The sequence below is a fragment of the Streptomyces angustmyceticus genome (assembly GCF_040701845.1).
GTDB classification, from domain to species: domain Bacteria; phylum Actinomycetota; class Actinomycetes; order Streptomycetales; family Streptomycetaceae; genus Streptomyces; species Streptomyces angustmyceticus_A.
Window position 1 is genome coordinate 1 of the sequence record NZ_JBFBHQ010000022.1, and the last position, 112,631, is coordinate 112,631.

General features: G+C 72.2%; 83 protein-coding genes and 3 pseudogenes. 35 read left to right on the forward strand and 51 right to left on the reverse strand.

Going from position 1 to position 112,631, the window contains the following annotated elements; all coding sequences use genetic code 11:
- The 8 genes and pseudogenes from AB0411_RS29695 to AB0411_RS29730 form a co-directional block, all read right to left on the reverse strand.
- Window positions 1–303, reverse strand: a pseudogene (locus tag AB0411_RS29695) (2-oxoacid:acceptor oxidoreductase subunit alpha); the annotation flags it as partial.
- Window positions 300–1,958: a rhodanese-like domain-containing protein gene (locus tag AB0411_RS29700; protein WP_366420365.1), complete on the reverse strand. Its 1,659-nt coding sequence runs from the start codon at window positions 1,956–1,958 to the stop codon at window positions 300–302. The pseudogene AB0411_RS29695 and the gene AB0411_RS29700, both read right to left, overlap by 4 nt.
- Window positions 1,955–3,286: a diaminobutyrate--2-oxoglutarate transaminase gene (gene ectB / locus AB0411_RS29705; RefSeq protein ID WP_366420366.1), complete on the reverse strand. Its 1,332-nt coding sequence runs from the start codon at window positions 3,284–3,286 to the stop codon at window positions 1,955–1,957. The genes AB0411_RS29700 and ectB overlap by 4 nt, the downstream gene beginning before the upstream one ends.
- A 5-nt stretch (window positions 3,287–3,291) precedes the next feature.
- Entirely contained in the window at window positions 3,292–4,665 is a 1,374-nt protein-coding gene (purD, locus tag AB0411_RS29710; protein ID WP_366420367.1) for a phosphoribosylamine--glycine ligase, read from the reverse strand.
- Entirely contained in the window at window positions 4,662–5,933 is a 1,272-nt protein-coding gene (locus tag AB0411_RS29715) for a fatty acid desaturase family protein (RefSeq protein WP_366420368.1), read from the reverse strand. The genes purD and AB0411_RS29715 overlap by 4 nt, the downstream gene beginning before the upstream one ends.
- Window positions 5,926–6,699 carry a HalD/BesD family halogenase gene (locus AB0411_RS29720; protein WP_366420369.1) on the reverse strand — a complete coding sequence of 258 codons (774 nt, stop codon included), beginning with the start codon at window positions 6,697–6,699 and terminating at the stop codon, window positions 5,926–5,928. Before AB0411_RS29720 ends, AB0411_RS29715 begins: the two co-directional genes overlap by 8 nt.
- 31 nt (window positions 6,700–6,730) lie before the next feature.
- Window positions 6,731–8,062, reverse strand: a complete 1,332-nt coding sequence (locus tag AB0411_RS29725) for an ATP-grasp domain-containing protein (protein ID WP_366420370.1) — start codon at window positions 8,060–8,062, stop codon at window positions 6,731–6,733.
- A gap of 13 nt (window positions 8,063–8,075) precedes the next feature.
- Window positions 8,076–9,467, reverse strand: a complete 1,392-nt coding sequence (locus tag AB0411_RS29730) for an MFS transporter (RefSeq protein ID WP_366420371.1) — start codon at window positions 9,465–9,467, stop codon at window positions 8,076–8,078.
- A 177-nt stretch (window positions 9,468–9,644) separates the two neighbouring features.
- Here AB0411_RS29730 and AB0411_RS29735 point away from each other — a divergent pair, with 177 nt between their 5' ends.
- Window positions 9,645–12,656 (forward strand): AfsR/SARP family transcriptional regulator, encoded by a 3,012-nt coding sequence (locus AB0411_RS29735; RefSeq protein ID WP_366420372.1) that lies wholly within the window; start codon window positions 9,645–9,647, stop codon window positions 12,654–12,656.
- A 51-nt stretch (window positions 12,657–12,707) separates the two neighbouring features.
- Here AB0411_RS29735 and AB0411_RS29740 read toward each other — a convergent pair whose 3' ends face one another.
- The gene (locus AB0411_RS29740; protein WP_366420373.1) at window positions 12,708–12,854 is read right to left on the reverse strand and encodes a hypothetical protein; all 147 of its coding nucleotides are present in this window, start codon (window positions 12,852–12,854) and stop codon (window positions 12,708–12,710) included.
- 391 nt (window positions 12,855–13,245) lie between these two features.
- Here AB0411_RS29740 and recQ point away from each other — a divergent pair, with 391 nt between their 5' ends.
- Window positions 13,246–15,303: a DNA helicase RecQ gene (recQ, locus tag AB0411_RS29745; RefSeq protein ID WP_366420374.1), complete on the forward strand. Its 2,058-nt coding sequence runs from the start codon at window positions 13,246–13,248 to the stop codon at window positions 15,301–15,303.
- A 51-nt stretch (window positions 15,304–15,354) separates the two neighbouring features.
- Here recQ and AB0411_RS29750 read toward each other — a convergent pair whose 3' ends face one another.
- Together AB0411_RS29750 and AB0411_RS29755 are read right to left on the reverse strand one after the other, a co-directional pair.
- Complete coding sequence (locus tag AB0411_RS29750) at window positions 15,355–16,632, reverse strand: sensor histidine kinase (RefSeq protein WP_366420375.1); 1,278 nt, start codon at window positions 16,630–16,632, stop codon at window positions 15,355–15,357.
- Complete coding sequence (locus tag AB0411_RS29755) at window positions 16,629–17,372, reverse strand: hypothetical protein (RefSeq protein ID WP_366420376.1); 744 nt, start codon at window positions 17,370–17,372, stop codon at window positions 16,629–16,631. The genes AB0411_RS29750 and AB0411_RS29755 overlap by 4 nt, the downstream gene beginning before the upstream one ends.
- Before the next feature lie 327 nt (window positions 17,373–17,699).
- Between AB0411_RS29755 and AB0411_RS29760 the strand changes: the two genes are divergently transcribed.
- Window positions 17,700–18,044 carry a hypothetical protein gene (locus tag AB0411_RS29760; protein ID WP_366420377.1) on the forward strand — a complete coding sequence of 115 codons (345 nt, stop codon included), beginning with the start codon at window positions 17,700–17,702 and terminating at the stop codon, window positions 18,042–18,044.
- A gap of 168 nt (window positions 18,045–18,212) precedes the next feature.
- On the opposite strand, the gene AB0411_RS29765 is transcribed toward AB0411_RS29760, so the two are convergent.
- A complete protein-coding gene (locus AB0411_RS29765) occupies window positions 18,213–19,046 on the reverse strand; it encodes an isocitrate lyase/PEP mutase family protein (protein WP_366420378.1) in 834 nt (277 codons plus the stop codon).
- A 63-nt stretch (window positions 19,047–19,109) separates the two neighbouring features.
- Here AB0411_RS29765 and AB0411_RS29770 point away from each other — a divergent pair, with 63 nt between their 5' ends.
- A complete protein-coding gene (locus AB0411_RS29770) occupies window positions 19,110–19,829 on the forward strand; it encodes an ArsR/SmtB family transcription factor (protein WP_366420379.1) in 720 nt (239 codons plus the stop codon).
- 140 nt (window positions 19,830–19,969) lie between these two features.
- On the opposite strand, the gene AB0411_RS29775 is transcribed toward AB0411_RS29770, so the two are convergent.
- Both AB0411_RS29775 and AB0411_RS29780 read right to left on the reverse strand, forming a co-directional pair.
- Window positions 19,970–21,457, reverse strand: coding sequence for a glycosyltransferase family 39 protein (locus tag AB0411_RS29775; RefSeq protein WP_366420380.1), 1,488 nt, complete (start codon window positions 21,455–21,457; stop codon window positions 19,970–19,972).
- A 421-nt stretch (window positions 21,458–21,878) separates the two neighbouring features.
- A complete protein-coding gene (locus AB0411_RS29780; RefSeq protein ID WP_366420381.1) occupies window positions 21,879–24,647 on the reverse strand; it encodes a serine hydrolase in 2,769 nt (922 codons plus the stop codon).
- A 571-nt stretch (window positions 24,648–25,218) separates the two neighbouring features.
- Here AB0411_RS29780 and AB0411_RS29785 point away from each other — a divergent pair.
- The 3 genes from AB0411_RS29785 to AB0411_RS29795 all read left to right on the forward strand — a co-directional run bounded on the left by AB0411_RS29785 (window position 25,219) and on the right by AB0411_RS29795 (window position 27,512).
- Window positions 25,219–25,980: a GOLPH3/VPS74 family protein gene (locus tag AB0411_RS29785; RefSeq protein WP_366420382.1), complete on the forward strand. Its 762-nt coding sequence runs from the start codon at window positions 25,219–25,221 to the stop codon at window positions 25,978–25,980.
- A gap of 289 nt (window positions 25,981–26,269) precedes the next feature.
- Window positions 26,270–27,133: a helix-turn-helix domain-containing protein gene (locus AB0411_RS29790; protein ID WP_366420383.1), complete on the forward strand. Its 864-nt coding sequence runs from the start codon at window positions 26,270–26,272 to the stop codon at window positions 27,131–27,133.
- A 169-nt stretch (window positions 27,134–27,302) separates the two neighbouring features.
- Window positions 27,303–27,512 (forward strand): DUF397 domain-containing protein, encoded by a 210-nt coding sequence (locus AB0411_RS29795; RefSeq protein WP_366420384.1) that lies wholly within the window; start codon window positions 27,303–27,305, stop codon window positions 27,510–27,512.
- Window positions 27,513–27,649: 137 nt separating this feature from the next.
- Here AB0411_RS29795 and AB0411_RS29800 read toward each other — a convergent pair whose 3' ends face one another.
- From AB0411_RS29800 to AB0411_RS29810, 3 genes are all read right to left on the reverse strand, one after another.
- On the reverse strand, window positions 27,650–28,489 hold the full coding sequence (locus AB0411_RS29800; protein ID WP_366420385.1) for a hypothetical protein: 840 nt from the start codon (window positions 28,487–28,489) through the stop codon (window positions 27,650–27,652).
- Window positions 28,490–28,566: 77 nt separating this feature from the next.
- Window positions 28,567–30,921, reverse strand: coding sequence for a tetratricopeptide repeat protein (locus AB0411_RS29805; protein ID WP_366420386.1), 2,355 nt, complete (start codon window positions 30,919–30,921; stop codon window positions 28,567–28,569).
- Window positions 30,922–31,014: 93 nt separating this feature from the next.
- On the reverse strand, window positions 31,015–31,383 hold the full coding sequence (locus tag AB0411_RS29810) for a hypothetical protein (RefSeq protein WP_366420387.1): 369 nt from the start codon (window positions 31,381–31,383) through the stop codon (window positions 31,015–31,017).
- Between the two features lie 235 nt (window positions 31,384–31,618).
- Here AB0411_RS29810 and AB0411_RS29815 point away from each other — a divergent pair, with 235 nt between their 5' ends.
- From AB0411_RS29815 to AB0411_RS29825, 3 genes are all read left to right on the forward strand, one after another.
- Window positions 31,619–32,842, forward strand: a complete 1,224-nt coding sequence (locus AB0411_RS29815) for a PLP-dependent aminotransferase family protein (RefSeq protein ID WP_366420388.1) — start codon at window positions 31,619–31,621, stop codon at window positions 32,840–32,842.
- Between the two features lie 297 nt (window positions 32,843–33,139).
- Complete coding sequence (locus tag AB0411_RS29820; protein ID WP_366420389.1) at window positions 33,140–33,925, forward strand: SDR family oxidoreductase; 786 nt, start codon at window positions 33,140–33,142, stop codon at window positions 33,923–33,925.
- A gap of 523 nt (window positions 33,926–34,448) precedes the next feature.
- Window positions 34,449–36,089 (forward strand): sodium:solute symporter family protein, encoded by a 1,641-nt coding sequence (locus AB0411_RS29825; RefSeq protein ID WP_366420390.1) that lies wholly within the window; start codon window positions 34,449–34,451, stop codon window positions 36,087–36,089.
- A 105-nt stretch (window positions 36,090–36,194) separates the two neighbouring features.
- On the opposite strand, the gene AB0411_RS29830 is transcribed toward AB0411_RS29825, so the two are convergent.
- Window positions 36,195–37,316, reverse strand: coding sequence for an ADP-ribosylglycohydrolase family protein (locus AB0411_RS29830; protein ID WP_366420391.1), 1,122 nt, complete (start codon window positions 37,314–37,316; stop codon window positions 36,195–36,197).
- A gap of 392 nt (window positions 37,317–37,708) precedes the next feature.
- On the opposite strand from AB0411_RS29830, the gene AB0411_RS29835 reads away from it, so the two are divergent.
- Together AB0411_RS29835 and AB0411_RS29840 are read left to right on the forward strand one after the other, a co-directional pair.
- Window positions 37,709–38,665, forward strand: coding sequence for a D-2-hydroxyacid dehydrogenase family protein (locus AB0411_RS29835; protein ID WP_366420392.1), 957 nt, complete (start codon window positions 37,709–37,711; stop codon window positions 38,663–38,665).
- A gap of 114 nt (window positions 38,666–38,779) precedes the next feature.
- Window positions 38,780–39,034: a hypothetical protein gene (locus AB0411_RS29840; RefSeq protein WP_086720495.1), complete on the forward strand. Its 255-nt coding sequence runs from the start codon at window positions 38,780–38,782 to the stop codon at window positions 39,032–39,034.
- A gap of 127 nt (window positions 39,035–39,161) precedes the next feature.
- On the opposite strand, the gene AB0411_RS29845 is transcribed toward AB0411_RS29840, so the two are convergent.
- The 3 genes from AB0411_RS29845 to AB0411_RS29855 all read right to left on the reverse strand — a co-directional run bounded on the left by AB0411_RS29845 (window position 39,162) and on the right by AB0411_RS29855 (window position 43,543).
- Entirely contained in the window at window positions 39,162–41,810 is a 2,649-nt protein-coding gene (locus AB0411_RS29845; protein WP_366420393.1) for a bifunctional FO biosynthesis protein CofGH, read from the reverse strand.
- A 133-nt stretch (window positions 41,811–41,943) separates the two neighbouring features.
- Entirely contained in the window at window positions 41,944–42,342 is a 399-nt protein-coding gene (locus AB0411_RS29850; RefSeq protein WP_366420394.1) for a VOC family protein, read from the reverse strand.
- Window positions 42,343–42,718: 376 nt separating this feature from the next.
- On the reverse strand, window positions 42,719–43,543 hold the full coding sequence (locus AB0411_RS29855; RefSeq protein WP_366420395.1) for a TIGR03619 family F420-dependent LLM class oxidoreductase: 825 nt from the start codon (window positions 43,541–43,543) through the stop codon (window positions 42,719–42,721).
- 257 nt (window positions 43,544–43,800) lie between these two features.
- Here AB0411_RS29855 and AB0411_RS29860 point away from each other — a divergent pair, with 257 nt between their 5' ends.
- Window positions 43,801–45,321, forward strand: a complete 1,521-nt coding sequence (locus tag AB0411_RS29860) for a CehA/McbA family metallohydrolase (RefSeq protein WP_366420396.1) — start codon at window positions 43,801–43,803, stop codon at window positions 45,319–45,321.
- A gap of 236 nt (window positions 45,322–45,557) precedes the next feature.
- Entirely contained in the window at window positions 45,558–46,520 is a 963-nt protein-coding gene (locus tag AB0411_RS29865; RefSeq protein WP_366420397.1) for a quinone oxidoreductase family protein, read from the forward strand.
- Window positions 46,521–46,733: 213 nt separating this feature from the next.
- On the opposite strand, the gene AB0411_RS29870 is transcribed toward AB0411_RS29865, so the two are convergent.
- The 7 genes from AB0411_RS29870 to AB0411_RS29900 form a co-directional block, all read right to left on the reverse strand.
- The gene (locus tag AB0411_RS29870) at window positions 46,734–48,311 is read right to left on the reverse strand and encodes an APC family permease (protein WP_366420398.1); all 1,578 of its coding nucleotides are present in this window, start codon (window positions 48,309–48,311) and stop codon (window positions 46,734–46,736) included.
- Between the two features lie 339 nt (window positions 48,312–48,650).
- Entirely contained in the window at window positions 48,651–50,111 is a 1,461-nt protein-coding gene (locus tag AB0411_RS29875) for an aldehyde dehydrogenase family protein (RefSeq protein ID WP_366420399.1), read from the reverse strand.
- 160 nt (window positions 50,112–50,271) lie between these two features.
- Window positions 50,272–52,011, reverse strand: coding sequence for an N-acyl-D-amino-acid deacylase family protein (locus AB0411_RS29880; RefSeq protein WP_366420400.1), 1,740 nt, complete (start codon window positions 52,009–52,011; stop codon window positions 50,272–50,274).
- 29 nt (window positions 52,012–52,040) lie between these two features.
- Complete coding sequence (locus tag AB0411_RS29885; protein ID WP_366420401.1) at window positions 52,041–53,165, reverse strand: LLM class flavin-dependent oxidoreductase; 1,125 nt, start codon at window positions 53,163–53,165, stop codon at window positions 52,041–52,043.
- Between the two features lie 122 nt (window positions 53,166–53,287).
- Complete coding sequence (locus AB0411_RS29890) at window positions 53,288–54,073, reverse strand: SDR family NAD(P)-dependent oxidoreductase (protein WP_366420402.1); 786 nt, start codon at window positions 54,071–54,073, stop codon at window positions 53,288–53,290.
- A gap of 189 nt (window positions 54,074–54,262) precedes the next feature.
- Window positions 54,263–55,231: a TIGR03619 family F420-dependent LLM class oxidoreductase gene (locus AB0411_RS29895; protein WP_366420403.1), complete on the reverse strand. Its 969-nt coding sequence runs from the start codon at window positions 55,229–55,231 to the stop codon at window positions 54,263–54,265.
- Between the two features lie 170 nt (window positions 55,232–55,401).
- Window positions 55,402–56,628: an amidohydrolase family protein gene (locus AB0411_RS29900; protein ID WP_366420404.1), complete on the reverse strand. Its 1,227-nt coding sequence runs from the start codon at window positions 56,626–56,628 to the stop codon at window positions 55,402–55,404.
- A gap of 257 nt (window positions 56,629–56,885) precedes the next feature.
- On the opposite strand from AB0411_RS29900, the gene AB0411_RS29905 reads away from it, so the two are divergent.
- The 5 genes from AB0411_RS29905 to AB0411_RS29925 all read left to right on the forward strand — a co-directional run bounded on the left by AB0411_RS29905 (window position 56,886) and on the right by AB0411_RS29925 (window position 63,097).
- Window positions 56,886–59,822, forward strand: coding sequence for an AfsR/SARP family transcriptional regulator (locus AB0411_RS29905; protein WP_366420405.1), 2,937 nt, complete (start codon window positions 56,886–56,888; stop codon window positions 59,820–59,822).
- 211 nt (window positions 59,823–60,033) lie between these two features.
- Window positions 60,034–60,291 (forward strand): hypothetical protein, encoded by a 258-nt coding sequence (locus AB0411_RS29910; RefSeq protein WP_366420406.1) that lies wholly within the window; start codon window positions 60,034–60,036, stop codon window positions 60,289–60,291.
- A 210-nt stretch (window positions 60,292–60,501) separates the two neighbouring features.
- Entirely contained in the window at window positions 60,502–60,696 is a 195-nt protein-coding gene (locus AB0411_RS29915; protein WP_366420407.1) for a hypothetical protein, read from the forward strand.
- A gap of 96 nt (window positions 60,697–60,792) precedes the next feature.
- On the forward strand, window positions 60,793–62,361 hold the full coding sequence (locus tag AB0411_RS29920; RefSeq protein WP_366420408.1) for a class I adenylate-forming enzyme family protein: 1,569 nt from the start codon (window positions 60,793–60,795) through the stop codon (window positions 62,359–62,361).
- Between the two features lie 145 nt (window positions 62,362–62,506).
- Window positions 62,507–63,097 (forward strand): TIGR03086 family metal-binding protein, encoded by a 591-nt coding sequence (locus AB0411_RS29925; protein WP_366420409.1) that lies wholly within the window; start codon window positions 62,507–62,509, stop codon window positions 63,095–63,097.
- A gap of 133 nt (window positions 63,098–63,230) precedes the next feature.
- On the opposite strand, the gene AB0411_RS29930 is transcribed toward AB0411_RS29925, so the two are convergent.
- Window positions 63,231–64,919, reverse strand: coding sequence for a FadD3 family acyl-CoA ligase (locus AB0411_RS29930; RefSeq protein WP_366420410.1), 1,689 nt, complete (start codon window positions 64,917–64,919; stop codon window positions 63,231–63,233).
- 106 nt (window positions 64,920–65,025) lie between these two features.
- Between AB0411_RS29930 and AB0411_RS29935 the strand changes: the two genes are divergently transcribed.
- The 3 genes from AB0411_RS29935 (at window position 65,026) to AB0411_RS29945 (ending at window position 67,664) form a co-directional block, all read left to right on the forward strand.
- The gene (locus AB0411_RS29935) at window positions 65,026–66,177 is read left to right on the forward strand and encodes a lipid-transfer protein (protein ID WP_366420411.1); all 1,152 of its coding nucleotides are present in this window, start codon (window positions 65,026–65,028) and stop codon (window positions 66,175–66,177) included.
- 126 nt (window positions 66,178–66,303) lie between these two features.
- Window positions 66,304–66,786: a Zn-ribbon domain-containing OB-fold protein gene (locus AB0411_RS29940; RefSeq protein WP_366420444.1), complete on the forward strand. Its 483-nt coding sequence runs from the start codon at window positions 66,304–66,306 to the stop codon at window positions 66,784–66,786.
- A complete protein-coding gene (locus tag AB0411_RS29945; protein WP_366420412.1) occupies window positions 66,783–67,664 on the forward strand; it encodes an enoyl-CoA hydratase/isomerase family protein in 882 nt (293 codons plus the stop codon). The genes AB0411_RS29940 and AB0411_RS29945 overlap by 4 nt, the downstream gene beginning before the upstream one ends.
- An 82-nt stretch (window positions 67,665–67,746) precedes the next feature.
- Here AB0411_RS29945 and AB0411_RS29950 read toward each other — a convergent pair whose 3' ends face one another.
- A complete protein-coding gene (locus AB0411_RS29950; protein WP_366420413.1) occupies window positions 67,747–68,247 on the reverse strand; it encodes a hypothetical protein in 501 nt (166 codons plus the stop codon).
- A gap of 260 nt (window positions 68,248–68,507) precedes the next feature.
- Here AB0411_RS29950 and AB0411_RS29955 point away from each other — a divergent pair, with 260 nt between their 5' ends.
- Complete coding sequence (locus AB0411_RS29955) at window positions 68,508–69,527, forward strand: hypothetical protein (protein WP_366420414.1); 1,020 nt, start codon at window positions 68,508–68,510, stop codon at window positions 69,525–69,527.
- Window positions 69,528–69,685: 158 nt separating this feature from the next.
- On the opposite strand, the gene AB0411_RS29960 is transcribed toward AB0411_RS29955, so the two are convergent.
- Window positions 69,686–72,382 carry an outer membrane protein assembly factor BamB family protein gene (locus AB0411_RS29960; protein WP_366420415.1) on the reverse strand — a complete coding sequence of 899 codons (2,697 nt, stop codon included), beginning with the start codon at window positions 72,380–72,382 and terminating at the stop codon, window positions 69,686–69,688.
- 887 nt (window positions 72,383–73,269) lie between these two features.
- Between AB0411_RS29960 and AB0411_RS29965 the strand changes: the two genes are divergently transcribed.
- A complete protein-coding gene (locus tag AB0411_RS29965) occupies window positions 73,270–73,917 on the forward strand; it encodes a TetR family transcriptional regulator (protein ID WP_086719994.1) in 648 nt (215 codons plus the stop codon).
- A gap of 225 nt (window positions 73,918–74,142) precedes the next feature.
- On the opposite strand, the gene AB0411_RS29970 is transcribed toward AB0411_RS29965, so the two are convergent.
- From AB0411_RS29970 to AB0411_RS29980, 3 genes and pseudogenes are all read right to left on the reverse strand, one after another.
- Window positions 74,143–74,610, reverse strand: a complete 468-nt coding sequence (locus AB0411_RS29970) for a nitroreductase family deazaflavin-dependent oxidoreductase (RefSeq protein WP_366420416.1) — start codon at window positions 74,608–74,610, stop codon at window positions 74,143–74,145.
- A 221-nt stretch (window positions 74,611–74,831) separates the two neighbouring features.
- Window positions 74,832–76,226 (reverse strand): annotated as a pseudogene (locus AB0411_RS29975) (acyl-CoA dehydrogenase family protein); the annotation flags it as partial.
- A gap of 211 nt (window positions 76,227–76,437) precedes the next feature.
- Window positions 76,438–76,941 carry an allene oxide cyclase barrel-like domain-containing protein gene (locus AB0411_RS29980; protein ID WP_366420418.1) on the reverse strand — a complete coding sequence of 168 codons (504 nt, stop codon included), beginning with the start codon at window positions 76,939–76,941 and terminating at the stop codon, window positions 76,438–76,440.
- Between the two features lie 730 nt (window positions 76,942–77,671).
- Between AB0411_RS29980 and AB0411_RS29985 the strand changes: the two genes are divergently transcribed.
- Window positions 77,672–78,856: a thiolase C-terminal domain-containing protein gene (locus AB0411_RS29985; RefSeq protein WP_366420419.1), complete on the forward strand. Its 1,185-nt coding sequence runs from the start codon at window positions 77,672–77,674 to the stop codon at window positions 78,854–78,856.
- A 163-nt stretch (window positions 78,857–79,019) separates the two neighbouring features.
- On the opposite strand, the gene AB0411_RS29990 is transcribed toward AB0411_RS29985, so the two are convergent.
- Both AB0411_RS29990 and AB0411_RS29995 read right to left on the reverse strand, forming a co-directional pair.
- Window positions 79,020–80,243: a macrolide family glycosyltransferase gene (locus AB0411_RS29990; RefSeq protein WP_366420420.1), complete on the reverse strand. Its 1,224-nt coding sequence runs from the start codon at window positions 80,241–80,243 to the stop codon at window positions 79,020–79,022.
- A 367-nt stretch (window positions 80,244–80,610) separates the two neighbouring features.
- Entirely contained in the window at window positions 80,611–81,387 is a 777-nt protein-coding gene (locus AB0411_RS29995) for a VOC family protein (protein WP_366420421.1), read from the reverse strand.
- Window positions 81,388–81,832: 445 nt separating this feature from the next.
- Between AB0411_RS29995 and AB0411_RS30000 the strand changes: the two genes are divergently transcribed.
- Together AB0411_RS30000 and AB0411_RS30005 are read left to right on the forward strand one after the other, a co-directional pair.
- Window positions 81,833–83,290 (forward strand): FAD-dependent monooxygenase, encoded by a 1,458-nt coding sequence (locus AB0411_RS30000; protein ID WP_366420422.1) that lies wholly within the window; start codon window positions 81,833–81,835, stop codon window positions 83,288–83,290.
- A gap of 1 nt (window position 83,291) precedes the next feature.
- Window positions 83,292–84,032, forward strand: coding sequence for a pyridoxine/pyridoxamine 5'-phosphate oxidase (locus AB0411_RS30005; RefSeq protein ID WP_366420423.1), 741 nt, complete (start codon window positions 83,292–83,294; stop codon window positions 84,030–84,032).
- Between the two features lie 106 nt (window positions 84,033–84,138).
- On the opposite strand, the gene AB0411_RS30010 is transcribed toward AB0411_RS30005, so the two are convergent.
- The 3 genes from AB0411_RS30010 to AB0411_RS30020 form a co-directional block, all read right to left on the reverse strand.
- Window positions 84,139–84,627, reverse strand: coding sequence for a GNAT family N-acetyltransferase (locus AB0411_RS30010; RefSeq protein ID WP_366420424.1), 489 nt, complete (start codon window positions 84,625–84,627; stop codon window positions 84,139–84,141).
- Between the two features lie 95 nt (window positions 84,628–84,722).
- Window positions 84,723–85,181, reverse strand: coding sequence for a Zn-ribbon domain-containing OB-fold protein (locus tag AB0411_RS30015; protein WP_366420445.1), 459 nt, complete (start codon window positions 85,179–85,181; stop codon window positions 84,723–84,725).
- 341 nt (window positions 85,182–85,522) lie between these two features.
- Entirely contained in the window at window positions 85,523–86,062 is a 540-nt protein-coding gene (locus AB0411_RS30020) for a GNAT family N-acetyltransferase (RefSeq protein WP_366420425.1), read from the reverse strand.
- Between the two features lie 348 nt (window positions 86,063–86,410).
- Between AB0411_RS30020 and AB0411_RS30025 the strand changes: the two genes are divergently transcribed.
- Together AB0411_RS30025 and AB0411_RS30030 are read left to right on the forward strand one after the other, a co-directional pair.
- Window positions 86,411–88,666, forward strand: a complete 2,256-nt coding sequence (locus tag AB0411_RS30025) for an acetate--CoA ligase family protein (protein WP_366420426.1) — start codon at window positions 86,411–86,413, stop codon at window positions 88,664–88,666.
- Between the two features lie 82 nt (window positions 88,667–88,748).
- Window positions 88,749–89,666 carry an enoyl-CoA hydratase/isomerase family protein gene (locus AB0411_RS30030; protein ID WP_366420427.1) on the forward strand — a complete coding sequence of 306 codons (918 nt, stop codon included), beginning with the start codon at window positions 88,749–88,751 and terminating at the stop codon, window positions 89,664–89,666.
- 82 nt (window positions 89,667–89,748) lie between these two features.
- On the opposite strand, the gene AB0411_RS30035 is transcribed toward AB0411_RS30030, so the two are convergent.
- Together AB0411_RS30035 and AB0411_RS30040 are read right to left on the reverse strand one after the other, a co-directional pair.
- On the reverse strand, window positions 89,749–90,396 hold the full coding sequence (locus AB0411_RS30035; RefSeq protein ID WP_366420428.1) for a hypothetical protein: 648 nt from the start codon (window positions 90,394–90,396) through the stop codon (window positions 89,749–89,751).
- Window positions 90,397–90,404: 8 nt separating this feature from the next.
- Window positions 90,405–90,980 carry an RNA polymerase sigma factor gene (locus tag AB0411_RS30040; protein WP_366420429.1) on the reverse strand — a complete coding sequence of 192 codons (576 nt, stop codon included), beginning with the start codon at window positions 90,978–90,980 and terminating at the stop codon, window positions 90,405–90,407.
- A gap of 221 nt (window positions 90,981–91,201) precedes the next feature.
- Here AB0411_RS30040 and AB0411_RS30045 point away from each other — a divergent pair, with 221 nt between their 5' ends.
- The gene (locus AB0411_RS30045) at window positions 91,202–91,804 is read left to right on the forward strand and encodes a flavin reductase family protein (protein WP_366420446.1); all 603 of its coding nucleotides are present in this window, start codon (window positions 91,202–91,204) and stop codon (window positions 91,802–91,804) included.
- 270 nt (window positions 91,805–92,074) lie between these two features.
- On the opposite strand, the pseudogene AB0411_RS30050 reads toward AB0411_RS30045, so the two are convergent.
- From AB0411_RS30050 to AB0411_RS30065, 4 genes and pseudogenes are all read right to left on the reverse strand, one after another.
- A pseudogene (locus tag AB0411_RS30050) lies at window positions 92,075–92,254 on the reverse strand (MFS transporter); the annotation flags it as partial.
- Window positions 92,255–92,281: 27 nt separating this feature from the next.
- On the reverse strand, window positions 92,282–93,352 hold the full coding sequence (locus tag AB0411_RS30055; RefSeq protein ID WP_366420430.1) for a Zn-dependent alcohol dehydrogenase: 1,071 nt from the start codon (window positions 93,350–93,352) through the stop codon (window positions 92,282–92,284).
- Window positions 93,349–94,542: an acyl-CoA dehydrogenase family protein gene (locus tag AB0411_RS30060; RefSeq protein WP_366420431.1), complete on the reverse strand. Its 1,194-nt coding sequence runs from the start codon at window positions 94,540–94,542 to the stop codon at window positions 93,349–93,351. Before AB0411_RS30060 ends, AB0411_RS30055 begins: the two co-directional genes overlap by 4 nt.
- A gap of 321 nt (window positions 94,543–94,863) precedes the next feature.
- The gene (locus AB0411_RS30065) at window positions 94,864–95,772 is read right to left on the reverse strand and encodes an SDR family oxidoreductase (RefSeq protein ID WP_366420432.1); all 909 of its coding nucleotides are present in this window, start codon (window positions 95,770–95,772) and stop codon (window positions 94,864–94,866) included.
- A 108-nt stretch (window positions 95,773–95,880) separates the two neighbouring features.
- On the opposite strand from AB0411_RS30065, the gene AB0411_RS30070 reads away from it, so the two are divergent.
- The gene (locus tag AB0411_RS30070; protein ID WP_366420433.1) at window positions 95,881–96,807 is read left to right on the forward strand and encodes a cyclase family protein; all 927 of its coding nucleotides are present in this window, start codon (window positions 95,881–95,883) and stop codon (window positions 96,805–96,807) included.
- 357 nt (window positions 96,808–97,164) lie between these two features.
- Here the strand turns inward: AB0411_RS30070 and AB0411_RS30075 are convergent, their stop codons facing one another.
- From AB0411_RS30075 to AB0411_RS30085, 3 genes are all read right to left on the reverse strand, one after another.
- Window positions 97,165–97,653, reverse strand: a complete 489-nt coding sequence (locus tag AB0411_RS30075; protein WP_366420434.1) for an ATP-binding protein — start codon at window positions 97,651–97,653, stop codon at window positions 97,165–97,167.
- A 473-nt stretch (window positions 97,654–98,126) separates the two neighbouring features.
- The gene (locus tag AB0411_RS30080) at window positions 98,127–99,149 is read right to left on the reverse strand and encodes an acyl-CoA dehydrogenase family protein (protein ID WP_366420435.1); all 1,023 of its coding nucleotides are present in this window, start codon (window positions 99,147–99,149) and stop codon (window positions 98,127–98,129) included.
- Window position 99,150: 1 nt separating this feature from the next.
- Window positions 99,151–100,305, reverse strand: a complete 1,155-nt coding sequence (locus AB0411_RS30085) for an acyl-CoA dehydrogenase family protein (RefSeq protein WP_366420436.1) — start codon at window positions 100,303–100,305, stop codon at window positions 99,151–99,153.
- 131 nt (window positions 100,306–100,436) lie between these two features.
- Between AB0411_RS30085 and AB0411_RS30090 the strand changes: the two genes are divergently transcribed.
- Together AB0411_RS30090 and AB0411_RS30095 are read left to right on the forward strand one after the other, a co-directional pair.
- On the forward strand, window positions 100,437–101,975 hold the full coding sequence (locus AB0411_RS30090) for a class I adenylate-forming enzyme family protein (protein WP_366420437.1): 1,539 nt from the start codon (window positions 100,437–100,439) through the stop codon (window positions 101,973–101,975).
- A 37-nt stretch (window positions 101,976–102,012) separates the two neighbouring features.
- Window positions 102,013–103,194: a DNA glycosylase AlkZ-like family protein gene (locus tag AB0411_RS30095; RefSeq protein ID WP_366420438.1), complete on the forward strand. Its 1,182-nt coding sequence runs from the start codon at window positions 102,013–102,015 to the stop codon at window positions 103,192–103,194.
- Window positions 103,195–103,216: 22 nt separating this feature from the next.
- Here AB0411_RS30095 and AB0411_RS30100 read toward each other — a convergent pair whose 3' ends face one another.
- Together AB0411_RS30100 and AB0411_RS30105 are read right to left on the reverse strand one after the other, a co-directional pair.
- Window positions 103,217–105,496, reverse strand: a complete 2,280-nt coding sequence (locus tag AB0411_RS30100) for a protein kinase (RefSeq protein ID WP_366420439.1) — start codon at window positions 105,494–105,496, stop codon at window positions 103,217–103,219.
- A 227-nt stretch (window positions 105,497–105,723) separates the two neighbouring features.
- Window positions 105,724–107,862, reverse strand: coding sequence for a serine/threonine-protein kinase (locus AB0411_RS30105; RefSeq protein ID WP_366420440.1), 2,139 nt, complete (start codon window positions 107,860–107,862; stop codon window positions 105,724–105,726).
- Between the two features lie 189 nt (window positions 107,863–108,051).
- On the opposite strand from AB0411_RS30105, the gene AB0411_RS30110 reads away from it, so the two are divergent.
- Window positions 108,052–109,287 (forward strand): serine hydrolase domain-containing protein, encoded by a 1,236-nt coding sequence (locus AB0411_RS30110; RefSeq protein ID WP_366420441.1) that lies wholly within the window; start codon window positions 108,052–108,054, stop codon window positions 109,285–109,287.
- Between the two features lie 26 nt (window positions 109,288–109,313).
- Here the strand turns inward: AB0411_RS30110 and AB0411_RS30115 are convergent, their stop codons facing one another.
- The gene (locus AB0411_RS30115; protein ID WP_366420442.1) at window positions 109,314–111,020 is read right to left on the reverse strand and encodes a glycerol-3-phosphate dehydrogenase/oxidase; all 1,707 of its coding nucleotides are present in this window, start codon (window positions 111,018–111,020) and stop codon (window positions 109,314–109,316) included.
- A 223-nt stretch (window positions 111,021–111,243) separates the two neighbouring features.
- On the opposite strand from AB0411_RS30115, the gene AB0411_RS30120 reads away from it, so the two are divergent.
- Entirely contained in the window at window positions 111,244–112,491 is a 1,248-nt protein-coding gene (locus tag AB0411_RS30120) for a nucleotide sugar dehydrogenase (RefSeq protein ID WP_366420443.1), read from the forward strand.
- Window positions 112,492–112,631 lie beyond the last annotated feature (140 nt).

A 112,631-nucleotide genomic window follows, 5' to 3' on the forward strand; every position in this document is an offset into this window, starting at 1 on the left:
CGCCGGATTCATCGCCACCAGCACGTTCGGCGCGTCACCCGGCGTGAGAATGTCATGGTCGGCGAAGTGCAGCTGGAAGCTGGAGACACCCGGCAGAGTGCCCGCGGGCGCACGGATCTCGGCAGGGAAGTTCGGCAGCGTCGACAGATCGTTCCCGAACGACGCGGTCTCGGAAGTGAACCGGTCACCGGTGAGCTGCATACCGTCACCGGAGTCACCGGCAAACCGAATGATCACCCGATCCAGACGGCGGACTTCCTTGTCCCGTGCGGTCGGCACGGTGCCTGCAGTCAGCACGGTCATGCCGGCTCACCCTGCTCCGTCGGGTACCCGGCCTTCTGCCAGTACTCGAAGCCGCCGATCATTTCCTTGACGCGGAAGCCGAGCGCCGCCAGCTTGGCGGCGGCCCGCGTTCCACCGTTGCAGGCGGGGCCCCACCCGTAGGTGACATAAACGGCCCCCGGGTCGAGGGAACGGACCGTGCCGGAGTCGATGTCCTGGTGCGGCAGGTTCCTGGAGCCGCGGACGTGCTCGGCGGCGTACGCGGTGCTGCGCCGGACGTCGAGGACGACGATGTCCTGCACGCCCTCCTTCAGGTCGTGGTGGACGTCGAAGGGGTCGGTCTCGCAGGCGAGCCTGGTGTGCTGGAAGTACTCCTGGGCCTGTTCGGGTGCGGCCGGCGGAGCCTCCAGGACGCGGCTCGCAGCCTCGTAGCGGATCGGCCGGTAGTCGGCGAGCCGGCGGAAGTCGCGGTAGGCGGCCTCGTAGTCCGCGTTGGAGACCAGGAACGTACCGCCGTTGGCGAGCAGGGAGTTGCTGCTCACGATGCGCTCGCCGACCGCGACCTTCCAGGTCATCTCGACGTCGCTCTCCAGGTCCGGCTCGACCAGCGCCCGCACGGTGCCCTGCGCCTTGGGGACGACTCCGTCGAAGCAGTAGATCTGCTCGCCGTCGTAGGGGCGGCTCTCGACACCGGACTCGATCTCGAAAGCGAGGTTGATGAAGGCGACTCCGTAGTTCCGCTGCATGGCGGCGAGTCCCGCCATGCCCTTGAAGCGGGCCCCGACCTCGAGGAAGACGAGCTCGTCGGCAGTGGTGTGGAAGAGCTCCAGGTGCGACCCCCCGTCGGGGCGGCCGAGGGCGTCCAGGGCCCGCTCGGCGAAGCCGACCATGCGGGCGACTCGCGGGTCGGAGTCCGCAAGGTTGATGTCCGCGTTGACCTTGCCGCCGGGGACGTCGAGGGAGTTGACGAGGTACTCGGTCACCCCGCCGAAGACGGACCGGCCGGCTTCGCTGACGATGTTGACGCTGTACATCGTCCCTTCGATGAACTCCTCGTATTCGTATGCACGCCCGAGGTCCCCCGGGAGCGCACCGAAGTCGCCGGCGTTCGTGATCTTGTGGACGCCCTCGGACGCGGCGGCGTCGGTCGGCTTGAGGATGAAGGGGAGTCCGACCTCGGCGGCGATCCGGTCGAAGTACTGCGCGGCGGACGCCGCGAAGCGGTCGGGCTCGAAGTGGCCGAAGCGGGGGACGCGGACGCCCGCCTCCATCAGCCGCTGCTTCATCAGGCACTTGTCGCGGAACGGCAGGATGTCGGCGACCTTGGGACCGGTGACGCCGAGCCGGGTGCGGATCTCGGCCGCGACCATCATGTCCTGCTCGTCATAGCAGTGCACGGTCAGGTCCTGCAGGCTCGCCGAGCCGGAGGAGAGGAGCTTTTCGACCACGGCCTGTGCGGCGTCCAGGTCGACGAGCGAGTACAGCATGGGGGTGGGGTCGTCGACCCCGCACGGGACGATGTGGATCTCCTCGAACCAGCCGCGCTGTTCGTCCGTGAGGGTCTGCGCGTCACGCTCGGCGAAGATGCCGATCAGGCGGACGGACTCCGGGGACACCAGCAGGTCGTACCGGAACACCCCGAATCCACGGGTGGAGATGATGACTGCGGTCTTCATGCTGCATGGACCTCGTTCCTCGGCAGGTCGCCCCGCGTGTCGCCGATGAGGGGGGCGGGGGACAGGACGTCCAGGGCCTCGATGAGTGTGTTCAGGCCCGCCGAGAGGTGGACCTGGCTGATGGTGAGCGGCGGCAGGATTTTGAGTACTTCGTCCTGGCGGCCGCAGGTCTCGATGATCAGGCCCTGCTCGAAGCAGAGCCGGGAGACGTCGCTCGCCTCGACACCCGGGACCGTGCTGAGGTCCACCGCCTGCATCAGGCCGAGCCCGCGGATCTCGGCGCCGTGGATCCGGCCGACCCGACGGTCCAGGAGGTCCGTGACGAGCTCTGCCTTGGTGCGGATCTGCTTCTGGAAGGAACTGTCGGACCAGTAGTGCCGGATGGCCGCCGCGGCCGCGACGAAGGCGAGCTGGTTCCCGCGGAAGGTGCCGTTGTGCTGGCCGGGCCGCCAGATGTCGTACTCGGGTTTGATCAGTACGACGGCCATGGGCAGGCCGTATCCGCCGATCGACTTGGACAGGGTGACCAGGTCGGGGACGATGCCGGCCCGCTCGAAGGAGAAGAAGTCACCGGTGCGCCCGCAGCCCGCCTGGATGTCGTCGACGATGAGCCGGATGTCGTACTGGTCGCACAGGGTGCGCAGCTCCCGCAGGAACGGCACCGGTGCCACCCACACCCCGCCCTCGCCCTGCACGGTCTCCAGGAGCACCGCGGCCGGCTTGTCCACGCCCGAGCTCGGGTCCTCCAGGTAGTGACGCAGCAGACCGATGCTGTCGAACTCGCCCAGTGGGGAGTGCGGGTAGGGGATGTGCGTCACCTGCGGCAGAGTCGCCTCGAGGCCCTGGCGGTAGTAGCCGGAACCGGTGGCCGCGAGCGATGCCGTGCTGACGCCGTGGAATCCCCCGCCGAAGGCGATCACATTGGTGCGGCCCGTGGAGAGCCGGGCGACCTTCAGGGCGGCCTCCACCGCGTTGGTGCCGGACGGGCTGGTGAACTGCACCTTGTAGTCGAGGTCGCGGGGTTCGAGGATGTGCGTCCGCAGTGCCTGCAGGAACGCGGCCTTGGCGGAGGTGGAGAGGTCGAGACCGTGGACCAGGCCGTCGTTCTGCAGATAGGCGACCAGTTCGTCCTTGATCGGGTCGGGGTTGTGGCCGTAGTTGAGGGTTCCGGCCCCGGACAGGAAGTCGATGTAGCGGGCGCCGTCCTGGGTGGTGAGCAGGTCGCCCTTGGCGGTGGCGAAAACGGCGGGGAATGCCCGCGAGTAGGAGCGGACGGCCGATTCGGTGGTCTCGAAGACGGTCGGTGTGTCAACGGTCAGTGTGGTCATGAGGGTTAGCTCCCAAGGGGTGCGGCAACGTCGGCCGGCTGCAGTCGGCCGGTCCAGGCGTGCGCGAGGTCGAGCTGCTGCGGGGCGGCTGCGATGTCGGTGCGGTAGCGCATGCCGGGGAACGAGATGGCGTCGATGCGCCGGTAGGCCCGTGCCCGCGCCTCGGCGAGCGTGCTGCCGGAGCCGACCACGTGCAGGACCCGGCCGCCGCAGGTCACCGGGTGCCCGTCGGCGTCGGCACGCAGGTTGGCGTAGAACAGCCGGGTCTGCTCCAGCGGGAGCTGAGCGAGGCCGAGGACCGGCTGGCCCGGCGTGAAGGCGCCGAACGGCCAGCCCGGCGCGGCCTGCGGGTCCGTGGGATCGATGCAGCCCTGGGTCAATGCCACACTGCACCGCACCAGTTCGTCGGTGATGAGCAGGCTGTTGCCGAGGTCCTGGCGCAGCACCGCGCGGCACAGCTCGGTGAAGTCGCTGTGGACGCCGGGCAGGACCGCCTCCGCCTCGGAGTCGCCGAACCGGGTGTTGATCTCGATGACGCGCAGCCCGTCCGCGGTGAGCATCGCGCCGATGTAGACGAAGCCGGTGTAGGCGAGGCTCTCGGCCTTCAGGCCCGCCACGAGGGGCTCGACCAGGTCTCGGCGTATCTGCTCCAGGAGGGCGGGCGATGCCTGCGGGTGGGGGGCGAGGGAGCCCATGCCGTCGCAGTTCTTGCCCGTGTCGCCCTCCAGGGTCCGCTTGAAGTCGAGCGCGGTCGGGAAGAGCAGGTAGTCCGCGCCGTCCAGCAGGGCGAAGACGGAGATCTCCCGGCCGTACAGACGCTCCTCGATGACGATCTGGAAGCTCTCGCCCTGCGTCGCCGCGAAGGCCTCCACCGCCGCCGTGGCCTCGGCCGCCGTGTCGCACACGACGGAGCCGTCGCCGTCCGGGGTCAGCCCGTCGGTCTTGACCACGCAGGCGTACGGCAGGTCCCGGATGTACGCCTTGGCGGCGGCCGGGTCGGTGAATGCCGCGTACTGCGCGGTGGGCAGGCCGTGGTCCCGGCAGAAGCCCTTGCCGCGCTCCTTGCTCGCCTCGAGCTGTGCCGCCGCCCTGGACGGGCCGATCACCTTGTGCCCGTGCTCGGCGAGGATGTCGGCGTACCCGAGGGACAGCGCGTCGATGTTGGAGACGAAGACGAACTCCACCGGGTGTGCGGCCAGGAAGTCCAGGGCGGTCGCCGGGTCGTCGAAGCGGATCTGCGGGGCGGGCACGATGCGGTCGTGCTCCAGAGCGTCGGTACCGGGCCCGTAGTACACGGTCACCGCGGGGTTCGTCCGGATGAACAGGTCGCAGATCGCGTGTCCGCGCCCCGTACCGTCGACCACCAGGATGTGTGTCACAGCTGCTCCTTCGAGAGACGGCCATCGAGGGAGACGACTCCCGTGGCCACGGGTATGGATTCGTTCCAGGGCGTCGGGGCCACGTCCTCGGGCAGGCCCACCCGGTTGCCCCCCACCTGGCCGGCGGCCTGCAGGTGGTCGGCCAGTGAGCCCCAGACCTCGGTGTAGCGCTCGGGCCGGTTGTCCTGGTCGTCGGCCCTGATCCAGGGCGAGTTGGCCCAGTCACAGGCGGGCATGACGTGATGCAGGTCGTGCTGGACGGTGTCGCCGACGAGCACGAACATCCGGTACGAGGAGTGCACGATCAGCATCCGGAACGTCCAGCGGCTCCAGGCCGCCGCCTTGCGCAGGCCCGTGAGCTCCGGCGCGGGGGCGGGCTCGCCGCAGAATCGGCCGAAGGTCAGCAGGTCGCGCTGGTCGCGGGGCAGCCGCTCCTGGTTGCCGAACAGCCACCAGCGGTGCTCGGTCATCGTGTAGAGGAAGGTGCACGCCTGGAAGAAGACGGACGCGGGCACCAGCCAGAGCACCAGCCACTCCACCCACCAGCCGGTGAGCCCGACAAAGGCCACGGTGGCGGCGAGATAGGCAAGCGACATGAACAAGCGGTACCGCGGGGCGACGCCCACGAAGTTCGACACGATGCGGTTGGTGAGGAACCGCGCGTGGTGGCGCGGCGAGAACAGCGCCGCCCACAGGTAGCGGCGGAACTGGCTCCTGCTCATCCCCGGACGCATGCCGGTCGACAGGAGATAGCGGGTGTCGCCGTCCTTCATCGAGCAGGGGTACGCGTGGTGGAGCAGGTGTTCCTTGCGGTTCTCGTCGTAGGGGGTGCGCCAGAACACCGTCGTGATGAGCTCGCCGACCATGCGGTTGCTCCAGGCCTTCTTGCTGAACATGCGGTGCAGCGTCTGGTGGACCACCACGACGTCCAGCCGGCGCATGCCTCCGGCGGTGAGCAGCCAGCCCAGGAGCATCAGGGGCGCCGACCATGCGGCGAGCGGGTGCAGTGCACAGGCCCCGAGGGTGATGCCGAGCGCGATCTGTGCGGTCCCGAGCAGTCCGGCCTTGGCGGGGCTCCACGGGATGAGCTGCTTGCCTCCCTTGAGGGGGACACCGGTGATCCAGGTGAGATAGGGCTGCACCAGGGCGGGGAGCCGGCGCATGGTCTCGCGGGGCTCGGCCGCGGTGAACTGGTCGGACCCTTGCGGCTTGACCCGCTCCTCAACGGGCGCGACTCCTGCGGTTTCCACGGTCTGCGGCTCAGGCACCGACGCCTCCGAACAGGGCGTCATTGGTCTCGTGAGTGATTTCGCGACGGAGGTCGTCGCCGCTCGCCCACGTCATGTTCACGATCGTGCGGCTGGTCTCGCCGCGGATCGGGTAGACCCGGTGCATCGTGGTGTCGGTCTTCACCACGTACGCGTCACCGGCCTCGAAGGCGTACGACCTGACCTGGCTCTTCAGCAGAGCCCCGTGGACGTCCGGGTTCTCCTTGTCCCAGGAGGTGTGCGGCACGGCTTGGACGAAACCGCCGTCGCGGTAGTCGGGGGCCTGCAGGACGAGGATGAAGCCGTAGGTGTAGTCGTCCCAGTGCCAGCCGTGTGTGTCGCCGCTCTTGCCGAGGCGGCTGATCACGTAGTGCTCGCCGGCGTACGGGCAGGTGAAGACCTCCTCGCCGACCACCTGGGACAGCAGGGTCTTGACGGCGGGTGAGAAGTAGGTGGCGTGCACCAGCGGCCCGTGCTCCTTGATGACGGGCTGGCCGACCGTGGTCATCTGGCGGGGGGTTCCGTCGGTGATGTCGAAGGCGAACTTGCGGTCCACCCCGTGCCCGTCCATGATCCCGAAGGCCTCCTCCTGGAGCGGCCGGAGCAGCTCGGGGGGACAGAAGTTGCGCAGCGGCACGATGTGCTCCGACTGGAACGCCGTCTGCAGGCCGGTGAGCTTCTCTGCGGTGAACTGGGAGGCGAAGTGCTGCTCGAAGAGGCGCTCGGGCGCCTGGGCGAGAGGGTGTTCCTGAGTGGTGACGGTCATGCGGGTTCTCTCCTTCGTGAAGTGGTGTGAACTACGCCGGGGCCGCTAGGACGTGGCCCGACTGGTGGTAGTGGGGCGAGATGAGGTGGTTGTTGGGGTTGTCGCCGAGGGGCCGGCCGTTGAAGAGCGTGTTCCGGCGGGCCGCCATCGCCTTGGCGTGCAGCTCCTGCGCGGAGTCCGCGGTGACGACGACCATCCCGACCACGTCGAGCTGGTCCGCGCGGCCCGACAGCGGCTCCCCGACGGGCTTGGTGCGGCGTCCGTACTCGGTGCCCTCGGGGAAGGTCAGTTCCCCCATCTCGGTGGCACCGGGCGGCGGGAGCAGCAGCATGTCGGCGCTGTGGCGCGGGGTCCGGTCCAGGAAGGACAGGTCCGTGGCCAGCCCGCAGGCGATGTCGACGAGGGGCGCCGCATACTCGATGCCGAAGGCGTTGCCGATGCAGACGGCCATCCCCACGCCCGCGGTACGGAGATTGAAGTCGATCAGCTCGATGGGGCCTTCGTCCGGAACCATCAGCTCCAGGTGAGTCGGCCCATGGGTGATGCCGAGGGCGCGGTGCAACTCCGCGGCGTGCGCCACGATCTCGTCGCGCCGTGGATGGTCGTACGGGAAGACGACGCCCTGCTCCACGACGGGATCGCGGCTCAAGAGGTAGCGGCCGGTGAGGCCGATCACCTGGGCCGCACCGTGCTCGACGAGCGACTCCACCGAGAGCAGCTCGCCCTCGGCACGCTCCTCCAGGACGAAACCGCCGTGCGCCAGGATGTACCCCTTCATCAGGGAGTTCACGACAGGCGCCGCGGAGATCCGGTCGGCGGCCGCCCGCAGTTCGTCGAGCGAGGAGACGGTGAAGCACAGCGCGCTGCCGGTGCCGTTCGCCGGCTTGAGCACGGCGGGCCCGCGAAAGCGCCAGCTGTCCCACCGCAGTGCCTCGTCGAGAGTCTCCGAGCGGAGGGCGGAGAGCCCCTCGGCGTACAGCGTGCGCCGCACCCAGTACTTGTCGAGTGCCCGCTCCACCGCCGCGGCGCCGCTGGTCGGAAGGCCGGCCTGCTCCCGGAGCGCGGCCTCGTGCCGCAGTGCTCCTTCGAACGCCGCGTAGGTGCCGGCCACGGTGTAGCGCGCGAGTACGGAGTCCAGGACGGCGCGGACCGTGTCCTCCTCGGTCCAGGAGGACACCGGAAGCACCTCGTCCACCAGATCGTCCGGCACGGCGAACGGACCGTCGCTCTGCAAGGGCCCCTGGTTCAGGGCGATCACGCGAAAGCCGCGCCGTTTGGCTTCCTTCGCCACCAGGACCATGTGGTTGAGCAACTCGAGCAGAACGAATGCCTGCTCCTTTTCCGGAACTTCTTCGTGTGTCACTTCGGCGTTCCTCTCAGTGGGTCCGGGACTCTTCGGGCAGGACGACCGAAGGTGCGGCGACGGGCGCGGGCGCACGATCACCGATGCGCTTCCGGAAGATCTCCCAGCCGATGACGAGCACGGCGATGAGGGCGATGTCGGCATAGACGGCCCGGTCGACTCCGATGCTGTCCATGCCACGTGCGAAGACGAAGGCGAATACCGCCATCAGGCTGTAGCCGATCGCCGTCTGGACCCCGACGACCGAGGACACCTGGGAATCCGGAGTACGCGCGATCATGAGCTTGAACTGGTGCACCCAGATGACTTCTCCGCAGAGCACCATCAGCGAGAACAGGACCACGCAGAGAGAGATGTTTCCCTGCGCCATCGGCATGGCCAGATAGCAGACGGTGCTGGCGAGCACCGCCGCCATGTTCACCTTCTTCTCGCGCTCCCGAGTAATCAGGCCACGGCGGTTGAAGAACTGGTAGACGAAGATCCCGGCCATGATCGCGACGGACTCGAAGGTGAAGAACAGTGCCGTCCCCGACTCGCCGTAGCGGAACCAGACCTCGGGGATCACGGTGATCAGTGATTCGTACGTCGCCTGGAACGCCGTGACCGACAGGACGATGTAGAACACCGCCGTGGCGACGGTCTCGTCGCGCCCCATCAGGGCAAGGGCTCCCCGCGCCCCGGACAGACTGCTGCGCTTCCCGGTGGCACGGGCGTCCCTCAGGGACTCCGCGAGCCGTTCCCGGTTCGGCCGTACGAACAGCATCAGCACGGCCGCCACCACGAACGCCGTCGCATCGATCCACACCACGGCCGTGAAGCCGACGAACTTCAGGATGAACACGCCCACCGCGCCCGCAAGCGCCATGGCGAGCGGCAGACTGGAGTTGAAGACCGGTGAGTACATCTCGGTCTCGCGCTCATCGAAGAACTGCACCAGGGCCTTCACCCGGGCATTGCTCACGGCGCTCTTCAGCAGCGATCTGACAAAGATGATGACCACCGCGCCGGCGAACATTCCGGGGCCCATCAATGCCAGGAAGAGCAGCGTCACCACAGCTGCGGCGACATTCAGCCGGACAAGGAGTCTCTTGGCGTTCTGCCGGTCGATGTACTGCGCGGCGAAGAGGCCGACAAAGAGGTTGGCAATCCAATCCGCCCCGAAAACAACCGCGGACAGGGTCGCACTACCACTCTCCTTGAAGACATATGCGGCGTACGAGATCATCAGCAGCTTCGAGCCGAAGAGCGAGATGAACGAGGACAGGAAACTGAGAAGGAAATTTCGCCGTAAATAGACGCTCATGTCAGGCTTGCTCTTTCTGCCGGACCTGTCCCCTTGGTCGGGCATGAGACAGGTGAGCACGGGGCCACGGCGCGCGGCCTTCGAAACGTTCTGCTTGCTCACCGAGTCTTCGGCACGGTGCTTCTGATCACGTACCGCATCGGTACCGCCACGTGCGGGAGCTGGCTAGTATCTTGCCGGAATTACGGTCTATGCCTGGGGTTTTACAGGTTTCTGGGGGGCGCAGTGGTGACGACAGAACCCGAGAGTCGGTCGATTCGGTTCAACATCCTCGGTCCGTTGGAGGGTTGGGCGAACGAACACCGTCTGAAGTTCGGCGGCCCCATCCAGGAGCGGGTCCTCACCGTGCTGCTCCTGGAGACCAATCGCGTGGTGCCGGTCTCACGGCTGATCGAAGCCGTGTGGGGGGAAGAACCACCGGCAACTGCCCTGCAGCAGATCCGCAAAGCCGTCGCCGAACTCCGCCGGCGCATTCCCCAGGGGCTGGAAGTCATCGCCACCGAAGGCTCCGGCTACCGGACGGTGCTGGAGCCCGGACAGCTCGATATGCGCTTATTCCAACGGAAGACGGCACAGGCCACGGCCGAGGCGGCCAACGGGCGGCTGTCCCAGGCGGCGGAACAGCTGACCGAGGCCATGGCGCTGTGGCGCGGCCACGTCCTGTGCGGAACAGGGGGAACGGTCATCGACTCGCTCTCCGCCACCCTGGAGGAACACCGCCTCGCCGCGACGGAGCAGCTCTTCGAACTCCGCCTCGCCCTGGGGCAGGACAGCGGACTCGTAGGCGCCATACGGGAGACCGTCGGCGCCCACCCGCTGCGGGAACGGCTGCGCGGCCAACTGATGCTCGCGCTCTACCGCACGGGGCGGCAGGCCGAGGCGCTGGCCGAGTACGCCAAGGTCAGAACGCTGCTGGTGGATGAACTCGGTATCGACCCCAGCCCGGAACTGAGCCGCCTGTACGAGAAGATACTGCGGGCCGACCCGGAACTCGCCGTGCCGGAAAGCCCGGCGGCCGGCGGCCCGGCAGCTCCGTCGGAACCCGAACAGCGCGCCGTGGAAGCGGCCCTGCCCGTTCCGGCCCTCCGCACCCCGTGCACCCTCCCGTACGACCTGGTGGACTTCACCGGTCGCGAGCGGGAGATGAACTGGCTCCTCGACCTGGCCGCCGACGGCCGGGGCGCCGGCCTCGTGGGCATTGACGGCATGGGCGGGTGCGGGAAGTCCACCCTGGCCGTGCACGCCGCCCACGCCCTTGCCGGCGCATACCCGGACGGTCAGCTCCATGTCGACCTTCGGGGCTCCACCCCGGGGGAACGGCCCTTGCGCCCGGACGCCGTGGCCGCTCTGCTCCTCAAGGCGCTGGGCAGCCCGGACGCACAGATACCCGACGACGTGGAGAGCTGCCTCCCGCTCTGGCAATCATGGGCCGCGAACCGGCGACTGCTCCTCATCCTCGACAACGCTGCCGACACCGCCCAGATCCGGCCCCTGGTCGCGGCGATGCCGTACGGCTTCGTCCTGGTGACCAGTCGTGCCCGCCTGGTCGACCTCGACGGCGCCCAGTGGATCTCGCTCAGCAGCATGGAGCCCACGGAGAGCGTGACCCTCCTGACCCGGACCCTGGGCGAGGAGCGCGTGGCCACCGAGCCCAAAGCGGCCGCGGCCCTCGCCGAGCTGTGCGGACACCTGCCGCTCGCACTGCGCATCGCCACGGCCCGGCTCCGCAACCGCCCGCTGTGGACGCTGCAGTATCTCGCGGGACGCCTGCGCGACGAGTCCCGACGGCTCAAGGAGCTGAGCTCCGGCGAGCGGAGTGTCGCCACCACCGTCCAGCTCTCCTACCAGGCACTGAGACCCGACGCCCAGGCGGCGTTCCTCCTTCTGGGCCTGCACCCGGGCGCGGGCATCGACAAGTACGCCGCTGCGGCGCTCACCGCCACCACTCCGGCGGAGGCCGAGGAGATCCTGGAGGACCTGCTCGATGTGCATCTGCTGCACCAGCCGGCGATCGGCCTCTACTCCTTTCACGACCTCGTCCGCAGTTTCGCCCGCAGCCTGTGGGAGCCCGGCCCGCAGACGCAGTCGACCGGCGCACTCGGCCGGCTCCTCGCGTTCTACGTCGCCGCGACGGAGGAAGCCTGCCGCGTCCTCTTTCCCGGGTGGCGCCGCTACGACGTCGCGTCCCACGGGCCCCCTGCCGAGCTGCCTCCCCTGGGCACCGAGCCGGAGGCCCTGAGCTGGTTCGAACGGGAGCAGCGAGCCCTCCAGGCCGCCGTCGCCCTCGGCCACGAGCACGGGTGGTACGAGCTTGCCGCCTACCTTGCCCGCAATATGGTGTTCCACCTGCATCACCGCGGCGACATCCGAGGATTCCAGGAGGTCAGCGAGATCGGGGTGGCGGCGGCTCGGCAGTCCGAGGATCCGTGGACGCTGCGCCTGAACCTGATGAACCTGGCCACGGCCCAGTCGATGCTCGGAAACTTCCGGCAGGCGGCAGCCGCCGCCGAGGAGGGGCTCCGCATCGTCACCTCGCAGGGGGACCGCTTCGGCGAGGGGGCGTACCTGGACCAACTCGGCTGGGTCCACGGCAGCCTGGGGAATCTGGCCCAGGGGCAGACGTACCTGCAGCGGGCGGTCGAGGTGCACCGGGAGACCGGCAATGCGATGCAGGAGTCCTTCGCCCTGTGCAACCTCAGCTCCATCCACACCCATCTGGGCCGTCCGGAAGAAGCCGTGGCAGCGGCCCAGAGGGCCGTCCTGCTGTGCCGGCGGATGGGTGCGCGCCAACACCAGGCCGCCGCTCTGAACGACCTGGCCATCGCCTACCTGGACGGGGGCGACCACGAGGCGGGACTCACCGTCCTCGACCAGGCGCTCAGCCTGGGTGAAGCGCACGCGATGCCCAGGAACCTGGCCCTCACGATGGCGCTCATGGCCAATGCCTGCCAGCTCAACGGTCGCGGCGATCAGGCATTGGGGTACTTGGAGCAGGCGCTCACCCTCGTCAGGCCCTTGAGCGTGAAGGGGTGGCAGAGTCAGATCGAAAACCTCGCCGGACTCGTACACCAGCGGCGCGGCGAGTACCCCGAGGCACACGCACTGCACGAGGAGGCCTTCCGCAACGCCTCCGCGATCGAGTACCGCATCGAGATGGCCTGGGCCTTGGCCGGTATGGCACAGAGTCTGGACGAGTTGGGTGACCACCCCGCCGCCTCGGAGTACCGCGGGCGCGCGGACGAGCACTTCGACGCCATGAATGTCCCGGCAGGCCGCCGACGGCGCGCCTGACACACCACGGCGCTCCCCCTCCGGCCGAGGGGGAGCGCCGCACGGCCCGGATCAGGGAAGCAGGGCGCCGGGCGCGGCCGGGCCGCCATTGTTGGCCACCACACGCCGGCCCTCGTGCTGCACCTCTCCCTGTACCGCGGCCATCCCCGTTCCCACGGCCAGCACCAGTGCGAGAACGCCGCCAAGTCTTGCCAGCATCTTCCGCATCGTCTTCTCCCCCTGTTTTCGTTGCTATTCCGGGCGTGCCCTTGTGGACAGGTCGATCTTGGCCGCACCGGCTTCCGGACGGAATCCTCTGCGATACCTGATGGATACCTGCGCCCGTCTCGGCGCGTTCGGCACAACGATGCGACGCGCACACCGGTTCCTGCCGCCGGCAGCGGTGGGGCGGAGCGGCGTCGGGGCCTCGGCCCGTCCGCCGGCGATTGTGCGGGGCGGGAGGGATCCGAGGCCGAGAGGTGGGGCCGGGTGAGGGCGCGAGGACACCGGCGGGGACAGCTCGCGGAACAGTCGTACGGTGATCCGGGGGGCTGATCAGAGTTATCCACAGGGTCGACGAGGACCCCCTGCGAACTCGTAGGCTTCTGGAATGGCTCTGGCGGACGTGGAAGTGGTCGTGGACATGGATGTGGAAGGCGCTTCGGACGCAAGCGAGGCGGTGCAGGTGCTGCGCCGGGTGTTCGGGTACGAGTCGTTCCGCGGCAGCCAGCAGGAGATCATCGAGCACGTCGTAGGGGGCGGCGACGCCGTCGTCCTGATGCCGACCGGTGGCGGAAAGTCCCTGTGCTACCAGATTCCCTCGCTGGTCAGAGGCGGTGTGGGGGTGGTCGTCTCGCCGCTGATCGCCTTGATGCAGGACCAGGTCGATGCCCTGCGGGCGCTCGGGGTGCGGGCCGGGTTCCTCAATTCGACGCAGGATCTGGAGGAGCGGCGGCTCGTCGAGGCCGAGTTCCTGTCCGGGGAGCTGGATCTGCTGTATCTGGCGCCCGAGCGGCTGCGGGTCGAGCAGACGCTGAGCCTGCTGGACCGCGGGAAGATCTCGCTCTTCGCGATCGACGAGGCGCACTGTGTCGCGCAGTGGGGCCATGACTTCCGGCCGGACTATCTGGCGCTGTCGATGCTGCACGAGCGCTGGCCCGAGGTGCCGCGGATCGCGCTGACCGCCACCGCGACCGAGGCCACCCACCAGGAGATCACCTCTCGGCTGCGGATGGCGGACGCCCGGCATTTCGTGGCGAGCTTCGACCGGCCGAACATCCAGTACCGGATCGCGGCGAAGAGCGAGCCGAAGAAGCAGCTGCTGGAGCTGCTGCGCAACGAACATGCGGGGGACGCGGGGATCGTCTACTGCCTGTCCCGGGCCTCGGTCGAGAAGACCGCGCAGTTCTTGGTGGAGAACGGCATCCCGGCGGTGCCGTACCACGCGGGACTCGACGCACGGATGCGCGCCGAGCACCAGGCCCGCTTCCTGCGCGAGGACGGGCTGGTCGTGGTCGCCACGATCGCTTTCGGGATGGGCATCGACAAGCCGGACGTGCGGTTCGTGGCGCATCTGGACCTGCCGAAGTCCGTGGAGGGCTACTACCAGGAGACCGGGCGTGCGGGGCGCGACGGGCAGCCGTCGACGGCCTGGCTGGCGTACGGGCTGCAGGACGTGGTGCAGCAGCGGAAGATGATCGACGGGTCGGAGGGCGACGAGGCGCACCGGCGGCGGCTGTCGGCCCACCTCGACGCGATGCTGGCGCTGTGCGAGACGGTGCAGTGCCGGCGGGTCCGGCTGCTGGCCTACTTCGGCCAGGAGAGCAGCGCGTGCGGCAACTGCGACACCTGCCTGGCCCCGCCGGAGACCTGGGACGGCACGGTGGCCGCCCAGAAGCTGTTGTCCACGGTCGTACGGCTGAAGCGGGAGCGCGGGCAGAAGTTCGGCGCGGGCCAGATCATCGACATCCTGACGGGCAAGAAGACCGCCAAGGTCATCCAGTTCGATCATGACGGGCTGAGCGTCTTCGGGGTGGGGAGCGACCTCCGGGAGGCCGAATGGCGCGGTGTCGTACGGCAGTTGCTGGCCCAGGGACTGCTCGCCGTCGAGGGTGATTACGGCACGCTGGTGCTGACGGACGAGAGCGGCGAGGTGCTGGGCGGCCGGCGCGAGGTGCCGATGCGGCGGGAGCCGGAGAAGGCGGCGCGGGCGGCCAAGGCGAAGACGAAGGGCAAGCGTGCGGCGCCGGCGGACCTGCCGGAAGAGGCGCTGCCGCTCTTCGAGGCACTGCGCGGCTGGCGGGGGCGCACGGCCAAGGAGCAGGGCGTACCCGCGTATGTGATCTTCCATGACGCCACGCTGCGGGAGATCGCCACCCTCCGTCCGGCGTCGACGGCCGAGCTCGGCACGATCAGCGGGGTCGGTGAGAACAAGCTCGCGAAGTACGGCTCGCAGATCCTGGACGTGCTGGCGGGGCGGGAGACGTCCGAGGGGTCCGAGGCAGAGGGGCCGAGCGGGGGCGCGCCGGCGGCGGCCGTGGGGGCGGCCGACCCGGCCGGGGCCGCGGGGACGGCCGGGCCGAACGGTGCGGCAGGGGGTGGTCCGGTGCCGCCGGAGCCCCTGGACGAGGAGGCGTTTCCGGAGCCGCCGGACGACATCGACTGGTGAAGGCGTGAGGGGCCGGTAGGCAGGGCGGGTCCGGGGGCCGGATGGACGTGGTCAGGAAGCCGTACGGGAGGCGTCGGGGGGAAGCCGGAGGACCGCGCGGGCACCGCCGTCGGGGGCGTTGGTGAAGCGGAGGTCGATGCCCAGGACGGCGGACTGGCCGACGGCGATGGTCAGGCCCAGGCCATGGCCCTTGCCCCGGCCCGGGGCGTCGGTACGGAAGCGCTGCGGGCCGTGATGCAGCAGGTCGGCGGGGTAACCGGGACCGTGGTCGCGTACCTCGATGGCCGGCGGGCCGTCGGGCGGAGCGTCCACGGTGACGAGGACGGGGGGCCGGCCGTGCCGGTGGGCGTTGATGACGAGGTTGGCGACGATGCGGTCGAGGCGGCGGCGGTCGGTCTCGACCACCGCGTCGGCGGCGATCCGCACCACGGTGTCGAAGCCGGTGGCGCGTACGGAGCCTTCGACCAGCGTCCCGAGGTCATAGGCGGCGAGGTCGGCGCGCTCGGTGCCGGAGTCCAGCCGGGAGATCTCCAGCAGGTCCTCGATGAGGCGGCGCAGCGCCCGCAGGCGGTCGTTGATCATCTCCTTGGGCCGGCCCTCCGGGAGCAGCTCGGCCGAGGCGAGGATGCCGGTGAGCGGCGTACGGAGCTCGTGCGCCACATCGGCGGTGAAGCGCTGTTCTGCCTCCAGGCGGCTCTGCAGGGAGCCCGCCACCGAGTCCAGCGCCGCCGCCACCGCCGCCACCTCGTCCTGCCCCGTCGAGCCGCTGCCCGGGCCCTGATCTGCGCCGTTGCCGACCCGGGCGTCCAGATCGCCGGCGGTGATCCGGCGTGCGACCGCCGCCGTGGTGGCCAGCCGACGGCTGATGCGATGTGCCAGGAACAGGCCGGCGAGGGCGACGACCGCGGCGGCGAGCACGGCCGAGCCGAGGATGGCGGTGTCGAGGTTGTCCAGGGAGCGGCGGGTGTTGCCGAAGGGCGACCAGACGGCCATGACGTGACCGTCGGCCGGCGCCGCCGCCCACATGACGGGGCGGCCCCGGTACGTCCCCACCATGGTGCCGCGTTGGCCGGAGCGCGCCGACCGGCGCAGATCGGCGGGCAGTTCACGCGGGTCGAGGAGGGAGTTGAGGCCTTCGCGCGAGGTGCCGTACTCGAAGAGGTCCAGGGCGGTGTCGAGGTTCGCGCGGGTCTCCTTGCGGACCTGGCCGACGGTCTGGCGGGCCACCGCGTCGTGGACGAGGGCGCCGAGGACGGCGGCGACCGCGCAGCTCACCGCCATCACGGTCAGCGCGATCTTCCAGCGGAGGGAGACCGCGGGGCGTTTCACGGGCTGCCGCCGCCGGCCTGCGGGGTCTGGGCCGTGCGGGCGTCGTCGAGCGTGAGGTTCCACAGGCTCATCGAGTCGCCGTCCCAGAGATAGTCGATGACGCTGACGTAGCGCGGGTCCTTGGTGGGCTCGCGGATGGCGAGATGCCCGGCCGCCAGCTCGACACCGGCCAGCACGCCGCGCAGGACGAGCACCCGGGTCACCACCGAGTCCCGGACGCTGTACACCCGCAGCTCGCTGTTGCGGGGGTCGAGGTTGACGGCCATCAGCAGGTCCGGTTTGCCGTCGCCCGTGACGTCGTGCAGCTCGGGGCGGCGCACCGACTTCGCCGCGGGCGGTGTCCGGCCCTGCGCGGCGATGTCCGCGTCGAGGACGGCGAGGGGATTTGCGTCGGCCATGCTGCCGCTGGGGACGCGCGGGACATGCGGCACGGGGACGAGGGCCGCAGGATTCTCGTCCCGCCGGGGCGGCGCGGGCGAGTAATCCGGCCACAGCACCAGCGGCGCATCCACGTCCCGGGCGCGCCCCTCGCTCTGCAGCCCCTCCACGTCGGCGCAACCGGTGGTGAGGAGCGCGAGGCAAGCGAGGCTGGCGAGGAAGGGGAGGAGGGAGAGGGAGGGGAGCAGGGAGTGGGTGGAGCGGGCGGAGTTCGTGGAGCAGGCGGAGCGTGTGGGGCAGGCGGAGCGTGTGGAGGCGCCCCGGGGGAGGGGCAGCGTCGTGCGGGGTCGCAGCCGTCGCATCTCGTCGCCACCGCCTTCGCGCCTTCGCGCCTCTGCGCCCTCGCGCCTTCTCACCGTCGCGCTCTCGCGCCTTGGTTCCGCCAGTCCGGTCACCCCCTCAAGCCGATCACTCCTCGTGACCACTCTGCATAGATAGCGCCTCATATGCGGACGTAATCCGAACCAAAGCTATCCAAGTCGATAGCGAACGGAATCTTTAAGTCGGCCATTCTGGCGGCGTTTGCGGCCTTCGGCCCGGTGGGGCGGGCGTTCCTTCACATGACCGCTCCCAGAGATCACAGCGACTGTTACACAACGTACGGATTACCGTTAAGGACGCTCCGTAGCGTGCTCCTTAGTAACCGCACCCCTACGGCGGCCCGAGCCGCCCACGACGAGGAGTACCCCATGCGGGCCCAGCACCGCTCCGTGATCCGTACCGCCACCGTCGCGACCGGTGCGCTGGCCGTCCTGCTGCTTCCCGCGGGCGCCGCCTTCGCCGCCGATTCCACCGCGCCCACGGAGAGCCGGACGTCGATCATGCTGCCCGACAACGGCCTGGCCGGCCTGGCCGAGAGGGCCGGTCACCTGCCCAAGGCCGGGGTGATAGGCGGTGCGGGTGCACTGGGTGTGGCAGGTGCGGTGATCGCCGTGCACCGTCGGCGCCACAGCAGCCGGGGACGCCAGGCCTGAGCCCGGCCCCCGCGCCCCCCAGAAACCGCACCCCGCGCAGCCCGACCGGCCACCACAGCCCGGCCCGGCCGCCACAACCGGCCACCGCAGCCCGGCCCGCGCGATCCAGCCCAGCCCCTCCACACGCCCCACCCCGGGCTGCGCACCCCCACCCGGCCTGCGCAGCCGCTACTGCTCCCCCACCAACCGCTGCACCTCCTCGTAACCCAGCACCTCGCCGCCCGCCCCTGTCGTGCCGGCGGGCCGCTCGCCCGTACGGATGGCATCCGCCGCCGTGAGAGTGGCCTGCAGCGCCGTGCGGAAGAGCAGCGAGCCGGTGCTGATGCGGCGTACGCCGAGGTCCGCCAGGCGGCCGACGGTGTGCCGCCCGGCGGCGAAGAGGATGTTCACCGGTGCGGGGATCTCGGCGACCAGCACCGACACGTCCTCGTCGGCGGTGACCCCCGGTACGAAGATGCCGTCCGCGCCCGCGGTCAGGTAGGTCTCGGCGCGTTCGAGGACCACCGACAGCGGCGGCGGACCGTCCGCCAGCCAGTGGGTGTCGATCCGGGCATTGAGGAACAGACCCGGCGCCCGCTCCTTCACCGCGGTGATCGCTGCGGCCTGGCGCACCGGATCCTGCAGCCCCTCGCCGCCGGGCAGCCCGTCCTCCAGGTTCAGCCCGGCGGCCCCCGCCGCCGCCAACTCGGCCGCCAGGTCCCCCACTTGCCCGGCGTCGCCGCCGAACCCGCCCTCCACGTCGATCGTGTACGGGCAGGCCAGCCGGCCGTTGAGCCGCAGCGCCAGCGCCACCGTCGCATCCCGGACCTCGGCGAGCCCGCGCCCGTCCGGGTAGCCATGGGCCGCGGCGACGCCCAGGCTCGTGGTGCCGACCGCCGCGTATCCGGCCCCGGCGAGCGCGACGGCCGAGATGACGTCCCAGGCATTGGGCAGCAGCAGCGGCTGGTCGGCGTGGTGCAGCGCATGGAAGTGGAAGGTGGCGTACTCCGGGGAGGTGCTCATACGGGCACCGTAGGCCGCGGTCCCTTCGGTGGGCGCCGAAGACTCGCGGCGGACAATGGAGTCATGACCACTCCGGCGTACAGCTCCGAGCTCGCACGGCTGGCCGCACTGCTGGCGGACCGCACCCGGGCCGCGTTCTGCCTGGCCCTGCTCGACGGCCGGGCCTGGACGGCGGGCGAGCTGGCCGCATACGCCCAGGTCGCGCCGTCGACGGCGAGCGAGCATCTGACCCGGCTCACCGACGGCGGGCTGCTGGTGGAGCGCCACCAGGGCCGCCACCGTTACGTCCAGCTCGCCGGGCCGCGGGTCGCCGAGTTGCTGGAATCCCTGACCGCGCATCTCGACCCGCCGGCCGAGCGCCCCCGCGGGCTGCGCGCCGTGAGCGCGTCCGCCGCGCTCGCCCGGGGCCGCACCTGTTACGACCACCTGGCCGGCCGGCTCGGCGTCACGATCACCGACGCCATGACCGGGCGGGGACTGCTCGACCAGGACGGCGGGTTCGCCCTCACCGACGCCGGACGGGCCTGGCTCACCGACCGTCTGGGAGTCGAACCGGCCACGCTCTCCCCGGGGCGGCGCCCACAGGCCCGCGCCTGCCTGGACTGGACCGAGCGCCGAACCCACCTCGCGGGCACGGCCGGCGCCCGCCTCTGCGACCGGCTCCTGGAACAGCACTGGATCCGCCGCATCGGCAGCAGCAGAGCCGTCCGCCTCACCCCACAGGGAGCAACGGCGCTGCACGACCTGTTGGGGATCGACGGGGCGGCGGCGGATCTGATGTGAGGGGGAGGACGGGTGCGGTGGGGCCGTGATGGAGGCCGAACCCAACCCGCGGCACTTCGCGAAGTGTCACGCAGCGGGCCCGAAGGACGTATTGGGCGTGGTGCTGCGGGCGGCGGGGCCTGATACGCGGCGGCCGGCCCCTACCCACCCCCTCCGCACGCCCCCGGCCGCCCGTACACCGTGATCCGGGCGCCGCGGACCCGCACCGTGCGGCAGACCGTGAACGCGGCGTGCAGCGTGGACCGCTTGGCGATCTCCTGGTCGTTGTCGTCCACCGGCTCGCCGTCGGGGTCGCCGGCGACGAGGATCCGGCGGGCGGCCAGCATCCGGTCGCGGATCGCATCGCCGGACCGCTCGGTGCCGTAGAGGGTGTGCGAGGCCAACGGACTCTTGGCCAGGGCGAGGTCGCGCAGCCCGCGGAACTCGTGCGGCAGGGTCGCCCGCCAGATCCGCCTCCGGGACGGCATGAACAACAGCCCGTCGCCGGGCTCGGCCACCTCCCGTATGGCGTGGGCGATCGCGGTGACATCGTCGACGCGGCTGTCCGGGCTGCGCAGATGGACGTTGACGGGCAGCAGCACCACCGGCACCAGCCCGACCGTCACCGCCCACCGCAGCCGCCTGCCACGGGTCTGGCCCGACGCGCCGACCGGCCGCAGCAGCCGCGCCAGTGCGGCGCCCGCGAGCAGCGCGAACCCGACGACGTAGTAGAGGACGTAGCGGTCCACATAGGCCGGTTCGACGTGGGAGAGGAGGAGCAGGAGGAGGGTGGGCAGGAGCAGCAGGGGGATGCCGAGCGCGCGCAGCCCGATCGGACCGCGGGAGCGCACCCGGACGCGGGCGCAGGCGACGCCGAGGACCGCGAGCACGGCGAAGGTCAGCAGTTGCAGGGGGTCCGGCCACATGAGCCAGCTGATCTGCGCGGACTGCCGGGTGCTGAACACCGCGAGCGGGGCCAGCCCGGCGAGCGTGGTGACCGCGGAGAGCAGCCAGGCGCGCAGTACCCGGCGGGGCAGGCGGGCGAGGATCACCGCGGCGCCGTGCGCGGGCAGCGCCAGCGACGCGAACTCGTGCAGCAGGCACGCGAACAGCATCAGCGCCGTATAGCCGAGCCACAGCTCCCTGCGCGGGCGGGCGGCGGCCAGCACCAGCAGATACGAAGCCCAGACGACCAGCGCACAGACCGTCGCGTACGAGCGTCCCTCCTGCGCGTACTGCTGCACGACCGGGATCAGCGCGAAGGTGCAGCCCGCGAACAGCCCCGCCCGCCGGCCGACCAGGCGCTCCCCGAGCAGGGCGACGCCCGCGGCGGCGACGGCCATCGCGGCCACGGACGGCAGCCGCAGGCCGACCACCTCACCGAAGGCGCCGCCGAGGGTGCCGTCGTAGACGCGGAACCAGAGGTGCATCAGCGCGTAGTAGAGGCCGTGGACGACATCGACGTGCAGCAGCGTGGGCCACAGGTCGGCCAGGCTGCGGTGCGCCATGTCGTAGGTGACCGCCTCGTCCCGCCAGATGGCGTCCTGCCGGCGGATCCCCCATGCCCCCAGGAACAGCATCAGCCCGGAGGGCATCAGCACCACCACGCCCTGCGCCACCCGGGCACCGCGGGCGGCTGCGGCGGACACATACGTCTTCTGCGCTTGTGCTACGTCGATGACGGGCTCCGGTCACGCACGAGACGGACGGATGAACGAACGGACGAACGAGCGGACGAACGATCACACACGGGCGGGACGGATACACGGGGACGGACACGCGGGGGACGGCTTTACGGGGGAATTTACAGGGGGCCGACCTACGGGGACGGAGGTACGGCGTGGTCGGCGAAACGCCCCCGGGGACTGGGGGCTTCGGGCACGGCGGCTTCCAGGGGCCCGGAGACTTCTGGACGGACCGGAGCTGCGGAGGCTTCGGGGGCTCAGGACGGCGAAGCCCCCACGGAGTGCGGAGGCCCGGGGCCGAGGGCCGGCCCCGGGAGGCCGAGGGGCCCCGGGCCGGCCGCCCGGAGCCCCTCGGTCCGTTCCCTTCCGCCCCGCTCCGCTCGGCTCAGGTGATCCGGATCAGCTTCGCGCCGAAGGTCGGCTCGACGAGGTCCTTCTGCAGGGCGACCGGCACCTTCTGCGTGCTCTCGCCGTTGCCGACGGTCAGCACACCCACCTTGGTGCCGGCCTTGGCGGTGTGCGGGACGGTCTTGCCCGCGTCGCTCATGGAGAAGGTCGCCTTCATCCCGGGCCAGCCGACCGCCGACAGGTCCTTGGTCGCCACGACCGGCGTCTCGCCGCCGAGCCCGTCGTCCACATAGCCGACGACCTGGCCCTTCTTCACCACGGTGTCGGAGACCAGCGCGTCACGAGCCGCCGTGATCACCTTCTCGGTGTTCTGCAGGACCAGCGCGAGCTGGGCGTTGGGGTCCGGGCTGTTGGTGTGCTGGTCCATGGTCACACCGAGCAGCAGCTGGTCCTTGCCGCCGACGGTGCGGTAGCCGGACCACATGAACGTGCCGCCGGCCGGCGTGCTCGAACCCGTCTTGATGCCGCTGACCTTGCCCGCCATCGTCGTGAGCAGGGAGTTGTTGTTGTAGATCTTCTCCGGCAGACCGTCGATCTGGGCGTTCTCGGTGCGCACGACCTCACGGAACACATCGTTCTTGACGACCTGTTGGGCGAGCTTCAGCTGGTCGACGGCGGTGCTGACGGTCGACTTCTCCAGGCCGCTGGGGTCCGTGTACGTCGTGTGCGTCATCCCCAGCTTCTTGGCGGCCGCGTTCATCTTCTTCACGAACGCCGCCTCGGAACCGGCGTCCCAACGGGCCAGCTGCCGCGCGACGTTGTTGCCCGACGGGATCATCAGCATCTGCATCATCTGGTACTGCGTGAACTGCTGACCCTTCTTGAGCGGAACGCGCGACTCGTCACCCTTGTTGGAGTCCGCCTCGCCCTGGGCGTCGACCGTGATCGTCACGCCCTTCTGGCCCTTCTTGAGCGGGTGGTCGCGCAGCAGCACGTACGCCGTCATCACCTTGGCGACGCTCGCGGTCGGTACGGGCTTCTGCGGGCCGGACGTACCCATGGTGCCGACTCCGACGACCATGGCGGCGGCCTGCCCCTGGTCGGGCCACGGCATCGCGAGCTTGCCGCCCTTGAAGGTGAACGCGGCCGACCCGCCGACCGCGAGCTTGGGCGCCGGCAGCGGGCGCACCGCCTGGGCGACCACGAAGATGATCACCAGCAGAACCGCCAGCGGGGTCCAGATCTTGAAGCGGCGGACGACCGTGCGCAGCGGGGTCTCGGGCGGCGGCGGGGTGTTGGTGAGCTGCGCCAGGAGGTCGAGCGGCGGCAGCGGCTCCTGCTTGGTCCGCTCGGATTCGGGCAGCGCGCCGGGAGCCTGAGAAGCGGCGGCCGTGGCCCCCGTCGCGGCGGACGGCATGGCGCCCGGCCGGTCGGCGGGCTTGGACGGCGCGGTCGTTTCGGCAGCCTTGGCGGGCTTCGCCGCGGGGAGCGCGCCGGAGGCCTTGCCCTCCGGCTTCCCTTCCGGCTTCCCCTCCGGCTTGTCCGCGGCCTTGTCGGCCGTCTTGCCCGCCGCCTGGCTCCCGGACTTCTCCGCGGGCTTCTCGGCGGGCTTCTCCGTGGGCTTCTCGGCGGCCTTGTCGGACGTACGGGCGGGCGTCCGGGGCGCCGTCTTGCCCAGCGACTTGCCCGCCGTACCGTCGTCCGCCGACTTCAGCGCCACGAACTGACTGGTCCGCTCGGAATCCCGCTCGGAGGTGCCGGGGGCCCTGGGGTCGGTCTTGGAGCCGGCCTTGTCGCCGCCCTTGGCATCCGCCTTGGAGTCGGCCTTGGCATCCGCCTTGGCGTCGGTCTTGCCGTCGGCGCCGCCCTTGGCGCCGGGCTTGCCCTTGCCCGCGGCCTCGCTTCCGGGCTTGGCCTCCGCCTTGCTCCCGCTCCCGCTCTCAGCCTTGTCCTTGGCCGCGCCCTTGCTCTCGGCCGCGCCCTTGCTCTCGGCCGCGCCCTTGCCCTGGGCCGCGTCCTTGCTCTTGGCGGGCGCGTTGATCTTGAACGCGGTGGTCGCCTGGTCGACGGCACCGGCCGCCGCACCCTTCCCCTTCAGCTTCGCGACAGCAAAGACACGGGTCGCCTCATCCACCGCCGACTCATCGACGCCGGCGTCACTCTCATCGCCGCCGTCACCGTTGCCGCCACTCTTGCCCGTGCCCGTGCCCGCGCCCGTGCCCTTGGCCTCGGTCTTGCCGGCAGCCGCAGCGCCGCCCTTCTCGTCGGGCTTGCCCTTCTGCGGCCCCACGGTCTTGAAAACGGCGGTCGGCTGATCGACGACCTTGGTCGCAGTCTTGGACTCGGCCTCAGCCTTGGGCTCGGCCTCGGACTCGGCCCCGGCCTTGGGCGCGGACTCGGCCGCGCCCTCCCCCTTCGCCGCAGCCTTCCCGACGGCCTTGCCGCCCAAGCCCTCGTCACCCGAGTCACCCGAGCCGCCGCCCGAGGCCTTCACGCCGGACCGCGCCGGCCGCTCGGCCGCCGGCTCCACCGCCGCTTCCGGCGCTACGGCCGGCTTTGCGACGGCACCGTCCGCGTCCCCGTCCGCACCTTCATCAAGATCGCCGGATCCCGCGGAAGCCTCACCAGCCTCGTCGCCCTCACCGGCCTCGCCGTCCCCGTCGCCCTCCCCCGCGACCCAAGCGGCCACAGCGGCCCGCAGGCGGTCGTCGCCGCCCTCCTTGCCGCCCTTGCCGCCGTCGGCGCCCTCAGCGGCCTCCTGGGGCGCTTCCGGCGCCTCAGGAGCATCGACTGCCCCCTCGGACACCGCGGACGCCTCGGAGGAGTCCGCAGACTCCGGTTCGGCGGCAGATTCCGGCTCGGCCGAGGACTTCGACTCGGCGGCAGATCCCGACTTCACTCCCGACCTCGACTTCGTCCCGGCCCCCGGCTTCGCCGTGGATCCCGACTTCGCCGCAGACTTCGGCGCCGCCGCAGCCTCCGGCTTCTTCTCAGGCTTCGAGTCCGTCCCGGCCCCCGATTCCTTCGCCGGCCCGGCCGGCTCCCCGCGGAAGGCGGACAGGCGCGGATCACGTTTGCTCCGCGCCGTCTCCCCCGACGACTGCTTCTTGTCCGACTTGTCGGGGGACTCGCCCGCCACCGATGTCTCCTTCATACGTCGCCCGCTGCCTGGCCCTGTGATTCCAAGTGTCCTGTGTCCGCGTAGCACCATCTCGCCGCCACGCGTACCGGTAGGCGTCGCACCCCACAGAAAGATGTCGCCGACGTGCAAGACGAGAACGACATACCTACCGGTTCCCTACCGAACCCCCCACGCACCCTCGACAGATGAATGTGAGAGGGGTCACCCTGTCATTCATCCACGCGGGGAGGCATGGATGGGCAGGAGCCGCAGAACAATTCCGGAGGAGCTTCTGCTGCTCGCTCTGGACCCGACGACGGGTACCACAGCGCAGCCGCAGTCGCTCGACCTCGGCCTGGCCGGGGCCCAGCTAGTAGAGCTGGCTCTGGCAGGACGGATAGCCCCAGACGGGGATCGTATCGCCGTGGTGATGGCACGGCCGACAGGAGATCCAACTCTGGACTCCGCGCTGGAACTGCTGCGCCGACGCGGCAGTCCGGTACGCGCGGTCCACTGGATCGGCGGGCCCCGGCTGGGGCTGCGCCAGACCTACCTCACGCACCTGGAACGGTGCGGCATGGTGCATGCCGTGGCGGGCCAGATGTGCGGGGTGCTGCCGACGACGCGCTACCAGGCGACGGAGACGGCCATCAGCCGGGAAATCAGGGCCCGGCTGGACAACGCGATCCGCACCGGCGTACCCCCGGACCCGCGGACCGCGGCGCTCGCCGCGCTGGCCCATGCGGTCGGCCTCGGCAAGCACCTGTATCCAGGGAACGAAGGGCGTTCATCGCGCTCCCGTCTCCGGGATCTGATCCGCCACGACCCGATGGGCGGGCTGGTCGCACACGCCGTCATGGATGTGCAGAACGGCGCCGCGGCGCAGCCACGGCGTCCGCAGGCAGCCGGCGCGGGAGCCGTACGGCAACCGGCGGCCCGGGCCACGGCGGAGCCGGCCGGTGCGCCGGGCCAGTCGCGGCACGGCCACGGCCGGATGGCCCGGGTAGGCGCCCGCTGACGCCGTAGGGCACCGGGCGGGGCCCTGCCGCGCCACCGCCGCACCACCGACCACCGTCCCCACGATCCCGTTCGGGAGCCGCAGCAAGAAGCGCGGGGTGGCGGGGCCGGCCGTTCTGGACGACGGCCGGCCCCGCCACCCCGCGCGCATGCGCGGGCGCATTTTCGCGATTCCGGTCCCAAAATTCCACCGTGACCACCTTGTCCAGCCATTTGCCAGCGCGGCGCGGACCGTTGGTGGCAGTCTGCTGACCAGAAAACAGCAGTACGGAGCCGGAGGTGCACTTAGCGTGGCGTCCAACGTCAACCCCACCGTCAGGCGACGCCGATTGGGCCAGGAGCTGCGCAGGCTTCGAGAGGCCAAAGGCATGACGGCAGAAGAGGTGGCGGACCGGCTGCTCGTCTCGCAGTCGAAGATCAGCAGACTCGAGAACGGCCGCCGCAGCATCAGCCAGCGCGACGTCCGCGATCTGTGCGGGGTCTACGAGGTTGCCGATCAGCACATGGTCGAATCCCTCATGCAAATGGCCAAGGAGTCCCGCCAGCAGGGCTGGTGGCACGCATTCGGGAGCCTCTCGCCGAGCTACAGCGTCTACATCGGCCTGGAAGCCGACGCGCTCTCCGTGCGGAATTACGAATCACTCCTGGTTCCAGGCCTGCTGCAGACGCCCGAGTATGCGGAAGCCGTGATCCGGGGGATGTGGCCCGAGGCCACTCCGGAGGACGTCGAGAGCCGGGTCGGCGTGCGCCTCAAGCGGCAGCAGCGACTCCGCGCCTCCGAGTCACCGCTCCGCTTCTGGGCCGTGATCGACGAGTCGGCCACCCGCCGGATCGTCGGGAACCGCCAGACGATGCGCGAACAGCTCGAGCACCTCGTCGACTTGAGCCAGCTCCCCCACGTCACCCTCCAGGTGGTGCCGTACGCAGTGGGCTCGCACCCCGGAATGACCGGGACTTTCTCCATCCTGGAGTTCGACGATCCCTCGGACTCGACCACGGTCTATTTGGAAGGCGTCACCAGTGACCTCTACCTGGAGAAGCACGGGGACGTCCACAAGTACGGGATCATGTACGAGCACCTGCGAGCCCAGGCGCTGAATGCGGACGAGACGCGAAAATTCATCTCGGATGTGGCCAAGGAGTACGCCACCTGATCCCGCGGTCGCGGAAAGTACACCAACACCGCACCTCGACGGAAGAGCTCTCGGGCATATGTCATCCGGTCGAGTGATCGGCTCCCCCTGTTAGCGATGTTGGAGCGTAGCGTCGTCAGCACTCCGAGAAGTCACCACTTCTCGCCCACCCGAACGCACGGGAGTGCACATGACGAGGAATCTCAACACGGCTCTGATGTGGCGGAAGTCGACTTACTCGGGCAAGGACGGAAACTGCGTCGAGGTGGCCCGACTGGAGGATTCGGCGGTAGCCGTCCGCGACAGCAAGGCGCCCCGTGGACCGGTTCTCGCCTTTTCGGAGCAGGCCTGGACGGCTTTGCTTTCGGATATCGATCGCGGCCGCCTGGGCAGCGCCTGACGCCACCACCACCCTGCTCTACGACACGAGCCCTCTCGACTGGTCCGCCGTCCTGGCCGAGGGGGCTCTGCCTCGCCCGCTGCGGCCGCCCCTGACCGTCGACGCCCCTTCACCTGCCTCCCCGCAAGGAGCGTCACTCAGCGGAGTTCGTCGACATAGCGGTCGGTTCCCGGCAAGGTGGGAATGAACGGCGCAACCAATTCGACAGAACCGAGACCGCGCTCCGCTACGGGAGAATCGACTCCGGCGAATTGCTCACGCCAGCACGCTCGTGGGTCCTGCTCCAGGAACCAGAGGAGCGTCAAGCGATTCTCCACACCCTCCACCTGCTTGACGTACGACATCCGGTCTTCCGGCAGCGGTTGGGGACAGAAGGCCATCACCATGGCCGCCGCGGAACCCGGCAGCTTTTCCTTGAGGTGCTCCGCGCACAGCCAATCGAGCAGTTCGGCACGCTGACCGGCATCGGCGGTATCGATCACCTCCACGACCAAACCGTCGTAGGGGTAATCCAGCGCATGGAAATCACGGGGACCCTCGTCGCCATCCCGGTACACCGTCGCCACATGTTCATGAAATGCCGTGAAGACGTGGGTGCGGTCGCGATAGACACGGTCGTCCCCGTTGAGCCGTTGGTTGATCCCCACACTCCACTTGATGTGCTCGGGATAGCGCCCCTGCGTCACCCAGTACGTCGAGAGGTAGCACCCGCTGGTCACTGGCTGTGCGACCGCGGATTCCTTCGGGTACCTGAGGAGCTGGAGGTCACGCGTCGCCACCCATCGCCGGCCCGCATACATCCACGGCATGGCCATGGCTCCCGCGATGAAGTGGTCGTCCTCGTACCACCTGTTGTAGGCGCGCTCATGGCCGGGATGCGGCTCCACCATGGTGATCAGTGCATGGCCCGGACTGACGCCGTACGGACCCACACCAGCCAGCCGGGCATACGTCTCCACCTGCGTCACATCGCTCATTGCGGCACTCCCACGACAGTCAGCTCTGACAGAGCATCATTCTGATGCTCTGTCAGATTCGTGACTAGGGGGTGCGACTACCGCGCGGCGGCCTCCGCCGCCCGCAGCGCGGCGCGGCAGTCGATCGTCTCCTGGTGGTCTTCTCCGTACACACGTCGGCAGGCTTCGAGCGTCTCCCTCCCCTTCTGGACCGCCTCTTCCGTGCGCCCGGCAACATGCGCGATACGAACGAGCTCGATGCGGATGAGCAGTGTGAGCCGGTGCTCGTCCCCGAGCACCGACTGCCGAACGCCGAGGACCTCCTCCGCGAGCTGCTGGGCTTCCTCCCACTGGCCAAGGCCCCGCAGGACCATGGCGAGCCGGTTCGCGCTGGCCATCGCGAGCCAGTGCTGCTCGCCGTGAACCCTCCTGTAGCCCTCGAGCGCGCGGCGGGCCGGAGCCTCCGCATCCGCCGGCCTGCCCACTTCGTCGAGCACAAATGCCCTGGTGAGTGTGCTGCTGATGGTGATGGGGTGCTCCGCGCCCAGCACCCTTTCGCTGATCTCACAGATCTCTTCGGAGATCCGGACGTTCTCCTCCTTGTCCCCCATGCGGCACAGCACCTCCGCCAGAAGGCCTCGGCTGTGCAGCGTGTCAGGGTGCTCCTCGCCCAGGACCCGCCCGCGCCCTTCCGCGGCCCGGCGGATCGTCTGCTCGGCGGCCGACCAGTCCCCCAGCAAGTAGTGGCCGAAGAACAGCTCATGGGCGCTGCGCAGTGTGTCCGGGGAATCGGCACCCAAAGTGCGCTCGCGTCGGGTCAGCACTTCACGGTGCAAGGAGATCGCAGCGCTGTGGTCGTCGGCCCAGAACAGAGTTCTGGCGAGCTGATGCTGATCCTCGAGGAACACGGGGTCGTCCCCCGGAACATTCCGCCGGGCCACGTCGACCACCAATTGCGCCAGAGGGTGCGCGGTGCTCCCCTCCCCTCGCTCCATCAGGTCGTCGCGGAGCCGACGGCCCGACGTCAAGGCGGCGGCAACCGCATCTTCGCCACCCTCCGCTTCCGCGTTCCGGAGGAGTTGGACGGCGTGCGGGACCATCATGTTTCGCATGCGATCTCCAGCAGGTGTGGGGACTTCCTCCGGAAGGGCCCGGAGGAAGAGAGAGGAAGCCGCCGCCAGCAGGGGGCCCCGCATGCGCGCCGGGATGCCCCCGAAGACCGTGTCGAGCACCAGCGCGTGAAGCTGCACGATACGAGTGGGCCGTTCATCGCGCCGGCCGAGGACATCCTCGACCAGGACCAATGCCTGGCCGACGAGCCCGCGCAGACAGGCCTCGACCCGGCTGCTGGAAAGCGGCGGTTCGAGCATTCCCAGTCCGGCCGCTTCCAGGCCTCCGGGCCGGATGAGGCTGATGGGCAGTGGTTCGGGGGCGAAGCAGCTGAACAGTCGCATCAGCGTGCCGGCATCGGGCAGCCCTCGCTCGGCCAGCGCGTCCAGGGAGAGCTGCCAGGTGCTGCCGAGGGTCCGCCGCAGATCGGAATCCCAGGGGACACTCCCGTTGTCGATCTGCAGGCTCGGTTCATGGGCCAGCCGACGCCGGAAGTCGGCCATCGTCACCGCCTCCAGCAGCTGGTCGGAGAGCTGCGAGCCGATGAGCATGAGGGCCAGCGGCAGCCGGCCCACTGCCTGCGCCAGCTGCAGTGCGTCCTCGTCACTGCCGGTGGAGGGCGCAAGATCGCTCAGCACCAGGGCCGCATCCTGCGGCGGCAGAAGACCGATGTGGTGGAGTTCGGCGTCCGCCCACACTGGCGACTGGCCCTGCCGCGTCGTCACCAGGACGGTGCCGTACCGGCTGGGCCTGATCCACCCGCCGTCCAGGAAGGCGGGGTCGTCCGCGTTGTCCATCACGAGGACCCACGGTGTGCCCGGCTGGTCCAGATAGCCCCAGACCAGGTCCGCGGCCGGCCGGTGCCCTCGATGGACCGCTTCGAGTTCCGCGGCGGTGGCACCTCGCTCGGCGGCAACCGACAGCATGCCCGCACGCAGCGCGGAACGGCTGGCCGCATTCACCCAGAAGCCCTCGACCGCACGGCTGTTGACCGTCTCGTCGAAGACGAACCGGGCCAGGGTGGTTTTGCCGCATCCCCCCATTCCATGGAGTACATGGATGCGCGCGCCGCTCAGAGCCGTCACGGCGGGGAGGAGCTTCGCCTTTGCCTCGTCCCGGTCGCGGACGACGACCGGCTTCGGCGCCGCCAAGGGGACCCGGATCGAGTCCGGCCCCATGCCTTCGGGGGGCTGCCGAGGGGAATTCGGCCCCGTCGCATCACCGCTGTAGTGGTGGTGATGCTCGGTGATGTGCTGGTCTCCGTCTGCTTGAAAGACCCTCCCGTGACCTTCGGCCACGGCTCCGGGACCCCCGGAATACCCCCGAGGCTGCTGCTCCGACATTCTCTTGCACTCCTCCGCCGGCCCCGCCGGTTGGCTGCCACGCTCCATGAGCGTGCGGTTCAGGGCGTAAGAACCACCGTGGGCGGGCCTGGCTCAGGCTTCCCGGATGGTCTGGTGACGACCCGCTTGATAGATGCGAGCGTGCCCTGAGGCCGTCGCGGTCATCTGGATCCCGATACGGGTCTGCTCGGCCGGGGCCAGCAGGGGGTTCAGCTCTTCGTCCAGTACGCGGCGCAGTTCATCCGCGAGCAAGGGATCGTCCCGGAGCAGTCGGCGGAGTCGGCGCTGCCAGTCGGCGGCGAGGTCCTCCTCCGCCTGCGGATCGCCCTCCTCGCGGGCCGCGATCACCTCCGCCCGGACGTCGGCGAGTTCGGCCTCGATGGCAGGCACTCGTTCCGGATGCACCCGGCGCCACAGCGACACCGTCGCGTCGCGGGCCTGCCGCCAGGCATCGGTGGCCATGCTGCTCACCACGGCAGTGCCCGCCGCAAGTACCAACGGATCCATTCCGTCCCCCATTTCGAAGAGTCCCTGTCCGGACGTCACCGTAGCCGGACCGCACGACATCGTTCCGAGGCTTCCCCGATGTGGCAGTCCGCCATGCGGTCCCCCTGCACACCGTCGCGGGGCCCGCTTAAGCTGCCGGTTGGCTGTGGCTGATGTCGGTCTGTCGCAGTGGTGAGCGAGGGGAGCTGTCATGTCGGACGGGATAGTTGGCTCTGTGGGCAGTGCCGTCCCGGGGCTGGCCGCGCGGGTGGCGCGGACCGGGAGTTCGCCCGTGCGCGACATTCTGGCGCTCACCGCGCGGCCCGAGGTCATCTCGTTCGCCGGCGGGCTGCCCGCGCCCGAGCTGTTCGACGCGGCGGGGATCGCGGCCGCGTTCCAGCATGTGCTGGCCGAGGAGCCGATGCGCGCGCTGCAGTACTCCACCACGGAGGGCGATCCGGCGCTGCGTGCGGCCGTCGCGGCGCGGGCCACCGCGCGCGGGCTGCCCACCGAGGCCGATGACCTGCTGGTCACCACCGGTTCGCAGCAGGGCTTGACGCTGCTGGCCACGGCTCTGCTGGAGCCCGGCGACGTGGTGCTGGTCGAGGACCCCTGCTACCTCGCGGCGCTGCAGATCTTCTCCTTCACCGGCGCCCGGGTGGTGCCCGTGCCGACCGACGACGAGGGCCTGGACCCGGCCGCGCTCGACGAGATCACCGCGCGCGAGCGGCCCAAGCTGCTCTACCTCGTGCCGACGTTCCAGAACCCGACCGGCCGCACCCTGTCCGCCGAGCGCCGGGCAGCGGTCGCCGAGGTCGCCGCCCGGCGCGGGCTGTGGATCGCCGAGGACGACCCGTACGGCGAGCTGCGGTTCGAGGGCGAGCCGGTGCCGTGGGTCGCCTCCTTCCCCGGGGCCGAGGACCGTACGGCGCTGCTCGGCTCGTTCTCCAAGGTGATGGCGCCCGGCCTGCGGCTGGGTTCGCTGCGGGCGCCGGCCGCGCTGCGCCGCGCCTGTGTGATCGCCAAGCAGGCCGCCGACCTGCACACCTCGACCGTCGACCAGGCCGCCGCGGCACGGTACTTGGCGGCCGCCGACCTGGACGCGCATCTGCGGCGGGTGCGCGACGCCTACCGTGCGCGGCGGGACGCCCTGGTCGACGGGCTGCCCGCGGCACTGCCCGAGGGCTCGCGGTGGAACCGTCCGGCGGGCGGCATGTTCGTGTGGGCGACGCTGCCCGAGGGGTACGACGCGACGGCGCTGCTGCCCGAGGTGGTGCGGCACGACGTCGCCTACGTCCCCGGGGCGCCGTTCTTCGCGGGGCCGCCGGACGCGACCGCCGTCCGTCTGTCGTTCGTGACGCACTCGCCGGAGGAGATCGGGGAGGGGCTGGGGCGGCTGAGGAAGGCGTTGGAGGGCGTGGGTCGGGGCGGGTGAGCCGGGGGGGGCGGTGCCTCGGCGGGGGTGCGGTGCCTGGGCCGGTGAGGCCCTCGCCTGATGTCCGGCTCTGATGTCCAGCTCTGATGTCCGGCTCTGATGCCCTGCTCGGATGTCCGGCTCCGATGTCCTCGCCCGACGCCCTCGTCCGACGCCCTCGTCCGGAGGTCCGCCCGGGAACGGGCGCGGGGCCCTGTCCGGGAATCCGTCCGAGGGCCGGCTCTGGTCTTCGTCGGTCGGCGGCTCTAGCCTGACGCCTCGTCAGGAGTGAGCCAAGGGCCCGGCCGGGAGGCGCACATGCTGTTGCGGAACAAGACCGTCATCGTCTCGGGTGTGGGTGCCGGGCTCGGCCACCAGGTGGCCGCGGCCTGTGTACGGGACGGCGCCTCGGTGGTGCTGGGAGCCCGTACGGAGGCGAATCTCGCCAAGTCGGCGGCACTGATCGACCCGTCGGGCGGACGGACGGCGTGGCGGGTGACCGATATCGGTGACGAGACTCAGTGCGAAGCGCTGGCCGCGCTGGCCGTGGAGCGGTTCGGCGGCATCGACGCGGTGATCCATGTCGCGGCGCTGGACTCGCTCTTCGGGGGCCTGCGCGACGCCGACTTCGCTTCCTGGCGCGACGTCGTGGACGTCAATCTCTTCGGCACGCTGCGGATGACCCGGGCCTGCCTGCCGTCTTTGGCGGCGCGCGGCGGCGGGTCGGTGGTGATCATCGGCACCCAGTCGTCGGTGGCCGCCCCCTCGCAGGTGCAGCAGGCGGCGTACGCGGCGTCCAAGGGCGGGCTGGTGTCGGCGATGTACTCGCTGGCGCGCGAGCTGGGGCCGGACCGGATACGGGTCAACACCGTGCAGCCCGGGTGGATGTGGGGCCCGCCGGTGGAGGCGTACGTGCAGTTCCAGGCGCAGACCGAAGGGGTACCGGAATCCGAGGTGCTGGGCCGGCTGACGGAGCGGATGGCGCTGCCCGAGCTGGCGACGGACGCGGATGTGGCCGAGAGCGCGGTGTTCCTGGCCTCCGACCGGGCGCGCGCCATCACCGGCCAGTCGCTGCTGGTCAATGCGGGAGAGTTGATGCGGTAGGGGCCCGGTCCCTCTTCGGCTCCCCCTTTCTGCCGGCTTTCTGCCCGGCGGTTATCGCTCCGGCTCGCTCCGGCTCGTCCCGGCTTGCTCCGGCTCGCTCGGTCCTCTTGGAGCCGTTCGGCCGCGCCGACCCCTTCGGGCTGCCTCGCTCCGGTTCGGACCGGTTCGACGCGGGCCGGCTTCGGGCCGGCCGGTTCGGGCCGGGCAGCCGTGCGGGATCCCGTTCTCCGTAAGGCTGTTGGCGTTGGAGCAGTGCGTGGTTCGGGCGAGCGGCGCGCCCGGCGAAGTGTGCGCTCATCGTGGGTGCGGCGCCGCGCCCGGGACAACATCCCCGAAGGTCAAGGGAATGCAAAATCGTTCGCTTTGCTGATCTGTGTTCATATCCATGACCTCTCGACGCTCTTGACCGGCCTGCCCGCAGGACGGTTCAATCCCCGAAGTCCCCGCTCCCGTAGGGGACACCGCCCCACAGGACGTCACGGCGAAGTGATGCACGTTCACAAGGCGGACCCCTGGAGGGGGCATGAACAGTCTCGACTGGGCCGTGCTCATCGGCTACTTCGGCGTGATGATCGCGATCGGTGTGTGGTCGCACAAACGGGTGGACGACGTCGGTGACTTCTTCACCGCGGGCGGCAAGATGCCGTGGTGGCTGTCCGGCATCTCGCACCACATGTCCGGCTACAGCGCGGTGATGTTCACCGGGTACGCCGGCATCGCCTACCAATACGGCGTCACCTCATATGTCACCTGGTCCTTCCCCATCGCGATCGGTATCGCCATCGGCGCCCAGTTGTTCGCGGGGCGGCTCAACCGGCTGCGGTCGCGGCTGGGCGTCGCCTCGCCGCTGGAGTACCTCAAGAGCCGCTACAACCTGCCGACGCAGCAGGCGCTGGCCTGGTCCGGTGTGCTGCTGAAGATCGTGGACGTGGGTGCCAAATGGGCGGCGATCGCCACCCTGCTCTCCGTCTTCACCGGCGCCTCGCTCCACCAGGGCATCCTGATCACGGGCGTGATCACCGGCATCTACTGCACGGTCGGCGGGCTGTGGGCGGACGCGCTCACCGAGCTGGGGCAGTTCGTCATCCAGCTGCTGGCCGGCGTCGCGATGCTGGTCACCGTCCTGGGCGAGCTGGGCGGCGTCAGCGCGCTGTGGACCGTATGGGACGAGCTGCCGGACGGCCACACCGAGCCGACCGTCGGCCCGTACACCCTGACCTTCCTGCTCGCCTACCTCTTCATCAAGACCTTCGAGTACAGCGGCGGCATGTGGAACCAGGCCCAGCGCTTCATGGCCACCCGCAGCGCCCGGGAGGCCAGGCGGTCGGCGCGGCTGTCGGCGGCGCTGTGGTTCCTCTGGCCCGCCGTGCTCTTCTTCCCGATGTGGGTGGCGCCGCTGCTGGTCGAGGCGCAGCAGCCGGACGCCTCCGACTCCTATGCGCTGCTCACCGAACGACTGCTCCCGCACGGGCTGTTGGGGCTGATCGTCGTCGGTTTCTTCTCCCACACCATGGCCATGTGCTCCTCCGACGCCAACGCCATCTCCGCGGTGTTCACCCGGGACATCGCGCCTGCCGTCTCGGCGAGGGCGCGCGACTGGTCGCACCGCGCCGGGCTGCTGGCCGCCCGGCTGTCGACGGTCGCCTTCCTGGGGCTGTCGATGGCGATCGCCACACAGGTCAACTCCCCCACGTTCCAGGACATCATCACCGTCGTCATCAAGTGGGTGGCCGGGCTGGTCGGGCCGATCTCCATCCCGTTCCTGCTCGGGATGCTGCGGCCCTTCCGCAGGTCCGGCCCCACGGCCGCGCTGGGCTCCTGGGCGGCCGGTCTGCTCGCTTTCTGGCTGACCAACTACGGGCTGAACGGCGTGCAGTTGCAGATCCAGATCGTGTCGCCGGTCGCCACCTCGCTCGTCCTCTTCGCCCTCCTCGGTTTCGTACGGCCGGAGGACACGCCGGAGCGGGATGCGGTGCTGGCGCGGATCAACGCGGACGACGGGGGCCGGGACGGCGCGGCGGCGGAGGCGGCAGCAGGGACGGCAGCGGGGGTGATTCCCGGGCAGGGCGAGCGGACGGGCGCCGGGGGCTGGGACGGCGCGGTGGGGGACAGAGCGGTGGGGGACGACGCGGTCCGGGGCGACGGGGCGAGGGGCGGTGCGTAGGACGACGGGGTTGGGCGACGGAGCGACGGGGTTGGGCGTAGGGCGGCAGCGGGACGAGAGGCGGGGTGGGGCGGGACGAGGGGCTGGCCCGGTCGGGCAGCCCCCTCAGGCCCGCGGGTACCGGGCGAGCCAGCCCGGTGACGAGCCGGCCGGGCCGTGCAGGGCGGGGCCCTGCGTCATCTCCATCGAGAAGTCGTCGGCCAGCTGGAGGATCGTCTCCCGGCCCTCCAGCTCGACCAGCCACACCGGCGGCAGTGCCGTCTCGCCGTGCAGGGTGCCCAGCAGGTTGCCGCAGATGGCGCCGGTGGAGTCGCTGTCACCGCCGTGGTTGACGGCGAGCAGCAGGCCATGGCGGATGTCCTCGGCGACCAGGGCGCAGTACACGCCGATCGCCAGCGCCTCCTCGGCCGTCCAGCCCTCGCCGAGCGACTCCACCCGGGCGGGCGTCGGCATGCCCTGCCGCACGGCTCCGAGCGCGCGCTTGAGGGCGTCGGTGGTCTCCTCGTGGCCGGGGCGGGTGGCCAGGTGCGCCAGCGCCTTCTGCACGGCGCCGTCGAGGTCCTCGCCGCGGGCCAGCGAGTGGCTGATGACCGCGAAGGCGCCGGCCGCCAGATAGCCGGTGGGGTGGCCGTGTGTCTGCGCCGCGCACTCGGCGGCGAGCTGGAAGACCAGTTGCGGCTCCCAGCCGACCAGCAGTCCGAACGGTGCGGAGCGCATCACCGCGCCGCAGCCCTTCGAGTCCGGGTTCTTGGGCGTCTCCAGCGTGCCCATGACCTCGTCGCCGAGACCGCTCAGGCAGGCCCGGCCCGGGGCCCGGCGGGAGTACAGCCACTCCTCGCGGGCGAGCCAGCCGTCGTCCTTCCTGCGCTCGTCCGGGCCCCAGTCGCGCTGGGTGGCGGCCCAGCGCAGGTAGGCGCGGTGGACGTCGGTGGGCGGATGCCAGGCGCCGGTGTCGCGGCGCACCTGGGCCCGGATCAGGCCGTCCACGGTGAACAGGGTCATCTGGGTGTCGTCGGTGACCGCGCCGCGCCGCCCGTAAGCGGGTACGAAATCGGACACGCCCTCTTGGCCGTGTGCCGTACGGATCGCGTCGAGCGAGTCGAATTCGATACCGGCGCCGAGGGCATCGCCGATGGCGCCGCCGAGCAGACAGCCGCGCACCCGGCTACGGAAGTCCTGCTGTTCCGTGCGGCCCCAGATGGCGGCGCCGCCTCCCGCTGCGCTCACTGCGCCCTCCAGAAACTGACAACGTCCCGGGGCCTGGCGGGGCCCCTGGCGCAGCACTGTAATCGACCAGGATTGATCAATTTTTGGCCAGGCGAGTATTGCGGCTAGTCACTCGCAAGGCGGCTTTTGACCGGGTACCGCCCCGATGGGCCGGTGCTCGGCCGATACGGCCGTGGCCGAAACGACTCCATCAGCACCGATCGGTGCGGGTTCGTCGCTCTGGGGGTTCCTCGGCTCGTGAGGGCGCCGGCGGGCGGGTCGCCGGCTCGGGGCGCCGGCGGGCGGATGTCTGCTTGCGGCCGGCGAAGGGGGTGCGCCGTACGGGCCCGCGGGGTTGGATCGATCTTGCCCCAGAGCCGCCCGGCCATCCGCCGCCCCTCGGGAGGATCCGTATGACTCCGCGCTGTGCCGTCCTCGACGACTACCAGGACGTCGCCCTCTCCCTGGCCGACTGGTCCGTCCTGGCGGATGCCGTCGATGTGCGTACGCTGCGGGAGCCCTTCCGCTCCGAGGACGAGGTGGTCGAGGCGATCGGCGACTGCGAGATCGTCGTCGCGATGCGGGAACGCACCCCGTTCCCCGCCTCGCTCCTCGCCCGGCTGCCGCGCCTCCGGCTCCTGGTCACCACCGGCATGCGCAATGCGTCCATCGATCTGGCGGCCGCCGCCCGGCACGGCGTCACCGTCTGCGGTACGGCCGGCCACACGGAGCCGCCCGTCGAGCTGACCTGGGCGCTGATCCTGGGCCTCGCCCGCCATGTCGTCACCGAGAACACCGCGCTGCGCAACGGTGGCCCCTGGCAGAGCACCCTCGGCACCGACCTGCACGGCCGTACGCTCGGGCTGCTCGGCCTGGGCAAGATCGGCACCCGCGTCGCCCGGATCGGCCAGGCCTTCGGCATGAACGTGACGGCGTGGAGCCCCCACCTCACCGCCGAGCGCGCCGCGGCGGCGGGCGTGCACGCCGCCGCCAAGGAAGAGCTCCTGGAGGCCGGCGACTTCGTCTCCGTGCACCTCGTCCTGGGCGACCGCACCCGCGGCCTGCTCGGCGCCGAGGAGCTCCGCCGGATGCGGCCCACCGGCTACCTCGTCAACACCTCCCGCGCCGCCATCGTCGACCGGTCCGCGCTGCTCCGGGCGCTGCGGGAGAACTGGATCGCCGGCGCCGGCCTGGACGTCTTCGACCACGAGCCGCTGCCCGCCGACGACCCCCTGCGCACCCTCCCGAACGTGCTCGCCCTCCCCCACCTCGGCTATGTCACCCGCCGCAACTACGAGGGCTACTTCCAAGAGGCCGTCGAGGACATCACCGCCTTCCTGGCGGGCAGCCCGATCCGCCAACTGGGCTGAGTCCCAAGGGCCGGCCGGCCACCGGATTCCGCCGCTCCCGGCCGGCCTATCGCGCCGCACCCGTGGCGCATTCGTTCGATGATGGCGGCGGCGCGCGCTGGGCATGCTCTCCCCATGTCCGAGTACGAGTGGGATCGCACCACCATGGCCGTCGTCGCCTCCGCGCTTTCCGGGGACAGCGACGGCGCGGTGGAACTCCTCCGTCCGCTCCCCCAGAGCGACGTCTGCCATATCGCGGTGCGCCTTGCCGCCATGGCTGCCGATGCGTTGATCGTCGCCGCCCAGGACAGCGGAGGCGACCGCGAAGAGGCGCTGTCGCAGTGGCAGCAGTGCATCCTGCAGCACGAGGCCGAGTACGAGGGCGAGTAGGGAACCCGGGCCGAGCGGGCGGCGGAGCAACCGGACGACCCACCGGACAGCCGACCGGCGAGCAACCGGCCGGCCGGGCAGCCGACCGGTCCACCGGCGCCGAGCGAGCCCGCTCGGCCCGTCCGGCCTAGTCGACCAGGGGCAGCAGTTCCGGAAGGTGGCCGTCCGAAGCCAGGGCGGCGGTGCGGCGCTCCTCGGTGACCGGGCCGTAGGTCGTGGTGCGGGGGCGGGCCGGGCGGCCGGCCCGGTCGGCGATGGCGATGAGGTCCTGGATGGAGCGGTAGGAGCCGTAACTCGATCCCGCCATCCGCGAGATGGTCTCCTCCATCAGGGTGCCGCCCAGGTCGTTGGCGCCGGAGCGGAGCATCTCGGCGGCGCCTTCCGTGCCGAGCTTGACCCAGCTGGTCTGGATGTTGGTGATGTGCGGGTGGAGCAGCACCCGGGCCATCGCCGTCACCGCACGGTTGTCGCGCACGGTGGGGCCGGGGCGGGCGATACCGGCGAGGTAGACGGGGGCGTTGGTGTGGATGAAGGGGAGGGTGACGAACTCCGTGAAGCCGCCGGTCTCCTGCTGGATCTGTGCCAGCAGCCGCAGATGCCCGAGCCAGTGGCGCGGCTGGTCGACATGGCCGTACATCATCGTCGAGGACGAACGGATGCCCAGCTCATGGGCGGTCTTGATGACCTCGACCCAGGTCGCGGCGGGCAGCTTGCCCTTGGTGAGGACCCAGCGGACCTCGTCGTCGAGGATCTCGGCGGCGGTGCCGGGGATGGTGTCCAGTCCGGCGGCCTTGGCCTCGCTGAGCCAGTCCCGGAGGGACAGCCCGGTGCGTGTCGCGCCGTTGACGACCTCCATGGGCGAGAAGGCGTGCACATGCATGCCGGGGACGCGTTCCTTCACGGCGCGCGCGATGTCGAAGTACGCCGTACCGGGCAGGTCGGGGTGGATGCCGCCCTGCATGCACACCTCCACCGCACCGACCTCCCACGCCTGTTGGGCACGGTCGGCGACCTGGGAGAGGGAGAGGGTGTAGGCGTCGGCGTCGGTGCGGCGCTGGGCGAACGCGCAGAAGCGGCAGCCCGTGTAACAGACGTTGGTGAAGTTGATGTTCCTGGTGACGATGTAGGTGACGTCGTCGCCCACGGTGTCGCGGCGCAGCGCGTCGGCGATGCCGCAGAGGGCGTCCAGGGCGGGCCCGTCGGCGTGCAGCAGCGCCAGGGCCTGCGCGTCGGTGAGCTTGGTGGGGTCGTCGGCGGCCTGCGCCAGGGCCTGTCGTACGTCGGCTTCGATGCGCTCCGGCGCCATCCCGGGGGCGGCGGCCTCCCGCAGCGCCTCCCAGTCGCCGTAGACGTCGTCGAAGTCGTCGCGGCGGTCGGCGGTGCGGCCGTCGGTGTCGATGGTGCGGTGCAGGTCCGTACGGCCCGAGGAACTCGTCGTGAAGCCCTCGTCGGGCTCCTGCCAGGGGCGCCCCACCACGGGGGCGTCCTCCACGGCCAGGCCCGTCTCCGGGTCGGCGAGCGCACGTACATGGGGCAGCAGGCGGGGGTCGAGCCACGGCTCGCCGCGCTGGAGGAACTCCGGGTAGATGGGGAGCCGTTCCCTCAGCTCGAACCCGGAGGCGGCGCAGCGCTCGGTCAGCTCGTCGATCTGCGGCCAGGGGCGCTCGGGGTTCACATGGTCCAGGGTCAGCGGGGAGACGCCGCCCCAGTCGTCGATCCCGGCGTCGATGAGCAGCGCATACTCGCCGTCCACGAGGTTGGGCGGCGCCTGGATGCGGGTCGAGGGACCCATGATGTGCCGGGCCACGGCGATGGTCGCGGCCAGCTCCTCCAGTTCGGCGTCCGGCATTCCGCGCATCGCCGTGTCCGGCTTGGCGCGGAAGTTCTGCATGATCAGTTCCTGGATGCCGTGGTAGGCGCGCTGGACGCGGCGCAGCGCGAAGAGGGACTCGGCGCGTTCCTCGTAGGTCTCGCCGATGCCGATGAGCAGTCCCGTGGTGAAGGGGACGTTGGAGCGGCCGGCGTCCTCCAGGACGCGCAAGCGGACGGCGGGGTCCTTGTCGGGCGATCCGTAGTGGGGGCCGCCGGGCTCGCTCCACAGCCGCTCGGCGGTCGTCTCCAGCATCATCCCCAGGGACGGGGCGACGGGCTTGAGCCGCTGGAAGTCCGTCCAGGACAGCACCCCGGGGTTGAGGTGCGGCAGCAGCCCGGTCTCCTCCAGGACGCGGATGGCCATGGCGCGGACGTAGGAGAGCGTGTCGTCGTAGCCGTGCGCCTCCAGCCACTCACGGGCCTCGGGCCAGCGGTCCTCCGGCTTGTCGCCCAGGGTGAAGAGGGCTTCCTTGCAGCCCAGTTCGGCGCCGCGGCGGGCGATGTCCAGCACTTCGTCGGGGGACAGGAACATCCCGTGGCCGTCGCGGCGCAGCTTGCCGGGGACGGTGACGAAGGTGCAGTAGTGGCACGTGTCCCGGCACAGGCGTGTCAGGGGGATGAAGACACCGCGCGAGTACGTGATGACTCCGGGGCGTCCGGCGGCCTCCAGGCCGGCGTCCCGCACCCGGGCCGCGGAGGCGCACAGGTCCGTGAGGTCGGCGCCGCGGGCCTGCAGCAGCACCGCGGCCTCACCGGCGTCCAGCGCCACACCGTCGCGGGCGCGCTTGAGGGCCCGGCGCATGGCGTTGGCCGCCGGGCGGCTCCGCGGGGCCGTCCCGGAAGCCGTTTCGCGGTCGGTACCTCGGTCGGATGCCTGGTCAGGTCCCTGCGCGCTGGAAGTCATCCTCCGAGGATACGAGCGCCCGCCGACAGCGCCGCCGCCGGAGAACGGGCGGCCTGTGTGCCACTGATCACTTGGGACGGTGGTTCCGTCCGGGCCCGGAACGGGCACTTCCCGGCGGCGGCTCCCGGCACGCTTACATACCGGCCAGCAACTCGTCGGAGTACGTCCTGGTCAGGAACTCCATGTTGTGGCCGTCGGGGTCGTCGAGGTAGAGACCACGGCCGCCGTCCAGGGTGTTGATCTCCTGGGGCCTGGTGTGCATGGGGTCGGCCCAGTAGGGCAGCCCGCGCTCCTGTATGCGGGCGAAGATCCCGTCGAACTCGTCCTCGGTCACCAGGAACGCGTAGTGCGTGGGGACGAACTCTCCCTTGGCGACATGCTCGGCGTAGTCGAGGGCCACTCCGTTGTCGAGCTTGAGGGCGGCGAAGGGGCCGAACGCCTTGGGTTCGGGCGCGCCGAGCAGGTCGGCCAGGAACCGGGCGGAGGCGAAACGGTCGGTGCTGTGCACGATCGTGTGGTCGAGGCGAGGCATGGGATCTCCCTGATCTCTCGGGTCGCGTGGGCAACGCGTCCCCTGATCTGCCGCATCGGCGCGGACCGTTGCCCGTCGTGGACCGTTGACCTTCCGGGCTTGTGGAGCCCTGATCTTCCGGCCCGTGACCGTTCTCGTCGGGCCGCCGCTCCACGGGGGATCCGCGGCCCTTCACCTTCGACGCTACGACCGCACGGGCCACGGCGGATCGTTCTCCGGTACCGGCCCGGTCGGAAGGCGCTACACCGCTGGTCCTAGGCCGGTCCGGGGCGCCCGGCAGCGGGCCGGCAATAAGGGCGCCTCCCCCGGGGCCCGTGCGCGCTCCGCTCCGCCGTCCGTCACCCTTCCCGCACGCCGCGCTCCCCTGCGTCACACCTCACAGGTACTGCGCGAAGTCGTCCAGGGTCCGCAGCACCTCGCCCTCCCCGGCCGGCGGCAGTTGCAGGACCACCTCCCGGACGCCCAGCTCGCGGTAGTGGGCCAGCTTCCCGGCCGAGGGCCGGACCGCATAGGGCACCACCACCGGCTCGCCGGTGCGCCCGGCGTCCGCCCAGGCCCGGCGCAGCACCGGAACGGTCTCCGCCAGCCCGCCGCCGCCGATCGGCAGCCATCCGTCGGCGTACTCGGCGATCTGCCCGAAGAGCTTGGGTCCGGCCGCGCCGCCGAGGAGGATGCGCGGTGCGCCGTGTACCGGCTTGGGGTGGGCGAGCGAGGCCCTGACCGACCCGAATTCTCCCTGGTACGCGGTCGGTTCCTCGGCCCACAGGGCGCGCATCAGCGCCACCCGGTCACGGGTCAGCGCGCGCCGGGTCGACCATGCGACCCCGTGGTCGGCGGCCTCCTCGACGTTCCAGCCGTAGCCGACGCCGAGGGTGAAGCGGCCTCCGGAGAGGAAGTCGAGGGTGGCGACCTGCTTGGCGAGGTCGACCGGGTCGTGCTGGGCGACGAGGGTGATGCCGGTGCCGAGCGCGAGCCGCTCGGTGACCGCGGCGGCCTGGCCGAGCGCGATGAACGGGTCGAGGGTGCGGCCGTATTCGCGGGGCAGCGGCTCGCCCATGGGGGCGGGGGTGTCCCGGCTGGCGGGGATGTGGGTGTGCTCGGGGAGATACAGGCCGTCGAATCCGCGCTGCTCCAGCTCGTGGCCCAGCCGGTCCGGCCGGATCGTCTCGTCGGTCAGGAAGATCGTGGTCGCGATCCGCATACGGGACACCTCCGCGTCAGGCGTGTGAGAGACCGAATGTTGCCGCACCGCCCGACGGTTATCCACAGCCCTTTCCCTCCCCGCCGCACGCGCGTACAACAGTTTTCACGCGGCGCAACGAGCCGGCCGCGCGACGGAAACAGACGGGCGCGCCGGGCCCGGAGCGGGCTGCACGGCGCAGGAACCGGGCTGACGCGGCACGGGCCCGGCGCGGGCAGGAGAGCACACGAGACGGCACACGACGGCAGGGGGCGGGGATGGATCGACGTGACGTGCTGAGACTTTCGGCGGTTGCGGGCGCGACGGGCGCGCTTACGCTCGGACGTGTGAGCTTCGCCGACGCCACACCCGCCGCCGGGCAGCCCGGGGGCCGTCCCGGCGAGCAGACCCGGCGGGTGCGGGGCCATCTGCCCACGGGTGCGCCGGACTTCGTCCATCTGCCGGTCGAGGTGCCGCCGGGCGTCCGCGAGATCGCCGTGGCGTACAGCTACGACAGACCCGCTGTCCCCGCGGGCACGGCCGGCAACGCCTGCGACATCGGCATCTTCGACGAACGGGGCACGGACCTCGGCGGCGCCGGCTTCCGTGGCTGGTCGGGCGGCGCGCGTACGGAGTTCTTCCTGCGCGCCGACGACGCCACCCCCGGATATCTGCCGGGCCCCGTCAACGCCGGCACCTGGCACATCGCCCTCGGGCCGTACACGGTCGCGCCGCAGGGTCTCTCCTACGACGTCACGGTCACCCTGCGGTACGGGCCCCAGGGGCGCACCCCGGCGCCCGTCCATCCGCCCGAGCGCGCCCGGGGCCGGGGCCGCGCCTGGTACCGCGGCGACGGCCATCTGCACTCCGTCCACTCCGACGGCGGACGCACCCCCGCCGAGATCGCCGCGCTGGCCCGCGCCGCCGGGCTGGACTTCCTCAACACCTCCGAGCACAACACCACCTCCGCGCACCGTGCCTGGGACGGCCTGTGGGGCGATGACCTGCTGATCCTGACCGGCGAGGAGGTCACCACCCGTAATGGGCACGTGGTCGCGATGGGCACCGACCCCGAGGTCTTCATCGACTGGCGCTACCGGGCCCGCGACAACGCCTTCGGGAAGTACGCGCGCGCCATCCGGCGGGCCGGCGGCCTGGTCATCCCGGCGCATCCGCACGCCACCTGCATCGGCTGCAACTGGAAGTTCGGGCTGAACGAAGCGGATGCGGTGGAGGTCTGGAACGGCCCGTACACCCCCGATGACGAGATCACCCTCGCCGAATGGGACAACGCCCTGGTCGCACACACCCGTGGCCGCGCGGACTGGCTGCCGGCCGTCGGCCACAGCGACGCCCACCGCGACCCCGATGTGGTGGGCCTGCCGCAGACCGTGGTCCTCGCCGACGATCTCTCGCGCCGTGCCCTGCTGGACGGCATCCGGGCGGGCCGGGTGTGGATCGCCGAGTCGTCGAAGGTCGATCTCGCCTTCGCCGTCACCGGTGAACGGGGTGAACACGCCGGGATCGCCGAACGCCTGGAGGTCCCCCGTACGGCGAAGGTCACGGCCCGCCTCAAGGTCTCCGGCGCCCCCGGTTGCACGGTCTCCTTCGTCACCGACCAGGGGCAGCTGTACTCCACCCCGCTGCCCGCCTCCGGCAACGGCACCGTCAGCTGGCAGACCACCGCGGACCACGCCGCCTACATACGCGCGGAAGTCCGCCACCCCTCGACGACCGCGGGCCTGCCGGGCCCGATGGCGGCCATGACCAACCCGGTCTTCGTGGGGCACTGGGGCTGACGGCAGCCCGCCGGGCGGGCGAGCGGCACCCGCAGCGCGCACGGCCGGGCCGGCCGGACCCGAGCGGCGAGGGCCGCGGGCCGTGCGCGCACGGGCAACGCCATGAGTGCCCGCCACGATCACTGCGGGCCACGTAACTTGGCGGAGAGGGAACGTGATCAGTCGCGGCGAACCAGGGCCCGGCCCTCCCGAAACGGCCGGGCAATGAGGAGCTGGACCCGTCCGGGAGGAGCGTCATGCGTGCCATGCAGTTCGAGCGGTTCGGTGAGCCGGAGGTCCTGAGGGAGGCCGAGGTGCCGGACCCGGTGGCGGGGCCGGGCGAGACGCTGGTCGAGGTGGCGGCCGCGGGTGTCAACTTCGGTGACATCAAGCAGATGGCGGGCGAGCAACCCGACGGCCCTCACGCGCCGAAGGGGCCGCTGCCGCGCATCCCCGGCATGGAGGTCGTCGGCCGGACCGCGGACGGGCGGCGGGTCCTCGGCTATGTCCTCCAGGGCGGCTACGCGGCGAGGACCGTCGTCCCCGACCGTGACCTGGTCGCCTTACCGGAAGAGGTGAGCGCGGGCGAGGCACTGGCTCTGCTCATACAGGGGCTGACGGCGTGGCATCTGCTGCGGTCGGTCGCGCGGGTGCGGCCCGGCGAGAGCGTCGTGGTGCACGCCGCCGCGGGCGGAACGGGCAGCCTCGCCGTCCAGTTGGCCAGGGAGTTCGGTGCGGGACGGGTCATCGCCACGGCCTCCTCCGAGGACAAGCGCGCCTTCGCCCTCGAACTCGGGGCGGACGCGGCCGTCGACGGCGACGCGGAGGGCTACCGGGAGCGGGTCCTCGACGCCAATCAGGGGCGCCCGGTGGACATCGTCCTGGACGCCATCGGCGGCCCCGTCCTCGACGCCGCCCTGGACACCCTCGGATACCTCGGCCGGCTGGTCACGTACGGCGCCTCGTCGCGGCAGTCCGCCTCGGCCCTCGACCCGAGCCGCCTCGCGGTGGAGAACATCGGCGTGGCCGGGTTCTGGCTGGTCCCGCTCCTCGCCCGGAACGGGGCCGGTGGGCCGGTCCTGGAGGAGCTGCTCGACCTCACGGCGCGGCGGCGACTGCGGCCTCTGGTCGGCGCGGAGTACGACCTCGCACGGGCCCGCGACGCCCATGAGGACCTCCTCGCCCGCCGCACGAAGGGGAAGCTGGTCCTCCGCCCATGAAGGCCGCATGCCCGCCCAGGAACCCGGACCACCGTCCCTGAATCCGCACCACCGTCCCCCGGAGCCAAGCGCCCCTCACGAAATCCAGGCCCCCTCACGAAAGCCGGACGATCGCCCATGAAAGGGCCGAACGCCCCTCCCCCGACGCCGAATCCGCCCCTGCCCGGACCGCCCCCTGGCCCTCGGCCCGCCGTGGTCCCCAGCCCACAGCCGTCAGTCCTCCACCACCAGCGCCGGCGTCGCCCGGGTCAGGACGGTGCCGCGGAAGAAGGCCGGGCTGCGCCGCTGCATCACGAGCATGATCACGAGGCCCAGGACCAGCAGGCCGACGCCGATGACGAAGACCGAGCCGACGCCGAAGACCGAACTGCCCGAGCCGTAGGCGGGGTTCCACATGTCGACCAGGGTCTTGCAGAAGACCGCCGCGAGCAGGATGCCGCCCAGGACCGGGAAGACGCCCTTGAACAGCAGGTCACGGGCCGAGTGCCGCAGCTCGCGGCGGAAGAACCAGGCGCAGGAGAAGGCCGTGATCGCGTAGTAGAAGCAGATCATGAGGCCGAGCGCATAGATCGTGTCGATGAGCACGTTCTCGCTGAGGAAGCTCATCACGGAGTAGAAGACGCCGGTGGCGACGCCGGCCGCGACGGTCGCCCGGCCCGGGGAGCGGAAGCGCGGGTGGATCCTGGCGAAGGACGCCGGCAGCGCCTCGTAGGTGCTCATCGCCAGCACCGTCCGGGCCACCGGGATGAAGGTGGTCTGCAGGCTGGCCGCGGCCGAGGCGAGGACCGCGACGAAGAGCAGCACGCCGAGCACGGTGCCCATGACGGGGTTGGCGAGCGCGGCGAAGACGTTGTCGGCGGTGTCCGGGTTGCCCAGTCCCAGGCCCCCGTGCCCGACGCCGGAGAACATCTGCGAGGCGACGGCGGTGAGCAGGTAGGAGCCGATCAGCACGACCATGGCCAGCAGGGCGGCGCGGCCGGGCGTCTTCGCGCTGCCGGCGGTCTCCTCATTGACCGTGAGGCAGGTGTCCCAGCCCCAGAACATGAAGATCGACAGCGACAGACCGGCCGTGAAGGCGGAGAACGACTGGACGGCGAACGGGTCGAGCCAGGTCCAGGAGAAGTCGAGGGAGCCGGCGAAGTCGCCGGACCGCGCCTTGATCACGGCCAGCGCGACGAACACGGCGAGCACCGCGAGCTGCAGGCCGACCAGGGTGTACTGGACGCCCTTGGTGGCGGTCATCCCGCGATAGCTGACGGCCGTGGCGGCGGCGATGAAGACCAGGCAGGTCAGGACGTGGGCGGCCTTGTTGTCGTCCAGGGCGGCGACGGCCGGACTGCCGGTGAGTTCGCCGAGCAGCAGATAGAAGAACGAGGTGGCGACGCCGGCCAGGTTGGAGAGCACGATGATCGTCGCGATCACCAGCCCCCAGCCGCACATCCAGCCGACGCGTGGGCCGAAGGCCTTGACCGTCCAGGTGAAGGAGGTGCCGCAGTCCGGGACCGCGTTGTTGAGCTCGCGGTAGGCGAAGGCGACCAGCAGCATCGGCAGGAACCCGGCGAGGAACACCGCGGGCATCTGCACCCCGACCTCGCCGACCGTGGGACCGAGCGTCGAGGTGAGGCAGTAGACGGGCGCGACGGTCGAGATGCCGATGACCGCGCTGCCGAGCAGGCCGACGGAGTTTCCGCTGAGGCCCTTGCTGCGGGTGTCACTGCTGGTGTCGCCGCCGGCAGCGCCGACGCTCGTTACCGTGTCTCCGGTCTGGGGGCGGGGGTCAACCTGAACCATGAACAGGACGTTAAGGGCTGCTGTATCCGCATCCGGAAGATCAACTTCCGCGAGCCACCCCTTCTTTACCAAGGGATTTCAGGGATCTAGTGCTGCCATAGCAAAGAGAGCTCCCTCTACAGCCTTTGATGCAAAGGTTTCGACATACATCTTTCGCATTGCGAGAACCGCAGCCCTGTCCCTTTTGCCCCGGTTCTAAATTTTCCCGTCCGATTTCCGGACGCCGGGCGAGCGGGCGCCACGCGGAGCGACCTCACGAAGCCTCACCCGGCGACGGGGGCGAGGTCGCACGACACCGCTCGCCCCGCCGTCACCCCTCACCCGGCCCGCCGCCTCGCTTCACCCCGCCCACACGATCGCCTGCAGCTCGCTGTACGCATGGAGCGCGTAGGAACCCACGTCCCGCCCGACCCCGCTCTTCTTGAAGCCGCCGAAGGGCGCTTCCATGTTCCGGCCGACGGTGTTCACACCGACCCCGCCGGCCCGTAGCTGCCGGGCCACCCGGAAGGCGCGGGCGATGTCGCCGGACCACACGTAGTCGATGAGCCCGTAGTCGCTGTCGTTGGCGAGGGCCACCCCCTCGTCCTCCTCGTCGAAGGGCAGCACCACGACGACCGGACCGAAGATCTCCTCCCGCACGACCCGCATCTCGGGGGTGCAGTCGGCCAGCAGCGTCGGCGCGACATAGAAGCCGCGCTCCGGGGCGGACGGCCGTACGCCGCCCGCCACGACCCGTGCGCCTTCCTTCCTGCCCAGTTCCACATACGACTCGACCCGGTCGCGGTGCGCGGCCGAGATCACCGGTCCGACCACCGTCCCCCGCGCGCGCGGATCGCCGATCGTGAGGTGCCCGATGTACTGCGTCAGCCGCGCCACCAGGGCCTCGTACACGCCTCGCTGCACGATCACCCGCGTGGGCGCCGTACAGATCTGCCCGCTGTAGAAGGAGTACGTCGTGCCGATGCCGGCCACCGCCGAGTCGAGGTCCGCGTCGTCGAAGACCACCGCGGCGCCCTTGCCGCCCAGCTCCATGAGCTGGCGTTTCATCCCGCGTCCGCACACCTCGGCGATGCGCTGCCCGACGGCCGTCGAGCCCGTGAAGCTCACCATGTCCACGTCCGGCGCGTCCACGGCCGCCTCGCCCACCTCCGCGGATGCGCCGCTCACCACGTTCACCACCCCCGGCGGCGCCCCCGCCTCCGCCAGCGCCGCCACCATCCGGTACACCGACAGCGGGTCCTGCGGAGCGGGCTTCACGACGACGGTGTTGCCCATCGCCAGCGCCGGGGCGATCTTGCCCGCCGGGTTCGCCCACGGGTTGTTGTACGAGGTGATGCAGGTGACGACGCCGACGGGCCGGCGCCCGGCGAGGGCGCCCAGCACGGCCGCCCTCCCCATCGCTCCGGCCTCGTTGATCTGCGGCGGCAGCCCCTCCTCGACCGGCTCCAGCGCCCCCTTCGCATACCGCCGGAAGCGCGCCACCCCCACCGCGACCTGCATCCCGCGCGCCGTCGCGGTCGTGGCGCCGCTCTCCGCCTGCGCCAGCTCGGCGTGCGCCGCGAAGTCGCGCTGCATCACCTCGGCGGCCCGGTCGAGGACCGCCGCCCGCTCCTGCGGCGGGGTACGGGACCAGGTCGCGAAGGCCTCCCGCGCCGCGGCCGCCGCCTGGTGCACCTGGGCCCGGCTCGCCTCGGGCGCGAGCCCGACGACCGCCTCCGTCGCCGGATCGATGACCTCGTAGTGCCCCTCGTCGGGCTCCACCCACTCGCCGTCGATGAACAGCCGCCCCGCCGACGTCATCGGGCACTCACCGCTCCCATGTCAGCTTCCGCCGGCGTCACGTGAGACCCGCCGCTGCCATCTCCCGTCCCACTGGCAGAACTCGACGCCCCCTGCGGCCAGGCCCCTCCCGGCGCCGCCACGTGACGCCCCGCCGCGTTCCCCGCTCCACCCCACGCCCTCACTTCGTACTCACCGTCCGCGTGTCCCGCCCCGACCGCAGGACCGTCCCCGGCACCGCGCCGGTCACCACGTCCTCGCGGATCGTCTCGACGCCGTTGACCCAGACCGCGGTGATGCCGATGGGCCGGGAATCCAGCCGCGGGCTGTTGCCGGGCAGGTCGTGGACGAGCGTGGCCTTGCCCGCGTCGATCCGCTCGGGGTCGAAGAGGACCAGGTCCGCGTGCCAGCCGTCCTCGATGCGGCCGCGCTCCCGCAGACCGAAGAGCTGGGCGGGGTCGTCGGTGAGCATCTTCACCGCCTGCTCCAGGCCCACCAGCTTCCGGCCGCGCAGGCAGTCGCCGAGGAAGCGCGTCGTGTACGGCGCACCGCACATCCGGTCCAGGTGGGCGCCCGCGTCGGACCCGCCGAGCAGCACGTCCTCGTGCTGCCAGGTCTCGGCGCGCAGGGCCCAGGAGGCCGGGTCGTTGTCGGTCGGCATCGGCCACAGCACCGTCCGCAGCCGGTCGTTGGCGCAGATCTCGACCATGCAGGCGAAGGGCTCCAGGCCGCGCTCGGCCGCGATGTCCCGGACGACACGTCCGGTCAGGCCCTCGTTCTCCGGGGAGTAGGTGTCCCCGATGACGTACCGGCCGAAGTCGGTGAGCCGCCGGAAGACGCCGGCTTCCTTGCTGCCGGCGCGCCGCAGCAGCTCGGCCCGGACGTCGGGGTCGCGGAGCTTTTCGAGGCGCTCGGGCACCGGCAGGCCCAGGATCTCGCCCCAGCCGGGGATGAGGTTCAGCGCGCAGAAGGTGCCGAGGGACATGTTCATGGGAGTGAGGATCGGCATCGTCAGGGCCACGACCCGGCCGCCGGCCTCCCGGGCCCGCTCGGCGGCGGCCAGTTGGCGCGGCACCCGCTCGGGCACGGCCGCGTCGATCGTCAGGACGTTCCAGTTCAGGGGCCGGCCGGCCGCCGCGCTCATCGCCGCGAACAGCTCGATCTCGTCGTCGTCGAACTGGTCGAGGCAGCCCGCCACGATCGCCTCGATCTGGGTGCCCTCGTGTACGGCGACGGCACGCGAGAGGGCGAGCAGCTCGTCCCGTCCGGCGTGCCGGGAGGCGACCGGCTGCCCGTCCCCGTCGGAGTGGGTGGTGGACTGCGTGGTGGAGAAGCCCCAGGCCCCGGCGTCCATCGCCTCGTGGAACAGCGCCAGCATCTCGTCCATCTGCCGGGGGGTGGGCTGCCCGCCGACGGCGTCCGCGCCCATGACGTACCGCCGCAGCGCGCAATGTCCCACCATGAAACCCGCGTTGACGGCGATCCGCCCCTCCAGCGCGTCCAGGTAGTCGCCGAAGGAGTGCCACGTCCACGGGGCGCCCTCTTCGAGCGCCACCAGGGACATGCCCTCGACCTTGGACATCATCCGCCGGGTGTAGTCGGCGTCGGCGGGCCGGTCGGGGTGCAGCGGTGCCAGGGTGAAGCCGCAGTTGCCGCCCGCCACGGTCGTCACGCCGTGGTTGAGCGAGGGGGTGGCGTAGGGGTCCCAGAACAGCTGCGCGTCGTAGTGGGTGTGCGGATCGACGAAGCCGGGGGCGAGGACCAGCCCGGTGGCGTCCTCGCTCGTCCTCGCCTCCTCGGTGACGGTGCCGGCCGGGGCGACGACGGCGATCCGGCCGTCGCGGATGCCGACATCGGCGGTGTACGAGGGCGTGCCCGTACCGTCCACTACGGTCGCGCCCTTGATCAGGTGGTCGAGCATGGGCGGAGCGCCCCTTCCCCTCGGCGGACTCAGCTGCCCGCGGCCTGACGGAACCGGGTCGTCCGGTGGACCGGATCGGTGTCGATCTTCGGGATCACGTGCTCGCCGATGAGCTTGACCGTGTTCATCGTGTCCTCGTACGAGATCCCGATCGGCAGGCCGAAGCTCAGCTGGTCGGCGCCGGCCCGCTCCCAGCGCCTGCACTGCCCGAGCACCTCGTCCGGGTCGCCGCAGATCATCAGTTCCTCGGCGATGAGCAGCTCGATGACCTCGGCGGTGTAGTCGGGCAGCAGCTCGGGCCACTCGGGGATGCCGTCGGGCCGCGGGAAGGTGTCGTGGTAGCGGAAGACCAGCGACTGCAGGTAGTTCAGCCCGCCGCCCACGGCGATCTCGACGGCCTTGTCGTGCGTCTCGGCGCAGATCGCGGTGGAGGTGACCATCACGTTGTCGTTGACGAAGCCGCCGACCGGCTCGGCGTCCCGGATCGCCGTCTTGTACTGCTCCAGCACCCACTCCATGTCGGAGACCTTCTGCACGCTGAAGCCCAGCACGCCCAGGCCCTTCTTCGCCGCCATGGCGTACGAGGACGGCGAGCCCGCCGCGTACCACATCGCCGGGTGCGCGGCCCCGTACGGCTTGGGGAAGATCTTGCGCGGCGGCAGCTGCCAGTGCTTGCCCTGGAACCCGACGTACTCCTCCTGGAGCCACATCTTCGGGAACTCGGCGATGGTCTCTTCCCAGATCTCCTTGGTGTGGTTCATGTCGGTGATGCCCGGGAGGAACCCCAGGATCTCGTGACTGCCGGCGCCCCGTCCGCTGCCGAACTCGAAGCGGCCCTCGCTGAGATGGTCGAGCATGGCGACCTTCTCGGCGACCTTCACCGGGTGGTTGACCTGGGCGAGGGGGTTGAAGATCCCGGAGCCCAGGTGGATCCGCTCGGTCGCATGGGCCAGGTAGCCGAGGAAGACGTCGTTGGCGGAGAGGTGCGAGTACTCCTCCAGGAAGTGGTGCTCGGACGCCCAGGCGTACTTGAAGCCGGACTTGTCCGCCTGGATGACGTACTCGGTCTCCTCCATCAGCGCCTTGTGCTCCGCGAGCGGATCGGTCTCGGCCCGCTTGCCCACGTATCCCTGTACAAAGAGCCCGAATTCCAAGGAGGTTCACCGTCCCCTGAGAGCCGTTCGCCATTTCTGACGTACCGTCAGATTTGCTGTGCCGACTGTTCCACCGCGCACGGGGAGCGTCAATAGCCGCCGCCCGGCTGCCTGATGAACCGTCAGATGATGCTGACCCCCGCCAGCCAGCCGCCGTCGACGACGAACGGCTGCCCGGTGATGTACGACGAGTCCTCGCACGACAGGAAGAGCGCCAGCTTGGCGACCTCCTCCGGCCGGCCGATCCGGCCCAGCGGCACCAGCTTCCGGTAGAGCTCGTCCACGGCCCGTTTCGACTCGGCCGGGTCGACACCCGGATCCAGCGCGGCGGGGTTGGTCATCGGGGTGTCCACCGCGCCCGGGCACACCGCGTTGACCCGGATCTTCCTGGCGGCCAGCTCCACCGCGGCGACCCGGGTGAGCCCGAGGACCGCGTGCTTGGTCGCGGCATAGGCACCGACGAAGGCCATGCCCGTCAGGGCCGTGTACGAGGCGGTGTTGACGATCGTGCCGCCGCCGGCCGCCTCGATCTCCGGCGCCACCGTACGGATCCCGAGGAAGCAGCCGACCTGATTGACCTGCACCACCTGCTGGAACTCCTCCAACGGCGTCGACACCAGCTCGTTGAAGCGCAGGATCCCGGCGTTGTTGACCAGCCCGTCGATCTTCCCGAAGGCGTCCTTGGCCACGACGGCCGCCGCCTCCCAGTCCGCCTCCCGCGTCACGTCCAGATGGACGAACCGGGCCCGCTCCTCCCCCAGCTCCTCGGCGAGCGCCTCGCCCTGCCCGTCCAGCACATCCCCGAGCACGACCTTCGCGCCCTCCGCCACGAACAGCCGCGCCTCCTGTTCACCCTGCCCACGCGCCGCACCCGTCACGATGACGACCCGCCCGTCGAGCTTGCCCATGCCTGCACTCCTCTGCTGGTGAGTACGTGGTCGCCTGTTCGGGGCCGGCGGCCGGCGTGGTGCGCCGGCGATGGTGCCGGCCCGTCGGTGGTGGTCGGCGGTATGCCGTCAGCGGCACTCCGGCGTCGGTGGGCCGCTGGTGGTACGCCGTCCGCGGCCGGGCCGCCCTCCGCCGTCAGCCGTCAGCCGTCAGCCGTTGAGCAGCGGCGCGACAGCCGTCCCGAACGCCGCCATCTGATCCGTCAGTTCGTCGCCACTACGGCTGCGGAACCGCACCTGGATCTGGTGCACCCCCATCGCCCCGTACTCCCGCAGCGACTCCGCGATCCGCTCCGGCGCCCCGGACAGGGTCCGCCGGCCGACCTCCCACCCCGGCTCGCCGACGTACAGCGGCTCGGCGATGGCACCGACCACGACGGGCTCCGCGACGCCGGCCGCCTCCCGCAGCGCGTGCAGCTTCCCGATCTGCGCCGGCAGCTCGGCCCGCCGGTCCCCCTGCGGCAGCCAGCCGTCGCCGCGCACCGCGGCCCGGCGGACGGCGGCGGGCGAGGAACCGCCCACCCAGATCGGCGGCCGCGGCGCCTGCACGGGCCGCGGCGCCTGCCCCAGCCCCTCGAACCCGAAGCGCTCCCCCGCGAACGCGGGGAACTCCTCCGGCCCCAGCGCCGCCTTCAGCGCGTCGACCACCTCGTCCACCACCGCGCCGCGGCGCGCGAAGTCCACCCCGAGCGCGTCGAACTCCTCCCGCACATGCCCGGCCCCGACCCCGAGGATCAGCCGCCCCCCGGAGAGCCGGTCCAGCGTCGCGTACTGCTTGGCCGTGACCAGCGGGTGCTTGAGCCCCACCACCGCCACATGGCTCAACAACCGCACCCGCTCGGTGACGGCGGCCAGATGCGCCAGGGTGGCCACCGGGTCGTACCAGACGGTGCTCATCGCCTCGGCCAGCCGCCGCGGAATCGCGATGTGCTCACAGCAGGCGATGTACGCGAACCCGTACCGGTCGGCTGCCCGCGCCACGGCCAGCAGGTCGCCGGGCCCGGCCCCCGGCTCCCAGCTCTCCGCGAACAGGGGGCTCTGCGCCTGCACCGGAAGCTGCATCCCATAGGCCAGCCGCCCCGCTTCGGGCCGCCATACCGCCTCGCACGCGCTGTCCATACACCCTCCCGGCAGGAAACTGGATCTGACGGACCGTCATATAACGTGCGCGGAACATCGTGGCGCCCGGGTCACCATCGGACAAGAGTCACGGAGGCGGCCGGCGACGGGGCCGTTGCACGCGGGGGCCCGGCGCGACTTTCCGCCCCGGCACCGTCTTCAGGCCCCCGCTACCCCGCCGACGGCCCCCACAGCCCCTCCCCCGTCAACCCCAGCAGCGCAATCGCGTTCCCCCGAACGATCTGTTCCACCACGTCCGGCGCGAGGTGCCCCATCTGGGACTCGCCGACCTCCCGCGACGTGGGCCAGGTCGAGTCCGAGTGCGGGTAGTCCGTCTCGTACAGGACGTTCCCGACGCCGATCGCTTCGAGGTTGCGCAACCCGAAGGCGTCGTCGAAGAAGCAGCCGTAGACGTGGTCGGCGAAGAGTTCGGACGGCGGGCGGAGGACCTTGTCGGCGACGCCGCCCCAGCCGCGGTTCTCCTCCCAGACCACGTCCGCGCGTTCGAGGATGTACGGGATCCAGCCGATCTGGCCCTCGGCGTACATGATCTTCAGGCCGGGAAAGCGGTCGAACTTGCCGCTCATCAGCCAGTCGACCATCGAGAAGCAGCAGTTGGCGAAGGTGATCGTGGAGCCGACGGCGGCCGGGGCGTCGGCGGAGGTCGAGGGCATCTTCGATGAGGAGCCGATGTGCATGGCGACGACCGTGCCGGTCTCGTCGCAGGCCCGCAGGAAGGGGTCCCAGTAGTCGGTGTGGATGCTGGGCAGCCCCAGATGGGGCGGGATCTCGCTGAAGCAGACGGCCCGGACGCCGCGGGCCGCGTTGCGCCGCACCTCCGCGGCCGCCAGCTCCGCGTCCCACAGGGGGACGAGGGTCAGCGGGATCAGCCGGCCCTGCGCGTGCGGGCCGCACCACTCCTCCACCATCCAGTCGTTGTACGCCCGCACCCCCAGCAGCCCCAGTTCGCGGTCCTTCGCTTCGGTGAAGGTCTGGCCGCAGAAGCGGGGGAAGGTGGGGAAGCACAGGGCGGACTGGACGTGGTTGACGTCCATGTCGGCCAGCCGTTCGGGCACGCTGAAGGAGCCGGGGCGCATCTGCTCGTAGGTGATGCCTTCGAGCTTGATGTCGTCGCGGGAGCAACCGACGGCGGTGTCGAGGCGGGTCAGCGGCCGTTGCAGATCTTCATAGACCCACCAGTCGGCTATCGGCCCGTCCTCTCCTGCGGCACCCATCTTCGGAGCGAACTTTCCACCCACGAAGGTCATCTCCCGGACGGGCGCCCGGACGATGCGCGGGCCGATGTCGCGGTACTTCGAAGGGAGCCGGTCCTGCCAGACGTGCGGGGGCTCCACCGTGTGGTCGTCCACCGAGATGATCTTCGGGAAGGTCTCCATGCCGGATACGGTAGCGCCGATCTGACGATCCGTCAGCAATGGCGGAAGGGCCGGACGGACGCGGAGGCGCGCAGGAACACGGGCTCCGCGCCCCTCGCCGTGCATCGCTCCGCCCGCCGCCCCGATCGGCCGAGGAGGCTTTGTGGACGGCCCGGACCCCTACTGACGGAAAAGGGCGCGACAAGGCAGACTGACCGTTGCGCACAGCGAGGTGGTGCGCACAGTGCGAACAACATGACTGAGAGCAGGGAGACACCATGGACGACGGTCCGGGGCGGGAGCGGCTCCGCTTCACCGTGCTCGGTCCCGTACGGGCCTGGCGTGGCGCAACGCCGCTGGCAGCGGGCTCCCCGCAGCAGCGCGCGCTGCTCGCCGCACTACTCCTGCGCGGTGGACATACCGCCACCGCGCCCGAACTCGTCGACGCGCTCTGGGGCGACGAACCTCCGCATGCCGCGCTCGCCGCGCTGCGCACCTATGCCTCCCGGCTCCGCAAGGCACTGGGCGCGGACGCCGACGCCCTGGTCAGCGAGTCCGGCGGCTATGCGATCCGGCCGGTCAACGGCCGCGCCCTGGACCTCGATCACGACCTCGCCGAGCAGTACGCGGCCGAGGCGGAGAAGGCCAAGGCCTCCGGCGACCGCCGCCGCGCCCGCGAACTCCTCGAAAGCGCCCTGGCACTGTGGGACGGCGAGCCGCTGGCCGGACTCGCCGGTCCGTACGCCGAGACCCAGCGCATCCGCCTCGACGAGTGGCGGCTCTCCCTCACCGAAACCCGGCTCGAACTCATCCTGGAAGCCGGGTGCCATGCCGACGCGGTGTCCGAACTGACCGTCCTCACCGCCGCCCACCCGCTGCGCGAGCGGCTGCGGGAACTGCTGATGCTGGCGCTGTACCGCAGCGGACGGCAGGCCGAGGCGCTCGCGGTGTACGCCGACACGCGCCGGCTGCTCGCCGATGAGCTGGGCGTCGACCCCTGCGCCTCGCTCTCCGATCTTCACCAGCGGATTCTCCGCGCCGACACCGATCTGGACGCACCGCCCGCCACCAGCGACGACCCGGGCTCCGCCGACCAGGTCGTGGTGCGCCCCCAGCAGCTGCCCGCCACCGTGGCGGACTTCACCGGCCGCACCGCCTTCGTCGCCGAACTCGGTGCGCAACTCGCCACCGCCGAGGGCAGCGTGATGGCCGTCTCCGCGCTCACCGGCATCGGCGGCGTCGGCAAGACGACCCTCGCCGTCCATGTCGCGCACACCGCCCGCGAGCACTTCCCCGACGGGCAGCTGTACGTCGATCTCCAGGGCGCGGGCCACACCCCCTGCGAACCCGAGGCCGTGCTCGGCGCCTTCCTGCGTTCCCTGGGCACCCCGGACTCCTCCATCCCCGACGGGCTGGAGGAGCGTGCCGCCCTCTACCGCTCCACCCTCGCCGGCCGCCGCGTCCTGGCACTGCTGGACAACGCGCGCGACGCCGCACAGATCCGGCCGCTGCTCCCCGGCACGGAGGGCAGCGCCGCCCTGATCACCAGCCGCGCACGCATGATCGACCTGGCCGGCGCGCACCTCATCGACCTCGACGTCATGAGTCCCGAGGAGGCCATGAGCCTCTTCACCCGGATCGTCGGCGAGGAGCGCGTCGCCTCCGAACGCAAGGCCGTCATGGCGGTCGTCGGGGCCTGCGGCTTCCTCCCCCTGGCCATCCGCATCGCCGCCTCCCGGCTGGCCGCCCGCCGTACGTGGACGGTCTCGACCCTGGCCCGCAAGCTCGCCGACGAGCGCCGCCGGCTGGACGAACTCCGCGCCGGCGACCTCGCCGTCAAGGCCACCTTCGAACTGGGCTACGGCCAGCTGGAGCCCCAGCAGGCCCGTGCCTTCCGCCTGCTGGGCCTGGCCGACGGGCCGGACATCTCCCTGGCGGCGGCCGCCGCCATGCTCGATCTGGACGCCGACGACGCCGAGGAGCTGCTGGAGTCCCTCGTGGACACCTCCCTGCTGGAGTCCGCGGCGCCGGGACGCTACCGCTACCACGACCTGGTGCGGCTCTACGCGCGCTCCTGCGCCGAACGCGACGAGCAGCCGCCCTCCGAGCGGGCCGCCGCGCTGTCGCGGCTGCTGGACTTCTACTCCGCCACGGCCGCCAACATGTACGTCCTCGAACGCCCCGGCGACCGGCTCGTCGACCACCGGGCGGCCACCGCCTACCCCGGCCTGGAGTTCGCCGACCGCACCACCGCCCTGGAATGGCTGTTCAGCGAGGCCGGCTGCCTGCTGGCCTGCGCCCGCCAGTGCAGCGGAGCGGAGACCCTGCGGCGTGCCGTCGACCTCCTGCTGCTCACCAAGGACCTGGCCGAATCCGGCGCCGACGCCCTCCAGTACGAGCAGACCAACGTCTCCTTGCTGGCCGCCGCCCAGGAGATCGGCGACCAGCATGCGCAGGCGAGGATCCACACCTCGCTCACCTATTCCCGCACACTCGCGGGGCGGCTGAACGAGGCCGACGAGAACGCCAAGGCCGCCATGCTGCTCGGCGTCGCGGCCGAGGACCCGTTCTCCTCCTCGTACGCGCCCAACGACCGGGCCATCATCGCCAACTCCCAGCACCGGCACGCCGACGCGGAGGCCTATCTGCGGCAGGCCCTGATCGCCTTCCGCGAGGACCGCAACTGGCAGTCCGAGGCCAGCGCCCTGTGCAACCTCTCCCGTGTCCACCTGGACACCGGGCGGGTCGACAGCGCCATACAGCTCGCGGAGGAGGGCATCGCCATCTACCGGCGGGTGGGCGCCAAGCGACGCCTCGCCAACGGCATGTACGCCCTCGCGCTGGCATACACCCAGGCCAACCGGCTGACGGAGGCGACCGAGCAGCTTCGCGCCGCCCTGACCATCTTCCAGGACAGCCGTCAGCGGTTCTGGGAAGGCATGACCAATTTCCGGCTCGCCGAGGTCGATCTCGCGGCACGCCGGCCGGCCGCGGCCGCCAACCACGCCGAGCAGGCGTTGGCCGCCCTGCGCGGCATCGGAGGCGAGGCCCGGCGGGCCGGCGTCCTCACCACGCTCGGCCGGGCGCTCAACGACATAGGGCACACCGACCGGGCCCGGGTGTGCTGGCAGGAGGCGCTGGCCATCTTCGAGCGCGTCGGGTCGCCGGAAAGCACGGCGGTCCAGGCGCTGCTGGCTCCCGCGGTGGTCGCATAACCGCAGGTGCGGGCGCTCATCGTGGGCGTTTATCGATCGTTCATCGCCGAGGGCCAATCTCTTTCTTACCGATCCGCCGCCTCGGGGGGCAAGCGGCTCGGTGACCAGGTCGCCCCGTTAAGGTGAGCGGCCGTGCCGCGCCCGTCCGGCGGTCCTCGGGGGAGTCTCCGGGCGGGCGCGGCAGTAAGCGCCCACACAGGAGTTGATCGCAATGAGCACCGAGAAGCAGGTACAGCATCTGAGGGACCGCGACATCGTCAAGCCGCTGGACAACCACCAGCCCATCGCGGGGGCCGGCGTCGCGCCTCAGGCGCCGCCCCAGGGGGACCGCGATGTCATCAAGCCCCTCGACAACCACCAGCCCATTGCGGGCAGCGGCGTCAACGCCACTGCGGACGACAACCACCAGCCGACGCCCGGCGAGCGGATCGCGGGGGACAACCACCAGCCCGTCGGCAAGCCCCAGTAAGACCCACTGAACCAACGGGGGTACTCGGGGGATCGCAGGGACCGGTGTCGATGGCGGGGAGGGGAAGCCACCGACACCGGTCCCTGCGGCATTTTTGCGGCAGGACAGACCGGCAGATTCACCTCCGGGGCAAGAAGTCGAACATCTGCCCCCATGAGCCACTATTTTTATGACACGGGGACACATCCCTTTTGTGATCGAGGAGTTGACATGACCAATATGAAGAAGGCTTTTGCCGTCGGCGCACTCACGCTCGTCGCCTTCGGCGCCGCCGCCGCACCGGCCCTTGCCGACAGCCATACACCCACGCCGCCCCACACCGCCTTCGTGCTGGACAACCACCTGCCGGTGTCGCCGCCGGACAGTCACACGCCGCTGATACCGCTGGACAGCCACACCCCCTGACGCCCCGGGCCCAAGTCATCGACTGTGACAGCTGTCTGACGAACCGTCAGTAGCTGGTGCTACAGTCACGCCACCCGCGACCCGCGAGGAGGCGCTGTGTTCGAACTCGCCCGTGTACGCACGCTCTGGGAACTGGTCGAGTACCGCGCGCGGGCCTCGCGCGGGGCGCCGATGTTCTACGACGGGGACGGACGGAGCATCACCTTCGACGGGGTGCGCGACCAGGCGCTGCGGGTGGCGGCCGGGTTCCGGGAGCTGGGGGTCGCGGCGGGGACCCGGGTTGCCTGGCAGTTGCCGACGCGGATCGAGACCGTGGTGGCCTCCCTGGCGCTGGCCCGGCTCGGGGCCGTACAGACGCCGGTCATCCCGCTCCACCGGGAGCGCGAGGTCGGCTTCATCCTGGCGGAGTCGGCGGCCGAGTTCGTGCTCGTACCGGGCGAGTGGCGGGGGTTCGACCACACCGCGATGGTGCACCGGCTCGCCGGGGACGGGGTGCGGGTGGTCCCGGTCGGGGACGGGCTGCCGGAGGGGGATCCGGGAGCGCTGCCGGCCGCGTCGGCTGGAGCGGGCGAGCGCGGCGGGGACGCCGGGCGCACCACCTGGATCTACTACACCTCGGGCACCACCGCCTCGCCCAAGGGCGTCGAGCACACCGACGCCACCCTCCTCGCCGGTGGCATCGGGCTGGCCACCGCGCTCGGCATGTCCGCGGACGACATCGGCTCGATGGCCTTCCCGTACGCGCATATCGCCGGCCCCGACTACGTCATCGCCATGCTGGCCGGCGGGTTTCCCGCGGTCGTCCTGGACGCCTTCGAGCCGGGCCGCGCGGCCGAGGTCTACCGGCGGCACGGCGTGACCATGGCCGGCGGCAGCACCGCCTTCTACCAGGCGTTTCTCGATGAGTCGCGACGCCGGCGGGAACGCAGTCCGCAGGCCGGGCGGCTGATTCCCTCGCTGCGTCTGCTGTCCGGCGGCGGGGCGCCGATGCCTCCGGAGCTGTACACGGCCGCGGGGCGGGAGCTGGAGTGCGCGATCGTGCACGGGTACGGCATGACCGAGTGCCCGATGATCACGATGGGCACGCCGTACGACAGCGACGAGCAGCTGTCGCGGACGGTCGGCAGGCCGGTGGTGGGGGCGGAGATCCGGATCGCCCGCCCGGACGGGAGCGAGGCCGGAACCGGGGAGTCCGGTGAGGTGACGCTCCAGGGCCCGATGCTCTTCCGGCGGTACACGGACCCGGCGCTGACCCGGGAGGCATTCACGCCCGACGGCTACTTCCGCACCGGTGACCTGGGGTATCTGCGCCCCGACGGGCACCTGGTGCTGACCGGGCGGCTCAAGGACATCATCATCCGCAAGGGCGAGAACATCTCCGCGCAGGAGATCGAGGACCTGGTGCACACCCATCCGGCGGTGGCACAGGCCGCGGTGATCGGGCTGCCGGACCGGGAGCGCGGCGAGCGGGTGTGCGTGGTGGTCACGCCCGCCGATCCGGCCGCGCCACCGCTGACCCTGGACGGGCTGACCGCGCATCTGCGGTCGGCCGGGCTGATGACGCAGAAGCTTCCTGAGCAGCTGGAGACCGTCGGCGAGCTGCCGCGCGGCGGGCCGCTGAACAAGGTGCTCAAGACGGTGCTGCGGGAGCGGTATACGGAGTAGCCGGGGGCGCCGCGGCGGTGTGGCGATGAGTTCCGGGGTCCGGCGGAGTCTTCACTGGGAGCGTCACCGGAGGGCGGCCCCCTCCGGTCGGAGACCCGGCAGACGCCCCGGCCGCATGCGCCGGCAGGACGGAAGGACCCGGACGATGACCGACACGATCGACTTCACGGCGCAGGCCCGGCTGGTGTCGCGGCTGGCGGCGCGGACCGCCGACGAGCAGCTCGACGCCCCCACCCCCTGCGCGTCCTACGCGGTGCGCCACCTGCTGGGCCACCTCGTCGGGCTGTCCGCGGCGTTCCAGCACACGGCGCGGAAGGACCTGGGGCCGATGACGAGCGTCCCGCCGAATGCTTCGGTGCCGGACGTCGAGCCCGGGTGGCGGGACGAGCTGGACCGGAACCTCGACTCGATGGCCGGGGCCTGGCACGATCCGGCGGCCTGGGAGGGCGAGACCCAGGCGGGCGGGGTGACCCTGCCCGCCGCCATCGCGGGCCGGTTCGCGCTGAACGAGCTGGTGCTGCACGGCTGGGACCTGGCGCGCGCCACCGGCCAGGAGTACGCCCCGGACGCGACCAGCCTCGGGGTCTCGTACGCCCTGCTCGCGCCGCTGGCCGAGAGCTCGGACCGCGTGCCGGTCTTCGGCCCGCCCGTGGCGGTGGCCGCCGACGCCCCGCTCCTCGACCAGGTGGTGGCCCTCAGCGGCCGCCGGCCGGACTGGGCACCGCCGGGGGCGTAGGGAGCGCAGGGGGCCGCGGGGGCAGGGGCCTCGCCCGCATGGCACGCCCCCGCGCCCCCACGGCCCGGCCGCGTCGGCGCGCGTCCCCCTCACCTCGGCACAGGCCAACCGGCCTCATCGGGGCCGGCCCCGATCACGCCGGCGCCGGCCCCGGGGTCCCGTTCCGCAGCAGGGTCTTGAGGACCTTTCCGCCGGCGTTGCGCGGGAGTTCGGTGACGAAGGCGACCTCGCGCGGGACCTTGTAGTTGGCCATCTCCCGGCGGGACCAGGCGATCAGGTCCTCGGCGGTGAGCAGGGAGCCGGCGCGGCGGACCGCGTAGGCCTTGCCGACCTCGCCGAGGCGGGGGTCGGGTATGCCGACGACGGCGACGTCGGCTATGTCCGGGTGGCGGCCGAGGAGTTGCTCTATTTCTGCGGGATAGGCGTTGAAGCCGCCGACGATGAACATGTCCTTGATGCGGTCGGTGATCCGGAGGTTTCCCGCCGCGTCGAGGACGCCCACGTCGCCGGTGCGCAGCCAGCCGTCGGGGGTGATCGCCCGGGCGGTGCCGGCCGGGTCCTCGAAGTAGCCCGACATCACGTGGTAGCCGCGGACGTGCACCTCGCCGGGGTCGCCGGGCGGCGCCGGGCGGCCCGCGGCGTCGACGACCCGGACCTCGGTCCCCGGGATGGCGCGGCCCGAGGTCGTGGCGATGACCTCGGGCGGATCGCCGCGGCGGCACATCGTGACCACGCCCGAGCTCTCCGAAAGGCCGTACGCCGTCAGCACGGTGGAGATCCTCAGCTCGCTGCGCAGCCGCTCGACCAGCTCCAGGGGGACCACGGCGGCGCCGGTGACCACCACGCGCAGCGCGGAGAGGTCGTGCTGGGCGCGGGCGGGGTGGTCGAGGAGCTGCTGGTGGAGGGTGGGCGGGCCGGGGAGCACGGAGATCCGTTCGGCGGCGATGTTGGCGAGCGCGGTCTCCACGCCGAAGACCGGCTGCGGGATCATCGTCGCGCCGCGCAGCAGACAGGCGATGATCCCGGCCTTGTAGCCGAAGGTGTGGAAGAACGGGTTGACGATCAGATAGCGGTCGCCCTCCCGGAGGCCGGCCAGTTCGCTCCACACGTCGTAGGCGCGCAGGGTCTGGGCATGGGTGATCACCGCGCCCTTGGGGCGGCCGGTGGTGCCGGAGGTGAAGATGATGTCGGAGGGGGCGTCGGGGTGCAGGGCGTCGGCCCGCTCCCGGACCGTTTCGGGCGAGACCGCGGCGCCGCCGGCGAGGAACTCCTGCCAGGTGGCGAAGTCGGCGGGGGCGTCCTCGGCGAGCACCACGACCTTCTCCAGCTGTGGCAGTCCGGGCAGCGGGCCGCGGCCGGTGCCCTCCTGGGCGGCGCGGCGGAGCGAGGCGACGTAGGACGTGCCGAGGAAGGTACCGGTGACGAAGAGCAGCTTGGCGCGGGTGCGGCGCAGGACGTAGGCGGCCTCGGTGCCCTTGAAACGGGTGTTGACGGGGACGAGGACGGCTCCGGCGGTGACGGACCCCAGGGCGGAGACGATCCAGTCGAGGGTGTTGGGCGCCCATACGGCGACGCGGTCACCGGGCTCGACCCCGGCGGCGATGCAGGCGGCCGCCGCCCGGGCCACCCGCTCGCCGAGCTCGGCGTACGACACCCGGGTGCGGCCCTCGACCACGGCCTCCCGGGAGGCGTACCGCCGGGCGGCCGTGCGCACCAGCCGGGGGATGGCGCCGTACTCCAGATCCGCCCGCGTCTCCGGGTCCTCCGCCGCCGCCGGACCCCCCGCCGCCGGATCCACCCGCGCCTCCAGGTCGTCGCGCATCGCGTCGCCTCCCGCCGAAGAGCCCCTGCGCCACTAGCTGACTGCCCGTCAGATTAGCGGTAGCCTCCTCCGCTGTCAGCACTGACGACCGACCGCGGAGGTGGCGATGGGGGCGACCCTCAAGGACGCTACGGCGATAGCCGGCATCGGACAGACCCCGTTCGCCAAACACCTCCCCGCCTCCGAGAAGGCGTTGGCCTGCCGGGCGATCGTCGCGGCGCTGGACGACGCCGGGATCGCCGCCTCGGAGGTGGACGCCTTCGCCTCCTACACCATGGAGGAGACCGACGAGGTCGAGATAGCCAAGGCCATCGGCGCCGGGGACGTCACCCACTTCTCCAAGGTCGGCTACGGCGGCGGCGGTTCCTGTGCGACGGTGGCCCACCTGGCGGCCGCCATCGCCACCGGCCAGGCGAGCGTCGGCGTCGCCTGGCGGTCCCGCAAGCGCGGTTCGGGACCGCGCCCCTGGAAGAACATCCAGGTCCAGCTGCCGACCCCGGGACAGTGGACCCGGCCCTTCGGGCTGCTGCGCCCCGCCGACGAGATCGGCATGCTGGCCCGCCGTTATATGCACGAATACGGCGCCACCCGCGACCACTTCTTCAACGTCGCGCTCGCCTGCCGCAACCGCGCCAACCAGAACCCGGCCGCGATGATGTACGAGCGCCCGCTGACCCGCGAGATGTACATGACCGCCCGCTGGATCAGCGAGCCGCTCTGCCTCTTCGACAACTGCCTGGAGACCGACGGCGCGCTGGCCTGTGTCGTGGTCCGTGCCGAGCGGGCCCGCGACTGCCGGCAGCGGCCCGTCTACGTCCACTCCGCCGCCCAGGGCCTGCCCGCCCAGCACCACGGCATGGTCAACTACTGGAACGACGACCCGCTCACCGGGCCCGCCTGGACCGCCGCCCGCCGGCTGTGGAAGGGCGCCGACCTCGGACCGCAGGACGTCGACGTGGCGCAGATCTATGACGCGTTCACCCCCCTGATCCCCCTCTCGCTGGAGGGCTACGGCTTCTGCGGGCGCGGCGAGGGCGCGGCCTTCACCGAGGGCGGCGCGCTGGAGATCGGCGGCCGCCTCCCCCTCAACACCGGCGGCGGCGGTCTCTCCGAGGCGTACGTCCACGGATTCAACCTCATCACCGAAGGCGTCAAACAGCTGCGCGGCACCAGCACCGCGCAGGTCCCCGACGCCGCCACCTGCCTGGTCACCGCGGGCGAGGGCGTCCCCACCTCGGCCCTGCTGCTGAGGAGTTGATACGCCATGAGCGCCCGTGAAGCCGTCGAGTCCACCGTGTCCGCCCCCTCCGCCGAGCCGGATCAACCGGCTGCGTCCGCCGCGTCGGTCCCCTCGGCCACGTCCGCCGAGCCCGTGCGCGATGCCATGCCCCCGATCGTGACACCCGCCACTGACAACCGGCCCGGCAGCGGTGCCGACCTGCTGCTTCCCGTCGCCGACGACGACGGCGCGCCCTTCTGGGAGTACACCGCCCGGGGCGAACTGCGCATCCAGGCCTGCTCCGGCTGCGACGAACTGCGCTTCCCGCCCCGGCCCTGCTGTCCGCACTGCCAGTCGTTCGCCGTGCACTGGCAGCGGATGAGCGGCCGCGGCCGCATCTGGTCCTACGTCGTCCCGCACCCGCCGCTGCTGCCCGCGTACGCCGCCCTGCCGGGCTACAACGCGATCGTCGTGGAGCTGGCCGACGCCCCGCACATCCGCCTCGTCGGCAACCTCGTCACCGCCGCCGACGCCCCCCTCAACTCCGTCGATCCGGCGCGGCTGCGCATCGGCGCCCCGGTCAAGGCGGCCTTCCACACCATGCCGGGAGGCGTGACCGTACCCCGCTGGCTCCTGGAGCGCCCATGACGCTCCGCACGGAGATCCAGGACGGGGTCGCCCTGGTCACCCTCGACCGGCCCGAGCGCCACAACGCCCTCGACCTGGACACCGCCGCCCAACTCGCCGCCACCTGGCGGGCGTTCCGCTTCGACGACGCCGTACGGGCGGTGGTGCTCACCGGCGCCGGCGGCCGGGCCTTCTGCACCGGCATCGACCGCGACGCCGAGGTCCCCCAGCCGCCCTCGCCCTACTCCCTCGACGACCCGCTGCTCCGTATCGGCCCGAAGACCAACGACCTGTGGAAGCCGGTCATCGCCGCCGTCGACGGCATGGCCTGCGGCGGCGCCTTCTATCTCCTGGGCGAGGCCGAGTTCCTCATCGCCTCCGAGAGCGCCACCTTCTTCGACCCGCACACCACCTACGGGATGGTCAGCGCGTACGAGTCCATCCTCATGGCGCAGCGGATGCCCCTGGGGGAGATCGCCCGGATGACCCTGATGGGGACCGCGGAGCGGCTGGGCGCGGCCCGCGCGTACGAGATCGGGCTGGTCTCCGAGCTGACCGCACCCGGCGCCGCGGCCGAGGTGGCGCTGCGCCGCGCCGCCGTGCTCGCCGCCCAGCCGACCGGACCGGTCCAGGGCACCGTACGCGCCCTGTGGGCGGCCAAGGAGGCGGCCCGGGCCCCGGCCCTGGCCCACGCCCCCCACCTGATCGCACTGGGCAACCTGCCCCCGGACCACCAGGCCCGGCTGTTCGCCGCCCGCCCGCGCCACGGCGACCGGAACGACGGACGAGAGGACGGGACGAACGGCGCCCGGGAAGGCGAGCGGGACAGCGGGCGGAAGGGAGACCGGGAGGGCCGGGAAGGCCGGGAAGGCCGGGAAGGCCGGCCACCGGTCAGATGACCCCTACATGCGTCGCAGCCACCGCACCCGGCGGAGCCGCCGTTCGCAGCCGCCCCACCCGCACGTCCGCGTCTCGTGCGCCTTACATCCGTGTCTTGTGCGCCCGGGTGATCTGGCAGGTGTACCAGAACCGCCCGATGGAGGACTGGTTGACGGTGTACTTGGCGGTGTACGTCTCGGTGTCCCCGGGGCCGACGATGATCGAGCGCTCGTGCAGCCCGTACGCCTTGCCGTCGGCCGGCTTGGCCTTCATCCAGTTGACGGCCATGTCGTAGGAGAACGAGTCGGTCGTCGACGGATTGGTGATCGAGACCGTGTAGGTGAACTGGCGCAGCGAATTGGAGAAGTCGCAGTTGCTGCCGCTGACGTCCGAGCGCCCGTCCGGGTCGTAGGTCTCCTGGGTCGGCGAGGGCGAGTAGGTGGGCTCGTACGCCGAGGACGGGTCGCTCGACGCGCCGTAGCCGCTGTCGTAGCTGCTGCTGGACGAGGGACTCGGAAGGTTCAGCGGCACCTTGACGCGTGGCCGGCCGAAGGCACAGCCACCGACCGTGGCGACCGTGGCCAGCGCCAGTCCGGTCGCCACCACTGCCCTGATACCCCTACGGGCGCCCCCGCGGCCGCCCTGGCATGCGCGCTGCATCATTCTGCTGTCCGTCCCCCGTGAAAACACCTGAACCCCGCCAGCCCCTGGCTTGACGCGTGCACGGCACCCTAGCAAGGCCCGGTGACACCCCGTACGGGCCCCGGCAACGCGGGCGGGCGTACTTCTCTCGCGAGCAACGGAGGTCCGGCGTAGCGTCGGTCACGGAGGACGACCGGACAACTCGAAGCGAGGCGACGCCCGTGGTGCGCAACGTTCTCGGGTCGTTGGTCGCCCTCGCCGGCGCGGCGGCCGCCGTATGGAGCCCCTTCCGTCCCTGGTACGACGGCCGTCACGGCCGTGACATCCGGATCGAGGACCTCTTCAACGGCATCACCCGCACCAGCGCCGCGCTCTTCGGCTCCGTTCTCCTTCCCATGGCCTTCGCCGCCCTGCTGACCCTGATCGGTGTGGCCCTGCGCTCCCGGGCGCTGATCACCGTCGCCGGCCTGGTGGTGCTCGGCTTCACGATCCTGTGGATGGTCCGCCAGGGCCAGGCCACCAGCGAACTGACCGCCGGCGCCCGCGGTCTCGGGATCGGCGTGGCCAGCGCCCTGGGCGGCGGCGCGCTGCTGCTGCTCGGCGCCCTGATCATGCGGGGCCGCGGTCGCCGGGTCTACGACCGCGGCCGGGACGACCGGCAGTACGACGACGGCCGCTACGGACCCACCGCGCACGACGACCGCTACGACAGGCGCGCGCCGCACGACCCGTACGCGCCCTACCCGCCGGGGACGCCCGAGCCCTGGGACGCGGGCCGCCCGGGGGCCGAGGAGTGGAACCCCGAGCCGTACCCGACCGGCCCCGGTCCGGGTGGCCCGGCGGCGCCCGGCGGACATGGCCACGGCGCCCACGGCCCGCGGGAGGACACCCCCACCGCTCCCCTGCCGGTCACCCCGCCGCCACCGCCCGCCCAACAACAGCAACAGCAACAGCAACAGCAGGCACAGCCGGCCCAACAGCCTCAGCGGCCCCAACAGCCGCAGCAACCGCAGCAGTCACCGCCACCGCCGCCACCGTCACAGTCGAAGCCGGCTCATCAACAGCCCCCCACCCCTCCCGTGGAGTGGGCCAGGGAACACCGGCAACCGCCGCCTTCGCAGCCCGGAGAGCCCGGCCAACCCGGCCGGACCGGACAGCCCGGCGAGCCCGGCCGCCCCGACCAGCCCGGACAGCCCGGCCGGCCCGAAGGCACCGAACCGCCCCCCGAAGACCGGCAGTAGACGGCCGCGCGGACACGGCACACGCCTTGCCGCGCACGTCTCGCGGCGCACATCTTGCGGCGCACGTCTCGCGGCGCACGTCTTGCGGCGCACGCCTCCACGCCCCCTACGACCGGCCCCGGAGCACCACGGCTACGCCCCCCGCGCCGCGGCCCGTATCACGTCCGCCGCGCCAGCCCCGTCCCCTTGGCCGCGTCCAGCGCGTACACACAGCGGTCCTTGCTGCAGGCGTACACCACTCCGCCGACCGCCACCGGTGAACCGGTGATCTCGCCGCCGGTCGCCAGCTTCCAGCGCAGCTGGCCGCCCATCGCGTCGAGCGTGTAGAGGCAGTGGTCGGCCGAGCCGAAGTGCACCCGGCCCTCCGCGACGACCGGTGCGCCGACGACTTCGGCGCCGGCCTGGAACCGCCAGCGCGGGGTGCCGGTCACCGCGTCCAGGGTGTAGAGCGCCTTGCCGCTGCCCAGGTGGACCGCGCCGTGCGCGACCAGCACCGGTTCGGTGGACTGCCGTGCCTCGGTGGCGATCCGCCAGCGGTCGCGGCCGTCCGCCGCGTCCAGGGCGTAGACCGTGCCGAGGTAGTCCGCCAGGTAGACCCCGCCGCCGGTGACGGCCGGGCCGGGGGCGAAGGCGGGCGGGCTAAGGAACACCGCGGGCGCCTCGAAGTGCCAGCGCACATCGCCGCGGGCGATGTCGATCGCCAGCACCCGGGTGCCGGCCACGACGTAGACCGCACCGTCCGAAGCGGGCACCAGTCGCACCGGCACCCCGCCGCAGGACGCGGCGTCCCCGACCGGGTACGACCAGCGCTCGGCGCCGGTCCGTGCCTCCAGCGCCTTCAGTCGCGCGTCGGCCCAGACGAAGACCGTGCCGTCGTGCACCACGGGTGCGGCCTCGGCCGTCTCGAAGTCGGTCTGGGCACCGCCGATCTCCCACAGCAGTTCGCCGGTGGCGGCCTCCCACGCCTGGACGCCGCCGCCCCGGGTACTGGTGACGACGGTCCCGCGGTCCACCTGGAGGGCGTAGACCCAGCCCTCGGTGTGCAGCCGCCAGCGCTCGGTGCCGTCGCCGGCGTCCAGCGCGTACAGGCTCGGGCCGTCCGAGGCATGGATCCGGCCGTCCGCGACCGCCATCGCCCAGGCGACGTCACGGGTCTTGAACTTGCGGCGCCCGCTGGCCACATCGAGCGCATGCACCTCGAAGGAGGTGACGTACAGCAGGTCGTCGGCGACGGCGGGGGTGCCCCACACATCGTTCGACATCCGGAACCGCCAGGGGCGCCAGCGGCCCGGCTCGGCGGGCGGGGCCTCGGGCGGCGGGGGCGGAGCGGCCTCGCCGCGGGCCGGGACCTCCCCGGCGGCGGCACCGCCGGTCGGGCCCTGCGGCGGTACACCGGTCGCGGGTCCGGCACCGGGCGGCCGTACCCAGTTCGTCGCGGCACCGGCCTGCCCGCGCGGCTGCGGCCCCGGGGCGTCGGCGCGCGGTCCCGGCCCTATCGGGGCGGGCGAGCCACCGAGGCGCACGGGGCCGGCGGCGCCGTCGCCCGAGACGGCCGACGGGGCGGAGGAGAGTGCGGCGGCGGGGGACGGCGAGGCGGTGGGCGGCGCCGCGGAGACCGGGGTCGCCCGGGCCGTCGAGGCGTCCGGACCGAGCGCCGCGGGCTGCGGCATCGGGCCGGGGTTGCCCCCGCGCGGATCGTTGCCGCGGTGCGCGCCGGGGCCCGCGCCGACATGGCCGGGCCAGCCGGTCTCCGCGGCCGCCGGTGCGCTCTCCGGTCGCGGCGGCGCCTGGACGGGCTGCGGTGCGGGCCTCGGGGGCGCCGCGGGCGGGACCGGCGGCGCGGCGGGCGACGGACGGGCGGCGGCGCGCCCGGAGCCGGCCCGCTGGCCGCCGTTCGCCACGGTGGAGCGGCCGCCGCGGCGGCCTTCGATGAGGGCGACCGCGCCGGGCGGCAGCCACGCCGAGGCGGTGCCGCTGTCGTCGCTGCCGGAGCCGAAGAGGTGCGGCGCGAGCTGGGACTGCAGATCGGCGGGGGACGGCCGCTGGCCGGCCTCCATCTGCATACAGGACTCCAGGAGCGGACGCAGTTCGTCCGGCAGCCCGGTCAGGTCGGGGCCCTCGCGCAGCAGCATGAAGACGGTCTCGACGGGGTTGGCGCCATGGAACGGCGCATGCCCGGTGGCGGCGAAGACCAGCGTCGAGCCGAGGGAGAAGACATCGCTCGCGCCCGTCACGCTGCGCGAGTCACGGGCCTGCTCGGGCGACATGTAGGCGGGCGTGCCCACGGCGACGTTGGTCATCGTCAGCCGGGTGTTGGACACCCCGGAGGCGATACCGAAGTCGATCACCCGGGGGCCGTCCTCGACGACCAGCACGTTCGACGGCTTCAGGTCGCGGTGCACCAGGCCCGCGCCGTGGATGGACTGCAGCGCCTCGGCGATCCCGGCCGCCAGCCACCGCACCGCCTGGGCCGGGAGCGGCCCGCACTCATTGACTATTTCCTCGAGGGAGGGCGCGGGGACATAGGCCGTCGCGAGCCAGGGGACCGCCGCGCGCGGATCGGCGTCCACCACCGCGGCCGTGTAGAAGCCGCTGACCGCGCGGGCCGCCTCGACCTCGCGTGTGAAGCGGACCCGGAACAGCTGGTCCTCGGCGAGCTCGGTGCGCACCGTCTTGATCGCCACGCGCCGGCCGGACGCGGAACGCGCCAGATAGACCAGTCCCATGCCGCCGGCCCCGAGACGGCCGAGCACCTCGAACGGGCCGATCCGCCGGGGATCGTGCTGCGTCAGCTGCGTCAGCTGCTCCACCACTTGCCTGCCACCTCCCCGTGGGGCGTAAAAGAGACTCTCCATAGCCACGAGCCGCCGAGAGCCACTGCCCCGTGCAGCGTCTCCCCGCCTGCGGCGAGGAGTGTCGAAACGGCCGTACGCGTGCTGATTGTTCCTGGCCGGGCCGACGGTTGCGAACCCGGGGCCTGTCCGCCGTGTCACGGCATGCCCGCCGTGACCCGCACCGGGACCGTTACCCGACGTAACCCAACCCCGCCTGACGTGCTGCGATACGTCCCTTGACGGGCGATTGCCGAGCGGGTTACCGGCGGGTTGCCCACCCGTCGGACACGACACCGCCCGAAATACGGACGCTCACCACTCTGCTTGACGGGGTCACGGAGGGAGCGGTTCACACTCCCGGGCATCCGGTGGCCGCGGTGGCCGAAACCAGGCGGTTCTTCTGGCTGTGCGCACCCATCCCCCACCGGTCATGCCGTCCCCGTCGTCGCTCGTGGCCCCACGGCTCAATTCTGCGCGTTCGAAGGTCATTTCGGCGCCAGGACACCTGGCGTGGCGCCCTTCCGGATATCCGGGCAGGCCGGAGCGCCGACCGCAACGACGGCCAGATGTCCAAGCTAGCGCCGGTTCGTGCGAATTGCCCGGCGGACATTCGTACGTACGGACGATTACCGCGAGGTAGGGGGGACGCGGCGGCGTCGGGGACGACGTTCAACTGACGGCCATCGCGGGGCACTTGCCACACGAGGGGCGACCACTTATCCACCAAAGTTGTCCACAGCCTGTTGATAACACTCTTCACCGGATCGGACCAACCAGCCGCCCGCGGCCGTGCCCCTCGGGCGGGTCCGTCACCAGCACGCTCACGGGGGTCTCGCACCCCGAACTCCCCCATCCCCATTTGCAGGCAGCCAAATCGCGCTCCGATCACCCCTCGGTAAGCTGACGGCATGACAGGACAAGTTCGAACCGTCGACGGCAGAGTTGCCGGCCGCCGCGGACAGGCGACGCGGCAAAAGCTTCTCGACTGCCTCAGCGAAATGCTCAGTTCGTCCCCCTACCGGGACGTCAAAGTCATCGATGTAGCCCGAAAAGCGGGGACTTCACCCGCAACGTTCTATCAGTACTTCCCGGACGTCGAGGGCGCCGTCCTCGAAATCGCCGAGGAGATGGCCAAAGAAGGCGCCACTCTGACCGATCTTGTCGCCGGACGCTCCTGGGTGGGCAAGTCCGCCTGGCAGGCCGCGGAGGATCTGGTCGAGGGCTTCCTCTCCTTCTGGCGGAAGCACGACGCGATTCTGCGCGTGATCGACCTGGGTGCCGCCGAGGGCGACAAGCGGTTCTACAAGATCCGCATGAAGATCCTTAATGCCGTCACCAACTCCCTTACCGATTCGATCAAGGAACTGCAGAGCAAGGGCAAGGTCGACAAGGACGTGAGTGCGCCCGCGATGGCAGGTTCACTCGTCGCGATGCTGGCGGCGGTCGCCGGGCACCAGAAGGGCTTCCAGAGCTGGGGCGTCAAGCAGGCCGAGCTCAAGCCGAATCTGGCGCTGCTGGTGCACCTCGGCATCACCGGCAAGAAGCCGACCAAATAACGAAGCAGCCGAGAAAGCCTCCGAGGAAGCGGCCCGAGAGGCTGCCGCACCTCGAAGTCCCGGATTTCCCCGGGCGGTTCGTCATCGGTCCTGTATCCGTCCTGCCATAGCTGTACCGCACACGCAGCGGGCGCCGCGCGGCCCCTCAGGGGTTCGCCGCGGCGCCCGCTGTGTGCATGGCGGACCGCACGGGCCGCACCGCAGCCCCGCGCCCGGCCCGTCGGCTCACCGCCGCTCCAGCCGGAAAAGCCGGATCTCCCGCGTCACCCGCGCCTGGTACGCGGCGTACGGCGGCCAGAACTCCAGCGCCGTCCGCCAGGCCCGCGCCCGTTCCTCGCCGGTGAGCAGCCGGGCCCGCACCGGGATGTCCCGGCCGCGCCAACTCACCTCGGCCTCCGGGTTCTTCAGCAGGTTGCCGGTCCACGCCGGATGCCCCGGCCGCCCGAAGTTGCTGCCGACCAGCAGCCAGCCGTCCCGCTCCGGCAGGCACGCCAGCGGAGTACGCCGCGGCAGCCCGCTCCGGGCACCGGTGGCGGTCAGCACCACACCCGGCAGCATCCGCGCGCTGAGCAGCACCTTCCCCCGGGTCAGCCGGTGCACCGCACGGTCCAGCGCGGGAACGACGTGCGGCGCGATCCGGACGAACGCACGGGTCGCGGAGACCTTCTGCACCAAGCGCTCCCCCGACGGCATCAGGCCTCGACCGCCGCTGAGGCCCGGCCTCTTTCGGGCGCATCGCCTGCGCCTGGGGTTACGGGTGTCGCTTCGGGACCGTCCGCACCTCTGCCCGCTTGTGCCGCTCTGCTTTCGCCCGCATCCCGGGGCGCGGAGGTCGCTCCACTACTGCCCGCGCCTCGGCTCGCGGATGCCGCTCCGCTACCGTCCGCACCACGGACCGCGGTTATCGCCGTGCCACCGCCCGCACCACGGCGGTCGCCAGGCCCTCCGCTTCCGCCGGGCGCTCCGCCGCCACCGGTCTCGGCCGCCCCGCACGTGAACAGGCCCGCCTCCTCGGCAGCCCGTGCCCGGAGGCGGTGGGCGGGGCCCAGCAACAGTTCGTCGCAGGCCGCCCGCTTGAAGTACAGGTGTGCCTCGTGTTCCCAGGTGAAGCCGATGCCGCCGTGCAGTTGCACCGCCTCGGCCGCCACCGCGCGCAGCGTCTCCAGCGCCTGGGCCAGCGCCAGGGCCCCCACGCCGGGCTCGGCCGCACCGTACGCGCCCGTGGCGCCCCCGCCCCCGGCCCGTCCGCTGCCCGCCGACCAGGCCGCGTAGTACGCCGCCGAGCGCGCCGCCTGGAGCAGCACATACAGATGGGCGAGCCGGTGCTGCACGGCCTGGAACGAGCCGATGGGCCGGCCGAACTGCTCACGCTGCTGGACGTAGGCGACGGTACGGGCCAGCGCGGCGTCGGCCGCGCCCACCGCCTCGGCGGCCAGCGCCGAGGCCGCCGTCACCCCGGTCGCGGCGAGCGCGGCGGCCACCGCCGCCTCGTCCCCGCCCCTGCCGCCGTCTTCGTCCCCCAGCAACTCTGCCGGGACGTCGCGCAGTTCGAGGCGGGCCTGCGGACGGGTCTCGTCCAGCGCCGTCTGCCGGATGCGCAGCAGACCGGGCACGCCGGCACCGCCGGACGCACCGGCCCCATGGGGCCCCTCGGTCCCCTCGGTGCGCCGGGTGTCCGACCGGACCGCGGGGCCGGGTGCCGCCGCCCGTACGAGAAAGAGCCGGGTGCGGCCGCGCGCGAACCCTCCGGTGTGTGCGGCCACCACGAGCACGTCCGCGGTGTGCCCGTTCAGCACCTGCCCGGCCTCCCCGTACAGCCGCCAGGTTCCGTCCTGCCGCCGCGCCTGGATCCCGCCGGCCCGGCCACCGCCCGCCCAGTCGCCGTCGTTCGGCCCGGTCAGCGCCAGCGCGGTGGACAGGTGCCCGCCCGGCACGGCGAGCGTTGCGGTGAGCCGCCCGGTGGCGAGGGCCGGCAGCAGCTCGCCGCGCTGGCGTTCACTGCCCAGCGCGAGGATCAGCGGTGCGGACAGCACGGCGGTGGCGATCAGCGGCGAGGGAAGGACGGCGCGGCCGGTCTCCTCGCAGGCCAGGGCGAGTTCGGTGGGCCCGCAGTCCACGCCTCCGTAGGCGGCGGGCAGCGCCAGACCGGGCAGGCCGAGCCGGGTGGCGAGCTGCCGCCACAGGCACTCGTCGTAGCCGGGTGGGGTGCGTACCGCCGCCTTGACCTCGTCCGGACCACAGCGCTTGAGCAGCAGTTCGCGCAGCGTACGGCGGATTTCCTGCTGCTCCTCGGTGAACGCGGCATCCATCGGCGGGCTCCTCCCGGCCGTGCGACGACGCCCGTCCGGTCCGACGGGCCCCCGCTTCCGATCTGACGGGCCGTCATAGTAGGGACGGGGGAGGCACTTTCCTAGGCCGATCGCCGGCCCGTTTCGACGCGGCCGGACCCGCGCGGAACCACAGCGGGCGGCGGACCCGGGAAGGCCCGGATCCGCCGCCCAGGGGGGGTCTTCCGCCCCGTCAGAGGATGAGATGGACCGTGAGGGATGTTTCCGTCTCGGTCACGTTGACGGCGTGCAGGTAGCCGTGGGCCGTGCGGTAGCGGCCGGTGCCTCCGGTGATCGCCAGGTCGATGGTGCCGGGGCCGGCCGTGGTGACGGTGAACCGGCCCTGCACGGTGATCTGCCCTTGGGAGAGGGCCAGATCGGCCGCGCACTGCAGGTCGAACTGATCGGTCGGGACGAAGCGGGTCAGCGTGCAGATCTCGCTGTACGTGCCGACCGCGGTGCTGCCGCGGAAGAGATTCCCGCTGAGGACGTATTCGTCGCCCAGGCTCGGCCCGCCCGACCCGTCCACATCGACGAAACCGCCCTGCGTCTGCTTGGCGACCAGCTGGAAGACCTCCTCTCTCGGCGGGTTCGGACCGCCTCCGGAACCGGCGACGGCCGATGCCGAGGGCGCACAGAAAAGCAGGGCGGCCAATCCGGTGACCGCACCCAGGGCGACATGCTTGAAGACGCGCACGATTTCCTCCTGTGGGACTGGAAGAGAAATTCACTGACTATGTGCCAGGCGAGGGACTTGGCGATAAGAAATGGATTCCGGTTCGCTATCGCACGGATGCCAGGGTGGACCCTCAGACTCATGACGGCGGCGCTATTACGATGCCGCCGCTCGGGCCGCCATTCCTTCACCCGTGCCGTTCACGCATTCCGGCCGGTCATGTGAGCGGGTACGCCACCGGGGAGACAAAGACGGCGACGGCGGAAAAGACACCGGACGCAAGGAACCCGCAGGCCTTTCCGGAACCGTACGCCCGGACAGGCGCCGGAAATCGCGATGCGAAAGCGAACATGACACTCCCTGGGACAGGCGGGAACCTCTCGTCCCCGCACACGGAAATGCCTGCTCCACCGCATGGGCAACAGCGAGCAGTCAACCGGTCGAATGGAGACCGGTGAAATACACACAGCGAATGGAGAATACCCGGCCCGAGAAAGCATGGAAAGACCGTGCCGTTATCTCCGATTCTCCGATAATCACCCCGCGGAGCCTTTGCCGAACGGCCTTCCCGGGACGGCCTCCCCGGGGCCGGGCTCCCGGGGAGGCGGCTCCCGGGGACCGCGCTCCCGGGGCTTCTCGCCGCCGGACCCCGCGGACCTGCCGGGCGGGCGCACGGCGGGCGCGGCCCGGCGCGGCCCGGGGCGGGTCCGCCCACTGCCCGCCCTCCGATATCTGATGTACCGTCAGATTCATGACTCCAGGCACCCGTTACGGGAATCGCAAGGTCGCCGTCGCCGGAGTGGCCCTGTCCGATTGCGGGCGCGTGGACGACGCCACCCCGTACGCCCTGCACGCCCAGGCCGCGCGCCGGGCACTCGCGGACAGCGGGCTGGACCGTTCGGTGATCGACGGCTTCGCGTCGGCCGGCCTGGGCACCCTCGCGCCCGCAGAAGTCGCCGAGTATCTGGGGCTGCGCCCCACCTGGGTCGATTCGACCTCGGTCGGCGGCTCCACCTGGGAGGTCCTGGCCGCGCACGCCGCCGACGCGATCACCGCCGGTCACGCCAACGCCGTACTTCTCGTCTACGGCTCCACCGCCCGCGCCGACATCAAGGCCGGGCGCCGCACCGCGAACCTCTCCTTCGGGGCGCGCGGCCCGCTGCAGTTCGAGGTCCCCTACGGGCACACCCTGATCGCCAAATACGCCATGTCCGCCCGCCGCCATATGCACCAATACGGCACCACACTGGAGCAGTTGGCCCAGATAGCCGTCCAGGCGCGGGCCAATGCGGCGGCCAACCCGGATGCCATGTACCGCGACCCGATCACCGTCGACGACGTCCTGTCCGGCCCGGTGATCGCCGACCCGTTCACCAAACTGCACTGCTGCATCCGCTCCGACGGCGGCTGCGCGGTCCTGCTCGTCGCCGAGGACTACGTACGAGACCTCGCCAAGCCCCCGGTATGGGTGCTCGGCTCCGGCACCGCCGTCTCGCACACCACCATGTCGGAGTGGGACGACTTCACCGTCTCGCCCGCGGCGGTCTCCGGCCGCCTAGCCTTCGAACGCGCCGGCGTCCGCCCCTCCGAGATCGACCTCGCCGAGCTCTATGACGCCTTCACCTATATGACCCTGGTGACGCTGGAGGACCTCGGCTTCTGCGCCAAGGGGGAGGGCGGCGCGTTCGTCGAGAAGGGGCGGCTGCTGCGGGACGGGGAGTTGCCGGTCAATACCGACGGGGGCGGGCTGGCCGCCTGCCATCCCGGTATGCGCGGCCTGTTCCTGCTGGTCGAAGCGGTACGCCAGCTCCGTGGCGAGGCCGGCCCGGACCGCCAGGTGCGCAGAGCCGGCGGCGCGCTGCCCCAGCTCGCGGTCGCCTCGGGCACCGGCGGCTGGTTCTGCTCGTCGGGGACGGTGGTCTTGGGGCGGGGGTGAAGGGAGTGGCGATGAAGAGAGGGCCCCTAAGGGCCGCGGGGGGGAACGACGGGGGGAGGAGTGAGGGGCGTGCCGGGGCTGCGCCGCGCCCCGCCCCTCCGCGCCTCTCCCCGGCACTCCCCCGTCGCGCCCCTTCGCTCCCCCTCGGCCCCGCCCCGGGGCGTCAGCCCAGCCGCTCCTCGATCAGGTCGGCGGCCCGGCGGGCGCCCCCTTCCGCGCGGGCCTGCGCCCGTAGCTCGGCCGAGCGCGCGGCGACCCGCGGATCGGTGGTGAGTTCCGTCAGGGCGTGGCGCAGGGCCTGGGCCGTGGCATCCGCGGTGTCGAGGCGCCGGGCGACGCCCAGCTCCACCAGCCGGTCGGCGTTGGCGAACTGCTCGGCGCCCTGGGGAACGGCGATCATCGGCACGCCGGTGTAGAGCCCCTCGCTGCTGCCGCCCATCCCCGCATGCGTCACAAACGCGTCGGCCTGCTCCAGCACCGCCAACTGCGGCACCCACGAACGCACTTCGATGTTCGCGGGGATACGGTCCCCCAGCTCCGCCGGGTCGGTGTACTTGCCGATCTGCAGCACCACGTGCCACCCCGGCAGCTCACCGAACGCCGCCACGCACTGCCGGTAGAACTCCGGCTGCTTGGTGAACGCCGAGCCCAGCGACACCAGCAGCACCTTGTCGGCACCGGCCGGCCGCGTCCAGCCGCCCTGCTCGGCACGGCTGCCGAGGCACGGGCCGACGAAGGTCACCTTGGTGGCATCGACCCGGTCCGCACACGGCTGCATGGCGCGCGGGATCATCGCCAGCGCCCGCCGCGGCCGGCCGGAGAACTCGTCCACGTCCGTGGTGACGGCGCCGCACCCGGCCAGCCAGCCGGCGAACCGCGCCCGGTAGGCGTCCGCCCCCGGCAGGGCGGCGAACTGCGCGCCGATCTCCTCCTGCGCCCCCTCCCAGCCCACATAGGTCGGTGACAGCTGGACGAGGTCGCGGCCCTGCGCCTCGGCCAGCGCACGGGCGGCGTAGGCGGCGATGTCGTAGAGGTAGAGGTCGGCGGGGTCGTCGTCGTACGCGGCGTGCAACTGCGGCAGCACCGCGATCGCGTCGTCGAGGAAGAGCGAGGACGCGGCGATCGGATCCTGCGGCCAGTCGTTGTCGGCGACCGGCAGGGTGGAGGTGCAGCGGACGAACTCGGCGCCGGTGGGGGCGATGAGGTCGGCCACGTGGTCGGTGTTCGCGTACGTCACACGATGGCCGCGGGCCACCAGCTCACGGATGATCTCCAGGCCGGGCAGCACATGGCTGACCATGGGCGCGCCGATCATGGCGATATGAGCGGGCGCGGAGGCCGCCGGGGCGGACGAGACAGCCGAGACAGCCGGGACAGAGGAACGCATAGGGCTGGACTTCCTTCGGACAGAGCTACGGAACGGGACACGGAAGCCCGACGGCCCGGGCGGCAACGCGCGACACCGGCAGGGAAGCCGGCCGCGCTGCGGGCACACCCGGGTGCGGGCGGGGCGGTGGAACGCCCTCGGTCGTGTCAGCCGTAGATCTGGTGGAAGTGCATGCGGCGAGCCTAGGCGGTCGCTTGGGGGAAGGCGAAGGGTTTTCCGCGCGGCGGTGGCGGGACGGCGGCAGAGCCGTCCGTCCCGGGCCGGCAGCCCGGGACGGACGGCGGACAGCGGGTGGCCGGCAGGGCTGTTTTGGCTGGTCGGCTGTCGGCTGTCGGCTGGTCGGCTGTCGGCTGTCGGCTGTCGGTGGCTAACCGGCCGCCGGTGGGCGGGTGATGACGCTGAAGGACGTTCCGAAGGGGTCGGTGATCGGGGCCATGCGTCCGTAGGGGGCGTCCTCCGGGGTGCCCGCGGTACCTCCCGCGGCGAGGGCGCGGGCCACCAGCTCGTCGGTGTCCGCGACCTCGAACACCGTCTGCCAACGGGACGCGGTGGCCGCCGGATCGCCGAAGACGCCACCGATCTCATGGCCGTCGGGGCGGCGCAGGAAGGTGAAGTCGAAGTCGGGGAGGTCGGCGTTGCCGTCGAGGGTGAAGGCGAAGACGGCGGCGTAGAAGCGGCGGGCGGGGCCGGGGTCCGGGCACGCGAGGTCGTTGCGGACCAGCGTGCAGGGCTCGTTGACCAGCTCGCAGCCCGGCAGCGTGCGCCCCTGCCAGAGGCTGAAGCGGGCACCGGTGGGGTCCGCCACGACGGCCGTACGGCCCAGGTCCGCCACGTCCCCGGGCGCGGCGAGCACGCTTCCGCCGTTGACCACGATCTCCTTGGCCGTACCGTCGCAGTCGTCCGTGGCGACGTAGACGTGCCACCAGGACTCGCCCTCGACGTCGGCGGCCGAGACGGGCCGGAGCGCCGCCACCCGCCGGCCGCGCAGCAGACACAGGGTGAAGGGGCCGGTCTCCACCGACCGTTCCTCGTACTCCCAGCCGAACAGTGCGCCGTAGAAGGCCTTCGCGCGATCGAGGTCGGGGACCCCGAGATCGATCCAGGCCGGCGTTCCGAGCGGCTGGTTGGTGCTGATCTTGCTCAACTTCTGCTCCTTCGCGGTGACGCTGCCAAGGGCGACGCTAGTGAGCATCGAGGTCGGGAGGTGTCCTAGTTCCCACCGGTCCCGGTAGGTGTTCGCGGCGGCGGCCGGCCAGGTCGCCGGCCGGGCGGCACGGCGGGCCCGGACCACGGCCAGGTCAGGTCAGGGACGGACAGCGGTCAGGCCCGGTCAGCGGTCAGGGACGGTCGAAAGTCAGGGACGGGCTCCTCGCGGACGGGCGGACGGGCGGGCGGACGGGCGGACGGGCGGACGGGCGGGCGGACGGGCGAGAGCGCACCTCCTGAACAAACGTCATAGACAAACGTTTAAGACGCTCGTATAGTCGCGTCACCGGTCAGCGAATGCACCACGACCGAGCGCCGCGACCGCCCCGGCGCAGTGCAGTCGACCGACTCAGGAGCACCACGCACCCGAAGGGAATCCCGCCATGTCCGGCACCGGCTCGTCACCCCGCACCACCACCCCCCGGACCGTTCTGATCTCCGGCGCGAGCATCGCCGGCCCGGCGCTCGCCCACTGGCTGCACCGCTACGGCTTCGCGGTGACCGTCGTCGAGCGCGCCCCCGCACTGCGGGCCGGCGGCTACAAGGTCGACATCCGGGGCGCGGCGATCGAGGTCGCCGACCGGATGGGGATCCTGGAGGACATCCGGCGCGCCAGTACGGACATGCGGAGCGGCGCGTATGTGAACGACGACGGCAAGCGGATCGCCACCCTCCCCGCCGACATCTTCGGCGCCCGGGTCGGCCGCGACGACGAGATCATGCGCGGCGATCTGGCGCGCATCCTCCACGAGCGCACCCGGGCGGACGTCGAGTACCTCTTCGGCGACTCGATCACCTCCCTCACGCCCGTCGCCCCGAGCGCCTCCGCCGGGCCCGACGCGCCGGTCACGCCGGACGGTCGACGCGCCGGGGACGAGGCCGCCGGCGTGGAGGTCACGTTCGAGCATGCCGCTCCCCGCCGCTTCGACCTCGTCGTCGGCGCGGACGGTCTGCACTCCACCGTCCGGCGGCTGGCCTTCGGCCCCGAGGAGCAGTTCCTGCGGTACCTCGGGGCCTACCTCGCCGCCTTCTCCCTGCCGAATGAACTGGGCCTGGACCGCGAGGAGCTGTACCACGCCCAGCCCGGCAGGCTGATCTGCGCCTACAGCTCCGCCGGGGATCCGGCGGCCAAGGGCTTGCTCTCCTTCCGCTCGCCGCGGCTGAGCTATGACCACCGCGACCCGGAACAGCAACGGGCCTTGCTGGCGGCCGCGTTCGCGGGGATGGGCGTCGACGGGGCCGGCGGCTGGCGGGAGGTCCCACGGCTGCTCGCCGCGGCCCGCGAGGCGGACGACTTCTACTTCGACGGGATGCATCTGATCGAGATGGACCGCTGGTCGCGCGGCCGGGTGGTGCTGCTCGGCGACGCCGCGCACTGCGCCTCGCCCGCGTCCGGGCAGGGCACGGGCATGGCACTGGTCGGGGCGTACGTCCTGGCCGGGGAGCTGGCGGCGGACGGCCGCGGGCCGGAGGAGGCCTTCCGGCGCTACGAAGCGCAGATGCGCGGCTATGTCGCGGTCAACCATGCGATGGCGCGGAAGTTCGTCCGGGACATGACGGCGGACACCCGTCGGCAGATCCGGTTCCGGCACCTGATGATGCGGGTCCTGCCCTACATGCCGTGGAAGAACCTGGTCGCGAAGAAGATCGCCGAGGGGGTGCAGCGCGGCGCGAACGCGATCACGCTCAAGGACTATCCGGTGCCGGCGGTCTCGCCGACCTCACCGGCAACACCGACCTCACTGGCAACACCGTCGTCACCGGAAACACCGTCGTCACCGGCGCCGGACGGGGCAGCCGGCCCCGCACCCTCCGCCGCGGCTCCCACGTACGCTGCCTGACATGGCTGATCACCCCGGGCACCAGGACACGCCGGATGCCGCGCCCGCCGGCGCCACCGCACACCCGCACCCCTCCGACGCCGCGGAAACCCGCGCGTTCCGCGAGCTGCTGCGGGGGCTGCGGGTCTGGGACGTGGAACTGCCGTCGTTCGACCCGGCGACGGCGCCGGACGACCCGCTGCCGCTGTTCCGGGAGTGGCTGCGGGCGGCCGCCGAGGCCGGTGTCCCCGAGCCGCACACCATGACGCTGGCCACGGCGGACGCGTCCGGCGACCCCTCGCTGCGGACCCTGATGCTGCACGACGCCGATGAGCGCGGCTGGCACTTCGCCTCGCACCGCGGCAGCCGTAAGGGCCGCGAACTGGCCGTGCGGCCGCGCGCCGCGCTCGGCTTCTACTGGGCGGCGGTCGGCCGCCAGGTGCGGGTCCGGGGGTCGGTGACCGCGGCGGGCCCCGGGGAGAGCGCGGCCGATCTGCACCGCCGCTCCACGGGCGCGCTGGCCGCGGCGCTGGTCGGGCGGCAGAGCGAGGTGCTCGGCTCGACGGCGGAGCTGGCCCGCGCCTCCGACGCCGCGTGGGAGCGCGCCCGGCGCGAGCCGGAGGCGCCGGTGCCGAGCTGGACGCTGTATGTGCTGCGCGCCGAGGAGGTCGAGTTCTTCCAGGGCGATGCGCGGCGGCGCCACGTACGCCTCAGCTACCGCTACGAGGACGAGGGGTGGGTGAAGGAGCTGCTCTGGCCGTGAGCCAGGGGGCCTGCCCGGCCTCCGAGGCGGGTGCGCTCTCCGAGACCGGCCGGCGCACCGGCGCCGGTGCGCCCGACGCCGCCGGAAGCCGGCTCACCCGCCGCCCTCACAACTGCCGGTACATGATGTGCAGCCCCACATAGCCCTTGGTGGGGTGCCGGAACCCCTCGGGGAGCGTCGTCATGATCCGGAAGCCCAGGGACTCCCAGAGGGCGACGGCGCCGGTGTTGGTCTCCACCACGGCGTTGAACTGCATCGCGCGATAGCCCTCGGCGCGGGCCCAGTCCAGTACGTGTTCGCCCAGGGCCCGGCCGACGCCGCGTCCGCCGCACCGCGGATCGACCAGGAAGCTCGCGCCGGCGATATGCGCGGCGCCGCCCATGTGGTTGGGGTTCATCTTGGCCGTGCCGAGCACCGTGCCGGACTCGTCGACGGCGACGACCGTGCGGCCCGGCGGCGTCAGCATCCACATCTCGCGGGCCGTCGCCTCATCGAGGTCCCGCGGATAGGTGTAGGTCTCCCCCGCCGCCACGATGGCGTGGAGGAAGGGCCAGATGGCGGGCCAGTCGCCCGCGGTCGCCTCACGAATCAACACGGCCACAGCATCCCGCGGCCCCGCCGCCCCCGCGACCGCAATGCACCCGCCCGCTCAGCGCGCCAGAGCCGCGGGGGCCGAGGCACCGGACGGCGTCACACAGGCCGAAAGACGGGGAGGGCAAACCCGCCGCCCTCGCCCCTGCTCTCACTCCCGCCCGTGCCGCCGCCGTCGCCGTTGCCGTCGCCGCCGTGGCGGAAGTGCACCGCGAGCGGCATCCCGATCCGGAGTTCCGACTCCGGGCAGTCGGTGATCTCGGTCATCATCCGGGGGCCTTCGGCAAGATCGACCACGGCCGCGATGTACGGGACCCGGTCGCCGAACGGCGGGAGGTCGTTGCGGTGCACGACGGACCAGGTGTAGAGGGTGGCCCGGCCGCCGGCCTGCTCCCAGTCCGTGTCCTCGCTCCAGCAGCGCGGGCAGAACTCACGCGGGTAGTGATGGGCCGCGCCGCACCCCTCCGCACGGCAGCGACGTATCAGCAGGCGCCCCTCGGCCGCCGCGTCCCAGTACGGCCTGGTGAACGCATCGACCTCCGGCAGATCACCGCGCACCGCGCCCCGCGCCGCCCGCGCCCCGGCCCCCTGCGTCCCTTCCGCCCCCACAGCCCCGGCCCTCACGAAACCACCCCCACCACGTCATCGCCCAACGACACCGGCCGCCTCATCACAACCGGACCGGCCGGGACATCAGCGCAGCCCGCCGTTCCGCCGCCCCCCGCTCCGCCTTCCATCGTTCCGTTCTGACGGTACGTCAGTTCCCGCTCCCGCGAAACCTGGCCGGCAAGAAGGCCGCCCCCGAGCACCCCACCCCCAGACCCGCGTTCACGGCCACGCCAACGCCCACACCCCGGTCCACCTCCACGCCAACACCCTCGCCCACGCCGGCAAGCCCCTCACCGACCGACGCGGAGCCCCTGGCGACCGACGGAACACCTCACCCGGGATGCCTCGCACTCCACAAAGCTGTCGACGTGACACATGCCGATGGCCTCAAGGAGGCGGCGCGAGCGGATGTCGGCCTCTTGCGTGACCGCGATGACCGTCGGATCGTCCGAGGGGACGTTCACCGGGGCCCAGTCGACGACGGCGGCCACGGCTTCACGGGCGTACCCCCGCCCCCAGTGCTCGGACAGGAAGCCGTAGGGCGCCTCCCGACGATTCCCGAACCTGGGTGCCGGGTCGATCACCACGGAGCCGACGACCCTTGTGTCCTCCCGCGTGGCCACCGTGAACAGATGGGGGCGATGGACGAAATGCCGCCGGCGGGCATCGAGCTCCCGTCCGCCCAAGGGCCCGCCGAGGAAGCGCCGGACCTCGGGATCCGTCCAGAGCCGCGTGGACGGCGTCACGTCAGCGGGTTCCGGCGGGCGCAGCAGGAGCCCGGGCGTGCCGATGCCGGCGGGCCGGGGATTCACGACGGGGGTCGACGACATGGCGCGAGCATCGCAGCACGGAGCGCACCCCACGGCGGCCGCACTGCCACGCCGCGCACAAAAGGCGTGCGCGACAGGCGGACACGACAGGCGGATACGGCAGACGGACACGGCAGACGGACACGACAGGCGGATACGGCAGTCGGATACGGCAGTCGGATACGGCAGTCGGGCAGGGCGCCGACTGCCGGTCCGCGCCGACCGCCGCTTTCGAGCCATCCCCCTGACACGACCCGGACCGCACAAGCTTTCCCGTGCACGCCCATTCCTGACATGCCGTCAGTTCAGTAATCTGACTATGCGTCAGTTGATGGAACGAGAGGCCTCACACAGGAGCGGGCGTCTGCGATGCTTGGATCGACTCACGGCACCCTCACCACTCACTCCCGGCCGGCCCGCGTCTTGGCCTGTGGGGAGCAACCACGGCACACCGTCCACGGCATCAGTGAACCGCATCCCGGCGACGGCGGACAGGGCGCGGGGGCGGTCGAGCGCGATGTCAGCGGGCGTCCGCTGCAGGCTCCGGTGCCCGACCTGGAGCGGTTCTTCCGGCCCGATTCCGTCGCCGTGATCGGCGCCTCGGACAGCGAGGGCCGTCCCAATACGGGCATCACCCGGCAGCTGATCGCCTGGGCCGAGCGTGTCGGCGCCCGGCTCCACCCCGTCAACCCGGGACGCACCGAGGTCTTCGGGCGGCCTTGTCACGCCACCGTCGCCGATCTGCCGGAGACCGTCGATCTCGCCGTGCTCCTCGTCGGCGATCCGCTGCCGGTCATCGAGCAACTCGGCGAGGCCAAGGTGAAGTTCGCCGTGGCGTTCGCCTCCGGCTTCGCCGAGACCGGCGAGCGCGGCGCGGCCGCCCAGGCCCGGCTGGCCGAGGTCGTCGAACGTTCCGGTCTGCGGCTGCTCGGCCCGAACACCAACCTCAACGCCTTCGAGAAGTTCCGCGAGGACCTGGACGGTCCGGCCATCGCCCTGATCACACAGTCAGGCCACCAGGGCCGCCCCGTCTTCAGCCTTCAGGAACTGGGCATCCGTCTCTCGCACTGGGCACCCACCGGCAACGAGGCCGATCTGGAGACCGCCGACTTCCTCTCCTACTTCGCCACCCGTCCCGAGGTCGGCGCCATCGCCGCCTATGTGGAGGGCCTCAAGGACGGCCGCAGCTTCCTGCTGGCCGCCGACCGCGCCGCCCGCAACAAGGTGCCCGTCGTCGCCGTCAAGGTCGGACGCACCGAGACCGGGGCCCGGATGGCCCTCTCGCACACCGGGAAGCTCACCGGCGCCGACGGGGTCGTGGACGCGGCGATGCGGCAGTTCGGCGTGATCCGGGTGGACGGGCTGGACGAGCTGCAGGACACCGCGGCCCTCCTGGCCCGCGCCAAGAAGCCCACCGCGGAGGGCGTGGTCGTCTATTCGATCTCCGGTGGCACGGGCGCCCACTTCTCCGACCTGGCGACCGCGGCGGGACTGCGGCTGCCGGCTCTCGGCGACGCCAAGCAGGCCGAGCTGCACCAGTGGATACCGGACTACCTCAGCGTCGCGAACCCCGTCGACAACGGCGGGCACCCGGTCGGCGACTGGCGCGGCCGCAAGATCATCGACGCCATCCTGGCCGACCCGTCCGTCGGCGTCCTGATCTGCCCGATCACCGGCCCCTTCCCGCCCATGAGCGACAGGCTCGCGCAGGACCTGGTGGACGCGGCGGAGCAGACGGACAAGCTGGTGTGTGTGGTGTGGGGCTCGCCGGTCGGCACCGAGGACGCCTACCGCGGCACCCTCCTCGGCTCCTCGCGGGTGGCGACCTTCCGCACCTTCGCCAACTGCATCACCGCCGTACGCGCCTATCTCGACCACCACCGCTTCGTCGCCGGCTACCGCTCCCCCTTCGACGACGCCCCGCGCACACCGTCCCCCTCCGCCCGCAAGGCGCAGGCCCTGATGCGTCCGGGCCAGCCGCTCAGCGAACACGCGGCCAAGCAGCTGCTGCGCGCCTACGGCATCCGGGTCCCGCGCGAACAGCTGGTGACCAGCGCCGCGGCGGCCGTACGGGCGGCGAGCCTGGTCGGCTACCCCGTGGTCATGAAGGCCTCCGGGCCGCAGCTGGCGCACAAGACCGAACTCGGCCTGGTCAAGGTCCAGCTGACCTCGGCCAGCCAGGTCAGGGACGCCTATCGCGAGCTCACCGACATCGCCCGTTACGAGGACATCCCGCTGGACGGTGTGCTGGTCTGCCAGATGATCGAGCGGGGCGTCGAGATGGTCGTCGGCATCACCCACGACAGCCTCTTCGGACCGACCGTGACCGTCGGGCTCGGCGGGGTGCTCGTGGACGTCCTGCAGGACGTCGCGGTGGGCATTCCGCCCTTCGGCGAGGACCGGGCGCGCGCGATGCTCGGCGAACTCCGCGGCCGCGCCCTCCTGGACGGGGTGCGCGGCGCACCGCCCGCGGATGTCGACGCGCTGGTCGAGGTCGTGCTCAGGGTGCAGCGCATGGCGCTCGAACTCGACGGCGAGCTCGCCGAGTTGGACATCAATCCGCTGGTGGTCCTGCCCCGCGGGGAGGGCGCCGTGGCCCTCGACGCGCTGGCCATCTGCCCCTGACCACCCGCGCACCCCCGTGCGCACCCGCACCCGTCTCCGTGCCCGTCCCCACCATGACCGCACCCTTGGGAGCCACTCCCCCATGACGCCTTCACCGTCCCCCGATGCCGTTCCCCCCACCGCCGGTCCCGAAGGGCCCGTCGACCCCGCCGGGCCCCGCCGGCCCGTCGACGGCGCCGCCCGTGTCGGTCCCCCCGACCACGCGGACCCCGTCGATTCCTTGATACTGCACACCACTGACAACGGCGTCTCGTGGCTCACCCTCAACCGGCCCGAGGCGATGAACGCCCTCACCCCGGAACAGCGCGAACGCCTCATCCGCCGGCTCGCCGACGCCTCGTCCGACCCCGGCGTACGGGCCGTGGTCCTCACCGCGACCGGCCGCGGCTTCTGCGCGGGCGCGGACCTCCGCGGGTCACCGTCGTCGCAGGAACGGGTCGCCGGCGATGTCGCCCGGCTGATCCGCGACGGCGCCCAGCGCCTCATCACGGCGGTGCTGGACTGCGAGAAGCCGGTCATCGCCGCCGTCAACGGCACCGCGGCCGGACTCGGCGCCCACCTCGCGCTCGCCTGCGACCTGGTGCTGGCCGCCGAATCGGCCCGTTTCCTGGAGGTGTTCGTACGCCGCGGCCTGGTCCCGGACGGCGGCGGCGCCTACCTCCTGCCGCGGCTGATCGGCCCGCAGCGCGCCAAGGAGCTGATGTTCTTCGGCGACGCCGTACCGGCCGCCGAAGCGGCCCGGCTGGGACTGGTCAACCGTGTCGTCCCCGACGGCGAGCTGGCCAAGACGGCCCGGGAGTGGGCGGAGCGGCTGGCGACGGGCCCGACCCGGGCACTGGCCCTGACCAAGCAGCTGGTCAACGCCTCGCTCGACACCGACCGGGCGACGGCCTTCGCCGCCGAGGCCACCGCCCAGGAGATCAATATGACGACGACGGATGCCCAGGAGGGCGTCGCCGCCTTCGTGGCGCGCCGCACCCCTGCCTACCGGGGCCGGTGATCCGAACCGGACGCGCGGGGGCAACCACCCCACCCGGAGCGCGGCCTCGGCCCCGCCCCGCCGGCCCGACAGCCGCCCGCCCCTACTTCTCCCCCTCCGGGCACTCCCGCACCTCGCGGGTGTTCCGGGTCCGCACCCCCGGCAGCCACCCGCGCACCCCCTGCCCGGTGGTGACCAGATACCAGCGGGTGGAGGTGACGCCCGCTTCGTCGCGGACCATCCGGCCGTCGGTCACCACGCAGTGCGCCGCCAGGCCGTCGCCGTGCCAGACCCGGCCGGCAAAGTTGCCGCGCGCGGCGTACTCGGCCCGCGGGTCCCTGGCCAGCCGCAGGGCGCACTCCAGGGACCGGCCCGTACGGCAGGCCTGTTCACTGTTGTAGACGGTGACCCTCACCGTCGGGGGCGGGCCCGCCGGCCGCAGCGTGACGGGCCCGGGGCGCACCAGCCACCACACGCCCAGCACCACCGCGGCCACCGCCGCCGCCACCACGAGCGCGACCGCGTACGGCCTCCTCCGGGGCAGTGCGACCACGGCGGGGGCCGGCGCGGGACCGGAGTCCCTGATGCGGTCCCACAGGCCGGGCGGTGTCTCGATCTGTTCGTCCGCGCGCCGCAGCCGCGCCCGCAGCAGCGCCTCCGCGTCGCCCCCGCCGCCCCGGCCGCCCCCGCCGAAGTCCCGGCCGCCGCCCGCACTGCCCGCACCGCCGTCGTACCGTGGCCCCACACCCACCGCGCCGCTCACCTCCCGGCCTGCCCGTGCTCCGATTCAACGAGGTAGGCGCGGAGCCTGTCCAACGCACGGGCGCGATGGCGGGCGGCGGTACCACGGTGCACTTTCATGATCTTCGCGGCCTGGTCGAGGGTGTAGCCGTCGAGGTCGACCAGGATGACGATGCCGGCCTGCCGGTGCGACAACTTCCCCAGCAGCCGCACCGCTTCGATCTCGGCCTGCCGCCGCTCCACCCCGCCGTCCCAGCCGCCGGCGGGCGCACCGGCACCACCGCCGCCCGCCCCGTCCTCCTCCACGCCGTCCATCCCGTCGACCAGGACCTGCCGCCGGTCCTTGCGGTAGGCGTCCCGGGCGACGTTGAGCACGGCGGTGAAGGCGTAGGCGTACGGCTCCGGATGGGCGAGGAAGCGCTGCGGACGTGCCGCGAGTTTGAGGTAGGCCTCATGCACCACGTCCTCCGCGGACTGTCGCGATCCGGCCAGCATCACCGCCCTCCGGTAGAGCCGGGGCAACAGCCCGCAGAAGACCTCGTCGAAGGTGGGTGACGCGGCGGACGAAGCTGATGACGCTGTGGCATCGGCCATGTACCGGAACTCTCCCCCGTGTTCGGCTACGGACGCGGCCGAAGTGGACGCTACCCGTGCGATCGACACGCAATCAGGAATCCGCTTCCCAATCTCCCCCGAATCAGCCAAGATCGCCCCGGATCACCCGGCAAACCACACGTGCGGGTGGCCGCGGCGTCCCGCTCCTTCACATCTGACGGCTCATCAGATTCAATGAAGCCATGATGGGACACGCTGCAATGGCGGCCACGGCCGTGCGGTACCTGCGCTCCGTCGGCGCGCCCACCACGGCCGCCGCCCCCGCCGATCCCCACCCGCGGCCGGCGCTGCGGGCCGTACGCGACGACGAGCGCGCGCCCTTGGACCCGGCCGCGTTCCGCTCGGTGCTGGGGCACTTCGCCAGCGGCGTCACGGTCATCACGTCCCCCGGCGAGCCGGGACCGGCCGGTTTCGCCTGCCAGTCCTTCGCCTCGCTCTCCCTCGACCCGCCGCTGGTGGCGTTCATGGTGGCGCGTACGTCGACGACCTGGCCGCGGATCGCCCGCGCCGGGGTGTTCTGCGTCAACGTCCTCGGCGCCGGGCAGGGCGAGCTGTGCCGGGGGTTCGCGGTCAGCGGCGGTGACAAGTTCGCCGGCGTGCGCCACACGGCCGCGCCGGCGACCGGTTCGCCACGGCTGGCGGGAGTCCCCGCCTGGATCGACTGCACGGTCCAGGCCGTGCACACCGGCGGCGACCATCTGATCGTGGTCGGCCGGGTCGAAGCCCTCGGCACCGACCCGGCCGCCGCCGCGCACGGCCCGCTCCTCTTCCACCGGGGCTCCTTCGGGCACTTCCGCCCGTAAACGCGCCCGGCGCGCTCACGCCGCGCAGCAGCGGAGCCGCCCCGGGCCCTCCCGCGCATGTCGTCACAGCCCCCGGGGAGCGCGCCCCTGGGCGGGAACCGGCCGCCCCTCCCCCGTGCCCGCGCGCCGCGGCCGGATGACCAGGGCCATCACGCCGCGACGGCGCACTGCGCACCGGAGGCGTACCGGACCGGGTTGCAGGTGCCGAAGCCGTCGCGGGCCAGGCCGCCGCAGCGACGGCCGGACCCGCCCGACCGAAGGCAGGGGGCAGGCCGCCCGGACGAGCGCCCGCACCGCACGCCGGGCCACGCCCCGCTGCGGCGGCGGCTCGGCGACGAACTCCGCCGCCCCGTACGGCGCGAGCCCCACATCCGCGGGTTGGTCGCGCCGCAGCAGCCGCACCAGCGGGACGGCCGCGGGCGCGGCGAGCGCGACGGTCACCGCGGCCGCCTCACCACCCTCGCCGCTCAGCGCCCCTCACCCGAAGGTCAGCACCGCCCGCGCCACCCGTCCGTGGTGCGCATCGTCCGCCGCCTTCGCGAAGTCCGCCACCGGATACGTCTTCGTCACCAACTCGTCGAGCAGCAGCCGCCCTTCGCGGTACAGCCGGGCGTAGAGCGCGATGTCCCGCTGCGGGCGGGCCGAGCCGTAGCGGCAGCCCAGGATCGACTTGTCCAGGTACATCGACGACACCCGGAACGACGCCTCCGCGGTGGCCGGCGGCACGCCGAGCAGCACCGCCTGGCCGTGCCGGTCCAGCAGGTCGACGGCCTGCCGGATCAGCCGGGTGCTGCCCACGCACTCGAAGGCATGGTCGGCGCCCGTCGGCAGGATCTCCTTCACCGCCTTGACGCCGTCCAGCGCCGCCGAGGCGTCGATGAAGTGGGTGGCCCCGAACTGCCGCGCCACCGTCTCCTTGGCGGGGTTGGCGTCCACCGCCACGATCACCGACGCCCCGGCGATCCGTGCCCCCTGGAGCACATTGAGGCCGATGCCGCCCGCCCCGATCACCACGACGGAGTCCCCGCGGTCCACCTTCGCCCGGTTGAGCACCGCTCCGACCCCGGTCAGCACCCCGCAGCCGATCAGCGCGGCCGACGTCAGCGGAATGTCCTCGGCGATCTTCACCGCCTGCACCGCCTTGACGACCGTACGCTCCGCGAACGCCGAGTTCGACGCGAAGCTGAACAGCTCGGATTCGCCCCGCCGAAACGGCTTCTGGGGCATCCCGATCGCCTTCCGGCACATCGTCGGCCGCCCCCGGTCGCACTCCGCGCACGCCCCGCAGTTGGCCAGCGTCGACAGCGCGACATGATCACCGGGCTCCACATGGCCGACACCCGCGCCCACGGCCTCGACCACCCCCGCCCCCTCGTGCCCCAGCACCACCGGCACCGGAAACGGAATGGTCCCGTCGACCACCGACAGATCGCTGTGGCACAGCCCCGCGGCCCGGATGCCGACCAGCACCTCGCCCGGTCCCGGCTCCCGCACCTCCAGGTCGTCCACGACCCGGGGCTGCTCGCCGTCGAATATGACGCCTCTCACATCCGCTCCACTCTGGGCAGGCCGAGCACCCGCTCGGCGATGATGTTCCGCTGAATCTCGTCCGAGCCGCCGTAGAGGGTGTCGGCCCGGGTGAACAGGAACAGCCGCTGCAGCGCGTCGAGTTCGTACGGCGCCCGCGCGGTCCAGTCGGCGGGGCCCAGCGCCGCGGCGGCCCCGCGCACCCGCATCGCCAGCTCGCCGAGCCGCTGATGCCAGCCGCCCCACAGCAGCTTGGCCACACTCGGCGCACCGGCGTCCCCGGCCGCGCCCAGGGTCCGCAGCGCGTTCCACCGCATGACCTTCAACTCGGCCCACTGCGCGACGAGTTGGTCACGCAGCACCGGGTCCCGCAGCGCGCCGCAGCGCACCGCGGCCCCCACGACCTCGGCCAGCTCCGCCGCGAACCCGATCTGCTGCACGAGCGTGGACACCCCCCGCTCCCGCGCCAGCAGCCCCATGGCCACCCGCCAGCCCGCGCCCTGGCCGCCCACCACATACGGGGCCTTCGCCCCGTCGAAGAACACCTCGTTGAACTCCGCCGTCCCCGACATCTGCCGGATCGGTCGCACCTCGATCCGCCCCGGCTGGTCCATCGGCACCAGCAGGAACGAGAGCCCCCGGTGCCGCCGCTCGTCCGGATCCGTCCGCGCCAGCACGAAGCACCAGTCGGCCTCCCGGGCCAGCGACGTCCAGACCTTCTGCCCGCTGACGCGATACCCGGCCCCGTCCCGGACCGCGACCGTCCGCAGCCCCGCCAGGTCCGACCCGGCCTCCGGCTCGCTGTACCCCTGGCACCACAGCTCCTCGCCCCGGGCGACGGCCGGCAGGAACCTCCGCCGCTGCGCCTCGTCCCCGTACGCGAGCAGCGTCGGCGCCAACAGGTTCTCCCCGATGTGCCCCACCCGCCCCGGCGCCCCCGCACGGACATACTCCTCGGCCCACACGACCTGCTGCGTCAGGCTCCCCACCCGGTTCCCGTAGGCCCCCTCCGCACACTCCCACCCGAGCCCGATCCACCCCCCGCTCCCCAGCTCCCGCTCCCAGGCCCGCCGCCCCGCACCCCCTACGTGCTCGCTCCCCGGCCCCCCGCACCCCACCAACTCGGCAAAGGCCCCCACGAGATGCCCGTCAAGCCACTCCCGCGCCTCCGCCCGGAACGACTCGTCCCCACTCCCGAACCCAAAGTCCACGACAACCTCCCCACCGCCCCCACGAACCTCTCTCCCACCCGCCCACGGGAGGTGACGGGCCGGAGGGGCCTGGTGTGTGGGGCTCTGCTTCCGAGGGCTCCGAAAAAGAGCAACGGCGGAGCGTAAAGCGAAGCAGTCCCCACACCAGGCCCCGCAGGCCCGTCACCGCACCCACAGCCCCGCGCAGCGGACCCGGCCCGCCGCAGGCACAACGGCGGGGCAGCCGAAAACGCATGCCGAGGCAAAGCCCAGCGCCCCGGCCCGCCGCAGGCGCAACGGCGAGAACCCCCACAGCGCCGCAGACAAAAAGGCGGGGGCGACCTACGCGTTGGGCCGCGCCCCCGCCTCCGCGGCACCGGCCATCGCCGAGAGCTGCGCCAGCATCGGCATGGGGTCGGCCCCCACCGCCCCCGGCAGCACCTCCGCCACCCGCTCGGGCGTCCACCCGCCCCCGTCGGCGTGCACGGAGCGAAGCTCCCTCGGCTGGGCCCACACGGCGATCTTCGGCCCGGCGACCGTGTACACCTGCCCGGTGATCTCCCGGGCCCGGTCGCTCAGCAGGTAGACGACCAGCGCCGCCACGTCCTCCGGCTCGCCGATCTCCGTCAGTTCCATCGGCACGTTCGCCGACATCCGCGTCCGCGCCACCGGGGCCACCGCGTTGGCCGTCACCCCGTATTTGTGCAGGCCCAGTGCGGCGCTCCGCACCAGCGAGATGATCCCGCCCTTCGCGGACGCGTAGTTGGCCTGGGACACCGATCCCTGGTGGTTGCCGCTGGTGAACCCCAGCAGGGTCCCGGAGCCCTGGCGGCGCATGACGGCCGAGGCCGCGCGGAAGACGGTGAACGTCCCCTTCAGGTGGGTGGCGATCACCGGGTCCCACTCCTCCTCGGACATGTTGAAGAGCATCCGCTCCCGCAGGATCCCGGCGACGCAGACCACGCCGTCGATCCGTCCGTACTGCGCCAGCGCGGTGTCCACGATCCGCTGCCCGCCGGCCATGGTGGACACGTCGTCGGCGACCGCGGAGGCCGTTCCGCCGGCCGCCTCGATCTCCTTCGCCACGGACTCGGCGACCTCGCTGCTGGGCCCGCCGCCGTCGATGGCGACCCCGTAGTCGTTGACGATCACCTGGGCGCCCTGTTCCGCGCAGGCGAGGGCCACCGCCCGGCCGATGCCGCGGCCCGCCCCCGTGACGGCGATCACTTTGCCGGCCAAGAAGTTCCCCATGCCGTGACCCTTCCCGCAGTTTCTGACGGACCGTTAGATTTTTGAGCAGACACGGTACGAACACAAGACCCCGGGGCGCATCGAACCCGGCCATCCCGAGGAGGGCCCATGCCCCTGCCGCAGGAGTTCCACGACATCGCCAAACGCGTGAACAACTGGGGGCGTTGGGGAGCGGACGACGAGATCGGCACCCTCAACCTGATCACCGACCGGGTCGTACGGGAGGCCGCCGCCGGCATCCGCAGCGGCCGCCGCGTCCCGCTCGCCCTCCCGCTCCAACAGGACGGCGTACAGACCGGCGTGATCCCCGGCCGGGTCAACCCCCTGCACACCATGACCGCCATCAACCAGGAGATCTTCGGCCCCGGTACGGTCGCGACGACGGACGACGCGGTCACGATGGGCCTCCAGGCCGCCACCCACTGGGACGGCCTCGCCCATGTCTCCCACTCCGGGCGGCTCTACAACAACCGCCCCGCCGACTCGGTCACCGCGCACCACGGCGCCACCCGCCTCGGCATCGAGAAGGCCGCCCCGCTCGTCTCGCGCGGGGTCCTCCTGGACGTGGCCCGCGTCCACGGCACCGACCGGCTGCCCGGCGGGCACGCCGTCACACCGGAGGACCTGGACGCCGCCGAGGAACTGGCCGGGACGACGGTGCGGGCCGGCGACATCGTGCTCGTGCGGACCGGGCAGCTGCGGCACTACCTCGACGGCGACCGGCAGGCCTACGCGTTCCCGTCACCGGGCCTGTCGGTGCGCACCCCGGAGTGGTTCCACGCGCGCGATGTCGCGGCGGTCGCCAACGACACCCTGACCTTCGAGATCTTCCCGCCGGAGATCGAGAACCTCTGGCTGCCGGTGCATGCGCTCCACCTCGTCGAGATGGGCATGCTGCAGGGCCAGAACTGGAATCTGGAGGAGCTGTCGGCGGCCTGCGCCGAGGCGGGGCGGCACACGTTCCTGCTGTCCGCGATGGCCGAGCCGTTCGTCGGGGGCTCCGGGGCGCCGGTCGCGCCCGTGGCGATCCTCTGAGCGGGCCGCGACGGGCCGCCGGCCCCGAGGCCGGCGGCCCGGCAACGCCCGGCCGGCCGGTGCGGCGATGCGCGCGTCGACGCCCCGAGCACGGCACCGCGGACCGCCACCACCCCCGCTGTCGCGGGGAACCCACCAGGCCGCGATCCGCACTCGCCAAGGCCGCGGCCGGCATCCCGGCCCCCATGACCTCGACGTCCCCTCACGGCGCATCGCTCCACCCAAGCGTGATCAACCGGGCACACCACGTCAACACCTGGTCCGGACCGCATGCGCCCGGACTGCATTCGTCAGCCCCGCATCGTCACATACGCCGGATGCGCCGGACCTGTCACCGTGCGCAGCGGGCCGGGCGGATCACGCCTGGCGCGTCCCCACGGCGTGCGGCGCGGCGTGCTGCGGCTCGTAGGCCCCCAGGTCGGATCCGGACGCCATCAGCAGCGGCTGGCCGCGGTCCACCTCGCACCAGATCCGCTTGCCGCCGCCCTCCTGCTGCCATCCCCAGCGGTCGGCCAGACCGTCCACCAGCTCCAGGCCGCGGCCGTTGGTGTCGTCCCCGTCGGCGTGCCGCTGACGCGGCGGGCGGGCGCTGGCGTCCACCACCTCGACCCGGACCGTGCCGACCACGGCGCCCGAGCCGGAGAAGCACATCCGCAGCTCGGCCGCCGCGCCGGTGTGCACCACGGCGTTGGTGACGAGCTCGGAGATCAAGAGGATCAGTGTCTCCGCGAGTGGTTCGTCGACCCCTATACCGGAACCCACGAGCCGCGACCGGGCCCACCGCCGGGCCCGCCCCACTTCGGCCGGGTCGGGCCGTACGTCCAACTGAACCTGAAGCACCTGCACCGCTCACACCATCCGAACCGGCGGAAACATCGCCTCGCGCCTCCACGGAGTCACGGTGCGTGACCCCGGTGAAGCACAGCATGGTTGACGTTGAGTCACCCCAACAAGCGCTTCGGGCATATTCCAGCGCAAGGGAGTATGCGTCCTGCATACTGTGCGACGCACTTTGCGGGGAGTCGAACAAGGGGGGCGACCGGGCCCCGCCCAAGGGCGAGCGGCGCGCAGTCCGTACCCCGGAGCCGTCTCGCCGACGACACCGGGTCCGTTGCGCCACAGAACCACTCGCACCCCACGGAGGGTACCCGAGCGGCACGCCGACTCCCCCCTGTGACGAGTCACACCTAGGACACAACCCGATATCGACACTGCGTGACCATTTCCGTGTGGCGAGTCCGACATTTCGCATACGAGTTGCCCGAGTCTGGCATCGCCGGGCACCGCACGCCACCGCAGCGGCCCTCACCCGGCCCTCGTCAGGCCGGCAGACCGTCCGCCAGCAGTTCTTCCGCCTCGCGGGCCGCTTCCCAGCACTCGGCCCGCAACCAGGCCCGCTTGAGGTGCAGATGGACATCGACGTCCCAGGTGAAGCCCATCCCGCCGTGGACCTGCAGGCAGTCCCGCGCATTGCGCACCGCGGCCTCGTCGGCGAGCAGCTTCGCGACCGTGACATCGTCGGCACGCTCCGTGACCGCCGCCGCATACACCGCAGTTCGGGCGATTTCCGCCCGAACGAGCATCTGCGCGCACAGATGCTTGATCGCCTGGAACGCACCGATGGGCACCCCGAACTGCTCGCGCTCGCGGGCGTGGCCCACCGCCATCTCGACCGTGCGGACCGCGCTGCCCAGTTGCTGGGCAGCGGTGAGCAGGGCGGCCTCACGGCGGAGCCGGGGCACGTCCAGGGCGAGGGGCGCGGCGCGCGGCAGGTCCGTGACCCGGGCGAGGGGGGTGAGGGGGTCGAGGGAGGTGAACGGGGCGCGGGAAATCCGGCCCGGCGCGCTCCGGTAGGCCCCGCCCGTGCGCCCCTGTGCGCCCCTGACCGCGCCCCCGGAGTCGTCGCCGGGGCCGTCACCGGATCCGTCGCCGCAGCGGCCCGCTCCGCCCTCCACCAAGATCAACTCATCGCAGTCCGCGGGGTGTTCCCACAGCACCGGGTCCCGCTCCGCCTCGCACAGCGCGACGATCCGCTCCCCGGCCGCGACCCCGTCCACCGCCCCGGCCAGCAGTTGGCACGCCACGAGCGGCCCCGGCAGCAGCGCCCGCCCGGCCTCCTCGAAGACGAGCGCCGCCTCCGGCAGGCCGAGCCCCACCCCGCCGGCCCGCTCCGGCAGCCGCAGCGCGAAGAACCCGGCCGCGCCCAGCTCCCGCCACAGCGCACGGTCCAGCGCCGGGGCGTCGACCGCGGCCCGCAGCCGCTCCCGGCCGAACCGTTTGGCCAGCAGCTCGCGGGTGCCGTCGCGCAACGCCCGCTGCTCCTCGGTGAGTCGGAAGTCCACGTCACCGCCCCTTCGGCAGGCCGAGAACGCGCTCGGCGACGATGTTCCGCTGGATCTGCGAGGTACCGGCCGCGATGGTGTACGAGAGGGACGACAGGCGGTCCGCGACCCACTCGTGGTCCGCGTCCAGCGCACCGGCCCCGAGGACCTCGGCCGCCGCGTCGTAGAGCTCCTGGCGGGCGTGGGAGTAGCGCAGCTTGAAGACCGAGCCGCCGGCCCCCGGCACGCCGCCGCCGTGCTGCGCCTCGCTCACGTTCCACTGGGTCAGCCGCCACAGCGCCGCGAACTCCGCGTTCAGCCGGCCCAGCCTGCGGCGCAGCACGTCATCGTCCCAGCGGCCGTTGGCGCGTGCCGCCCGGGCCAACGCGCCGAGCACCCGGCGGCAGGCCACCACCTCGCCGACGAAGGCGGTGCCGCGCTCGAAGGACAGCGTCACCATCGTCACCCGCCAGCCGTCGTTCTCCGCGCCGACACGGTTGCCGACCGGTATCCGCACCTCGTCGAGGAACACCTCGGCGAACTCCGTCGATCCGGCCAGGGTGCGCAGTGGCCGGACGGTCACCCCCGGGGCGTCCATCGGCATCGCCAGCCAGCTGATGCCGCGATGCCGGGGCGCGTCCGGATCGGTGCGCACGAGGAGTTCGCACCAGTCGGCGACCTCGGCGTGCGAGGTCCAGATCTTGGCGCCGCTGACGACATAGCTGTCCCCGTCGCGCACGGCCCTGGTCCGCAGCGCGGCGAGGTCGGAGCCGGCGTCCGGTTCGCTGAAGCCCTGGCACCAGACCTCGTCGCCGCGCAGGATCGGCGGCAGCCAGCGGGCGCGCTGCCCGGCGCTGCCCTCGGCGGCGAGGGTCGGCCCGGCGTGCAGCAGCCCGACGAAGTTCGCGCCGACGTAGGGCGCGCCCGCCCGCTCGGTCTCCTCCAGGAAGATCAGGTGCTGGGTGGGGGTGGCGCCCTGCCCGCCGGCGTCCCGCGGCCAGTGCAGGCCCGCGTATCCGGCGTCGTACAGCATCCGCTGCCAGGCCGTGTCGTACGCCCGCCGGCCGGGCCAGTCGCGCGCGGCGGGTTTCGGGGGGAGCCCCGGCAGCACCGTGCCGAGCCAGGTGCGCAGCCGGGCCCGGAAGTCTTCCTCTTCCGGTGAGTACGTGAGGTCCATCGCCGCCCCCTCGCCCGTTTCTGATGGGCCGTCAGGCTTCAGGCTAGCCCCGGCCCCCTGGACCGACAAGGCGCCGGCCGCTAATCTCGGGACCAAATCTGACGCTTCGTCAGCTCGGGGTGGAGGGGCGGATGACCGGCAGCACGCTCTGGGACCTGGTCGCCTGGCGGGCCGCCCGCACCCCCGGCGCCACCGCCCTCGTCCAGGGCGCCGCATCCGCCCGGCACGAGCGGCGGATCACCTTCGGCGCCCTGCACCGGCGCGCGGAACGGGTCGCGGCCGGCCTGTACGAACGCGGCGTACGGCCCGGCAGCCGGGTCGTCTGGCAGCTGCCGACCCGGATCGAGACCGTGCTGCTCAGCCTCGCCCTGGCCCGCATCGGCGCCGTCCAGAGCCCGGTCGTCCCGCTCTACCGCGACCACGAGGTGGGCCAGGTGCTGCGCCGCACCCGTGCCGCCTTCTTCGCCGTCCCCGGCATCTGGCGCGGCTTCGACCACGGCGCGATGGCCCGCCGGCTGGCCGCCCGCCTGCCCGGCCCGCTCACCGTCCTCGACGCGTACGACACCCTCCCCGACGCCGACCCGGCCGTGCTGCCCCCGCCGCCCGCCGACGCCGGCGAGGTCCGGTGGATCTACTGGACCTCCGGCACCACGGCGGGCCCCAAGGGGGTGCTGCACACCGACCACAGCCTGCGCACCGCCGGCCGCACCCTGGGCGAGGCGCTGCGCCTGCGCCCGTCCGACGTCGGCTCGATGGCCTTCCCCTACGCCCATGTCGCGGGCCCCGACTACACCGTCCTGCTCCTGCTGCACGGCATCCCGGCCGTCCTGCTGGAACACTTCGCGCTGCCCGGCTCGCTGCCCGCCTACCGCCGCCACCGCGTCACGATCGCCGGCGGCTCCACCGCCTTCTACTCCCTCTTCCTCGGCGAACAGCGCACACTGCCGCCGGGCCGCCGGCTGCTGCCGTCGCTGCGGCTGCTGGCCGGTGGTGGGGCGCCCAGACCGCCCGCGCTCCACCACGAGGTCGTCGCCGCGCTCGGCTGCCGGCTGGCCCACGGCTACGCCCTGACCGAGGCCCCGATGGTCACCATGGGCGATCCGTACGACAGCCCCGAGCACCTCGCCACCACCGACGGGCGGCCCCCCGCCGGCATGGAGATCCGGATCGCCCCCGGCACCGGCGAGATATCCCTGCGCGGCCCGGCCGTCTGCCGCGGCTACCTCGACGAGCCGTCCCCCTTCGGTCCCGACGGCTTTCTGCCCACCGGCGACCTCGGCCGCCTCACTCCCACCGGCCACCTCGTCATCACCGGCCGCCTCAAAGACATCATCATCCGCAAGGGCGAGAACATCTCCGCACAGGAGATCGAAGAGCTCCTCCACCGGCACCCCGGCGTGGCCGACGCCGCGGTCATCGGGCTGCCGGACGTCGAGCGCGGGGAACGGGTCTGCGCCGTCGTCGAACAGCCGCCGGGAGCCGCCGCGTTGACCCTCGACGAGGTTCGCTCGCACCTCCTCGCCCAGGGCCTCGCCCCGCACAAGCTCCCCGAACGCCTGGAACTGCCGGCCGCCCTGCCGCGCGGCGCGACCCTGGGCAAGGTGCTCAAACGGGAACTGCGGGAGCGGTACGGCGACGGGCGGGGCGCCGGCGGGGCCCCGCCCGGATAGGACACCGTCTGTCCTACCCGCCCCGTACGGTCACCGCATGACCCGCTCACGCCCCCGTATCGACACCGCCGGACGCCGTGCCCGCCTCGGGCGGCGGCAGTTGCTCGCGCCCGCGCACCGCGCCGCCCGCAGCGAGGAGGTCGCCGACGCGGTCGTGGCGCTGCACGCCAGCGATCCGGCGACCGTCCATCTGGCGGCCTGCGCCCGGCTGGCCGCCCCGGACCCGGCCGCGGTGGAACGCGCGCTGTACGACGACGGATCGCTGGTCCGGCTGCTGTGCATGCGCCGCACCCTCTTCGCGGTCGGCGCCGCGCTGACCCCGGTCGTCGCCTCGTCCACCGCGCGGGCGATCGCCGCCAAGGAACGGGCGGGGACACTCAAGTGGATCACCGAGGGCGCCCCGGGCTGGGACGAGCGGCGGCTGGCCGAGGTCGAGGCGAGGACGCTGGCCGCGCTGCACGCACACGGCGAGGCCACCGCCGCCGAACTCGCCGCCGAGGTGCCCGACCTGCGCGAGACCGTCGTGAACTCCCCCGGCAAGCCGTACCAGGCCACGGTCGCCGTCTCCAGCCGCATCCTGCGGACCCTGGCCGCCGAGGGCCGCATCCGGCGCGGACGGCCGCGCGGCGGCTGGACCAGCAGCTCCTTCCGCTGGCGGCCGGGCACCGCGTTCGCCGACCTGCCCGCGCCACCGGCCCCCGAGGCACGCGCCGTCCTCGCCCGCCGCTGGCTCGCCGCGTACGGCCCGGCGACCGTCGAGGACCTCAAGTGGTGGACGGGGTGGACGCTCACCGCGACCCGGCAGGCCCTGGCCGCGGTCGAGGCCGTCGAGGTGGATCTGGACGACGGAACCCCCGGCGTCGCGCTGCCCGACGATCTCGAACCGGTCGCCGCCCCCGCCCCCTGGGCCGCCCTGCTGCCCGGCCTCGACCCCACCGCGATGGGCTGGAAGGCCCGCGACTGGTACCTCGACCCGGCCCTCGTGCCGCGGCTCTTCGACCGCAGCGGCAACATCGGGCCGACGGTGTGGTGGTGCGGCCGGATCATCGGCGGCTGGGCCCAGCGCGCGGACGGCGAGATCGTCTGGCGGCTTCAGGACAGCGGCGGCGAGGCCGCCGCCGCGGTGGCGGCCGAGGCGGCCCGGCTGGCGGACTGGATCGGGGACGTCCGTGTCACCCCGCGCTTCCGGACCCCGCTGGAGCGGGAGTTGAGCCGGTGACGGGCCTTGCCTGCCAGCCCCCTCAGCGCGGCCGGTAGCTGCTCGTCGCCTGCTCGTACAGCTTGTCCACCTCGTGCCGGCCGCTGTCCGGGCCGATGACGAGGACGAGGTGGTAGCGGCCGTTGTGGATCATCGCGAGGTTGCGCACGTACACCTCGCGGCCGCTGCCGTCGCGCCAGGAGAAGGTGCCCTCGGCCATCGCCGTCTTCCCGACGTCGATCCGCTGCAGACCGGAGGCCGACGCCCACCCGGAGGAGCGGTACGGGGCCAGCTCGGGTTCCTTGTTCTGCATGTACGCCATGGGGTCGGTGCCGGAGTGCGCCGTGGTGTCGCGGCCGGGCACCACCACCAGCTCGAAGTCCCCGCCGACGTACCGCACCTGGTGCCGGTCGTTCGCCCCGCGCCGCTGCCAGTCCTTGCGGACCGCGACCTGGAAGCCCGCGGGGTCGCGGCGGACCTCGTAGCCCTCGGCGGCCCCGGTCGGCCGGGCCGTCCCCGGCGCGCCGGGGGCCCCGCCGTCGCCCTTCTCCCGGCCGGCGGACGGCGTGGGGCCGGTGCCGGGAGCCGCGCCCGAGGTGCTCGCCCGCTCCGCTCCGCGCCCGCCGGCCCCGGCGTCCCGCCCGGCCCCGGGCAGGAACGCCAGCGCATAGACGACCGCGCCGACGAGGAGGAGCAGGATCACGGTGAGCAGCAGCCGGCCGAGACGGCGCGGGGCGCGCGCGGGGTGCCCCGGGCGCGGCGCGGCGGCCAGCCCGACCTGGCCCAGCGTCTGCTGCTCGTACGGGTCCCGGTCCACGTCCCCGCCGGCCCCCGCGAACGGCTCGGCGGGCCGCTCCGCCCGGACCGGCGTGGGCTGCCCCAGCGGCCCCGGCTGCTTCGGGGGGCGCGGCGGACGGGGCGCCGGGGCGTGCGGCGCGGACCGCTCCGGCGCCTCGGGGGCGGGTGGTGCGGCCGCGGCGGCCGGCGCCCGGTCCGCCCCGACGACGGCCGGTGCCGGCTGCGGCCGTGCGCGCCGCGAGGCCCGGGTCTTCTTGTGGCGCCCCTTGCGGACGAGTTCGCCGCGGCGCCGCACGATCGGCAGCCGCCGCGGATCGGCGCCCTGCGACGCCGGCATCGTCACCAGCCGGCTGCCGGCCTCCGGCTCCGGCGCCGTACGGATCAGCGAGCGCAGCCAGCCGCTCAGCTCCTCGAAATCCGGCCGGTCGGCGGGGTCCTGGCGCAGCAGGGACTCGACGACCGGACGCAGCGCCCCGCACTCCTCGGCGACCGCCGGCGGCTGGGAGCAGACCAGCTGCGCCAGTTCGACGACGCTGTCCTCCGGGAACGGCGGCTGCCCCTGCACGCTGCGGTAGAGCAGCGCGCCGACCGCCCACAGGTCGGTGGCCGGGCCGACCGGCGGCGCCAACTGCCAGTTCTCGTGCACCGGTCCGGCCTGCTCGGGCGCCCAGCGCTCGGTGACCGGTCCGATGACGGTCAGCCGCGCCTGCCGCGCCCGCTCGGCGGCGAGCCCGGCGGAGGGCCGGCCGTAGGGGGTGCCGGCGCCGTCGTCGGGCGCGGGCTTGGTCAGCGAGGTCCGGGCGGCGGGCCCGTCGGCTTCCGGTCCGTCGGCCGCCGGTCCGTCCCCTGCCGGGCTGTCCGCGGCGCCCCGGTCCTGCGGCGTCCCGGCCGCGGCGGGCGAGTCGTAGCCGCACAGCGCCTCCTGGGCCGCGCCCGCCGCCAGGCCGGTCAGGATGGCCCGGCCGTCGTCGCAGACCAGGACGGTACGGGCGGTGATGTTGCGGTGCAGCCAGCCGTTGGCGTGCAGCACCCGCAGCGCGGTCAGCAGATCCGCGGCGATCTCCGCGGCCCGGTGCGGGGACAGCGGCCGCTCGGCCAGCAGCGCGGACAGCGGGCGGGCGGTGAGCAGCTCCGCGACGATCCAGAGGCTGCCGTCCTGGGCGAAGGCGTCGAAGACCTGCTCCAGCCGCGGGTGGTCGGCCAGCTGCGCGGCCGTCGTCGCGGCGTCCAGCGCGCGGCGCACGGTGGGGTCGGCGGGGCTGCGGTCGGCCTTCCCCGCCGGCGGCCCGGCCGTCGCCCGCGCGGCGCCGGCGCGGCCGCCGCCCGGGCCCCGTTCGCCGGGGCCCGCCGCCGGTGCGCCCACGACCTCCGCTTCGACGACCTCCGGCAGCGGCACCTGACGGACCAGCACCTCCTGGCCGCTGAAGGTGTCGAACGCCCGGGTCTCGGTGAAGTCGTCGTCGCCGAGGGGCCGCAACGGCAGGCGGTATCGCTCGGCGAGCACCCTTCCCGCGTACTCGTCCACGACGCCTCCCCGCAGCGCGCGCTGTGTCTACCGTCGCGCCGGAGCCGCCCGTCGGCGCCGGCGCCAACGGTCACTTCCGGTCGTCTTTCCGCCGAATGCGGATGCGTACGGTCTTCGCGGTCTCACGATACGTGCCCGCATCGCGGCTTGCGGCCCGCTCGGCGCAACGACGCGCGACCGGAGCCCTCCGCACGGCCCGCGCCCGGGCCCCGCACCCGCTCCCCCGCTCAGTCCTTCAGCGCGAAGGTCTTGAACGCGGTCGTGATCATCTGCTGGCAGGCCTTGTCCGACCAGGCGTCCGCCTTGCAGGTGATCATGATGGCGTAGCCGTGGTCGTCGTCGGCCCGGAAGCCGCGGTCGAGGACCCGTACCTTCTCGCCGCTCTGCCGGCGGGTGAACGACCAGTCGGCGACGGTCGGGTAGTCCCGCCACTTCACCGACTTGATGCCGATGAGGTGGTAGTCCTCGCTGGAGGAGCGCACGGCCGGCTCCAGGCTGCGCCAGGAGGCCGCCGCGTCGTCGCCGGGCTCGGCGTTGTAGTCGATCTGGATGCGCGGGAAGCCGCCCGAAGCGCTGTATATGGCGCCGGAGCCCTCCCCCGCCGTGCCCGTCTGGTGGAAGCCCTTGGGCATCGCCATACGGAAGTGGAACTTGCCGTTGGTGACCTCGGAGAAGCCGCCCGGCACGTCCTTGCCGCCCTTGCCGCCGCCGTCGTCGGCCTTGCCGCCCGTGTCCTCGGCGGGGGTGAGGTTCGGCGGCGGCTGCGGGGTCGACGCGTCCTGGCCCTTCGCCCCGTCCCCGCTCGCGTCCGCCGCGTCCGTCGAGGGCTTCGCCCGGCTCGCGGACGCCGCCTTGTCCTGCTTGCCCGACGACTTGCCGCTCTTGCCCGTCGCGTCGTCACCGCTCAGGGAGACGGCCAGGATCGTGCCCAGCACCGCCAGGACGACGACCACGGCCACCACGATCAGCGTCCGGCGCGGGACGACATCGGTCACCGACGCACGCGTCGCCGGGCGGCTCCCGTCACCGGACCCGGAGTCCGCGCGGGCCGCCATCGCGGCGGCGGCGCCGCGGACGGACCGCAGGGCGCCGCGCAGCCGTTCCTTGGCGGCCTCGGCGTCGAACCCGGGGCGGGCGCCCGCGGGGCGGTCCGCACCGGCCGTGTCCGTACGGTCCGCGTCCGCACGGTCGGGGCCGGTCGCCGCCTCGGCCGTGGCGGCGGCCGCCTTCTGCTGCGGGCGCTCGGTCCGCACCGGCGCCTTCGCCGCCGCGGCGGGCGCGGCACCCGCCTTGCCCTTACGGGCCTCCGCGGACGCGCCGGCGCCCGCCGTGCCGGCCCCGGGCGTGCCCGTCTTCCCGGCCGCCGGCTTCGCCACCGGCGCGGCGGCGGCCTTCGAGGGCCGCGCCTTCGCGGCGGGCTTCTGCTTCGGCTTGGGCTTGGGCTTCGGTTCCGCCCGCTCCCGGGGCACCGTCGGCAGCGCCATCGCCCGGGTCGCGTCCATCGGGGGCTCCGGCGTCTTCGCCTCGGGGGCCTGGAGCACGTCCTCCAGCAGCGCCCGCGCACCGGCGTCGTCGAGCCGGGCCGCCGGGTCCTTGACCAGCAGGCCGTAGATGACCTCTTCCAGCTCGCCGGCGCTCTTCGGCGGCTCGACGGGCTCGGTCATCACCGCGGTCAGCGTGGCGATCGCGGATCCCTTGTCGTACGGCGGGACGCCCTCGACACAGGCGTACAGCAGACCGCCCAGCGACCACATGTCGGCGGGCGGGCCCGGCTTGTGGCCGCGGGCGCGCTCCGGGGAGATGTAGGAGGGGGCGCCGACGAGCATGCCGGTCGAGGTCACGGAGGGGTCGCCCTCGACCTGGGCGATGCCGAAGTCGGTCAGCACGACCCGGCCGTCGTCGGAGATCAGGACGTTGGACGGCTTCACATCGCGGTGCAGGATGCCCTCGGCGTGCGCGGCGCGCAGCACATCGAGCACCACCAGGCCGACCTCGGCGGCGCGGCGCGGGGTGAGCGGGCCGTCGTCACGGACGACCTCGGCCAGCGAGCGGCCCTCGACCAGCTCCATCACGATCCACGGGCGGTCGTCCTCGTCGACCACGTCGTAGACCGTCACCGCACCGTTGTTGCGGATCCGGGCGATCGCCTTGGCCTCGCGCAGTGTGCGGGTGATCAGGCGGCGCTTCTCGTCCTCCTCGACCCCGCCCGGGAAGCGCAGCTCCTTGACCGCGACCGTGCGGCCCAGGACCTCGTCGCGTGCCCGCCACACGGTGCCCATGCCGCCCCGGCCGAGAACATCGGCGAGCCGGTACCGCCCGGCGAGCAGCCTGCCCCCTTTGCCGTCCATCTCGACCTCGTCGCCCACTGAATCCCCTCTGCAATCCAGCCGAGTTGGCAGCTTCGACGTCCCATCGATCACCAAACTGGCCCAACTCGGACAACCCACCCTGGCAGAGCCTTCATTCTCCCTCATCCGCGGCCATGCGGAAGGCCCGGGTCTGTGCCGGACGCCACCGCACACCCGTCATGATGGCCCCGACGAACGGGAGTCACGATGCCGAAGCGCTCGCCACGCCCGGCCGCGACCCCCGCGCCCCTGCCCGCGCCCCCGGTCACCGGCCGGCCCCGCGCCCTGGTCCGTTCGGGTGCCCTGGCCGCGCTGGCCGCACTCGCCCTGACGGGCTGCGCCGGCCGGCCCGGCCCGGCTCCCGTCGCCCACGGGACACCCGACCGGCCGCCCGCGGCGACCCGGCCCGCACTGCAGCGCCTGGTCGACGACGGGGTGCCCGGCGCGGCCTCCCTCACCACCCGCGCCGGATACCCCGCCGCGCGCTACTCCACGGCCGGCGTGGCCGATCTGCGCAGCGGCCGCGCGATCGGCCCGCGGGACCACTTCCGGGCCGGCAGCCTCACCAAGACCCTGGTCGCCACGGTCGTCCTGCAGCTCGTCGCCGAGGGCAGGCTGTCCCTGCACGACAGGGCCGCCGCCCACCTCCCGCCCGGCGTCCCGGCCGCGGGCGACGGCGACCGCGGCACCCTGCGCGCCGTGACGATCCGCCAGCTGCTGGCCCACACCAGCGGCCTGTTCAACTACACCCAGGACCCCCGGCTGTCGAAACAGCTCTCCGGCACGGGCTTCGGCGCCCACCGCTACGACAGCCACACCCCGGCCGAACTGCTGCGGATCGCCCTCGGCCACCCGCCGGTGGCCGCCCCGGGCACCCGCTACTCCTACTCCAACACCAACTACCTGGTGCTCGGCCTGGTCATCCGGGCGGTCACCGGCCACCCGTACGCCACCGAGATCCGCCGCCGCATCCTCGTCCCCGCCCGGCTCGACCACACCTCCTTCCCCGGCACCGACCCGGTGCTGCCCCGGCCGCACGGCCGCGCGTACTCCCGGGCCGGCGACCGGCGGGTGGACGCCACGTCCCTGGACCCCAGCCGGGCGGGCGCGGCCGGCGAGATGGTCACCACCCTCGGCGACCTCAACCGCTTCTTCTCCGCGCTGCTCCGCGGCCGGTTCCTGGCGCCGCGCCAGATGGCCCAGATACGCAACGAGAAGGGCACCGGCGGCACCTACGGCCTCGGCCTGTACGCGACCACGCTGCCCTGCGGCGTCACCGTCTGGGGCCACAACGGCGACATCAACGGCTCCTACGTCCGCACCGCGGGCACCGCCGACGGCCGCCGCATCGTCAGCTACCGCGTCAACACCGACACCCTGCCCGACCCGGCACACGGCACGGCGGTGCTGACCGCGGAGTTCTGCGGGCCCCGGCACCACTGAGACCCCGGGGCCGAGACCCCCCGGGCCTACAGCGGCACGATGTCCGGAGCCCCCAGCCGCGCCGCATCCGCCGTCAGATCGTCCGGCTGCCGCTGGGATTCGCGTTCCGCCTCGACCCGCTTCTGGTAGTGCGTGATCTCCTTCTCGATCTGGTCGCGCTCCCAGCCCAGCGCGGGCGCGATCAGCTCGGCGACCTCGCGGGCGCTGCGGGTGCCCCGGTCGAAGGTCTCGATGGAGATGCGGGTGCGCCGGGTCAGGACGTCGTCGAGGTGCCGGGCGCCCTCGTGCGTGCAGGCGTAGACCGCCTCGGCCCGCAGGTAGTCGTCCGCGGCCGACAGCGGTTCGCCCAGGGAGGGATCGGCCACCACCAGCTCCAGCAGCTCCTCGGCGAGCGAGCCGTACCGGTTCAACAGATGCTCGATGCGCGCCACATGGAGCCCGGTACGTGCCGCGATCCGGGCCCGCGCGTTCCACAGTGCCCGGTAGCCCTCGGCCCCGACCAGCGGAATGTCCTCGGTGACGCTCTCCGCGACCCTCTGGTCGAGGCCGTGCACCGCCTCGTCCACCGCGTCCTTCGCCATCACCCGGTACGTCGTGTACTTGCCGCCCGCGACCACGACCAGCCCCGGCACCGGGTGCGCGACGGTGTGCTCCCGCGACAGCTTGCTGGTGGCGTCCGACTCCCCGGCCAGCAGCGGACGCAGCCCCGCGTACACCCCTTCCACGTCGTCCCTGGTCAGCGGGGTCGCCAGCACCGCATTCACATGCTCCAGCAGATAGTCGATATCCGCGCTGGAGGCCGCCGGGTGCGCCTTGTCCAGATCCCAGTCCGTGTCCGTCGTCCCCACGATCCAGTGCCGCCCCCACGGGATGACGAACAGCACGCTCTTCTCGGTCCGCAGGATCAGCCCGGTCGTCGAATGGATCCGGTCCTTGGGGACGACCAGGTGGATGCCCTTCGACGCACGGACGTGGAACTGGCCACGCTCGCCGATCAGCCGCTGGGTGTCGTCCGTCCACACCCCGGTGGCGTTGACGACCTGCCGCGCCCGGACCTCGTACTCACCGCCGCCCTCGACGTCCTGCACCCGCGCGCCGACGACCCGCTCGCCCTCGCGCAGAAAACCCACCACCCGCGCCCGGTTGGCGACCTGCGCGTCGTAGGCGGCCGCGGTCCGCACCATCGTCGCCACATAGCGCGCGTCGTCCATCTGCGCGTCGTAGTACTGCAGCGCGCCGACCAGCGCGTCCTTCTTCAGGCAGGGCGCGACCTGCAGGGCCCGGCGGTGCGAGAGGTGCCGGTGGTGGGGCAGGCCGCGGCCGTGCCCCGACGAGATGGACATCGTGTCGTACAGCGCCACACCGGTGCCCGCGTACCACCGCTCCCAGCCCTTGTGCTGCAGCGGATACAGGAACGGCACCGGCTTGACCAGATGCGGCGCCAGCCGCTCCAGCAGCAGCCCCCGCTCCTTCAGCGCCTCGCGCACCAGCGCGAAGTCCAGCATTTCCAGATACCGCAGACCGCCGTGGATGAGCTTGCTCGACCGGCTGGACGTGCCCGACGCCCAGTCCCGCGCCTCGACGAGTCCGGTGGACAGACCACGGGTCGCGGCGTCCAGCGCCGTCCCCGCGCCGACGACTCCGGCGCCGACCACGAGAATGTCCAGCTCCCGCTCCGCCATTCGGGCGAGCGCCTCTGCCCGCTGCGCCGGTCCCAGTATCGCTGTCTTCACCGCTGCCTCCCGCTGTGATCGGGGCCACACCCCCCGTCCGTCGATTCTGTCCGCGCCGCGTTCCGGTATCCACCCTCCGCTCATGGCGACAACACCCCGCCGCCTTGATCCATCAATCCCTATTCTGGGTCAAATATCCGCTTAGTCTACTTATGCACGATCGCCAGCCGCTCACGTCATGCGCACACGTCATTCGCAGTCGCTCGGGAAGGACGGCCGCAGCATGCCCGCAGACCTCGCCGTCATCGGACTCGGTCACCTCGGCCTCCCTCTCGCCCAGGCCGCCACCACCGCCGGCATCGGCACCATCGGCTACGACCCCGACCCGCACACCGCCGCCCTCTCCGGCGCCGACGGGCCGCTGACCGCCACCGAACTCCGCCGCCTGCTCTCGGCGGGCTTCCGCACCACCACCGACCCCACCGCCCTCGGCCGGGTCCGCACCGCGGTCCTCTGCGCGCCCACCCCGCTCGGCGAGGACCGCGCGCTGGACCTCACCGCCCTCGCCGACGCCGCCCGCACCCTGGCCGCGCAGCTGCGCCCGCACACCACGGTGATCCTCGAATCCACCGCCTACCCGGGCACCACCGAGGAATTCCTGCGCCCCCTCCTGGAGGAGGGCTCCGGCCTCACCGCCGGCCGCGACTTCCACCTCGCCTGCTCCCCGGGCCGCCACGACCCCGGCAACCGCACCCACCGCTACGCCAACACCCCCAAGGTCATCGGCGGCCTCACCCCCGCCTGCACCGAGGCCGCCGCCGCCTTCTACAGCCGCCTCACCGACAAGGTCGTCCGCGCCCGCGGCCCCCGCGAGGCGGAGACCGCCAAGCTCCTGGAGACCAACTACCGCCACATCAACATCGCCCTGATGAACGAGATGGCGGTCTTCTGCCACGACATCGGCGTCGACCTGTGGGACGTGATCCGCTGCGCGGAGACCAAGCCGTTCGGCTTCCAGTCCTTCCGCCCCGGCCCCGGCGTGGGCGGCCACGCCGCCCCCGTCGACCCCAACCACCTCGCCGGCACCGGCCGTTCCCTCGGCCACCCGCTGCGCATGGTCGAACTCGCCCAGGAGGTGAACGACCGGATGCCGCGCTACGTCATCCAGCGCTGCGCCACCCTCCTCAACGAACACGGCAAGTCCGCCCGCGGCGCCCGGGTACTGCTCCTCGGCGTCACCTACAAGCCGGACATCGCCGACCAGGCGGGCTCCCCGTCCCGCGAGATCGCCTCCCGCCTGATGGAACTCGGCGCGCACCTCACCTACCACGACCCGTACGTCCCCCAGTGGAACGTCCTGGACCGCCCGGTCCCCCGCGCCGACTCCCTCTACGAAGCCGCCGCCGCGGCCGACCTGACGGTCCTTCTCCAGGCCCACCGCACGTATGACCTCCAGGGGCTGGCCGTGAAGGCGCAGCTGTTGCTGGACACCAGGGGGGCCACTCCTACGGGGGCCGCCCATCGTTTGTAGCCGCGCGTTGCCGTCCGCGGCTCGGTGTCGCCTCCGGCGGGGGGTTGTTTGGGCGGGGGCCGCTTGCTGTTCGTGGTGGGTGCCGGTGGCGGGCCTCCGGGGCCTGGGTGGTGGACTGCTTCGCTTTACGTCCACCACCC

Excerpts from the sequence above, each read along its gene's own strand:
- AB0411_RS29875 (WP_366420399.1), bottom strand. The coding sequence starts at position 50,111 with ATGACGTCGGCGGGGCGGCTGTTCATCGACGGCGAGTGGGTGGAGCCC.
- AB0411_RS29900 (WP_366420404.1), bottom strand. The coding sequence starts at position 56,628 with ATGGAGACCTTCCCGAAGATCATCTCGGTGGACGACCACACGGTGGAG.
- AB0411_RS29815 (WP_366420388.1), top strand. The coding sequence starts at position 31,619 with ATGTCGGACGGGATAGTTGGCTCTGTGGGCAGTGCCGTCCCGGGGCTG.
- AB0411_RS29740 (WP_366420373.1), bottom strand. The coding sequence starts at position 12,854 with ATGCTGGCAAGACTTGGCGGCGTTCTCGCACTGGTGCTGGCCGTGGGA.
- AB0411_RS29765 (WP_366420378.1), bottom strand. The coding sequence starts at position 19,046 with ATGAGCACCTCCCCGGAGTACGCCACCTTCCACTTCCATGCGCTGCAC.
- AB0411_RS29805 (WP_366420386.1), bottom strand. The coding sequence starts at position 30,921 with ATGTCGGAGCAGCAGCCTCGGGGGTATTCCGGGGGTCCCGGAGCCGTG.
- AB0411_RS29910 (WP_366420406.1), top strand. The coding sequence starts at position 60,034 with ATGAGCACCGAGAAGCAGGTACAGCATCTGAGGGACCGCGACATCGTC.
- AB0411_RS29795 (WP_366420384.1), top strand. The coding sequence starts at position 27,303 with ATGACGAGGAATCTCAACACGGCTCTGATGTGGCGGAAGTCGACTTAC.
- AB0411_RS29800 (WP_366420385.1), bottom strand. The coding sequence starts at position 28,489 with ATGAGCGATGTGACGCAGGTGGAGACGTATGCCCGGCTGGCTGGTGTG.
- AB0411_RS29985 (WP_366420419.1), top strand. The coding sequence starts at position 77,672 with ATGACTCCAGGCACCCGTTACGGGAATCGCAAGGTCGCCGTCGCCGGA.
- AB0411_RS29880 (WP_366420400.1), bottom strand. The coding sequence starts at position 52,011 with ATGCTCGACCACCTGATCAAGGGCGCGACCGTAGTGGACGGTACGGGC.
- AB0411_RS30045 (WP_366420446.1), top strand. The coding sequence starts at position 91,202 with ATGGCGGCCACGGCCGTGCGGTACCTGCGCTCCGTCGGCGCGCCCACC.
- AB0411_RS29915 (WP_366420407.1), top strand. The coding sequence starts at position 60,502 with ATGACCAATATGAAGAAGGCTTTTGCCGTCGGCGCACTCACGCTCGTC.
- AB0411_RS29700 (WP_366420365.1), bottom strand. The coding sequence starts at position 1,958 with ATGAAGACCGCAGTCATCATCTCCACCCGTGGATTCGGGGTGTTCCGG.
- AB0411_RS29890 (WP_366420402.1), bottom strand. The coding sequence starts at position 54,073 with ATGGGCAAGCTCGACGGGCGGGTCGTCATCGTGACGGGTGCGGCGCGT.
- AB0411_RS30020 (WP_366420425.1), bottom strand. The coding sequence starts at position 86,062 with ATGTCGTCGACCCCCGTCGTGAATCCCCGGCCCGCCGGCATCGGCACG.
- AB0411_RS30030 (WP_366420427.1), top strand. The coding sequence starts at position 88,749 with ATGACGCCTTCACCGTCCCCCGATGCCGTTCCCCCCACCGCCGGTCCC.
- AB0411_RS30070 (WP_366420433.1), top strand. The coding sequence starts at position 95,881 with ATGCCCCTGCCGCAGGAGTTCCACGACATCGCCAAACGCGTGAACAAC.
- AB0411_RS30085 (WP_366420436.1), bottom strand. The coding sequence starts at position 100,305 with ATGGACCTCACGTACTCACCGGAAGAGGAAGACTTCCGGGCCCGGCTG.
- AB0411_RS30025 (WP_366420426.1), top strand. The coding sequence starts at position 86,411 with ATGCTTGGATCGACTCACGGCACCCTCACCACTCACTCCCGGCCGGCC.
- ectB (WP_366420366.1), bottom strand. The coding sequence starts at position 3,286 with ATGACCACACTGACCGTTGACACACCGACCGTCTTCGAGACCACCGAA.
- AB0411_RS30090 (WP_366420437.1), top strand. The coding sequence starts at position 100,437 with ATGACCGGCAGCACGCTCTGGGACCTGGTCGCCTGGCGGGCCGCCCGC.
- AB0411_RS29860 (WP_366420396.1), top strand. The coding sequence starts at position 43,801 with ATGGATCGACGTGACGTGCTGAGACTTTCGGCGGTTGCGGGCGCGACG.
- AB0411_RS29810 (WP_366420387.1), bottom strand. The coding sequence starts at position 31,383 with ATGGCCACCGATGCCTGGCGGCAGGCCCGCGACGCGACGGTGTCGCTG.
- AB0411_RS30095 (WP_366420438.1), top strand. The coding sequence starts at position 102,013 with ATGACCCGCTCACGCCCCCGTATCGACACCGCCGGACGCCGTGCCCGC.
- AB0411_RS29720 (WP_366420369.1), bottom strand. The coding sequence starts at position 6,699 with ATGACCGTCACCACTCAGGAACACCCTCTCGCCCAGGCGCCCGAGCGC.
- recQ (WP_366420374.1), top strand. The coding sequence starts at position 13,246 with ATGGCTCTGGCGGACGTGGAAGTGGTCGTGGACATGGATGTGGAAGGC.
- AB0411_RS29940 (WP_366420444.1), top strand. The coding sequence starts at position 66,304 with ATGCCCCCGATCGTGACACCCGCCACTGACAACCGGCCCGGCAGCGGT.
- AB0411_RS29925 (WP_366420409.1), top strand. The coding sequence starts at position 62,507 with ATGACCGACACGATCGACTTCACGGCGCAGGCCCGGCTGGTGTCGCGG.
- AB0411_RS29820 (WP_366420389.1), top strand. The coding sequence starts at position 33,140 with ATGCTGTTGCGGAACAAGACCGTCATCGTCTCGGGTGTGGGTGCCGGG.
- AB0411_RS29845 (WP_366420393.1), bottom strand. The coding sequence starts at position 41,810 with ATGACTTCCAGCGCGCAGGGACCTGACCAGGCATCCGACCGAGGTACC.
- AB0411_RS29870 (WP_366420398.1), bottom strand. The coding sequence starts at position 48,311 with ATGGTTCAGGTTGACCCCCGCCCCCAGACCGGAGACACGGTAACGAGC.
- AB0411_RS30005 (WP_366420423.1), top strand. The coding sequence starts at position 83,292 with ATGGCTGATCACCCCGGGCACCAGGACACGCCGGATGCCGCGCCCGCC.
- AB0411_RS29970 (WP_366420416.1), bottom strand. The coding sequence starts at position 74,610 with ATGCCGTCGGGGGAGCGCTTGGTGCAGAAGGTCTCCGCGACCCGTGCG.
- AB0411_RS29895 (WP_366420403.1), bottom strand. The coding sequence starts at position 55,231 with ATGGACAGCGCGTGCGAGGCGGTATGGCGGCCCGAAGCGGGGCGGCTG.
- AB0411_RS29850 (WP_366420394.1), bottom strand. The coding sequence starts at position 42,342 with ATGCCTCGCCTCGACCACACGATCGTGCACAGCACCGACCGTTTCGCC.
- AB0411_RS29960 (WP_366420415.1), bottom strand. The coding sequence starts at position 72,382 with ATGGAGAGTCTCTTTTACGCCCCACGGGGAGGTGGCAGGCAAGTGGTG.
- AB0411_RS29935 (WP_366420411.1), top strand. The coding sequence starts at position 65,026 with ATGGGGGCGACCCTCAAGGACGCTACGGCGATAGCCGGCATCGGACAG.
- AB0411_RS29840 (WP_086720495.1), top strand. The coding sequence starts at position 38,780 with ATGTCCGAGTACGAGTGGGATCGCACCACCATGGCCGTCGTCGCCTCC.
- AB0411_RS29855 (WP_366420395.1), bottom strand. The coding sequence starts at position 43,543 with ATGCGGATCGCGACCACGATCTTCCTGACCGACGAGACGATCCGGCCG.
- AB0411_RS29865 (WP_366420397.1), top strand. The coding sequence starts at position 45,558 with ATGCGTGCCATGCAGTTCGAGCGGTTCGGTGAGCCGGAGGTCCTGAGG.
- AB0411_RS30000 (WP_366420422.1), top strand. The coding sequence starts at position 81,833 with ATGTCCGGCACCGGCTCGTCACCCCGCACCACCACCCCCCGGACCGTT.
- AB0411_RS30065 (WP_366420432.1), bottom strand. The coding sequence starts at position 95,772 with ATGGGGAACTTCTTGGCCGGCAAAGTGATCGCCGTCACGGGGGCGGGC.
- AB0411_RS30040 (WP_366420429.1), bottom strand. The coding sequence starts at position 90,980 with ATGGCCGATGCCACAGCGTCATCAGCTTCGTCCGCCGCGTCACCCACC.
- AB0411_RS29930 (WP_366420410.1), bottom strand. The coding sequence starts at position 64,919 with ATGCGCGACGACCTGGAGGCGCGGGTGGATCCGGCGGCGGGGGGTCCG.
- AB0411_RS29770 (WP_366420379.1), top strand. The coding sequence starts at position 19,110 with ATGACCACTCCGGCGTACAGCTCCGAGCTCGCACGGCTGGCCGCACTG.
- AB0411_RS29905 (WP_366420405.1), top strand. The coding sequence starts at position 56,886 with ATGGACGACGGTCCGGGGCGGGAGCGGCTCCGCTTCACCGTGCTCGGT.
- AB0411_RS29835 (WP_366420392.1), top strand. The coding sequence starts at position 37,709 with ATGACTCCGCGCTGTGCCGTCCTCGACGACTACCAGGACGTCGCCCTC.
- AB0411_RS29785 (WP_366420382.1), top strand. The coding sequence starts at position 25,219 with ATGGGCAGGAGCCGCAGAACAATTCCGGAGGAGCTTCTGCTGCTCGCT.
- AB0411_RS29755 (WP_366420376.1), bottom strand. The coding sequence starts at position 17,372 with ATGCGACGGCTGCGACCCCGCACGACGCTGCCCCTCCCCCGGGGCGCC.
- AB0411_RS29965 (WP_086719994.1), top strand. The coding sequence starts at position 73,270 with ATGACAGGACAAGTTCGAACCGTCGACGGCAGAGTTGCCGGCCGCCGC.
- AB0411_RS29945 (WP_366420412.1), top strand. The coding sequence starts at position 66,783 with ATGACGCTCCGCACGGAGATCCAGGACGGGGTCGCCCTGGTCACCCTC.
- AB0411_RS29990 (WP_366420420.1), bottom strand. The coding sequence starts at position 80,243 with ATGCGTTCCTCTGTCCCGGCTGTCTCGGCTGTCTCGTCCGCCCCGGCG.
- AB0411_RS30120 (WP_366420443.1), top strand. The coding sequence starts at position 111,244 with ATGCCCGCAGACCTCGCCGTCATCGGACTCGGTCACCTCGGCCTCCCT.
- AB0411_RS29825 (WP_366420390.1), top strand. The coding sequence starts at position 34,449 with ATGAACAGTCTCGACTGGGCCGTGCTCATCGGCTACTTCGGCGTGATG.
- AB0411_RS30110 (WP_366420441.1), top strand. The coding sequence starts at position 108,052 with ATGCCGAAGCGCTCGCCACGCCCGGCCGCGACCCCCGCGCCCCTGCCC.